At 70.5% G+C, this 114,659-nt stretch carries 106 protein-coding genes, 7 tRNA genes and 1 pseudogene (1 of these 114 running past the window's edge); 86 read left to right on the top strand and 28 right to left on the bottom strand.

Annotated features, from left to right (window positions below):
• Positions 1-321, top strand: the 3' portion of a protein-coding gene (locus PV679_RS18885) for an arginine repressor (protein WP_319681470.1). Its footprint begins 216 nt before the window's first position; only the last 321 of its 537 coding nucleotides appear in the window; its start codon lies beyond the left edge, outside the window; the stop codon is at positions 319-321.
• A 34-nt stretch (positions 322-355) separates the two neighbouring features.
• Here PV679_RS18885 and PV679_RS18880 read toward each other — a convergent pair whose 3' ends face one another.
• The 6 genes and pseudogenes from PV679_RS18880 to PV679_RS18855 all read right to left on the bottom strand — a co-directional run bounded on the left by PV679_RS18880 (position 356) and on the right by PV679_RS18855 (position 6,596).
• Positions 356-1,339 carry a PfkB family carbohydrate kinase gene (locus tag PV679_RS18880; protein ID WP_319681469.1) on the bottom strand — a complete coding sequence of 328 codons (984 nt, stop codon included), beginning with the start codon at positions 1,337-1,339 and terminating at the stop codon, positions 356-358.
• Entirely contained in the window at positions 1,336-2,802 is a 1,467-nt protein-coding gene (locus tag PV679_RS18875; RefSeq protein WP_319681468.1) for a purine-cytosine permease family protein, read from the bottom strand. The genes PV679_RS18880 and PV679_RS18875 overlap by 4 nt, the downstream gene beginning before the upstream one ends.
• Positions 2,803-2,921: 119 nt before the next feature.
• Positions 2,922-3,929, bottom strand: coding sequence for an ADP-ribosylglycohydrolase family protein (locus PV679_RS18870; RefSeq protein WP_319681467.1), 1,008 nt, complete (start codon positions 3,927-3,929; stop codon positions 2,922-2,924).
• Positions 3,926-4,645, bottom strand: a complete 720-nt coding sequence (locus tag PV679_RS18865) for a GntR family transcriptional regulator (RefSeq protein ID WP_319681466.1) — start codon at positions 4,643-4,645, stop codon at positions 3,926-3,928. The genes PV679_RS18870 and PV679_RS18865 overlap by 4 nt, the downstream gene beginning before the upstream one ends.
• A 118-nt stretch (positions 4,646-4,763) precedes the next feature.
• On the bottom strand, positions 4,764-5,489 hold the full coding sequence (locus PV679_RS18860) for a L,D-transpeptidase family protein (RefSeq protein ID WP_319681465.1): 726 nt from the start codon (positions 5,487-5,489) through the stop codon (positions 4,764-4,766).
• Positions 5,490-6,010: 521 nt separating this feature from the next.
• A pseudogene (locus tag PV679_RS18855) lies at positions 6,011-6,596 on the bottom strand (pyridoxamine 5'-phosphate oxidase family protein).
• Between the two features lie 165 nt (positions 6,597-6,761).
• Here PV679_RS18855 and PV679_RS18850 point away from each other — a divergent pair.
• Positions 6,762-7,955, top strand: coding sequence for an argininosuccinate synthase (locus PV679_RS18850; RefSeq protein WP_319681464.1), 1,194 nt, complete (start codon positions 6,762-6,764; stop codon positions 7,953-7,955).
• 82 nt (positions 7,956-8,037) lie between these two features.
• Positions 8,038-9,471, top strand: a complete 1,434-nt coding sequence (gene argH / locus PV679_RS18845) for an argininosuccinate lyase (protein WP_319681463.1) — start codon at positions 8,038-8,040, stop codon at positions 9,469-9,471.
• Between the two features lie 189 nt (positions 9,472-9,660).
• Here argH and PV679_RS18840 read toward each other — a convergent pair whose 3' ends face one another.
• Positions 9,661-10,167, bottom strand: a complete 507-nt coding sequence (locus tag PV679_RS18840; RefSeq protein WP_319681462.1) for an HAD domain-containing protein — start codon at positions 10,165-10,167, stop codon at positions 9,661-9,663.
• 132 nt (positions 10,168-10,299) lie between these two features.
• Between PV679_RS18840 and PV679_RS18835 the strand changes: the two genes are divergently transcribed.
• Complete coding sequence (locus PV679_RS18835; RefSeq protein WP_319681461.1) at positions 10,300-10,848, top strand: TetR/AcrR family transcriptional regulator; 549 nt, start codon at positions 10,300-10,302, stop codon at positions 10,846-10,848.
• The gene (locus PV679_RS18830) at positions 10,845-12,386 is read left to right on the top strand and encodes an MFS transporter (RefSeq protein ID WP_319681460.1); all 1,542 of its coding nucleotides are present in this window, start codon (positions 10,845-10,847) and stop codon (positions 12,384-12,386) included. Before PV679_RS18835 ends, PV679_RS18830 begins: the two co-directional genes overlap by 4 nt.
• 19 nt (positions 12,387-12,405) lie before the next feature.
• Here PV679_RS18830 and PV679_RS18825 read toward each other — a convergent pair whose 3' ends face one another.
• On the bottom strand, positions 12,406-13,122 hold the full coding sequence (locus PV679_RS18825; RefSeq protein ID WP_319681489.1) for a lysophospholipid acyltransferase family protein: 717 nt from the start codon (positions 13,120-13,122) through the stop codon (positions 12,406-12,408).
• A 180-nt stretch (positions 13,123-13,302) separates the two neighbouring features.
• Between PV679_RS18825 and PV679_RS18820 the strand changes: the two genes are divergently transcribed.
• The 3 genes from PV679_RS18820 to PV679_RS18810 all read left to right on the top strand — a co-directional run bounded on the left by PV679_RS18820 (position 13,303) and on the right by PV679_RS18810 (position 15,697).
• Complete coding sequence (locus tag PV679_RS18820; RefSeq protein WP_319681459.1) at positions 13,303-14,457, top strand: glycerophosphodiester phosphodiesterase; 1,155 nt, start codon at positions 13,303-13,305, stop codon at positions 14,455-14,457.
• 75 nt (positions 14,458-14,532) lie between these two features.
• Complete coding sequence (locus PV679_RS18815) at positions 14,533-15,156, top strand: sigma-70 family RNA polymerase sigma factor (RefSeq protein WP_319681458.1); 624 nt, start codon at positions 14,533-14,535, stop codon at positions 15,154-15,156.
• A 37-nt stretch (positions 15,157-15,193) separates the two neighbouring features.
• On the top strand, positions 15,194-15,697 hold the full coding sequence (locus tag PV679_RS18810; protein ID WP_319681457.1) for a GNAT family N-acetyltransferase: 504 nt from the start codon (positions 15,194-15,196) through the stop codon (positions 15,695-15,697).
• 48 nt (positions 15,698-15,745) lie between these two features.
• Here PV679_RS18810 and PV679_RS18805 read toward each other — a convergent pair whose 3' ends face one another.
• Together PV679_RS18805 and PV679_RS18800 are read right to left on the bottom strand one after the other, a co-directional pair.
• On the bottom strand, positions 15,746-16,201 hold the full coding sequence (locus tag PV679_RS18805; protein WP_319681456.1) for a hypothetical protein: 456 nt from the start codon (positions 16,199-16,201) through the stop codon (positions 15,746-15,748).
• Between the two features lie 2 nt (positions 16,202-16,203).
• Positions 16,204-16,563, bottom strand: a complete 360-nt coding sequence (locus tag PV679_RS18800; protein WP_319681455.1) for a hypothetical protein — start codon at positions 16,561-16,563, stop codon at positions 16,204-16,206.
• Between the two features lie 647 nt (positions 16,564-17,210).
• On the opposite strand from PV679_RS18800, the gene PV679_RS18795 reads away from it, so the two are divergent.
• The 8 genes from PV679_RS18795 to PV679_RS18760 all read left to right on the top strand — a co-directional run bounded on the left by PV679_RS18795 (position 17,211) and on the right by PV679_RS18760 (position 28,503).
• Positions 17,211-18,353: a methionine ABC transporter ATP-binding protein gene (locus PV679_RS18795; protein WP_319681454.1), complete on the top strand. Its 1,143-nt coding sequence runs from the start codon at positions 17,211-17,213 to the stop codon at positions 18,351-18,353.
• Positions 18,350-19,021 (top strand): methionine ABC transporter permease, encoded by a 672-nt coding sequence (locus PV679_RS18790; protein ID WP_319681453.1) that lies wholly within the window; start codon positions 18,350-18,352, stop codon positions 19,019-19,021. Before PV679_RS18795 ends, PV679_RS18790 begins: the two co-directional genes overlap by 4 nt.
• A gap of 149 nt (positions 19,022-19,170) precedes the next feature.
• Complete coding sequence (locus PV679_RS18785) at positions 19,171-20,031, top strand: MetQ/NlpA family ABC transporter substrate-binding protein (protein WP_319681452.1); 861 nt, start codon at positions 19,171-19,173, stop codon at positions 20,029-20,031.
• Between the two features lie 158 nt (positions 20,032-20,189).
• Positions 20,190-20,828, top strand: coding sequence for a GNAT family N-acetyltransferase (locus PV679_RS18780; RefSeq protein WP_319681451.1), 639 nt, complete (start codon positions 20,190-20,192; stop codon positions 20,826-20,828).
• 186 nt (positions 20,829-21,014) lie between these two features.
• The gene (cbiE, locus tag PV679_RS18775; protein WP_319681450.1) at positions 21,015-22,235 is read left to right on the top strand and encodes a precorrin-6y C5,15-methyltransferase (decarboxylating) subunit CbiE; all 1,221 of its coding nucleotides are present in this window, start codon (positions 21,015-21,017) and stop codon (positions 22,233-22,235) included.
• Between the two features lie 268 nt (positions 22,236-22,503).
• Positions 22,504-26,124, top strand: a complete 3,621-nt coding sequence (cobT, locus tag PV679_RS18770; RefSeq protein ID WP_319681449.1) for a nicotinate-nucleotide--dimethylbenzimidazole phosphoribosyltransferase — start codon at positions 22,504-22,506, stop codon at positions 26,122-26,124.
• Positions 26,125-26,407: 283 nt separating this feature from the next.
• Entirely contained in the window at positions 26,408-27,631 is a 1,224-nt protein-coding gene (gene cobA, locus PV679_RS18765; RefSeq protein WP_319681488.1) for a uroporphyrinogen-III C-methyltransferase, read from the top strand.
• Between the two features lie 53 nt (positions 27,632-27,684).
• Positions 27,685-28,503, top strand: coding sequence for an RNA methyltransferase (locus tag PV679_RS18760; protein ID WP_319681448.1), 819 nt, complete (start codon positions 27,685-27,687; stop codon positions 28,501-28,503).
• 67 nt (positions 28,504-28,570) lie between these two features.
• Here the strand turns inward: PV679_RS18760 and PV679_RS18755 are convergent, their stop codons facing one another.
• A complete protein-coding gene (locus PV679_RS18755; RefSeq protein WP_319681487.1) occupies positions 28,571-29,923 on the bottom strand; it encodes a serine/threonine-protein kinase in 1,353 nt (450 codons plus the stop codon).
• Positions 29,924-30,128: 205 nt separating this feature from the next.
• Here PV679_RS18755 and PV679_RS18750 point away from each other — a divergent pair, with 205 nt between their 5' ends.
• The 4 genes from PV679_RS18750 (at position 30,129) to PV679_RS18735 (ending at position 32,396) form a co-directional block, all read left to right on the top strand.
• Positions 30,129-30,398: a hypothetical protein gene (locus PV679_RS18750; RefSeq protein WP_319681447.1), complete on the top strand. Its 270-nt coding sequence runs from the start codon at positions 30,129-30,131 to the stop codon at positions 30,396-30,398.
• 188 nt (positions 30,399-30,586) lie between these two features.
• Positions 30,587-30,793, top strand: coding sequence for a hypothetical protein (locus PV679_RS18745; protein ID WP_319681446.1), 207 nt, complete (start codon positions 30,587-30,589; stop codon positions 30,791-30,793).
• A 290-nt stretch (positions 30,794-31,083) separates the two neighbouring features.
• Positions 31,084-32,046, top strand: a complete 963-nt coding sequence (locus PV679_RS18740) for an aminoglycoside phosphotransferase family protein (RefSeq protein WP_319681445.1) — start codon at positions 31,084-31,086, stop codon at positions 32,044-32,046.
• Positions 32,047-32,114: 68 nt separating this feature from the next.
• Complete coding sequence (locus PV679_RS18735) at positions 32,115-32,396, top strand: zf-TFIIB domain-containing protein (protein WP_319681444.1); 282 nt, start codon at positions 32,115-32,117, stop codon at positions 32,394-32,396.
• 61 nt (positions 32,397-32,457) lie between these two features.
• Here PV679_RS18735 and PV679_RS18730 read toward each other — a convergent pair.
• The 5 genes from PV679_RS18730 to PV679_RS18710 form a co-directional block, all read right to left on the bottom strand.
• Positions 32,458-32,529: transfer RNA gene (locus tag PV679_RS18730), tRNA-Val, on the bottom strand.
• 46 nt (positions 32,530-32,575) lie between these two features.
• Positions 32,576-32,647, bottom strand: a tRNA-Val gene (locus PV679_RS18725).
• A gap of 20 nt (positions 32,648-32,667) precedes the next feature.
• Positions 32,668-32,739, bottom strand: a tRNA-Val gene (locus PV679_RS18720).
• Position 32,740: 1 nt separating this feature from the next.
• Positions 32,741-32,814, bottom strand: a tRNA-Cys gene (locus PV679_RS18715).
• A 36-nt stretch (positions 32,815-32,850) separates the two neighbouring features.
• Positions 32,851-32,923 (bottom strand) — tRNA-Gly (locus tag PV679_RS18710).
• A 362-nt stretch (positions 32,924-33,285) separates the two neighbouring features.
• Here PV679_RS18710 and PV679_RS18705 point away from each other — a divergent pair.
• From PV679_RS18705 to PV679_RS18695, 3 genes are read left to right on the top strand one after another with little or no spacing between them, the layout of a single operon-like run.
• Positions 33,286-34,341 carry a chorismate-binding protein gene (locus PV679_RS18705; protein ID WP_319681443.1) on the top strand — a complete coding sequence of 352 codons (1,056 nt, stop codon included), beginning with the start codon at positions 33,286-33,288 and terminating at the stop codon, positions 34,339-34,341.
• Positions 34,342-35,163 carry an aminodeoxychorismate lyase gene (locus PV679_RS18700; protein WP_319681442.1) on the top strand — a complete coding sequence of 274 codons (822 nt, stop codon included), beginning with the start codon at positions 34,342-34,344 and terminating at the stop codon, positions 35,161-35,163.
• A 41-nt stretch (positions 35,164-35,204) separates the two neighbouring features.
• A complete protein-coding gene (locus PV679_RS18695; protein ID WP_319681441.1) occupies positions 35,205-36,044 on the top strand; it encodes a GNAT family N-acetyltransferase in 840 nt (279 codons plus the stop codon).
• Positions 36,045-36,092: 48 nt separating this feature from the next.
• On the opposite strand, the gene PV679_RS18690 is transcribed toward PV679_RS18695, so the two are convergent.
• Complete coding sequence (locus PV679_RS18690) at positions 36,093-36,623, bottom strand: DsbA family protein (protein ID WP_319681440.1); 531 nt, start codon at positions 36,621-36,623, stop codon at positions 36,093-36,095.
• 171 nt (positions 36,624-36,794) lie between these two features.
• Here PV679_RS18690 and PV679_RS18685 point away from each other — a divergent pair, with 171 nt between their 5' ends.
• Positions 36,795-37,241, top strand: a complete 447-nt coding sequence (locus PV679_RS18685) for a hypothetical protein (RefSeq protein WP_319681439.1) — start codon at positions 36,795-36,797, stop codon at positions 37,239-37,241.
• Positions 37,242-37,287: 46 nt separating this feature from the next.
• Complete coding sequence (locus PV679_RS18680) at positions 37,288-37,548, top strand: hypothetical protein (protein ID WP_319681490.1); 261 nt, start codon at positions 37,288-37,290, stop codon at positions 37,546-37,548.
• Between the two features lie 3 nt (positions 37,549-37,551).
• Here PV679_RS18680 and PV679_RS18675 read toward each other — a convergent pair whose 3' ends face one another.
• Positions 37,552-38,121 (bottom strand): CGNR zinc finger domain-containing protein, encoded by a 570-nt coding sequence (locus PV679_RS18675; RefSeq protein ID WP_319681438.1) that lies wholly within the window; start codon positions 38,119-38,121, stop codon positions 37,552-37,554.
• A 209-nt stretch (positions 38,122-38,330) separates the two neighbouring features.
• Positions 38,331-38,744, bottom strand: a complete 414-nt coding sequence (locus tag PV679_RS18670) for an SsgA family sporulation/cell division regulator (RefSeq protein ID WP_003959770.1) — start codon at positions 38,742-38,744, stop codon at positions 38,331-38,333.
• A gap of 190 nt (positions 38,745-38,934) precedes the next feature.
• Here PV679_RS18670 and PV679_RS18665 point away from each other — a divergent pair, with 190 nt between their 5' ends.
• From PV679_RS18665 to PV679_RS18650, 4 genes are all read left to right on the top strand, one after another.
• Positions 38,935-39,387 carry a TIGR02611 family protein gene (locus PV679_RS18665; protein ID WP_319681437.1) on the top strand — a complete coding sequence of 151 codons (453 nt, stop codon included), beginning with the start codon at positions 38,935-38,937 and terminating at the stop codon, positions 39,385-39,387.
• A gap of 54 nt (positions 39,388-39,441) precedes the next feature.
• Positions 39,442-39,516: transfer RNA gene (locus tag PV679_RS18660), tRNA-Val, on the top strand.
• A gap of 234 nt (positions 39,517-39,750) precedes the next feature.
• Positions 39,751-40,188, top strand: coding sequence for a VOC family protein (locus PV679_RS18655; RefSeq protein ID WP_319681436.1), 438 nt, complete (start codon positions 39,751-39,753; stop codon positions 40,186-40,188).
• Positions 40,189-40,391: 203 nt separating this feature from the next.
• Positions 40,392-40,463, top strand: a tRNA-Val gene (locus tag PV679_RS18650).
• Between the two features lie 71 nt (positions 40,464-40,534).
• Here the strand turns inward: PV679_RS18650 and PV679_RS18645 are convergent.
• Positions 40,535-41,260 (bottom strand): 3'-5' exonuclease, encoded by a 726-nt coding sequence (locus tag PV679_RS18645; RefSeq protein WP_319681435.1) that lies wholly within the window; start codon positions 41,258-41,260, stop codon positions 40,535-40,537.
• A gap of 186 nt (positions 41,261-41,446) precedes the next feature.
• Here PV679_RS18645 and PV679_RS18640 point away from each other — a divergent pair, with 186 nt between their 5' ends.
• From PV679_RS18640 to PV679_RS18625, 4 genes are all read left to right on the top strand, one after another.
• On the top strand, positions 41,447-42,013 hold the full coding sequence (locus tag PV679_RS18640; RefSeq protein ID WP_319681434.1) for a DUF4365 domain-containing protein: 567 nt from the start codon (positions 41,447-41,449) through the stop codon (positions 42,011-42,013).
• Positions 42,013-43,275 carry a hypothetical protein gene (locus PV679_RS18635; protein WP_319681433.1) on the top strand — a complete coding sequence of 421 codons (1,263 nt, stop codon included), beginning with the start codon at positions 42,013-42,015 and terminating at the stop codon, positions 43,273-43,275. The genes PV679_RS18640 and PV679_RS18635 overlap by 1 nt, the downstream gene beginning before the upstream one ends.
• Positions 43,276-43,390: 115 nt before the next feature.
• Complete coding sequence (gene thrS / locus PV679_RS18630; RefSeq protein ID WP_319681432.1) at positions 43,391-45,367, top strand: threonine--tRNA ligase; 1,977 nt, start codon at positions 43,391-43,393, stop codon at positions 45,365-45,367.
• Positions 45,368-45,522: 155 nt separating this feature from the next.
• On the top strand, positions 45,523-46,095 hold the full coding sequence (locus tag PV679_RS18625) for an HIT domain-containing protein (protein WP_319681431.1): 573 nt from the start codon (positions 45,523-45,525) through the stop codon (positions 46,093-46,095).
• Positions 46,096-46,146: 51 nt separating this feature from the next.
• Here the strand turns inward: PV679_RS18625 and PV679_RS18620 are convergent, their stop codons facing one another.
• A complete protein-coding gene (locus PV679_RS18620; RefSeq protein WP_319681430.1) occupies positions 46,147-47,802 on the bottom strand; it encodes a hypothetical protein in 1,656 nt (551 codons plus the stop codon).
• 199 nt (positions 47,803-48,001) lie between these two features.
• Positions 48,002-50,209, bottom strand: a complete 2,208-nt coding sequence (locus tag PV679_RS18615; RefSeq protein WP_319681429.1) for an elongation factor G-like protein EF-G2 — start codon at positions 50,207-50,209, stop codon at positions 48,002-48,004.
• A 245-nt stretch (positions 50,210-50,454) separates the two neighbouring features.
• On the opposite strand from PV679_RS18615, the gene pgsA reads away from it, so the two are divergent.
• From pgsA to PV679_RS18540, 15 genes are all read left to right on the top strand, one after another.
• The gene (pgsA, locus tag PV679_RS18610; protein WP_319681428.1) at positions 50,455-51,144 is read left to right on the top strand and encodes a phosphatidylinositol phosphate synthase; all 690 of its coding nucleotides are present in this window, start codon (positions 50,455-50,457) and stop codon (positions 51,142-51,144) included.
• The gene (locus PV679_RS18605) at positions 51,141-52,067 is read left to right on the top strand and encodes a phosphatidylinositol mannoside acyltransferase (RefSeq protein ID WP_319681427.1); all 927 of its coding nucleotides are present in this window, start codon (positions 51,141-51,143) and stop codon (positions 52,065-52,067) included. Before pgsA ends, PV679_RS18605 begins: the two co-directional genes overlap by 4 nt.
• Positions 52,064-53,224 (top strand): glycosyltransferase family 4 protein, encoded by a 1,161-nt coding sequence (locus PV679_RS18600; protein ID WP_319681426.1) that lies wholly within the window; start codon positions 52,064-52,066, stop codon positions 53,222-53,224. The genes PV679_RS18605 and PV679_RS18600 overlap by 4 nt, the downstream gene beginning before the upstream one ends.
• A gap of 129 nt (positions 53,225-53,353) precedes the next feature.
• A complete protein-coding gene (locus PV679_RS18595; protein ID WP_319681425.1) occupies positions 53,354-53,899 on the top strand; it encodes a hypothetical protein in 546 nt (181 codons plus the stop codon).
• Between the two features lie 111 nt (positions 53,900-54,010).
• Positions 54,011-54,925, top strand: coding sequence for a pyridoxal 5'-phosphate synthase lyase subunit PdxS (pdxS, locus tag PV679_RS18590; protein ID WP_319681424.1), 915 nt, complete (start codon positions 54,011-54,013; stop codon positions 54,923-54,925).
• Between the two features lie 6 nt (positions 54,926-54,931).
• Positions 54,932-55,522 (top strand): pyridoxal 5'-phosphate synthase glutaminase subunit PdxT, encoded by a 591-nt coding sequence (gene pdxT / locus PV679_RS18585; protein WP_319681423.1) that lies wholly within the window; start codon positions 54,932-54,934, stop codon positions 55,520-55,522.
• A gap of 62 nt (positions 55,523-55,584) precedes the next feature.
• Complete coding sequence (locus tag PV679_RS18580; protein WP_319681422.1) at positions 55,585-56,337, top strand: YebC/PmpR family DNA-binding transcriptional regulator; 753 nt, start codon at positions 55,585-55,587, stop codon at positions 56,335-56,337.
• Between the two features lie 159 nt (positions 56,338-56,496).
• Positions 56,497-57,054 carry a crossover junction endodeoxyribonuclease RuvC gene (gene ruvC / locus PV679_RS18575; protein ID WP_319681421.1) on the top strand — a complete coding sequence of 186 codons (558 nt, stop codon included), beginning with the start codon at positions 56,497-56,499 and terminating at the stop codon, positions 57,052-57,054.
• On the top strand, positions 57,051-57,677 hold the full coding sequence (ruvA, locus tag PV679_RS18570; RefSeq protein ID WP_319681420.1) for a Holliday junction branch migration protein RuvA: 627 nt from the start codon (positions 57,051-57,053) through the stop codon (positions 57,675-57,677). The genes ruvC and ruvA overlap by 4 nt, the downstream gene beginning before the upstream one ends.
• A gap of 70 nt (positions 57,678-57,747) precedes the next feature.
• Entirely contained in the window at positions 57,748-58,833 is a 1,086-nt protein-coding gene (gene ruvB, locus PV679_RS18565) for a Holliday junction branch migration DNA helicase RuvB (RefSeq protein WP_319681419.1), read from the top strand.
• 164 nt (positions 58,834-58,997) lie between these two features.
• Positions 58,998-59,453 carry a preprotein translocase subunit YajC gene (gene yajC, locus PV679_RS18560; protein WP_319681418.1) on the top strand — a complete coding sequence of 152 codons (456 nt, stop codon included), beginning with the start codon at positions 58,998-59,000 and terminating at the stop codon, positions 59,451-59,453.
• 142 nt (positions 59,454-59,595) lie between these two features.
• Positions 59,596-61,365, top strand: coding sequence for a protein translocase subunit SecD (gene secD / locus PV679_RS18555; protein ID WP_319681417.1), 1,770 nt, complete (start codon positions 59,596-59,598; stop codon positions 61,363-61,365).
• A 1-nt stretch (position 61,366) separates the two neighbouring features.
• On the top strand, positions 61,367-62,494 hold the full coding sequence (gene secF, locus PV679_RS18550) for a protein translocase subunit SecF (protein ID WP_319681416.1): 1,128 nt from the start codon (positions 61,367-61,369) through the stop codon (positions 62,492-62,494).
• The gene (locus PV679_RS18545; protein ID WP_319681415.1) at positions 62,491-63,036 is read left to right on the top strand and encodes an adenine phosphoribosyltransferase; all 546 of its coding nucleotides are present in this window, start codon (positions 62,491-62,493) and stop codon (positions 63,034-63,036) included. The genes secF and PV679_RS18545 overlap by 4 nt, the downstream gene beginning before the upstream one ends.
• A 159-nt stretch (positions 63,037-63,195) precedes the next feature.
• Complete coding sequence (locus PV679_RS18540) at positions 63,196-65,745, top strand: RelA/SpoT family protein (protein WP_319681414.1); 2,550 nt, start codon at positions 63,196-63,198, stop codon at positions 65,743-65,745.
• Between the two features lie 86 nt (positions 65,746-65,831).
• On the opposite strand, the gene PV679_RS18535 is transcribed toward PV679_RS18540, so the two are convergent.
• Positions 65,832-67,061 (bottom strand): DUF349 domain-containing protein, encoded by a 1,230-nt coding sequence (locus tag PV679_RS18535; protein ID WP_319681413.1) that lies wholly within the window; start codon positions 67,059-67,061, stop codon positions 65,832-65,834.
• A 149-nt stretch (positions 67,062-67,210) separates the two neighbouring features.
• Positions 67,211-68,005, bottom strand: a complete 795-nt coding sequence (locus tag PV679_RS18530) for a peptidylprolyl isomerase (RefSeq protein WP_319681412.1) — start codon at positions 68,003-68,005, stop codon at positions 67,211-67,213.
• Between the two features lie 150 nt (positions 68,006-68,155).
• Between PV679_RS18530 and PV679_RS18525 the strand changes: the two genes are divergently transcribed.
• The 4 genes from PV679_RS18525 (at position 68,156) to PV679_RS18510 (ending at position 72,379) form a co-directional block, all read left to right on the top strand.
• A complete protein-coding gene (locus tag PV679_RS18525) occupies positions 68,156-68,908 on the top strand; it encodes an MBL fold metallo-hydrolase (protein ID WP_319681411.1) in 753 nt (250 codons plus the stop codon).
• Between the two features lie 13 nt (positions 68,909-68,921).
• Complete coding sequence (gene hisS, locus PV679_RS18520; RefSeq protein ID WP_319681410.1) at positions 68,922-70,184, top strand: histidine--tRNA ligase; 1,263 nt, start codon at positions 68,922-68,924, stop codon at positions 70,182-70,184.
• 135 nt (positions 70,185-70,319) lie between these two features.
• Positions 70,320-70,955 (top strand): vitamin K epoxide reductase family protein, encoded by a 636-nt coding sequence (locus tag PV679_RS18515; RefSeq protein ID WP_319681409.1) that lies wholly within the window; start codon positions 70,320-70,322, stop codon positions 70,953-70,955.
• A gap of 68 nt (positions 70,956-71,023) precedes the next feature.
• On the top strand, positions 71,024-72,379 hold the full coding sequence (locus tag PV679_RS18510) for a replication-associated recombination protein A (RefSeq protein WP_319681408.1): 1,356 nt from the start codon (positions 71,024-71,026) through the stop codon (positions 72,377-72,379).
• A gap of 18 nt (positions 72,380-72,397) precedes the next feature.
• Here PV679_RS18510 and PV679_RS18505 read toward each other — a convergent pair whose 3' ends face one another.
• The gene (locus PV679_RS18505) at positions 72,398-73,090 is read right to left on the bottom strand and encodes a DUF2470 domain-containing protein (protein ID WP_319681407.1); all 693 of its coding nucleotides are present in this window, start codon (positions 73,088-73,090) and stop codon (positions 72,398-72,400) included.
• A gap of 180 nt (positions 73,091-73,270) precedes the next feature.
• On the opposite strand from PV679_RS18505, the gene rpsD reads away from it, so the two are divergent.
• The gene (gene rpsD, locus PV679_RS18500) at positions 73,271-73,885 is read left to right on the top strand and encodes a 30S ribosomal protein S4 (protein ID WP_161311511.1); all 615 of its coding nucleotides are present in this window, start codon (positions 73,271-73,273) and stop codon (positions 73,883-73,885) included.
• A gap of 25 nt (positions 73,886-73,910) precedes the next feature.
• On the opposite strand, the gene PV679_RS18495 is transcribed toward rpsD, so the two are convergent.
• Complete coding sequence (locus PV679_RS18495) at positions 73,911-76,097, bottom strand: ATP-binding protein (RefSeq protein ID WP_319681406.1); 2,187 nt, start codon at positions 76,095-76,097, stop codon at positions 73,911-73,913.
• A 168-nt stretch (positions 76,098-76,265) separates the two neighbouring features.
• Between PV679_RS18495 and PV679_RS18490 the strand changes: the two genes are divergently transcribed.
• The 14 genes from PV679_RS18490 (at position 76,266) to nusB (ending at position 89,677) form a co-directional block, all read left to right on the top strand.
• A complete protein-coding gene (locus tag PV679_RS18490; protein ID WP_319681405.1) occupies positions 76,266-76,691 on the top strand; it encodes a DUF948 domain-containing protein in 426 nt (141 codons plus the stop codon).
• A gap of 7 nt (positions 76,692-76,698) precedes the next feature.
• On the top strand, positions 76,699-77,034 hold the full coding sequence (locus tag PV679_RS18485; protein ID WP_319681404.1) for a hypothetical protein: 336 nt from the start codon (positions 76,699-76,701) through the stop codon (positions 77,032-77,034).
• Positions 77,034-79,703, top strand: coding sequence for an alanine--tRNA ligase (gene alaS / locus PV679_RS18480; RefSeq protein WP_319681403.1), 2,670 nt, complete (start codon positions 77,034-77,036; stop codon positions 79,701-79,703). Before PV679_RS18485 ends, alaS begins: the two co-directional genes overlap by 1 nt.
• Positions 79,704-79,754: 51 nt before the next feature.
• Positions 79,755-80,219, top strand: coding sequence for a Holliday junction resolvase RuvX (ruvX, locus tag PV679_RS18475; protein ID WP_319681402.1), 465 nt, complete (start codon positions 79,755-79,757; stop codon positions 80,217-80,219).
• A 122-nt stretch (positions 80,220-80,341) separates the two neighbouring features.
• The gene (gene mltG / locus PV679_RS18470; protein WP_319681401.1) at positions 80,342-82,114 is read left to right on the top strand and encodes an endolytic transglycosylase MltG; all 1,773 of its coding nucleotides are present in this window, start codon (positions 80,342-80,344) and stop codon (positions 82,112-82,114) included.
• Complete coding sequence (locus PV679_RS18465; protein ID WP_319681400.1) at positions 82,092-82,937, top strand: shikimate dehydrogenase; 846 nt, start codon at positions 82,092-82,094, stop codon at positions 82,935-82,937. Before mltG ends, PV679_RS18465 begins: the two co-directional genes overlap by 23 nt.
• A 179-nt stretch (positions 82,938-83,116) precedes the next feature.
• Positions 83,117-84,301, top strand: a complete 1,185-nt coding sequence (aroC, locus tag PV679_RS18460) for a chorismate synthase (protein ID WP_319681399.1) — start codon at positions 83,117-83,119, stop codon at positions 84,299-84,301.
• Positions 84,298-84,888 (top strand): shikimate kinase, encoded by a 591-nt coding sequence (locus tag PV679_RS18455; protein WP_319681398.1) that lies wholly within the window; start codon positions 84,298-84,300, stop codon positions 84,886-84,888. The genes aroC and PV679_RS18455 overlap by 4 nt, the downstream gene beginning before the upstream one ends.
• The gene (gene aroB, locus PV679_RS18450) at positions 84,885-85,979 is read left to right on the top strand and encodes a 3-dehydroquinate synthase (RefSeq protein ID WP_319681397.1); all 1,095 of its coding nucleotides are present in this window, start codon (positions 84,885-84,887) and stop codon (positions 85,977-85,979) included. Before PV679_RS18455 ends, aroB begins: the two co-directional genes overlap by 4 nt.
• The gene (aroQ, locus tag PV679_RS18445) at positions 85,976-86,416 is read left to right on the top strand and encodes a type II 3-dehydroquinate dehydratase (RefSeq protein WP_319681396.1); all 441 of its coding nucleotides are present in this window, start codon (positions 85,976-85,978) and stop codon (positions 86,414-86,416) included. The genes aroB and aroQ overlap by 4 nt, the downstream gene beginning before the upstream one ends.
• A gap of 122 nt (positions 86,417-86,538) precedes the next feature.
• Positions 86,539-87,444 carry a Pro-rich N-terminal domain-containing protein gene (locus PV679_RS18440; protein ID WP_319681395.1) on the top strand — a complete coding sequence of 302 codons (906 nt, stop codon included), beginning with the start codon at positions 86,539-86,541 and terminating at the stop codon, positions 87,442-87,444.
• Between the two features lie 81 nt (positions 87,445-87,525).
• On the top strand, positions 87,526-88,629 hold the full coding sequence (locus PV679_RS18435; protein ID WP_319681394.1) for a M24 family metallopeptidase: 1,104 nt from the start codon (positions 87,526-87,528) through the stop codon (positions 88,627-88,629).
• A gap of 50 nt (positions 88,630-88,679) precedes the next feature.
• Positions 88,680-89,246 (top strand): elongation factor P, encoded by a 567-nt coding sequence (gene efp / locus PV679_RS18430; RefSeq protein ID WP_319681393.1) that lies wholly within the window; start codon positions 88,680-88,682, stop codon positions 89,244-89,246.
• Positions 89,247-89,248: 2 nt separating this feature from the next.
• Complete coding sequence (gene nusB, locus PV679_RS18425; RefSeq protein WP_319681392.1) at positions 89,249-89,677, top strand: transcription antitermination factor NusB; 429 nt, start codon at positions 89,249-89,251, stop codon at positions 89,675-89,677.
• A gap of 237 nt (positions 89,678-89,914) precedes the next feature.
• Here nusB and bldD read toward each other — a convergent pair whose 3' ends face one another.
• Positions 89,915-90,415 (bottom strand): transcriptional regulator BldD, encoded by a 501-nt coding sequence (gene bldD / locus PV679_RS18420; RefSeq protein WP_005319862.1) that lies wholly within the window; start codon positions 90,413-90,415, stop codon positions 89,915-89,917.
• A 215-nt stretch (positions 90,416-90,630) separates the two neighbouring features.
• Here bldD and pyrR point away from each other — a divergent pair, with 215 nt between their 5' ends.
• The 14 genes from pyrR (at position 90,631) to PV679_RS18350 (ending at position 107,510) form a co-directional block, all read left to right on the top strand.
• Entirely contained in the window at positions 90,631-91,218 is a 588-nt protein-coding gene (gene pyrR, locus PV679_RS18415; protein ID WP_319681391.1) for a bifunctional pyr operon transcriptional regulator/uracil phosphoribosyltransferase PyrR, read from the top strand.
• An 85-nt stretch (positions 91,219-91,303) separates the two neighbouring features.
• Positions 91,304-92,362, top strand: a complete 1,059-nt coding sequence (locus PV679_RS18410) for an aspartate carbamoyltransferase catalytic subunit (RefSeq protein ID WP_319681390.1) — start codon at positions 91,304-91,306, stop codon at positions 92,360-92,362.
• 2 nt (positions 92,363-92,364) lie between these two features.
• On the top strand, positions 92,365-93,651 hold the full coding sequence (locus PV679_RS18405) for a dihydroorotase (RefSeq protein ID WP_319681389.1): 1,287 nt from the start codon (positions 92,365-92,367) through the stop codon (positions 93,649-93,651).
• Positions 93,648-94,262 (top strand): hypothetical protein, encoded by a 615-nt coding sequence (locus tag PV679_RS18400; RefSeq protein ID WP_319681388.1) that lies wholly within the window; start codon positions 93,648-93,650, stop codon positions 94,260-94,262. The genes PV679_RS18405 and PV679_RS18400 overlap by 4 nt, the downstream gene beginning before the upstream one ends.
• Positions 94,259-95,428, top strand: a complete 1,170-nt coding sequence (gene carA / locus PV679_RS18395) for a glutamine-hydrolyzing carbamoyl-phosphate synthase small subunit (protein ID WP_319681387.1) — start codon at positions 94,259-94,261, stop codon at positions 95,426-95,428. The genes PV679_RS18400 and carA overlap by 4 nt, the downstream gene beginning before the upstream one ends.
• Entirely contained in the window at positions 95,421-98,741 is a 3,321-nt protein-coding gene (gene carB, locus PV679_RS18390) for a carbamoyl-phosphate synthase large subunit (protein WP_319681386.1), read from the top strand. The genes carA and carB overlap by 8 nt, the downstream gene beginning before the upstream one ends.
• A gap of 86 nt (positions 98,742-98,827) precedes the next feature.
• On the top strand, positions 98,828-99,937 hold the full coding sequence (locus tag PV679_RS18385) for a quinone-dependent dihydroorotate dehydrogenase (protein WP_319681385.1): 1,110 nt from the start codon (positions 98,828-98,830) through the stop codon (positions 99,935-99,937).
• Positions 99,934-100,788, top strand: a complete 855-nt coding sequence (pyrF, locus tag PV679_RS18380) for an orotidine-5'-phosphate decarboxylase (protein ID WP_319681384.1) — start codon at positions 99,934-99,936, stop codon at positions 100,786-100,788. Before PV679_RS18385 ends, pyrF begins: the two co-directional genes overlap by 4 nt.
• A gap of 251 nt (positions 100,789-101,039) precedes the next feature.
• Entirely contained in the window at positions 101,040-101,363 is a 324-nt protein-coding gene (locus tag PV679_RS18375) for an integration host factor (protein WP_319681383.1), read from the top strand.
• Between the two features lie 38 nt (positions 101,364-101,401).
• Positions 101,402-101,965: a guanylate kinase gene (gene gmk, locus PV679_RS18370; RefSeq protein ID WP_319681382.1), complete on the top strand. Its 564-nt coding sequence runs from the start codon at positions 101,402-101,404 to the stop codon at positions 101,963-101,965.
• A 119-nt stretch (positions 101,966-102,084) separates the two neighbouring features.
• A complete protein-coding gene (gene rpoZ, locus PV679_RS18365; RefSeq protein ID WP_003970369.1) occupies positions 102,085-102,357 on the top strand; it encodes a DNA-directed RNA polymerase subunit omega in 273 nt (90 codons plus the stop codon).
• Positions 102,358-102,454: 97 nt separating this feature from the next.
• Positions 102,455-103,684: a bifunctional phosphopantothenoylcysteine decarboxylase/phosphopantothenate--cysteine ligase CoaBC gene (gene coaBC / locus PV679_RS18360; RefSeq protein WP_319681381.1), complete on the top strand. Its 1,230-nt coding sequence runs from the start codon at positions 102,455-102,457 to the stop codon at positions 103,682-103,684.
• A gap of 348 nt (positions 103,685-104,032) precedes the next feature.
• Complete coding sequence (metK, locus tag PV679_RS18355) at positions 104,033-105,241, top strand: methionine adenosyltransferase (protein WP_319681380.1); 1,209 nt, start codon at positions 104,033-104,035, stop codon at positions 105,239-105,241.
• A gap of 124 nt (positions 105,242-105,365) precedes the next feature.
• Positions 105,366-107,510 (top strand): primosomal protein N', encoded by a 2,145-nt coding sequence (locus PV679_RS18350; RefSeq protein ID WP_319681379.1) that lies wholly within the window; start codon positions 105,366-105,368, stop codon positions 107,508-107,510.
• A gap of 173 nt (positions 107,511-107,683) precedes the next feature.
• Here the strand turns inward: PV679_RS18350 and PV679_RS18345 are convergent, their stop codons facing one another.
• Entirely contained in the window at positions 107,684-108,226 is a 543-nt protein-coding gene (locus tag PV679_RS18345; protein ID WP_319681378.1) for a hypothetical protein, read from the bottom strand.
• Between the two features lie 248 nt (positions 108,227-108,474).
• On the opposite strand from PV679_RS18345, the gene fmt reads away from it, so the two are divergent.
• The 5 genes from fmt (at position 108,475) to PV679_RS18320 (ending at position 114,564) form a co-directional block, all read left to right on the top strand.
• On the top strand, positions 108,475-109,419 hold the full coding sequence (gene fmt / locus PV679_RS18340; RefSeq protein ID WP_319681377.1) for a methionyl-tRNA formyltransferase: 945 nt from the start codon (positions 108,475-108,477) through the stop codon (positions 109,417-109,419).
• A 32-nt stretch (positions 109,420-109,451) separates the two neighbouring features.
• Positions 109,452-110,885 (top strand): RsmB/NOP family class I SAM-dependent RNA methyltransferase, encoded by a 1,434-nt coding sequence (locus PV679_RS18335; protein ID WP_319681376.1) that lies wholly within the window; start codon positions 109,452-109,454, stop codon positions 110,883-110,885.
• 160 nt (positions 110,886-111,045) lie between these two features.
• Positions 111,046-111,729: a ribulose-phosphate 3-epimerase gene (rpe, locus tag PV679_RS18330; RefSeq protein WP_319681375.1), complete on the top strand. Its 684-nt coding sequence runs from the start codon at positions 111,046-111,048 to the stop codon at positions 111,727-111,729.
• 79 nt (positions 111,730-111,808) lie between these two features.
• A complete protein-coding gene (locus PV679_RS18325) occupies positions 111,809-112,858 on the top strand; it encodes a sugar-binding domain-containing protein (RefSeq protein WP_319681374.1) in 1,050 nt (349 codons plus the stop codon).
• Between the two features lie 239 nt (positions 112,859-113,097).
• Positions 113,098-114,564 (top strand): GuaB1 family IMP dehydrogenase-related protein, encoded by a 1,467-nt coding sequence (locus PV679_RS18320; protein WP_319681486.1) that lies wholly within the window; start codon positions 113,098-113,100, stop codon positions 114,562-114,564.
• Positions 114,565-114,659: the final 95 nt, after the last annotated feature.

Raw genomic sequence — 114,659 nt, 5'->3', positions numbered from 1 at the left:
GGCGAGCTGATCTACGCGGTCCCCAGCGAGGGCGGTTTCCGCACGCCGCACGCCCCGCTCGGCGGCTCGGCGAAGGAGGAGCGGATGCGCCGGCTCTCCGGTGAACTGCTGATCTCCGCCGAGGCCTCGGCCAATCTCGTCGTCCTGCGGACGCCGCCGGGTGCGGCCCAGTTCCTCGCCTCGGCCATCGACCAGGCCGAACTGAGCGATGTCCTCGGCACCATCGCCGGAGACGACACCCTGATGCTGATCAGCCGCGACCCGGCGGGCGGCCAGGCCCTCGCGGACCATCTGCTGAAGCTGGCTCAGAACGACCGCTGAACACCGCCGCGCGAAGGCCACCTCTGACGGTGTGTCAGGACGGACCGGCGCCGAACAGCCGCTCCGCCAGAGGGTCCTCGCCGAGGAACGAGACCAGCTCCGCGCGGCCGGGCGCGGTCGCCGGGCCACGGCGGGTCACCGCGAAGGCCGCCGCCGCGTTCGCGCCGCGCGCGGCCGTCAGCGGATCGTGTCCCTGGCCCAGCAGGGCCAGGAACGCGCCGACATGGGCGTCGCCCGCGCCGTTGCTGTCCACGGCCCGGACCGGGAAGCCCGGCACACGCACCGGCGATTCACCGGGCGCGGCCAGCCAGCAGCCGTCCTTGTCCGCCCGTACGAGCACTCCCGCGCCCGGCGTCAGCCGCTTCCGCAGCGCGGTCGCGGCGGTGCGCGGATCCTTGTGGCCGGTCATCAGCCGCGCCTCACGGGCGTTGGCGCTGAGCCAGTCCGTACGGGCCAGTACCGGCGCGATGACCTGTTCCGGAATGTCGGCCACCAGCGGAGCCGGATCGAAGCAGACGGTGATGTCCGCCGGCAGCTCCGTCGTGAAACGGGACAGCAGCGGGCCGTTGACCGGCATCACCAGGCCGTAACCCGAGAGCTGCACCAGATCACCGGGTCTCAACCGCCCGGCGACGCGGGCGACTTCGGCTTCGGTCAGCCGGGCGTCGACGCCGAAACTGGTGACAAAGGTGCGTTCGCCGCCTCCGTCGACCAGAGCGACGGTGAATCCGGTGTCGCCGTCCTTCCGGACCGGCAGCAGCGTCCCGATGTCCTCCGCCGCGAGCGACTCGCGCACCAGATCGCCGTACGGTCCGGTGCCGTGCAGCCCGGCGAAGACGGCTTCCGTGCCGAGGCGGCGGGCCGCGACCAGGGTGTTGAAACCACCGCCCGCCGTCAGTTCCGTACGCGAGCCGATCACATCACCGCCGCGTTCGGGCAGCGCCGGAATCTCGATGACCAGATCGGCGATCACATTCCCGGCGAGGACCAGCCGGCGGCCCGGCTCCCGACGGCTCATCGTCCGGCCTCCTGAAGCGCCGGAGAGGAGGAGACGGGCGCCGTTCCGCTCCGGTGGCCTGACAGCGCGTACACAGCCGCTCCGACAGCCATCGCGACGGCCCAGCCCAGGCCGTTCACACCGAGCCAGGTGTCGGAGAGCGGGCCCGCGAACCAGACGTCGGTGGCGCTCGTCGATGCCTTGGTGAAGAGCAGACCGGCCACGATGGCCGCCGCCCAGCCGAGGACGGCCGGCAGATGGAAGCCGCGCGAGTACCAGTAGCGGCTGGTGCGGCTGGTGTCCATCAGCGCCTCGGAGTCGTACGTACGGCCGCGCAGCGAGTCCACCAGGATCACGCCGGCCCATGCCGAGATGGGCACCGCGAGCAGGGTCAGGAAGGTGGAGAACGGACCGTAGAAGTCCTTGGCGATCAGCATGAAGTAGATGCCGCCGGCGAACATCAGCACCACGTCCAGAGCCACGGCCATGGGACGCGGCACCCGCAGGCCCAGCGTGATCATGGTGAGCCCGGCGGAGTAGGTGGAGAGATGGTTCGACATCAGCAGCCCGCCGAAGGCCGCGATCAGATAAGGGATCGCCATCCAGGACGGCAGCATCGCGTTGATGGCGGCGACCGGGTCGGCCGAGGTGGCGAGCGTCGGATCGTCCGCCGACAGCAGTGAACCGAGCGAGATCAGCAGCACCAGCGGGATGCCCGCGCCGAACGCGGAGGCGACGACCAGCCGGCGGCCCGGGATCTCGCGCGGCAGATAGCGGGCGTAGTCCGCGCCGGCGTTGGCCCAGCCGATACCGGTACCGGCGGCGATGAAGCCGATACCCGCGACGACTCCACTGGTCGGTCCCGCCGGAGCGTCGAGCACCTCGCTCCAGTCGACGGTCGCCACCAGGAAGCCCATCACCACGAGGTTGAGAACGCCGAAGACGACCGTGGCCCACTTGTTGATCCACATGATGGTGGCATGGCCGAGACCGCTGATCAGCAGCGTGCAGACGATGAAGACCAGCAGACAGAGCAGGGTCAGGACGGTGTTACGGCCGACGTCGAAGACGATGCCGAGCAGCGCCAGCAGCGCGTACGCGGCGGTGGTCGTCGTGATCGTCTCCCAGCCGACCCGGCTCATCCAGGTGATCAGCGTCGGACCCGCGTTGCCGCGCTGCCCGAAGACAGCGCGGGACAGGGTGAGCGCGGGCGCGCCGCCTTTCTTGCCCGCCAGGCTGAGCACACCGACCAGGGTGAAGGAGCCGAAGGCTCCGACGACGGCGACCAGTGCCGCCTGCCAGATGTTCAGCCCGCGGAAGGCGACGAGAGTGGCGCCGAGCGGCAGTCCGAGGATGCTGATGTTGGCGGCGAACCAGGTCCAGAACATCTGGCCGGCGTGGCCGTGCCGTTCGTTGTCGGGGACCGGCTCAATGCCTCGGGTCTCCATGGCGCCGACGCGATCGTTCGTCGTCGAAGCGGTCATGACGGAACCTCCTTGCATGATGCGAAGTGGCAGGCGGGGACGGGTGTGATGATCAGAAGAAACGTTTCAGCGGACAGGGAGTCGCGGAGCGGAGTACGGCTGGCGGCGGCGGGCAGGGCTCAGCGCGGCGGGTCCCGGCGGAGTTCGAGCAGGTCCGCCGTCAGCGGCTCCAGCTCAAGACCGTTGACGGTACGGAGGGTGTGGACGGCGTCGGCCGGCAGCGCGGCCAGCCCGGCCACCGACCCGGCGACCGCGCCGGCGATGGCGCCGATGGTGTCGCTGTCACCGCCGAGATTGGCGGCCAGCAGCGCGCTGCGCCATGGATCGCCGCCGGTCATCGCGAGCACGGCGAAGGCCGCGGGCACCGACTCCTGGCTGGCGACGCTGGTGCCGACGAGTGCGCAGATACGGTCCAGCGCGACCGCCTCGGGCAGCCCTCGCACCAGTTCACCGGCCCACTCGATCCGGGAGGCGATATCGGCGCCGGCGATCCAGTGCCCGCGCCGGACTCCGGCCCGCGCGGCGGCGACGGCGGCCGCGACGGCCTCGTCCAGCGTGCCGCCGCCGACGCCGGTGCTGACGGCCGCGGCGACGGCCGCCGCGCCCGCGATACCGACGGTGGTGTCATGGGTGACCTGGCAGGACTCCACCACATGGTCGAGGAAGTCCGCCGCCGGCTCGGCGGCGAAGGCGATGCCGACCGGCGTGACACGCATGGCGGCGCCGTTGGTCGTGCCGTATCTGCCCGCCTCCTCCGGCGGAACACCGCGCGCGACGGCGTCCAGTGCGGCCTTGGTCGACGGGCCGAGGAGATCGAAGGAGCCCTTGGCCTTCATCTCCTTCTCCCAGGCGAGGAGTTCCTGGGCGAGACGCAGCGGGTCGATCCGGCCGTGTCCCTCGACGATCAGCCTGCCGACGATGACGGCCTGGTCGGTGTCGTCGGTGACCGATCCGGCCGGCATACCGGCACTGACCGGGTTGTCCGGAAGTGCCGGCTCGAATCCGGTGAGGGTGCCGTAGACCCGTACGACGTCCTCCCGGGACATCACCTGAGTGGGCATGCCCAGCGCGTCGCCGAGAGCGAGTCCGTAGTACGCGCCGAGCGCGCGGTCGAGCAGGCCGGTCACAGGTGGCCTCCTCGGCCCGAGCGGAGGTGCAGTTGGAACCGGGCCGGGTCCAGCAGGCTGCTGACCTGCTCGACGACCGTACCGTCGGCGGCCCGGTAGACCTGGGCCAGATGAAGGAAGGACTCGCCGGGAGAGCGGTGCAGTACGGCGGCCTCCGCGGCGTCGATCCCACGGACGGAGACCAGGCCCTCGCCGGAGTCGGTGACACGGCCCGCTGCGATGAGCGCCTTGTTCAGCGAGCCGCCGTCGAGGCCCTGCTCGGGCAGCCCGGCGAGCTCTCCCACGGCGGGCACCTTGCTGTGTTCGAGCGAGACGCCCTGTCCGTCGGCCAGCCGTCTGACCCGGTCGAGCGCGATGAAGCCGGCCGACTCCAGACCCAGCTCCTCCGCCAGCTCCGGGTCGGTGACGGCCTCGAAACGGAGGACCTCGGTGGTCAGCTCGGTGCTCTGTCCGGCCAGCGCCTGGGTCCAGCCGAGACGGCTGTCCAGTGGCGTCCCGTCGAAGGTGACGAAGGAGCCTATGCCCGCGTGCGTGGAGATGAGGCCCTGCTCGCCCAGGACGTGCAGCGCCTGCCGCAGAGTCGTGCGGCTGACGCCGAACCGCTGGGTGAGCGCGTGCTCACCGGGCAGCCGGCTGCCGTCGGAGTGGACGCCCGAGCGGATCTCGTCGGCGAGAACGCGTGCGATGCGATGATGCTTGTGTACCTGTCCAGGCATGTATGAACAGTAAGTGGATACCGCTCCCCGGGTCCATAGTCCGCAACGGAATTCTTTCGCGCGTGATTCCTCCGCGCGGTCCTCCGTGTCCGGGCCGCGAATCCGGACGCGTCCGTGATCAGTAGCGCGTGATGGCCGTGGCTCCCGACGGTGTCCCGACCGCGATGTGCGGAGCGCGGAGCGGATCCGCCCAGGCCAGGATGTGGCGCATCGCCTCGGCCGGTACGGACACACAGCCGGCGGTGGCACCGTCACCGTTGACATGCAGGAAGATCCCGGCGCCCCGGCCGCGCACCGGCCGGTCGTAGTTGAAGCCGATGACCAGCGCGTGGGCGTACTGGTCCCGGTAGTCGGCCAGCCGCTCGGACTCGCTCGCGCGGCAGTCCGCGGGCAGCCCCTCCACCCAGCGGTTGTACGCCTGCGCCTCATTGTCCTGGCACCACCAGGACTCCTCCGTCACGCGGCGGTAGCCGTATGCCGTGCCGGCGGGCTCCGGCGCCGTCCCGAAGGCGTACGGCAGCGCGTACAGCCCGGTGGGTGTGGTCGATGTGCCCTGGACGCGCTCGCTGCCCCGGACCAGCCCGCCGGCGCCGAAGCGCGCGTCGGCCGACCCCACCGCGACCCAGTCGCCGTGGCGCAGGTCCCACCAGGTCACCCGGCCCCTGGTCGCTCCGGCGCGAGGAGCCTCCGCGGTGATGAGCTGGCTTCCGCCGCCGGTGTCCGCCATCCGGTCGGGAAGCGGCGCCGCCGCCGACGCGGCCCGGGCGGACGGCACCGCCGGAGACACGGTCGTGCCGGTGAGGACGGCGAGCAGGACGAGGCCGAGGGCGAGAGCGGTACGCATGGTCCGGACCGTATGCCGGGAACGCCGTCACGGCCTCCCGGCCGGTTGTCCCGCAGGGACCCGTCCGGCGGATCGGCGAGCGTACCGGGCCGTCAGGACCGCACCCGTCCCGCCGTGCGATCGCGCCGGCACGGCCCGTACGACGGCGATTCTCCGCTGTGCGACGCCCGCCTCCGGACGCCGCCCGGCGGTGTCCGAAATCCGCCGGGCGGTCCTGGGCCGAATGCGCGGAGCGGCCACGTCCGGCCCGGCGTCCGCGCGGAGCGTCGGCTCCGTCCTCCGCCGCCAACGCCGCGAGGCGCGGTGCCGGGGCACGCGAGCCCGGCGAGATCCAAACGAGAGGCCCAGGCCCTGTCTGACACATCCCGCCTGGCCTGCGACGCCTGGCACGCACGCTCACCGCGTTGTCGGAGTCATCCGAGTACGTCCAGTACACGGATGATCCTCCGCCTTGGGACCGCACGCACCAGACGTCGCGGGCCCCGCCCTCCGGGCGGACGGCGCTATGTGTCAGACACGGCCTAAGCGTCCGTTCGCGACGGAAGAGGCAGCGGCAGCGCGGGCAGACCGTCCAGACTCACCCCGACGTGGTCCTTCTTCTCGCAGTACGCGGCGAACTCCTCGTCCGACTTCCTGGCGAAGTGCTCGGCGTGCTGGGTGCGCTCCTCCCGGTAGTCCATGAAAGGGACGGCGAAGCCGCAGGCGTCACCGATTGCGCCGCGCGTGGATCAGGATGATGGCGCGGGCCGAGGGACCGTCGGCGTCCTTGAAGTGCGGGATGTACTCGGCCCAGCGCGGATCGTCGCGGAAAATCGGTTCGCCGCGGCCATGCACCCGCAGCACCTTCGGCGGTCCGGTGAACGCGCACCACATCAGCGTGATGCGGCCGTTCTCCCGCAGATGGGCGATGGTCTCGGCGCCGCTGCCGCCGAAGTCGAGATAGGCCAGGGTCATCTCGTCGAGTACGACAAGCGTTCCGGCGCGCCCTTTGGGCGAGAGGTTGACATGGCCGTCGTCCGCCAGTGGCGCGGTGGCGGTGAAGAAGACGGGCTGCTGCTCGATGAAGGTACGAATGCGGCCGTCGATCCGTTCGTAGCGCTTTCCCATGCCATGGATTATCCGCGCCCGCGACCAGGGACGACAGGGATCTCAGCGGATGGAGCGACCCCGCGCGCCGCCCCCGCGCGCCGCCCGTACCGGAGCGCGTTGACAAAACAATACGGTGCACTGCATAGTTATACCCGTCAGTGAATGCACCGTAAGGAGATACCCGTGACCGAGCGCGTCGTACTCGCCTACTCGGGCGGCCTGGACACCTCCGTCGCCATCGGCTGGATCGCCGAGGAGACGGGCGCAGAGGTCATCGCCGTCGCCGTGGACGTCGGCCAGGGCGGCGAGGACCTGGACGTCATCCGTAAGCGCGCGCTCGCCTGCGGTGCGGTCGAGGCCGAGGTCGCGGACGCCAAGGACGAGTTCGCCGAGGAGTACTGCCTTCCGGCGATCAAGGCCAACGCCCTCTACATGGACCGCTATCCGCTGGTCTCCGCGCTCTCCAGGCCGACGATCGTCAAGCACCTCGTCGCCGCCGCGAACAAGCACGGCGCCGGTATCGTCGCCCACGGCTGCACCGGCAAGGGCAACGACCAGGTGCGGTTCGAGGCCGGTATCTCCGCGCTCGGCCCCGACCTGAAGTGCATCGCCCCGGTCCGCGACTACGCGATGACCCGTGACAAGGCGATCGCCTTCTGCGAGGAGAAGAACCTCCCGATCGCGACCACCAAGAAGTCGCCGTACTCCATCGACCAGAACGTCTTCGGACGCGCCGTCGAGACGGGCTTCCTGGAGGACATCTGGAACGCGCCGATCGAGGACATCTACGAGTACACGCAGAACCCGGCCGTCGCGCGCGAGGCCGACGAGGTGGTCATCTCCTTCAAGGAGGGTGTCCCGGTCGCCCTCGACGGCAGGCCCGTCACCGTCCTCCAGGCGATCCAGCAGCTCAACGAGCGGGCCGGAGCCCAGGGCATCGGCCGTATCGACATGGTCGAGGACCGGCTCGTCGGCATCAAGTCCCGCGAGGTGTACGAGGCGCCCGGCGCCATCGCGCTGATCACCGCGCACCAGGAGCTGGAGAACGTCACCGTCGAGCGCGAGCTGGCCCGGTACAAGCGGCAGGTCGAGCAGCGCTGGGGCGAGATGGTCTACGACGGCCTGTGGTTCTCACCGCTCAAGCGCGCTCTGGACGGCTTCATCAACGAGGCCAACCAGCATGTCACCGGCGACATCCGGATGACCCTGCACGGCGGCCGGGCCGTCGTCACCGGCCGGAAGTCGGAGCAGTCGCTGTACGACTTCAACCTCGCCACCTATGACTCGGGTGACACCTTCGACCAGTCCAAGGCGCAGGGCTTCATCGAGATCTTCGGCCTCTCGTCGAAGATCGCCGCACGGCGTGACCTCGCCTGATCCCTTTTCGCACGGCAGCCGCCTCCCCGTTCCTCCGCGGCGGGGAGGCGGTCGTACTTCCCGATCCCTCCGAGGAGCAGCAGTGAGCAGCAACAACGGTGATGTCCGGCTCTGGGGCGGTCGTTTCGCCGACGGCCCCTCGGACGCGCTGGCAGCCCTGTCCGCGTCCGTCCACTTCGACTGGCGGCTCGCGCCGTACGACATCGCCGGCTCCCGCGCCCACGCCCGAGTGCTCCACAAGGCCGGTCTGCTCACCGAGGACGAACTGACCCGCATGCTGGCCGGTCTCGACCAGCTCGAAGCCGATGTGGCCGACGGCTCGTTCACCGGCACCATCGCCGACGAGGACGTCCACACCGCGCTGGAGCGCGGCCTGCTGGAGCGTCTCGGCGCCGATCTCGGCGGCAAGCTGCGCGCGGGCCGCTCCCGCAACGACCAGGTCGCCACGCTCTTCCGGATGTATCTCCGCGACCACGCCAGGACCATCGGCGGACTCGTCGCCGGGCTCCAGGACGCGCTGGTCGGCCTCGCCGAGGCGCACCCGGATGTCGCGATGCCGGGCCGCACGCATCTCCAGCACGCGCAGCCCGTGCTCTTCGCCCACCATGTGCTGGCGCATGTGCAGTCGCTCTCCCGGGACGCGGAGCGGCTGCGGCAGTGGGACAAGCGCACGGCGGTCTCTCCGTACGGCTCCGGCGCGCTGGCCGGATCCTCGCTCGGGCTCGACCCGGAGGCGGTCGCCGCGGACCTCGGCTTCGAGCGTGGCTCCGTGGGCAACTCCATCGACGGCACGGCCTCGCGTGACTTCGTGGCGGAATTCGCCTTCATCACCGCGATGATCGGCGTCAATCTGTCGCGGATCGCGGAGGAGGTCATCCTCTGGAACACGAAGGAGTTCTCCTTCGTCACGCTGCACGACGCCTTCTCCACCGGTTCGTCGATCATGCCGCAGAAGAAGAACCCGGACATCGCGGAGCTGGCGCGCGGCAAGTCGGGCCGGCTCATCGGCAATCTGACCGGGCTGCTGGCCACGCTGAAGGCGCTGCCGCTCGCGTACAACCGTGATCTCCAGGAGGACAAGGAGCCGGTCTTCGACTCCTGCGACCAGCTTGAGGTCCTGCTGCCGGCGTTCACCGGCATGATGGCCACGCTGACCGTCAACCGGGCGCGGATGGAGGAGCTGGCTCCGGCCGGTTTCTCGCTCGCCACCGACATCGCGGAATGGCTGGTCAGGCAGGGTGTGCCCTTCCGGGTGGCGCACGAGGTCGCCGGGGAGTGCGTCAAGGAGTGCGAGAGCCTCGGCATCGAGCTGGACGAGCTGACCGACGAGCAGTTCGCGAAGATCTCCGAGCACCTCACGCCCGAGGTGCGGTCGGTGCTCAATGTGCCGGGCGCGCTGGCCTCCCGTGACGGCCGCGGCGGTACGGCTCCCGCCGCGGTGGCCGTGCAGCTCGCCGAGGTCAAGGCCGACCTGGTGATCCAGCACGCCTGGGCGAACGCCAGGAAGCAGCGGTAGGCCCTGTCTGACACATCCCGCCTGGCCTGCGACGGCTGGCACGCACGCTCACCGCGTTGTCGGAGTCATCCGAGTACGTCCAGTACACGGATGATCCTCCGCCTTGGGATCGCACGCACCAGACGCCGCGAGCCCCGCCCTCCGGGCGGACGGCGCTATGTGTCAGACACGGCCTAGCGCGAGCGGCGGCTACAGCGCCGCCGCCCAGTCCGCGAGCGCGTCGAAATCCGGCCGGGTCAGTCCGGTGCGCGGATCGATGTGCAGCAACAGGGCGGCGGCCAGGTGCCGTTGATCGACCCACGCGTGGTCGTAGGACGTGATGTCGTCGTCGATCCAGGCGAAGGGCCGTCCGGCCGCGTACTCCAGGATGTACTGAGTCTTCCAGAAGGTCCCGCGAGGGGCCTTTCCGTGCATCTGGGGCCAATTTATGTAAGGCAGTTCCGGCAGCCCGAGATGCGGTCCGATCCACTCGTTGGCCTCGCCCTTCCAGGTGGTGGCCCAGACCAGCTCGTACCACTCGGCGAGCGCGAGCAGCTCCGTGCCGTGCCCGGGGTTGAGCCAGACCCGCAGGGGCTGGGTCTCCGTCCATCCGGAGGGGTGCATCCGGTGCGTCGCGTAGCCCTCCGGCCGACGCGTCGCCGGAGCCGCGTACGGATTGAGCGGTCCGTCGACATCGATCAGCAGCAGTGGCTTCATTCCGCCATGATCGCCACCGAGGCCGGTGCTGGGAAGTCCTTTCCGGGCCGCTCCGCGACACCTTGCTCACCGACCGCCGTGGCGCGAGCATGGAATGAGACGTTAATGTCTCGATCGGGTTATGTTCGTCTCATGACAGTCAACCGTGACCAGGTGCTGCGCACCGCCGCCGCCGTCCTCACCCGCAAGGCGACCGCCACCATGGACGAGGTCGCCCGCGCCGCGGGCATCGGGCGTGCGACGCTCCACCGCCACTTCGCCGGGCGCGACGCGCTGGTCAAGGCGCTGGAGGAGCTGGGCATCCGGGAGTTCGAGACCGCGCTCGACGCGGCCCGTCTCGACGAGGGCCCGGCGGGCGAGGCGCTGCGCCGGTTCGTCGGCGAGGTCGAGCCCGCCGCCGGACTCCTCGGCTTCCTCGTCACCGAGAACCAGCTCTTCGAGGGCGATGTCGACGAAGGCTGGAACCGGCTCGACGCCCGTGTCTCGGCGCTCTTCCGGCGCGGACAGGAACAGGGCGAGTTCCGGATAGATCTCAGCCCCGCCTGGCTGACGGAGGCCTTCTACGGACTGATCAGCTCCTGTGCCTGGGCGGTCCAGGACGGGCGCGTCGCCACCAAGGATTTCCAGTACATGATCGTCGAGCTGCTGCTCGGCGGAGTACGACGGAGCGTGAAGCCATGACCAGCACCTATCTGCCGGCGGCGGACGGCCGGCTCCTCCCGCGCCCCGGGCGGTGGATCGCGCTGGGTGTGCTCGTCCTCGCCGTGCTGCTGGTGGCCGTCGACGCGACCGTACTCGGCCTCGCCACGCCATTCCTCAGCGAGGACCTCAAGCCGTCCGGGACCCAGCTCCTCTGGATCGGCGACATCTACTCATTCGTCATCGCCGGACTGCTGGTCTCGATGGGCAGCCTCGGTGACCGCGTCGGCCGCAAGCGACTTCTGCTGACGGGCGCGGTCGCCTTCGGCGGGATCTCGGTGCTCAACGCCTACGCGGCCACGCCCGAGACGATGATCGTCGCCCGTGCGCTGCTGGGTGTCGCGGGCGCGACCCTGATGCCGTCCACTCTCGCGCTGATCCGCAACATCTTCCACGATCCCAGGGAGCGCAGTCTGGCCATCGGGATCTGGGGCGCGATGGCCTCCGCCGGCGCCGCGGTCGGCCCGGTCGTCGGCGGCTTCCTGCTGGAGCACTTCTGGTGGGGCTCGGTCTTCCTGATCAATCTGCCGGTGATGGCGGTCCTGGTGATCGTGGGCATCAGGACGCTGCCCGAGTCGAGAAATCCCGCGCCGGGTCCCTGGGACATGACCAGCGTGGTGCTGTCGCTCGTCGGTGTCGTCGGCGTCGTGTACGCCGTCAAGGAGACGGCGGCGCACGGGCCGGGCTGGGAAGCCACCGCGGCGGGCGTGGCCGGCGCGGTCGCGCTCCACTGGTTCGTCCGACGGCAGCTCACACTGACCGCGCCGCTGCTCGATATGCGGCTGTTCCACCACCGGGGTTTCTCCGGTGGGGTGCTGGCCGATCTGCTGACCATCCTCGGCCTGTCCGGGCTGGTCTTCTTCCTGTCGCAGTTCCTGCAACTGGTGCAGGGACGCTCACCGCTGGAGGCGGGCCTGGCGGAACTGCCGGCGGCCGTCGGCGCGGTGGCGGCGGGGCTGGTCGCCGGCGCGACCGCTCGCCGTTTCTCCGTACGCTCCGTGGTCGCCGGCGGCCTCGCCGCGATCGGTCTGGCCCTCGCGGCGCTGACCGGACTCAGCCAGTCCACCGGCTTTCCGCTGCTGGGCGCGGTGCTGCTGGTCGTCGGCGTCGGCGCGGGTTTCTCCTTCACCGTCACCTCCGACGTGATCCTCTCCAGCGTCCCCAGGGAACAGGCCGGCGCGGCGTCCGCCGTCTCCGAGACCGCGTACGAACTGGGCGCGGCGCTCGGCATCGCGTTGCTGGGCTCGGTCGTCACCGGCGTGTACCGGGACTTCCCGGCCCCGCCCGGTGTCCCGGCGGACGCGGTCTCGGCCGCCCATGAATCCCTGGGCGGCGCGGTCGAGGCCGCGGCCGGCCTCCCGGGCTCCTCCGCCGCGGCGCTGCTCGCCGCGGCTCAGGACGCCTTCGCCGCCGGTCTGCGCCTCGCGTCAGGCGTGGGCGCGGCGGTGCTCCTGGTCACGGCGGTGGTCGCGTGGTTCCTGCTGCGCGACCAGAAACTGGAGGACGGCGCCGAGCACTGAGACGGCGCCGCAGCGGGCGTCAGGCCGCCTTCGCCTTGGTGGCGTACATGTCCACGTACTCCTGGCCGGACAGCAGCATGACCTCGGTCATCACCGAGTCCGTCACCGCCCGCAGCACATACCGGTCCCGGTCCATGCCCTCGTACCGGGAGAACTCCATCGGCTTGCCGAAGCGCACCGTCACCTTGCCGGTGCGCGGCATGCCGGTGCCGTTCGGCTGGAGCTTGTCCGTACCGATCATCGCGAAGGGCACCACCGGCGCGCCGGTCATCAGGGTCAGCCGCGCGATGCCCGTACGCCCTCGGTACAGCCGGCCGTCGGGAGAGCGGGTGCCCTCCGGATAGATGCCGAAGATATTGCCCTCGTCCAGCACCCGACGGCCCGTCATCAGCGCCGCGACACCGCCGCGCCCGCCGTCGCGGTCCACCGGGATCATCCCGACGCCGGTGAAGAACCAGGCCATCAGACGGCCCTTGAAGCCCTTGCCCGTGACGTACTCGTCCTTGCCGATGAAGAAGACCTGACGGTCACAGACAAGCGGAAGGATCATCGAGTCGATGAAGGTGAGATGGTTGCCGGCGAGGATGACAGGACCGCTTCCCGGGATGTTTCCCGCGCCCTCCACCCGTGTGCGGAACATCAGGCGCACGATCGGTCCGAGCACTGCCTTGATGAGCGCGAAGCGGGACAACGGGTCCTCCGGTGTCGTGTGACGGTCGTGGATGGCCGGCGAAATCCATGCAGGTGAGGACGATACTCGTGGGTCGCGGCACGCGCACATCGAGTTCACCGACCGGATACACGGCGTTGACATGTGTTTCCGGCGCGTTCTCCCAGGGTCTCCCGTACGGAGGGCGCGGCCGCCTACGCTCGGGCCTCGCTTGGCAGGTGCGTGACATCACATCAAGGAGCGTTCATGACACAGGGTGCGCGGAACACGCCCGGACGGCGGACCGTACTGGGTGCGGCGGTGCTCGGCTCGGCGGCCATGGCGCTGCCCGCCGCGGCGCAGGCGGCCGAGCGGGGACGGGGAGACGGGCACGGATCGTCGTATCCGGGCCTGCCCACGCTCACGATCGTCGGCCACCGCGGGGCCAGCGGCTACCGTCCGGAGCACACCCTCGGCTCGTACCAGCTCGCCCTCGACCTCGGCGCGCATGTGATCGAGCAGGACCTGGTGCCCACCAAGGACGGCCATCTGGTGTGCCGTCACGAGAACGACATCACCGCCACGACGGATGTCGCCGACCATCCGGAGTTCGCCGGCCGCAAGACCACCAAGAGCGTCGACGGGGTCAGCCTCACCGGCTGGTTCACCGAGGACTTCACGCTCGCCGAGCTGAAGACGCTGCGGGCCAAGGAGCGCATCCCCGCCAACCGTCAGCGGAACACCCTCTACGACGGCCGCTGGGAGATTCCCACGTTCGAGGAGGTGCTGCGCTGGGCGGAGGACGAGGGCCGCCGCCGGGGACGCAAGATCTGGCTGTACACCGAGACCAAGCACCCCACCTACTTCCGCGGGATCGGCCTCGGCCTGGAGGAGCGCCTCGCCAAGCTGCTGCGCCGGTACGGGCGTGACCGCAAGGACTCCGCGATCTTCCTGCAGTCCTTCGAGCCGAGCAGTATGCAGAGGATGGCGAAGCTGGTCTCCTCGCCGCGCGTCGTGCTGCTCGACGCCGCCGGCACCCGGCCGTGGGACTTCAAGACCGCGAACGACCCGCGCACGGTCTCCGATCTGGTCAAGCCGGAGGGCCTGAAGTGGATCGCGTCCTTCGCGCAGGGCATCGGTCCCACGCTCGATCTGATCATCCCGAAGGACGCCACGGGCAAGCTGGGCACGCCCACCACGCTGGTGCGGGACGCGCACGCGAAGGGCCTGATCCTCCACCCGTACACACTGCGCGACGAGAACACCTTCCTGCCGGCCGACTTCCGGCGCGGCACGGACCCGAACGCGTACGGCGACGCGTTCGGCGCGTTCAAGCGGTACTTCGAGCAGGGCATCGACGGCATCTTCACCGACAACCCGGACACGGGTCTGCTGGCGCGGGCGGACTTCGTCAGCCGCTGACTCCGCTGTGCCCCGGTCGGGTGACTGCCCGGCCGGGGAGCAACCGGCGGTCGCCGCCGGAACGTCCCGCCCGTCATGACGCTTGTCGAAGCCAACCCGTCCCTACGGACCCCGACCCTGCTCCGTCCCGCCGCGCCGCGACCGCCGGCGGTGTCCGTCCCGGCGCCGCGTCGCCCGCGCCCGGCCCGGGAGGCGCTCGTCGAGGGACTGCTGCCGCTGGTGCGCGCGGAGGCGGCGGCCGAGGCGCCGGGGACCGGCGCCGAGCCCGGCGACCTCGAACAGGCCTTCTGGGTACGGCTGTTGGAGCGGACCGAGGACGAGGGACCGCCGGGCGACCTCGCGCGGTGGGTACGGGACGTGGTCCGGGCCGAGGCGCGCCGTGCCCGCCGCGCCTCGGCCTGGGAGCGCCCGTACCGCGTCGAGCCCGCCACCGGCCCGGAATCCGACCCGGAGCGTGCCGCGCTCCGCTCCGAGCGGCGCCGCGCGCTCCGCGCGGCGGTCCGGCGCACTCCCGGCCGCTGTCCGCGTCTCCTGGTCGCGATGCTGTCGCCGAAGGATCCCACCTACCGTGAAATCGCTGGGGAGTTGGGTATGTCACAGGGCACTTTGGGTCCATTGCGCTCAAGATGCCTGGGATGCCTGCGCAGAATGCTCGCCGCGGAGGTTGCGGCTCCTGAACCGAGGGGAATGGAGCGGTAGACAATCGGCGGACCAAGTGAGCGGGAGGCATGCACACATGGGCATGAGCGTGACCATCTCAGCGGCGAGCGCGCAGGACGCGGAGCACATCCTGAAGCTGCAGTATCTGTGCTATCAGAACGAGGCGGAGCTCTACGGCGACTACACCATCGAGCCGCTCACCCAGACCCTCGACGACCTGAGGGCCGAACTCGGCCGCGGTCACGGACTGGTGGCCCGCCTCGGTGACGAAGTGGTCGCCTCGGTACGGGGAAGCGTCGACGCGACGGGCACCGCGCGGATCGAGAAACTCGTCGTCCACCCACGGATGCGGCGCCACGGCCTCGGCGGCAGACTCCTCGACGCCATCGAGGCGCACTTCGCGGGAGAGCCGGCCGCCAAGCGCTTCCAGCTCTTCACCGGCCATCGCAGCGAGGGCAATCTGCGTCTGTACCGCAGCCGGGGCTACGCGCCGGTGTCGACGGAACAGGTCGGTCCGCGGCTGAGGCTCGTCACCCTGGAGAAGGGATCCGCCGCCGGGACATACGCGGCCAGCGCCTGAACCGGCGCGCGGCCGTGCGAGCGGCGGAACGCGCTGTGCCGGTCTCCGTCACCGCCGCGAGGCGCGCAGCCACAGGATGCCGGTGACCGGCAGCAGCACGGGGATGAAGAGATAGCCCATCCCGTAGTCCGACCAGACCGTGGCATCCGGGAAGGCCGAGGATTCGGCCAGCGTCCAGGTGCCGACGGTCAGGACACCCGCGAGTTCGGCGGCGCAGCACACCAGCGCCGCCTTTCGCGCCGTCTCACCGCCGCGTACCAGGGTGTAGGTGATGAACGCGTACACCACGGCCGCGACGGCGGAGAGCGCGTAGGCCAGCGGCGCCCGGTCGAAGCCGGTGGCGATCTGGTAGACCGACCGGGACACGGCGCCGACGGACATCACGCCGTACAGCCAGACCAGCAGCAGACCCGGCCCGCGGACCAGTCTGGTCCTCGGCTGTCCCTCCGCCGCCTCCGTGCCGGTCTCCGGCTTCTTCTTCGCGCCGGTGGCGGACCCGTCCATACTCAGCCTCCCCAGATGTCATGGAGCCGTACTTCCAGCACGGCCAGGACGACCGCTCCCGCGGAGACCGTCACCGAGCCCCAGCGGGTCCGCTCGGTCAGCGACAGAAAACCGGCCGCCGGTACCGCCAGCAGCGCGCCGATCAGATACGAGAAGAAGATCACAGAGCCGTCGGCGGCCCTCTCACCGCGTGCCACCTGCGCGACTCCCACCACGAGCTGCGCCAGAGCCAGCACGGACACCACGGCCATGCCGATGAAGTGCCAGTCCTTGGTGGGCTGGTCGCGATAGGCGGCGAAACCGCACCAGGCGGCGAGGGCGAGCGCGGTCACGGAGACCGCGACCGTCAGGGCGACAAGCATGGCCCCGAGGGTATTACGGCCGAAATGGTCCGGCGCGCGCGCCCCCGAGCGGCCCGCGCCGGGCCTCTGGACCGATGGCGGTCCGATCGCTGAGAGCCGTGGGCTTGACCACAGCGCACACCGGTCGCCGGTCGGGTCGCGGACCTGGCCCGCGGCGCTCTCCTTAAGGTGTCGTCGCAGGTCACAGGAGGCACAGTGGAGGCCGACGCCACCAGCGGTCTCCTCGCGCGCCATGCGGAGGAAGCAGGGGACCGTCCGAATGATGTGAAAGGAATGTCCGCTATACGGACAGTGCCCTTGGCCAAGTACTGACGTCTGCTTTACTTACCGCATGACCACGACGAGCTACCGCGTACCCGCGACCGAGGCGATCACGACGCCCGGTGCTCGTTGTCTGTGTCGAATGTGCGCCATCTGAGGGCCCCTGCCTGAGTCTCGCGCCCCGAAGCGAGACCCGACGGTCCGCGCGGCCACACCGAGTCCGTATGCCATGAGGGCTCCCGAGGCCATGCGCCGGACCGTGCCTGCCCGTCCCGCGCACATGCTGCCTCCCGGTCCTCCGCCGGTCGGCCATGCCGCGACGGAATGACCAATGCCCCGTGCCCGGCCGACACTTCGCCGCGCACTCGACAGCGATGGAAGCCTCTGTGATCACTACTACGGACCTGACGAAGGTTTACCGGTCCGCCCAGTCGCGCGGCCGTGAAGTCACCGCTCTCGACGGCGTCGACCTGCATGTCCGCGAGGGTGAGGTCTTCGGAGTCGTCGGACAGAGCGGCGCCGGCAAGTCCTCGCTCATCCGGTGCGTCAACCTCCTTGAACGCCCCACCTCCGGCACGGTGATCGTCAACGGCCAGGACCTCACCGCGCTCGCCGGGCGTGGCCGGCGGGCCGGCCGGGAACTGCGCCGGGCGCGCAGCTCGATCGGCATGGTCTTCCAGCACTTCAACCTGCTGTCCTCGCGCACGGTCCAGGACAATGTCGAGCTGCCGCTGGAGATCCTCGGAGTCTCCGGCCAGGAGCGCGCGCGCCGCGCACTGGAACTGCTCGACCTGGTCGGTCTCGCCGACAAGGCCAAGGCGTATCCGGCCCAGCTCTCCGGTGGCCAGAAGCAGCGGGTCGGTATCGCCCGCGCGCTGGCGGGTAACCCCAAGGTGCTGCTCTCCGACGAGGCGACCAGCGCCCTCGACCCCGAGACCACCCGCTCGATCCTTCAGCTTCTGCGCGACCTCAACCAGCAGCTCGGGCTGACCGTCCTGCTGATCACGCACGAGATGGAGGTCGTGAAGACGATCTGCGACTCGGCGGCGCTGATGCGGCGCGGCAGGATCACCGAGTCCGGCACGGTCGCCGAACTGCTGGCCACTCCCGGCTCCGAGCTGGCACAGGAGCTCTTCCCGGTGGCCGGTGCGGCGTCGGGCCCGGACCGTACGGTCATCGACGTCACCTTCCACGGCGAGGCCGCCGCCCGGCCGGTGATCTCGCAGCTCTCCCGCACGTACAACATCGACATCTCGATCCTGGGCGCCGCGATGGACACCGTCGGCGGACGGCAGATCGGCCGGATGCGGATGGAACTTCCCGGCCGTTACGAGGAGAACGTCGTGCCGGTCGGCTTCCTGCGCGAACAGGGCCTCCAGGTGGAGATCGTCGATCCCGCCAACGCCAACGCCAACGCCAACGCCAACGCTGCCGCTGCCGCCAACGCCGCAGCCGCCGACGGCGCCACCGCCACGGCGGCCGTGATCCCCGCCCAGAACCCCGCACCGGTGAAGGAAGATGCCAAGTGACCTGGTCGGAGATGCAGCCACTGCTGACCCAGGGAACCGTCGACACCCTTTACATGGTGTTGTGGTCCGCGCTGGTGACCGTCGCCGGCGGGCTGCCGCTCGGCATCCTGCTCGTCCTCAGCGACAAGGGCGGACTGCTCCAGAACGCGCCCGTGAACAAGGCAGTCGGCGTGATCGTGAACATCGGCCGCTCGCTGCCGTTCATCATCCTGCTGATCGCGCTGATCCCGTTCACCACGCTGGTCGTCGGCACCTTCATCGGCCCCACCGCGATGATCGTGCCGCTGGCCATCGGCGCCATCCCGTTCTTCGCGCGTCTCGTCGAGACCGCGATCCGGGAGGTCGACCACGGACTGGTCGAAGCCGTCCAGGCGATGGGCGGCTCCATCCCCACCATCGTCCGCAAGGTGCTGCTGCCGCAGGCACTGCCCTCGCTGGTCTCCGGCGTCACCACCACGGTCATCGCGCTCATCGGCTACTCGGCCATGGCGGGAGCGGTCGGCGGCGAAGGACTCGGGTCCAAGGCCGTCACCTACGGATTCCAGCGCTTCGAGAACGGCTTCATGCTCGCCACGGTCGTCGTCCTGATCGTGATCGTCACCGTCGTCCAGCTCATCGGCGACGGCGCCGTACGGCTGCTGGCGCGCAGGGGGCGCACCGCTTCCTGACCACCTGACCACCTGACCACCTGACCGCACTCCGACCGGCCGCACCGCCGCCGGTGGCTTCCGGCCGCCCGTGTCCGGCTTCCCCGCTCCCATCCGGCCCGCACTCCTTGTCCGGGCTCACCACCGTATTGCGAAAAGAGGCACTCTTCGTGCGTACCACCATCAAGTTCACCGCGGTCGCCGCCGCGACCGCCGCCCTCGCTCTCGGCCTCAGCGCCTGCGGCACCTCGTCCGACCCCGGCGCCAAGTCCGCGTCGGACGGCACGACCGACGCGTCCAAGCCGCTGCTCGTCGCCGCGTCTCCGGTGCCGCACGCCGACATCCTGGAATTCGTGAAGAAGAACCTGGCGGCGAAGGAGGGCCTCAAGCTGGAGGTCAAGGAGTTCACGGACTACGTCCTGCCGAACACCGCCACCGAGAACGGCGAGGTCGACGCCAACTTCTTCCAGCACAAGCCGTATCTCGACGACTTCAACAAGAAGAACGGCACGCACATCGTGCCCGTCGTCAATGTCCATCTGGAGCCGCTCGGCCTCTACTCCAAGAAGGTCAAGGATCTCAAGGCCCTCAAGCCGGGCCAGACCCTCGCCATACCCAACGACACCACCAACGAGGGCCGCGCGCTCAAACTGCTCGCGGAAAACGGCGTGATCACACTGAAGGACGGCGCCGCCAGCGACGCCAACCTCTCGGACATCCAGGACGCGAAGGGCCTCAAGTTCAAGGAGCTGGAGGCCGCCACACTGCCTCGCGCCCTGAACGACGTCGACGCCGCCGTCATCAACGGCAACTACGCGCTTGAGGCAGACCTGAAGCCCGCTCAGGACTCGCTGGCCCTGGAGAAGGCCGAAGGCAACCCGTACGCCAACTTCCTCGCCGTCAAGGAGGGCAACGAGAAGGACCCGCGCGTGCTGAAGCTCGCGAAGCTCCTCAACTCGCCCGAGGTGAAGAAGTACATCGACGACACCTACGACGGCTCGGTCGTGCCCGCCTTCGGCGAGGCCGAGTAACCCGTCAAATAGTCACAGCAGTACCGTTCTTGCCGACGGGAGCCCCGCGCGCGGATGCCGTGCGCGGGGCCCTCGCATCCGTACGGACCCGGCCATGCGCATCCCTGTCCGATGCTGCATGCTGTGCATTTACGACGGACTGAGGCATGGAGCCCCGCATGACTACCACCTTTCCGGACGTCTCCATCAGCACGGAGCGGTTGGTGCTGCGCCCCTTCGAGCCGGCGGACATCCCGGCGCACATCGAAATGATGAATGACGAACTGGTCACGGCCTGGACGTCCGCACCGCACCCCTATACCTCCGGAGACGCCGAGGAGTGGGTGAGCCGGATCGCGCCGGCCGAACGCGCCGAAGGGCGCGGCATCGTCTTCGCCGTCACCGAGTTCCTCACCCAGCGGCTCGTCGGCAGTGTGCGCCTGAGGCACACCAACTGGCACACACTCGCCACCGAGGCGGCGTATGTCACCGCTCCCTGGGCCCGTGGCGAGGGCTACGCCACCGAATCGGCCCTCGCCGTCGCCCAGTGGCTCTTCCGCGACCAGAAGTTCGAACGCATCGAAGTGCGCACGGCCGCCGACAACACCGCCGCCCAGCAGGTCGCGCAGAAGATCGGCTGCATCAGCGAAGGCGTCCTGCGCAACGCCTGGATAGCGCGTTCCCAGACCGAGGACGGCGGCTGGACCGACATCCGTACCGACCTGATCGTCTGGAGCCTGCTGCCCGAGGATCTCGAAGGCGTCGCCGAACAGATGGCGGACGCGAGCGGCTACGCGTCCTTCACCGACTGGAACTGACGGGACACACCCACCGCCCGGCCGTTTCTCGTCCCGGCCAGGTACTCTCACCCTGCCCGCGAACCGTACGGCAGTGCGACAAGCGCGATCGTACGATCACCCGGGCGGCAGCGGGCCGCGCCGGCCGTGGCCGACGACTGGCGGCGATACGCCCTCATCAGCGACAACCTCGGGAGACTGACGACGATGGCCGACCGCGTCACGGTGATCGGCTGGGACGGTTCGCCCCTCACCTCTGCGGCCAGGTCCGCACTCTCGGCCGCCACGATGGTGGCCGGAGCCGGTCATCATCTGGCCCTCTCCGAGGTGCCGGCCGGCGCCGAGCGCATCCGGCTCGGCAGTATCGATCTGGCGGCCCGCCGGATCGCCGGGCACCGGGGCAGCGCGGTGGTCCTCGCCGACGGCGACCCCGGCTTCTTCGGCGTCGTACGCACGCTGCGCGCACCCGAACACGGCCTGGAGGTCGAAGTCGTCCCCGCGGTCTCGTCCGTGGCCACCGCCTTCGCGCGCGCCGGCATGGCCTGGGACGACGCCCAGGTCGTCGTCGCGCACAGCCGTACGCTGCGCCGCGCCGTCAACGTGTGCCGGGCGCACACCAAGGTCGCCGTCCTCACCTCTCCGGGCGCAGGGCCCGCCGAACTCGCACTCCTGCTGGAAGGCGTCCACCGCACCTTCGTCATCTGCGAGGAACTCGGCACAGAACGCGAACAAGTCACCGTCCTCACCTCCGACAAGGCCGCCGACCACGTCTGGCGCGACCCCAATGTGGTGATCGTCATCGGCGGGATCGGCACGGCGGCGTCTCCGTCCGCCGGCTGGATCGCCGGCCGCGACCCCGGATATCCGCCGTCGGAGCGGGGCTGGGCGCTGCCCACCGAGGAGTACGGCATCGACCTCGACGAGGGCGAGTCGACCTGGCTGCGCGCCGCTCAACTGGCCCGGCTCGGGGCCCGTACCGGCGATCTGATCTGGGACATCGGCTCCGGCAGCGGAGCGCTCGCCGCCGAGGCGGCCCGCTTCGGCGCGGCCGTGATCGCCGTCGACGACGAGCCGGGAGCCTGCGCCAGTACGGCCGCCGCCGCGCGGCGCGCGGGCGTGCAGCTCCAGGTCGTCCAGGGCCGCGCGCCGCATGTGCTGGAGCGGCTGCCCGAGCCCGATGTCGTACGGATCGGCGGCGGCGGTATCGATGTGGTCATCGCCTGCGCCGACCGCAGGCCCGAGCGCATCGTCACACACGCGGCGACGCGGGACGAGGCCGAGGCGGTCGGAACGGCCTTGGCCGAAGGGGGATATGAGGTGGAGTGCGTCCTCCTCCAGTCCGTCGATCTGGACACCGGAGCCTGGTCGGAACGCGAGCGGTCCGTCGTCTTCCTGCTCTCAGGACAGCGGCCGGACAGCGCCCCCTGACCCTGCCGCCGGGCCGCGCGAGGTAGGCTGGCAGATCGTTGTACCGCTGCCGGGCGTTCGTCGCTTCGTTCGTCAATGTCCGGAAAATGGGACCGTTTTGGGCCCTCATGTGGTACGGCGGAGACTGGGGGGACGCGCGATGTGTGACCGCAGGCCATTCGTGCCGCGCGGTGCCCACGCTCGTTGTTACTGACGGGCGCCGGAAGCGCCGCGCACCGGGCCTCCGGTGATGGGCTGAAGGAGCACAACCAATGGGCGAGGGGTACGCATGACTGACACCGGCCAGGTCCCGGGCGAGGGACTGCCGGAGAACGCAGGCATGGTGGAGCAGCCGGGCATCCCCGCTCCGGGCGCGTACACCTACCTCGACCCCTCCGGTCCTCCCGCCGAGGAAGAAGACCTGCTGCTGATGCCGAGCGCGCAGGGCGGGTGGAGCGATCCGCAGGTGGTGCCGCCCGAGACGCCCGCCGTCTACGCCACCCATGAGGGATACGCCGTTTCCGAGGGATACGCGATCACGGATTCCGGGACCTTCCCGGTGCCCGAGGCGTACGCCGCCGCTGAGGCGTATGCCGCCCCGGAGCAGACTCCGGTCCAGCAGCAGGCGCCTCCCATAGAACAGCCGGCGCCGACGGCGGAGCCGGTTTCACACGTCCAGGTCCAGGCACCGGAGGAGTTCCAGGCGCCGGACCAGTACCAGGCGCCGCAGGGACCGGCCCCGGAGCAGGGGTTCCAGGCGGGCACCGGGTTCCAGGGTGAGCAGATGCTGCCGAACCTGGCGGAGATTCCCGGGCAGAGCGAGTTCGCGGCGCAGCCACCGCAGCCCATGGTCGCGGTGGCCGGGCCCGAGTCCGATGTGCCGGTCCAGCCGGCCGCTGCCGCGGAGCGGGGAGAAGAGGCCGTCGCGGGGCCGGCGCCGGATTCCACGGGGTTGGATTCCACCGGTCAGGAAGCCGTCGGTCAGGAAGCCGTCGGCCAGGAATTTGTCGGTCAGCAATCCGCGGGCCAGGCAGCCACTGGTCAGGAATCCACTGGTCAGGAATCCATGGGCCAGGAATCCATGGGCCAGGGCTCCATCGGGCGGGGACAGAATCTGCACCGTCCGGGTGCTCATGAAGCCGGCGGCCGGCATTCCGGCTCGGTGGACCTCAATGGCGTACGCATCCCGCCGCCTGCCACGGCCGCGACTCCACCGCGCCGGCCGCTGCACCTGGGCCCTCCGGTGCCCGACCCGACGGGCGGAGTGGTGCGCTCGCTCGCCGACCGAGGACCGGCGGGCGCACCGACACAGGCCGTCCGGGTACGGGCGCGCGCCCAGGCCCAGACCCATGTGCAGGACCGGAGCCAGACGACGACCGTCGCGGGCCCGGAGTATCTGGACGTCCCGGGTGACGAGCCGTCCGTGCCATCGGCGTCGTCGGCCTCGGCGTTCACCGAGACTCCGCCGGGGGCCGGAGCTCCCTGGGCGTCCGAGCCCGCCGTGCCGGGAGGGCCGGCGGAATCGGTGACGGCCGCGGAATCGGTCGTCCCGGAACAGGCACCGGCCCTGGAGATGCCGGAACAGGCACCGGCCCCGGAGATCCCGGAAGCGGCCGAGGCCGCGCCCGTGTTCGCCCAGGACCCGGCCGCCGTCGGCGAGTTCGTACCGGCGGCGCCGCAGCCGGCGCCGCTGGACGACCTGGCGCCGCAGGCCGGTGCGGTTCCGGCCGCCGAAACCACCGAGGCTGTTCCGGCCGCCGAGGCCGTTGTCGTCGAGGAGTCCCCGGCGCAGGCATCCGAGCCCGAGCCGGTCGTTCCCGACCCGGCCGCCACCGGATTCCCGCAACCGGAGCCGATGCCGGTGGCCGACGTCCCGGTCCTGGCGGAACCGGCTGTCGTGGAGGAGGCGCCCGCTCCCGCCGTGGATGCGCCCGTGGCCGAGGAGCCGTCCGGCCCTCACGCGTTGTATCCGGCCCCGCTTCCCGTGGAGCCGGAGCAGACCGCGCCCGAGGCGGAGTTCGTCCCTGTGCCGGAGATCTCTGTGCCGGAGCCGGTGCTCGTGTCCGCGCAGGAGTCCGTGCCCGTACAGGAGTCCGTGCCCGCGCCGGAAGCCGGCACCGCCCCGGAGGCCGTGGTCGAGCCCGGGGCCGGGACCGCTTCCGGGCCTCAGGAGGGCTCCGCCGCGGCGTCCGGCTATGACGACGCCGAGCGCGAGGCCGTACTCCGGGTGATGCGCGAGCGCCGCGACATCCGCAATGGCTTCCGCTCCGATCCCATCCCGCACGAGGTGCTGCTGCGCGTGCTGGAAGCCGCGCACACCGCGCCCAGCGTCGGTCACTCGCAGCCCTGGGACTTCGTCGTCATCCGCTCCGCCGAGACCCGGCGGTCCATGCACGAGCTGGCGCAGCGTCAGCGTGACGCGTATGCCAAGTCGCTGCCCAAGGGCCGGGCGAAGCAGTTCAAGGAACTCAAGATCGAGGCCATCCTCGACACGCCGGTGAATATCGTCGTCACCGCTGATCCGACGCGCGGCGGCCGGCACACCCTCGGCCGGCACACGCAGCCGCAGATGGCCCCGTACTCCTCGGCGCTCGCCGTCGAGAACCTCTGGCTCGCCGCTCGCGCCGAGGGGCTCGGAGTCGGCTGGGTCAGCTTCTTCGACGAGCGCGAGATGGTCCGCGCGCTGGGCCTGCCGGAACACCTCGAAGTCGTGGCCTATCTGTGTGTCGGATACGTCGACGAGTTCCCGCAGGAGCCCGAGCTGATGCAGGCGGGCTGGTCCAAGCGCCGGCCGCTGTCCTGGGTGGTCCACGAGGAGACGTACGGCCGCCGGGCCCTGCCGGGCGAGGAGCCGCACGATCTGCTTCAGGAGACCGTCGCAGGCATCCGCCCGCTCGACGCCAAGGCGCTGGGAGAGGCATGGGAGCGGCAGAAGCGGATGACGAAGCCGGCCGGTGCGCTCGGCATGCTGGAGATCATCTCGGCGCAGCTCAGCGGGTTGTCGCGGCTGTGTCCGCCGCCGATCCCGGAGCCGGCGGCGGTGGCGATCTTCGCGGGTGACCATGGAGTGCACGCCCAGGGTGTGACGCCGTGGCCCCAGGAGGTCACCGGCCAGATGGTCGCCAACTTCCTGAGCGGCGGCGCGGTCTGCAACGCGTTCGCGACCCAGGTGGGAGCGGAGGTCTGCGTCGTCGATGTGGGCGTCGCGAGCGAACTCCCGGCGTCGCCGGGTCTGCTGCCGCGCAAGGTCCGCGCCGGTACGGCCGACTTCACGACCGGCCCCGCGCTGAGCCGTGAGGAGGTCCTCTCGGCGATCGAGGTGGGCATCGAGACGGCGCGTGATCTGGTGGCGGCGGGCAACAAGGCGCTGCTCACCGGTGAGATGGGCATCGCCAATACGACGGTCTCGGCAGCCCTGATCTGTGTCTACACCGGGCGGGACCCGTCGGAGGTCACCGGACGCGGCACGGGCATCAATGACGAGACGCACGCCCGCAAGGTCGATGTGGTCCGCCGGGGCCTGGAGCTCCACCAGCCGGATCCCGCCGACCCGGTCGGTGTCCTGGCGGCGGTCGGTGGCCTGGAGCACGCCGCGCTGGTGGGATTCCTGCTGGGCGGTGCGTCATTGCGTACGCCGGTCATCCTGGACGGCGTGAGCGCGGGCGCGGCGGCACTGGTCGCACGGGCGATCGCGCCGGAGGCGCTGGCGGCCTGTATCGCGGGCCACCGCAGCGCGGAGCCCGGCCATGTCGCGGCCCTGAACAAACTGGGCCTGCGTCCTCTGGTCGACCTGGATCTGCGACTGGGCGAGGGCACGGGCGCGCTGCTGGCCCTGCCGGTGGTCCAGAGCGCGGCCCGCGCGATGCACGAGGTGGCGACGTTCGACTCGGCGGGAGTGACGGAGAAGTAGGACACGGGCGCGGCGGAGGCAGGTCCCACCGGGCACCTGCCCGGTGAGTCTCCTCCGCGCCGTCCTCGTATGTCCGCGCCCGGTCCGGGATGCGTTCGATCCGTCCCGTGCGGCGGGAGGCCAGGGCCGCGTCCGGCGTGGCCCGCTCCCGGGCCTCCCGCCGACCGTGACCCCCGTGTCTCCTCCCCGTAAGCTGGTCGCCGAGACCGCACCCCGCGCCACCAGCCGCTTCACCGTCGCAGCGGCCCCGCACCACCTGCCATCCCGAGGAGCCGCTACCGACATGGCCGAGCACGCCGAGCATCCCGCCTATCCCGTCGGACTCCGCCTGTCGGGGCGGCGCGTTGTTGTCGTCGGCGGCGGCCAGGTCGCGCAGCGCAGGCTTCCGGCGCTCATCGCGGCCGGCGCCGACATCGTGCTCGTGTCGCCGTCCGCGAAGCCCTCCGTCGAGGCGATGGCGGAAGCCGGCGAGATCCGCTGGGAGCGCAGGCGGTACGCCGAAGGCGATCTCACCGGCGCCTGGTACGCGCTCATCGCGTCCAGCGATCCCGCCGCCAACCACACCGCGTCCGCCGAGGCCGAGCGCGCCCGGATCTGGTGCGTACGCAGCGACGACGCCGAGGCCGCCACCGCCTGGACCCCGGCCACCGGCCGCAGCGAGGGTGTCACCGTGGCCGTGCTCACCGGGCACGATCCGAGGCGGTCCGCCGCCGTGCGGGACGCCATCGTCGAGGGCCTGCGGGACGGCACTCTCGCCGCGCCGCACCATCGCAGCCGTACTCCGGGTGTCGCTCTCGTCGGCGGCGGCCCCGGCGATCCGGATCTGATCACGGTGCGCGGCCGGCGGCTTCTCGCCGAGGCCGACGTCGTGATCGCGGACCGTCTCGGCCCGCGTGATCTGCTCGACGAGCTGGGACCGCATGTCGAGGTGATCGACGCCGCGAAGATCCCGTACGGCCGTGCCATGGCCCAGGAGGCGATCAACGACGCGCTGATCGAGCACGCCAAGGCGGGCAAGGCCGTGGTCCGGCTCAAGGGCGGCGACCCTTTCGTCTTCGGACGGGGCATGGAGGAGGCCCACGCGCTCGCCGAGGCGGGCATCCCGTACACCGTCGTGCCCGGCATCTCCAGCTCCATCAGCGTGCCGGGCGCCGTCGGAATCCCCGTCACCCACCGGGGAGTCGCGCATGAGTTCACCGTCGTCAGCGGTCATGTCGCGCCCGACGACGACCGCTCGCTCGTCGACTGGGCCGCGCTCGCCAGCCTGCGCGGCACACTCGTCCTGCTGATGGCCGTCGACAAGATCGGCGCCATCGCCGAGGCGCTCGTCGCGCACGGCAAGGCCCCGGACACGCCCGTCGCCCTGGTCCAGGAAGGCACCACCGCGGCCCAGCGGCGGGTCGACGCGACGCTCGCCACTGTCGCGGAGACCGTACGGACCGAGGGCATACGGCCTCCGGCCGTCATCGTCATCGGTGAGGTCGTGGCTCTCGGTGACGGGCAGTAACCACTCGCCGGCTCCCGCGTGGGTGCCCGATCCCGGACAAGGCTGTATCACCCGTGGCTGAACTCATCACCGTCGACGACCCGGACGACCCGCGCCTGCGCGACTACACGGGCCTGACCGATGTCGAACTCCGGCGCAGGCGCGAGCCCGCCGAGGGGCTGTTCATCGCCGAGGGCGAGAAAGTCATCCGCCGGGCCGGGCAGGCCGGCTACGCGATGCGGTCGATGCTGCTCTCCGCCAAATGGGTCGACACCATGCGGGACGTCATCGACGAGGCCGAGGCCCCGGTCTACGCGGTCAGCCCCGCACTCGCCGAGCGCGTCACCGGTTACCACGTGCATCGCGGCGCCCTCGCCTCGATGGGGCGCAAGCCGCTGCCGACGGCTGCCGAGGTGCTCCGTACGGCGCGCCGGGTCGTCGTCATGGAGGCGGTCAACGACCACACCAACATCGGTGCGATCTTCCGCAGCGCGGCCGCTCTCGGCATGGACGCCGTGCTGCTCTCGCCGGACTGCGCGGACCCGCTGTACCGCCGCTCCGTGAAGGTCTCGATGGGCGCGGTGTTCTCCGTGCCGTACGCCAGGCTGGACGGCTGGCCCAGGGCGCTGGACACCGTACGGGAGGCGGGCTTCAGGCTGCTGGCTCTCACTCCGGACGAGAAGGCCTCCGCCATGGACGAGGCCGCTCCGCACCGGCTGGAACGGGTCGCGCTGATGCTCGGCGCCGAGGGCGACGGCCTGTCAGGACGGGCACTGGCCGCGGCCGACGAGTGGGTACGCATCCCCATGGCCCACGGTGTGGACTCGCTGAATGTCGGCGCCGCCGCGGCGGTCGCGTTCTACGCGGTCACGACGGGACGGCCCGAGAGCTGACGCCGTCCCTCCAAGGCCGTACGGGGCCCGGGGAGCTGACACCGCGAGCGGCCGTGGCGCCGCCTTCTCAGAGCTGCTGGGCCGCCGCGATTCCCAGCGCGACGATAAGTGTCACGACGACGAAGACGGTCAGTCGTTGCCGCAGCAGCCGTGGATTGGCGGGGCGCAGCCGGGACGAGGTCGTTCGCGGTCCGGACTTCGGACGGCTTCCAGGACGCGACGCGCCTTGCGAGCGCGAGGGCCGCGAGCCACCCGAGCGCGAGGAAGAGCCCGTGCCCCGCGGCGTGCCGGACCGTGACGACGAACCGGATGTGCCGGACCGTGACGACGAACCGGCCGTGCCGGACCGCGATGACGAACCGGATGTGCCCGACCGCGATGACGAACCGGATGTGCCCGACCGCGACGAGGAACCGGATGTGCCGGACCGCGACGACGAACCGCCTGAGCTGCCGGGCCGCGACGAGGAACCGCCGGACATACGGCCCTGAGGACCGCGCTCGGTGTTGCGCTCCGTGTACCGCTCGGTCAGCCGGCCCGTCGGCAGCTCCAGCTCGCGACGCTCCCGCTGGGTCGGCGGCCGGCCCTCCGTGAGCCCCTGGGCCTCCCGGGCCGCGATCTCCTTGAGCCGCATCGACAGTTGCAGCGTGCTGGGCCGCTCGTCCGGATCTTTGGCGAGACAGGCCCGGACAAGTGGCGCGAGGGCGTCGGGCACCCCGTACAGATGCGCCTCCTCATGGACCACGCGGTAGAGCATGACCTCCGAACTGCCGTGCCCGAAGGGAGAATCGGCGGTCGCCGCGTACGCCAGCGTGGCGCCCAGCGAGAACACGTCGGTGGCCGGTGTCACCGCCGCGCCGCGCACCTGCTCGGGCGCGAGGAAACCGGGCGAACCGACCGCCGTACCGACATGCGTCAGCGTGCTCGCCCCGGTCGCCCAGGCGATCCCGAAGTCGATGATGCGCGGGCCCTTGGGCGACAGAAGAATGTTCGAGGGCTTGAGATCGCGATGGACGACCCCGGCCTCGTGCACGGCCACCAGGCCCTCGGACAGCGCCGCACCCACCGAGGCCACCTCGGCCGCGGAGAGCGGGCCCTCCTCGTTGACCTTGTCGTGCAGCGACGGGCCCGGCACATACTGAGTGGCGAACCACGGACGGTCCGCGTCCAGGTCCGCAGCCACCAGCCGCGCCGTACACCCACCCCGGATCCGCCGGGCCGCGGAGACCTCACGGGCGAACCGGGACCGGAACTCCTGATCCTCGGCCAGATCAGGCCGGATCACCTTCAGCGCGACACGCTGACCGCGCCGGTCGGAACCCAGATAGACGACACCCATGCCGCCCGCGCCGAGCCGTCGGTGAAGCCTGAACGAACCGACGACACGCGGGTCCTCGCGCCGGAGCCGCATCATCGCCATGTCCATCCCCGCTGCCCGGTCGTCCGTATGACGTGGCACAGCTTACGTACCCGCGCCCCGGCGTGCTCATAGGCCGCGCCCTCACGGCCCGACCGATTGTCAGTGCCGGGTGGGAAACTCGAAGAGTGGTCAGGAGACGGCGGATCCCAGGTCTCCCGGCCGCGTGCGAGATCTCAATGGTCGGTCGCAGAAGGGGGATTGGATCGTGAAGGGTGACCGTGTGGAGATAGTCGTGGACGCGGGAGACACGACACGGACCTACGAGGTGGTGGCGAGCCGGGCGGGCCGCCGCGTGGAGACGGCGGTGCGCCGGGGCGTGGTGGAAGTGAGCGAAGTCACCCGCAATGGATCGGTGGTCCGGACGGCCAGATTCATGGCCACCCGGGTGCTCGCGCTGGTCGAGCAGCCGGTGCCCAGAGAGGACTCCTCGGAGCGCCCGCGCCGGGAAGATCTCCGGGAAGACCCCAACTCCTAGGAGCGGCTCTCCACCCAGGGGAGTAGGCGAGTGGTGCGCGGCTCATCCTCCGGGAGGCCCGGCAATCGGTACGCGGGCATGACGCCCGGGTCTGGCCGCGTCCCTAATCTTGAAGTCAAGCGGCGGGTGCGACTCTCGTCCCCCGAGGTACGACACTCGCCGCTGTCGGACATGACAGGAGAGGGACCATGGCGGACACGGCATCGCGGGCAATGATCCGCACGCAGGGACGCAAGGCGTTCGCCGCGTTCGGTGGACGCCGGTCCGGGACACGTCACCCGCTGGTGGCGACGGCCATGGTCCTTCCTCTGGCGACTCTGCTCGTGGTCGTCTTCGGCGGCTGGGACGCGGTGGTCACACAGGCGTCGTCCGTGGGCGTGATGCTGGGGCGCTGAGCGGCGCTCCAGACCCGGGTGAGCGGCCCGGGTCGGGCATCCGGCCAACAACCCCGTGGGGACGGGGGTGCGGCGGACGGCAGCGTTTGGCCGGTTAGCTGGGGAGCTGACCGGCCATCGCGCTGTCCGCGCCCTGTCCGCGGGCATGGTGCCCGGCCACCGGCGTACGGTCGGCGGCGCTCGCCGGGGCCGCCTACCGGGCCGGCGGCGTCGCGCCGTAGCCTCACCGCACAGTCCGCAGGCCGCGGCCGTACGGACTCCGCACGGAACACATCGCACCGGGGGCCATCGTGACCACATCCGTCGTCAGCGCGCTCCGGCGCGTCGCTCGCGACGCCGCTCACTCCGCCGTGGGCCCGGGCCGCTGCCGGGCCTGTGAGCGGGACGAGGCCGTGCTGGCGGACCGGACCGACGGCGTCGTCGTACGCCACGGCGACGCCGTCGCCAAGGCCCACGCCGACGGTACGGACCCGGCCGGCCACCGCGCCCGGCTGACCGTCGCCGCGCATCCGCGGCTCGCCGGGATTCTGCTGCCGCCGCTCCCGGCGGCCATAGACGGTGTACACGGGCGGCCCGTCACCGCCTGGCCCTACGGCACACCGGTCGACCCCGCCGACCCCGACGCCGCTCCCTGGGCGGAGGCGGGGACGCTACTGGCCCGGCTGCACACGGTGCCGCTCGCGGCCCTTCCCGGCGCTCTGCCGCCGATGCGCGGGCCCGCCAAAGCCGCTCTCGCGCTCAGGCGGATGCGTGCGGCCGGGCACCATCCCGCCGCCCTTCCCGTACAGCGCGCCTGGGAGCGGCTGCCGGCCTGGGCCCGCGGCGAGGCCCGTCCGCCGGGACCGGAGGTCCTCTGCCACGGCGATCTCCACCTCGGCCAGCTCGTACGCCATCCGTCGCCCGACGGTCCCTGGCTGCTCATCGACGTGGACGACCTCGGGACGGGCGACCCGGCCTGGGACCTGGCCCGTCCCGCCGCCTGGTACGCCGCCGGGCTCCTGGATCCCGAGCTCTGGCAGCGCTTTCTCGGCGCGTACCGCTCCGCACACGGTCCGGCCGTGCCCGCCGACGGCGATCCCTGGCCCCGGCTGGACGTGGCCGCCCGCGCTCTCACCGTCCAGACCGCCGCGCTGGCCGTCGCCAAGTCCGCCGGTGCGGAACGGGAACTCGACGAGGTCGAAAAGCTCATGGTCGACGCCTGCGCGCGGATCGGAGCGCTGGCAACCGAGTTGGAGCCCGGGGCGTCGTCGTAGGGTGAACAGACTGTCGCCGGATGCCCGTTCCGGCGACGCCGGCCCAACGGCGAGGAGCTGAGCCGAACATGCAGTGTCCCAAGTGTCATGCAGCGATGCATACGTACAACCGCAATGGCGTCCAGATCGAACAGTGCAGCGGCTGCCGGGGGATCTTCCTCGACTACGGCGAGCTGGAGTCCCTGACCCGTCTGGAGTCGCAGTGGGGGCAGCAGGCTCCGCCCGTGCCGCCCGCCCCGGGCGGCTATCCGCCCGCGCCCGCCTGGGGCGCTCCGCAGCACCACGGCGGACACCACGGCGGCCACGGCAACCGCCGCCAGAGCTTCGGACGGATGCTCTTCTCTTCCTGAGGTCCCGGGAGCCGCAACGGCGAAGCCCCCGGTCGGTGAGACGACCGGGGGCTTCGGACGGTGCGCGATACTGGGATTGAACCAGTGACCTCTTCCGTGTCAGGGAAGCGCTCTCCCGCTGAGCTAATCGCGCAGGTGACCCTGCGTGTACTGCTGATACCACGAGTGCCGCAACCGCGTGCGCGATACTGGGATTGAACCAGTGACCTCTTCCGTGTCAGGGAAGCGCTCTCCCGCTGAGCTAATCGCGCGGGAATCCTTATGGATCCAGTGGACGATACTGGGATTGAACCAGTGACCTCTTCCGTGTCAGGGAAGCGCTCTCCCGCTGAGCTAATCGTCCTTGGAGGTGGAGACGGGATTTGAACCCGTGTAGACGGCTTTGCAGGCCGTTGCCTCGCCTCTCGGCCACTCCACCAGGAGCACGGGGGCCGGGAAAGATCCCCCACTTTCGAGCGGACGACGAGATTCGAACTCGCGACCCTCACCTTGGCAAGGTGATGCTCTACCAACTGAGCCACGTCCGCCTGTCGTTTCCCGGGCCCGTGTGCACGGCCCGGCGACGTGTTGAACTCTAGCGGATTCCAGAGCCAGTACAAAAACGCGTTTCCGCAGCGTGCTGCGGTGCGTTTGCCGTGCGTTCAGGCCGCGGCGACCCAACAGGCCCTGCTCCGGTGCCTCTCCGGGCCGGCTCCGCCCCGCCGCGACCACCGGCCGGTGCGCTCGGCTCACCGGCCAAAAGCCCTGGTGGCCCGTCGCGATGTCGCACGGCCACGGCCCGGCGAGCCGCACCGTCCGCCGCGGGCCCGGCCTCCGGGCGGACGGCGCTGTGTGTCAGCCGGGGATGGTGTCAGCCAGGGATCACGGGACAGCCCGTAGACTCGCAACCGTGCACGACCTCGCTCCTCTGGCCCGCTTCGGCGGCCTCGTCGCCTCCGATCTGCGGGACGTCACCCATGATCCCGAGGCTCTCGACTCCACCGGCTTCTGGGTCGTCGCCGCGGATTTCGAAGGCGGGCTCACCTGCGCGCGTTTCGGTGACATACGGACCGAACCGGTACCAGTGCCGGCGGCCGGACGGTGGCATGGCCCCGGGCCCGATGACTGGACGTCCTCGCTCGGCCGTGCCGCGTACACCGCGGGCGTACGCCGCATCCGCGAGCACATCGCGGCGGGCGACGTCTACCAGGTCAACCTCTGCCGTGTGCTCTCGGCGCCGCTGCCCGACCCCGCGGCGGCCGATGTCGACGCGCTGACGGCCCTGCTCGCGCGTGACAATCCGGCGCCGTACGCCGGGACGATCCGGCTGCCCGCGCACGGCGTGGAGATAGCCACCGCCTCGCCCGAGCTGTATCTGCGGCGCACCGGCCGCACCGTCGAGTCCGGCCCCATCAAGGGCACCGGCCGCACCGCCGGTGACCTGCTGGAGAAGGACCACGCCGAGAACGTGATGATCGTGGACCTCGTACGCAACGATCTGGGCCGGGTCTGCGCCACCGGATCCGTGACGGTCCCGGCGCTCTGCGCGGTGGAGCCACATCCCGGACTGGTCCATCTCGTGTCGACCGTACGCGGCGAGCTCGCCGATCACACGGGCTGGCCCGAGCTGCTGTCCGCCACGTTTCCGCCCGGCTCGGTCAGCGGCGCTCCCAAGTCCAGCGCTCTCACGATCATCGAGGAGCTGGAGACGGCCCCGCGCGGCCCCTACTGTGGCGGTATCGGCTGGGTCGACGCCGACCGGGGCACGGCAGCGCTGGCCGTCGGGATAAGGACCTTCTGGATCGACCGGGCGGCGGCTCCGGGCCCGGTGCTCCGCTTCGGCGCGGGCGCCGGCATCACCTGGGGCTCCGATCCCGACCGCGAGTGGGAGGAGACCGAGCTGAAGGCGTCCCGGCTGCTCGCGATAGCGTCGGGCGCGTACGAGGCGAGCGAAAGGAGCGCGTAGATGCGGATCTGGGTCAACGGCGGGCTGGAGACAGCCGAATCCGCCCGGGTGTCCGTGCTCGACCACGGAATGACCGTCGGCGACGGAATCTTCGAGACGGTCAAGACCGTCCAGGGACGGCCCTTCGCCCTCACCCGCCATCTCGACCGGCTGGCCCGCTCGGCCCGCGGCCTCGGGCTGCCCGAGCCCGATCTGGACGAGGTGCGCCGCGCCTGTACGGCGGTCCTCGACGCCAATCCGATGGAACTGGGCCGGCTGCGCGTCACCTACACCGGAGGGCTCTCTCCGCTCAGCTCCGACCGGGGTGACCAGGGCCCGACCCTTGTCGTGGCGGTCGGTGAGAGGAACCGCCGTCCCGACACCACCGCCGTCATCACCGTCCCCTGGACCCGGAACGAACGCGGCGCGCTGGCCGGGCTCAAGACCACGTCGTACGCGGAGAATGTCGTCGCGCTCGCCCGCGCGCACGAGCGAGGCGCCTCCGAGGCGCTCTTCGCCAATACCGTCGGACAGCTCTGCGAGGGCACGGGCTCCAATGTCTTCGTCGTCCTCGACGGCGAGCTGCACACTCCGCCTCTCGCCTCCGGCTGCCTGGCGGGAATCACCCGGGCCCTGGCCGTCGAATGGACCGGCGCCCGCGAGACCGAGCTGCCGCTGGACGTGCTGGAGCGCGCGGACGAGATCTTCCTGACCTCGTCGCTGCGCGACGTGCAGGCGGTCCACCGCGTGGACGGCCGTGAGCTGCCCGGCGCTCCGGGCCCGCTGACCGGCAAGGCGATGCGCGTCTTCGAGGAGCGGTCGGGCGCCGACCTCGATCCGTAAACCGGATGACGAGGCGTCCCGCGCCGGGTAGAACTCCCCTGATGACCACCACCCTGCGGCCGACCGGGCCGCTTCAGCACACCGACGACGGCGGCAGGTCCCGCGCCTACGAGGTCTGTGTGAACAGCCGTCCCGTCGGGACGATCGAGATCCGTACGGACCCGGGCTTCGGCCACCGGGCCGGAGTCGTGGGCTCGCTGCGGATCGACGGACCGGACCGGCGGCGCGGCCGCGGCACGGTCGCCGCGCTCGCCGCCGAAGAGGTCCTGCGCGGCTGGGGATGCGACCAGGTGCTGGCCTCCGTGCCGGCCGATGCCGCTCCGGCGCTGGGTCTGCTGGAATCCCTCGGCTACACCGAGCGCAGCCGCAACATGCTCAAGGACCTGCCGAGAGAGCCGCCGGCGCTCCCGGCGGGCCTGGTGGGCCGTCCGATGAACGACGCCGAATACCAGAGCTGGCTCGCTCAGGCCGTCGACGGCTATGCCCAGAACTGGATCGACCGGGGCGTACCTCCGGAGCAGGCCCGCGCGAAGTCCGAGGCGAGCCACCGCGAATTCCTGCGGGAGGGACTCAGCACATCAGGCGTCTCGATGAGCGTGCTCCTCCACGAGGGAAGCGTCGTCGGTCATGTCTGGGTCGCGCGCCGCGAGGTCCGCCCGGGCGAGTGGGGATCGTATGTGTTCGACGTGGCCGTGACCGAGGGCCTGCGCGGCAAGGGCTTCGGCCGTGCGCTGATGCAGCTCGCCGAGGGCGTGGCCCTGGGATCCGGGTCGACGCTGCTGGGGCTCCATGTCTTCGCGAGCAACACACCGGCGGTCCGGCTGTACGAGTCCCTGGGATATGTGACCACCAACCGCAACTTCTACAAGCAGCTCGTCTGAGCGGCGGCCCGTGGGGCGGCGGCCGCGGCCCGCCCCGGGGCGCCGTGCTCAGCCCCGCTCCCGGGCGCTTTCCTCCGCGAGCAGCCGGTCGGCGATCGCCTCGACGCGCTCGCGCAGACCGTCCTGGCTCGTGCCGCCGTCGAGACGCTCACCGCCGATGACATAGGTGGGCGTACCGGTCACTCCGATCGCCTTTCCCTCAGCCTGGTCGGCGTCGACGATCAGCAGATGCCGGCCGTCGATCAGGGCCGTGTCGAACTCCTCGGCGTCCAGACCCAGCTCCCGCGCGATCTCCAGCAGGACGGGCTCGCCCGAGGCCGCCAGCTCGTCGGTGCGGGCCAGCACCGCTTCCACATAGGACCAGTCCTGTCCCTGTCCGGCGGCCTCCTCGGCGGCCTGGGCTGCGGCGTACGCGTGCTTGTGCTTCTCCAGAGGGAAATGCCGCAGCCGTAGTTCCAGCCTGCTCCCGTAGTGGGCGCGCAGCGCGCGCAGATCCTCCAGTGCGCTGTGGCAGTCGGGGCACTGGAGGTCGCACCAGACGTCGAGGACGGCCGGGCGGGCGGTGGTGGAGTCGCTCATGGAGGCCAGTCTCCCAGCACGGCGCACGCCGTCCCAACCGGGACCTCGGGAGGACGGCATCCCCGAGATCTCCCTGAGGGCCGCCCAGGACCGTGGCCTCGGGCGGCCGCCAGGTGCAGGATGGAAGCAGGACGACACCCGAACGATGACGTGCTCTGCCTGGAGGACCGGATGATTGCCGAGACCATTTGTTCCGCTGTGTCAGCGGCGGGCCTGGGCATCGCCGCGATCACGGCGTACCGCAGGCGTTTCCTCGCGGCGGCCCGGATCGCGGCCTACGCGCTGGTCCCGGTGGCGCTGGTGATGACCGGCCTCGTCCAGTGGGCCGCCGACACGGCCTTCAGCCCGGTCGCCTGGGCCGGCTTCGGGGTGCTCGCGGTCTCCTGGCTGCTCTTCATGACGACTCGCGCGGTGGAGCGCCGCGGCGGCGGGACCCGCAAGGAACGCCGGGCGGCCGCCAAGGCGGCGAAGCGCGACGCGGTCGAACCCGCGGCGTCCGCGCCTTCACTCGGCCCGGGCGGCGGACAGGTCGCGCAGCCCGGCGCGAAGCCGCGCGCGGCGGGATCCGGTGACGACTTCAGCGATATCGAGGCCATCCTCAAGAAGCACGGGATCTGAGCAGTCCCCGTCCCGGGCGTTCGACGCCCTATCGCAGGTGAGGCGGGTGCTGGAGGGAATTCCGGGACTTCTTCCACGGGATATGATGAACTCCCGCTCGGTCGACGCGTGTTGGTCATCGGCGGGCTTCCGGGTACGTCATGATCGCCCCGAGATGCTCGATACCTCCCAGGGTGAACCCTCCGCCCCCACCGATGAGCAGCGCGGTTGTCTTTTCGCGCTCTCCCAGCCGCCGTTGATGATCTTCCTGACGGTGATCGGTGCGCTCCTGCTGATGGCAGCGGTGCACGATCTGTTTCTGCTGTGACGGTCAGCCGGCCGCTTCCCTGCGGCGTGCCCGGTACGCGGCCACATGCAGTCGGTTGCCGCACGTGCGGCTGTCGCAGTAACGCCGCGAGCGATTGCGCGACAGGTCGACGAACGCGCGCCCGCAGTCCGGGGCCTCGCAGCGCCGCAGCCGCTCCTGCTCGCCCGCCACGACCATGAAAGCCAGTGCCATGCCGCAGTCGGCGGCGAGATGATCGGCGATCGAGGCGCCCGGTGCGAAGTAGTGGACATGCCAGTCGTAGCCGTCATGATCGGTGAGCTGCGGCGTCGTCCCCGCGGCGGCCACGAGCCGGTTGATCAGATCGGCGGCGGCGCGGGCGTCCGTCGCCGCGAACACCTCCGCGAAGCGCGTCCGTACGTCATGTACCGCCCGGAGATCCCGGGCGCCGAGGTCACCCACCCCGCTGATGCTGTGGCTCCGTACGAAGTCGTACAGCGCTCCGACATCCGCGAGCCCGTCGGCCGTGCCGTTTCCCGGATCGTCCTCCGGCGTGGTGTTCAGCAGATCGACGACTGTGTCGAGGGCGATCCGGGTGTCGTGGGGAATCAGCACGATCCGCTCCCTGGCCTGCTGCGGGCCGGTGCCCGCCGAATCCCGCAGACTCTAGCGGCTGTGTCCGGCGGCCGAGGCGCGGAACGCATCGGCGCCGTCGCCGCGGTGGATCCGCGGCGGCGGCGTCGGTGTCCTCCGTATGCGGTTGTGGTTGTCCGCGCGGCGCCGTCTCCCCGAGTCGGACGGCGCCGAGCAGCTCTCGGCCTGGCTCAGCTCTCGGCCAGGATGTGAGAGAGCTCCGTATCGAGATCGAAGTGACGATGCTCGGTGCCGGGTGGCACCGCGGCGTCGGTCCGCTTGAGGAACGACTCCAGGGCCCGCGCCGGGGCCTCTAGCAGGGCTTCGCCCTCCGGGGAGCTCAAAGCAATGCAGACGACGCCCTGACCGTGACTGCGGGACGGCCAGACTCTGACGTCGCCGGTGCCGGTGGGCCGATGCAGCCCCTCGGCGAGAAGATCGCGGGCGAAAACCCACTCGACCGTCTCTTCGGCTCCGGTGTGGAAGGTGGCGTGCACGGCATAAGGATCGGCCGTGTCATACCGCAGGCCCGCGGGTACAGGCAGTGAGGACTCGCTCGATACAACGAGGCGCAGGTGCAGCTCGCAGCTGACCGTGGTGTTCATAAGCGCCAGGGCCTTTCGCTCAGTGTGCGCTCGGGGATTCGCACGTCGGCGAAATCGACATGCCACCTACGGTGCCGTTGTAAACCCCTCTGTCTGTTTTGTGCTCCTTCAGGTACCTCGTACGGCGGTGTGTGACTTCGGGTCATACGGCCATTCCGGTGATGTGGCCCATTCCGGTAGGTTGGGCCTTATGCATGCGGAGAGTGACGACCGCGGCCGCACCGTGGTGCCGACGGTCGTGGAGCCTGTGCCGGAGCGCGGGACGGCGGAGCGGGAGCTGGGCTCGCGCGCGCCGAATTTCATCAAGGCGTCGAGAATGCTCCATCTGAGTTGGCAGGTCGGCGTCTTTGTCGTCGGTCTCGCGGTGGTCGGAGCGGGCATTGTCATGCTCCCGCTGCCGGGTCCGGGCTGGCTGGTGATCTTCGGCGGGATGGCGATCTGGGCGACCGAGTTCGTCTGGGCCCAGCTCGTGCTCCGCTGGACCAGGCACAAGGTCACACAAGCGGCCCACAAGGCCCTCGATCCCAGGGTGCGGCGGCGGAACATCATCCTCACCACCGTCGGCCTCGTGATGATCGCCGTGCTGGTCTGGATCTACCTCTGGAAGTTCGGGCTCGTCGTGCCCTGGAAGATCGACCAGTGACCCGGCACTCGACAGGAAGCGCCGGTGACATGGGGTAATGTATGCGGTGCGTCCGGGCGATTAGCTCAGTGGGAGAGCGCTTCGTTCACACCGAAGAGGTCACTGGTTCGAACCCAGTATCGCCCACCATCCTGGTACGCACTACCGGCCTCCGGGTCCCACGTAGCGCCCTTCCTCTCTGAGGGAGGGCGCTGTTTTTCGAGCGGGCGGAGGTTTCGGGCTCCGCCAGCCGGACGCGACCTCGCTCATGAGCTGCTCCGATGCCGGCTCGTCGGCCGCACGCGCCAGGGCCTGGCCGGAGGCGGGCCCTTGAGGGGGCGGGCCCTTGGCGGCGGCGAAAGACCCTGCTTCTACGATGGGCCGATGGCATCGATCAAGCAGTTCCAAGTCACCTTCGACTGTGTGGAACCTGAGCGTGTCGCTCGTTTCTGGGCCGAGGTGCTGGGATACGACATACCGCCGCCACCGGAGGGTTTTGCCACGTGGGACGATTTCGATCGCGCACGGCCTCCTGAGTATCAGGGTCCAGCGTTCGCATCATGCGCTGATCCCTCAGGCGTGGGTCCGCGACTGTTCTTCCAGCGCGTTCCCGAAGGCAAGGTCGTCAAGAATCGAGTGCATCTTGACGTACGGGTCGGCACCGGACTCGTGGGTGAAGAGCGCCTGGCCGCACTTGAGGCCGAATGCGCACGACTCCTCCCGCTCGGCGCGGTACGCGGGCGACTGCTGACCGCCGACGGAGTCAACGAGTCATGCCTCGGGATGCAGGACATCGAGGGCAACGAGTTCTGTCTCGACTGAGTGGCCGCGAACGCGGCCTTCGCGAGCCGACAGGTGCGGTTCGCCATCACGAGGGTCGCCGTCCCGTGGCGCGCCAACGGTCCTGATCCAGAACCACCCTTCGGAAGAGACTCCGGGGCGGCAAGCCGGACCGCGCTGTTCCAGGTGGGCCGGATCCGGTTTGAAGGAAACCTGCCGGGGCCTGTATGGTTCAGTCCGTTCCCGGGCGATTAGCTCAGTGGGAGAGCGCTTCGTTCACACCGAAGAGGTCACTGGTTCGAACCCAGTATCGCCCACCGGGAGAGGCCGGTCCGTCGTCGACGGACCGGCCTTCGCGCGTTCCGGCCGATGTCGCGCGCGACGGGCGTCAGGCGGCGGCCGGCAGCTCGGGCCGCAGTGGCCAGGCCGTGTCCACCGACTCCTCCGCACCGTTGCGCGCGAACCACGCCTGCAGGCCCCGTGCCTGCGCCGCGTGCCAGACGGCCTGGAGCGTGTGCAGCTCCGCGGCGGTGAGCCGTTCCATCCGGGCCGAGAAACGCCGCCCGACCGCGCGGACCACCTCCAGCGCCGCCACCGCGTCGACGGCCGCGTCATGCGCCCCGTCCAGCTCGATCCCGTAGTGGGCACAGAGATCGGTGAGCGTCCGGCGGCCCTTGCGGTAGCGGTCGAGATGCTTGTCGAGGACCCGGGGATCCAGCACGCACAGCGGGACGCTCTCCAGCGAGAGAGCGAGTGACGAGGCCCGGTGGCGGCGCAGTTCACGGTCGAGGATCGTCAGATCGAACGGCGCGTTCATCACGACGAGCGGCCGGCCCGCCGCGCACTGATCGGCAAGCGCTCTGGCCATCTCCTCCACCGCCGGTGCCGGCCAGCGGCCGTTGCGGTGCAGAAAGTCATCGGTGAGACCGTGTATCCCGGTGGCCGCGGCCGGCACGGGCACGCCGGGATCTATCAACCAGCGCGTCACTCGCGGCCGTACACCCGCCATGTCCTGGACGACCAGAGCGGCCGACACGATCCGGTCCTCCTCGACGTCCACCCCCGTCGTCTCGGTGTCGAATGCGGCCAACGGCCCCTCGTACCAACACGTCATTGCCGAACTCCTCGCGCATACCCGGCAGATGGCGTTCATCCACTGCCCGAATCGGTGATACCCGGACAGGTCATGTGGTACGCGTCGTTTAGGGCGAGTGCGGCGGGGCGACAACACAGATGACGGGCAGGGAACTTGACGGCCCGTCGCCGTAACTGATCGGTACGGCCCGGAAGGCCCTGAGCCATGGCGCTCGCTCAGCCCGAACCGGGCGGGCTGTTGCCGGAGCGGACAGCACCGCTGCGCGGAGCACTCGCCACCACCGCCTGCATGGAGACACTCCAGGTGGGCTATCTGCACGCAGTCGCGGCCGCCGCCGGCTGCTCCCTCAGCCAGCCGTTCCCGGACAACGGCATCGACTGGCACGTCAGTCACAGCGCACCCGGACACACCGTCGACGACGAAGTCACCATCAAGGTGCAGCTCAAGTGCACCTACCAGATCCCACCGCGGCCGCCGGGACCGGCCTTCTCCTTCACTCTCGACAACGCGCACCTGGTGAAGCTCGCCCGTACTCCGGTCTCGGTGCACAAGATCCTGGTGGTGATGCTGGTGCCGAGAAGCCAGGACGACTGGCTGCGGGCCGGCCACGACCGGCTCGATCTCAGACACTGCTGCTACTGGATCAATCTGGCCGGCCATCCGGTCACCGGCCGGTACCGGACGACCGTGCGCGTGCCCACCGCGCGGATCTTCGACGACCGGGCGCTCTGCGAAATCATGACCCGCGTCGGGTCGGGAGGGAGACCGTGATGCACCGGCCGTCCGACGAGCCCGTCAATGAAGTGACGCCCTCCGACACCCGCCCCCGGCCGGCCCACCCGGCGACGGACCCGGCCGGCCCCTGGGCCGGAGGAGCGGCGCCCGGCCCGGATCCCGCCAGGACCGATCCCGCCGTCCTCGGCGCGCTGCTCGCCCGGCACGGCTGGCGGCGGCGCGGCGGAGCCCCGGGCCGCTACGCCCGCTGGACACCACCGGGACCGGGCGGCGGCGGGACCAGCCTGATAGTCCCGGAGAACCGCGCCTTCCCCGACTGCGAGGACCTGCTCGCCGAGGCCCTGACCGCGCTCGCGCGCAGCGCCGCCCCGTCCGCGCGTGAGGTGCTGGTCGGGCTCGCCGTGCCCAGTGACGAGATCCGCTGGTGGCGCGACATACCGCCGGGGCCCTCGGGCGCGGCGGCCTGGACCGTCGAGGAACAGCTCAGGTCGGCCGCCCGGCAGCTCCTGCTGGCCGGTGCGCTGGCGGTGCGCGGCCGGGCCGGATATTACGGCGCGCGCCACCGCAGGCAGGCCCAGGCGTCCCTCGAAGGAGTGCTGACCGGCCCCGGCGCCGGTGGACGCGAGCTGACGGCCTTCCTGCCGGTGACGACCGGGCGGGCCGTCGCCGTACAGCTTCATCACGCGCTGTCCGCCGCCCGCGAGGCGACCGACTACCAGCGGGCCACCGGCGGTATGGAGGCATTCGACGCGGCGGTGACGGCGGGCGTGAGCCGGGAGCTCACGGACGCCGTCGTGGCGCTCGTACGCGGCGCGGAGGGCGCCCGGATCGCTCTGGCGTGGGCGCCGGGCGCGGGCGTGCCCGAGGGGTGCGCGGCCCGGCCGGAACCGGTGGAGTTCTCGCCCGGCGACCTGCCCGCCCTGCGCGAGGCGGGCCGACGCTATCTGCGGGACGAACCGTCCATGCCGGTGCGCATCACCGGCGCGGTGATACGGATGCGGCGGGCGGGGCCGCGCGGCGAGGGGACCGTACGGCTGCGCGTCCTCGCCGGGGCGGAGATCCCGCATGTACGGGTCGCGCTCGACGAGGAGGCGTACCGCATCGCCGGACACGCGCATCTCGTCGGTCTGCCGATCCGGGTGGCGGGCCGGCTGGAGAGCCGCGGCGGATTCCGCAGGCTCACCGACGCGAGCGGTGTCGTGCCCGTCCAGGTCGACGAGGCGGAGCGGGACCGGCTGATGAAGTCGCTCCAGGAGAATCTGGACTTCTTCGAGGAGGCGTGCGGCGGAGGCGACTGACGGCGAGCACCCGCCAAACCGGTAAACCGTTTCGCGAGCGGTCCTCCCGGCTCGGTACGATTCATACTGCGCACGCGCTACGAATCGTGCGCACCCCTTCAGTCAGGAGAGACCGGTGTCAGACGTCCGTGTGGTCATCCAACGCGATTCCGAGCGGGAAGAGCGCGTGGTGACGACGGGCACTACGGCAGCCGAGCTCTTCACCGGCGAGCGCGCCGTGATCGCCGCGCGCGTGGGCGGCGAGCTGAAGGATCTCGCGTACGAGATCGGTGACGGCGAGGTCGTCGAGCCCGTGGAGATCTCCTCCGAGGACGGTCTCAACATCCTGCGCCACTCCACCGCGCATGTCATGGCGCAGGCCGTGCAGGAGCTGTTCCCGGAGGCCAAGCTGGGCATCGGCCCGCCGGTCAAGGACGGCTTCTACTACGACTTCGATGTGGCGACCCCCTTCCACCCCGATGACCTCAAGGCCATCGAGAAGAAGATGCAGGAGATCCAGAAGCGGGGCCAGCGGTTCTCCAGGCGCGTCGTCACCGACGAGGCGGCCCGCGAGGAGCTGGCCGACGAGCCCTACAAGCTGGAGCTCATCGGTATCAAGGGAGCCGCCTCGGCGGACGACGGTGCCGATGTCGAGGTGGGCGGCGGCGAGCTGACCATCTACGACAACCTGGACGCCAAGACCGGCGAGCTGTGCTGGAAGGACCTCTGCCGTGGTCCCCACCTGCCCAGCACCCGTAACATCCCGGCGTTCAAGCTGATGCGCAACGCCGCCGCGTACTGGCGGGGCAGCGAGAAGAACCCCATGCTCCAGCGCATCTACGGCACCGCTTGGCCGACGAAGGAAGAGCTCAAGGCGCATCTGGACTTCCTCGCCGAGGCCGAGAAGCGCGACCACCGCAAGCTCGGCAGCGAGCTGGACCTCTTCTCCTTCCCGGAGGAGGTCGGCTCCGGTCTCGCGGTCTTCCACCCCAAGGGCGGCGTCATCCGCCGGGCCATGGAGGACTACTCGCGCCGGCGGCACGAGGAGGAAGGGTACGAGTTCGTCTACACACCGCATGCCACCAAGGGCGCCCTCTTCGAGAAGAGCGGGCACCTGGACTGGTACGCCGACGGTATGTACCCGCCCATGCAGCTCGACGAGGGCGTGGACTACTACCTCAAGCCCATGAACTGCCCGATGCACAACCTGGTCTTCGACGCGCGAGGCCGGTCCTACCGCGAACTGCCGCTGCGGCTCTTCGAGTTCGGGACCGTCTACCGGTACGAGAAGTCCGGCGTCGTGCACGGTCTGACCAGGGCCCGTGGCTTCACGCAGGACGACGCGCACATCTACTGCAGCCGCGAACAGATGGCGGACGAGCTGGACTCGACGCTGACCTTCGTGCTGAACCTGCTGCGCGACTACGGCCTGACCGACTTCTATCTGGAGCTGTCCACCAAGGACCCGGAGAAGTTCGTCGGATCGGACGAGGCGTGGGAGGAGGCCACCGAGACGCTGCGCAAGGTGGCCGAGAAGCAGGGGCTGCCGCTGACCCCGGACCCGGGCGGCGCCGCGTTCTACGGTCCGAAGATCTCGGTGCAGGCGCGGGACGCCATTGGCCGTACCTGGCAGATGTCGACCGTGCAGCTCGACTTCAACCTGCCGGAGCGCTTCAACCTGGAGTACACCGCCCCCGACGGCTCGAAGCAGCGGCCGGTGATGATCCACCGCGCGCTGTTCGGTTCGATCGAGCGGTTCTTCGCGGTGCTGCTGGAGCACTACGCGGGCGCGTTCCCGGCGTGGCTGGCCCCGGTGCAGGCGGTGGGCATCCCGATTGGGGACGCGCACATCCCGTACCTCCAGGAGTTCGCGGCGGAGGCGAGGAAGCGGGGCCTGCGGGTCGATGTGGACGCCTCCTCGGACCGGATGCAGAAGAAGATCCGCAACCAGCAGCGGCAGAAGGTGCCGTTCATGGTCATCGTCGGTGACGAGGACATGAACGCGGGCACGGTGTCCTTCCGCTACCGCGACGGTTCACAGAAGAACGGGATTCCCCGCGACGAGGCGATCGCCGAGATCGCCGATGTGGTGGAGCGCCGGATCCAGAACTGATCCGGCCGGCGCGGGCACGGACCGGACGGTCCCGGGCCGGTATGAGCGTGTTGTGGCCCCCGGCGAGTGTTCAGCTCACCGGGGGCTTCGCCCTGTCTCTCCGCCGGGAACAGCCGGGTCAGGCCCGGCGGCATCCTTCCCCGGGACGAAGTCATATGCTGCACAACATGACGAGTGAGCCGGAGCAGCAGATCGGAGTGGGGACCAAGGACGCTTTCCAGCGCCTGTGGACGCCCCATCGGATGGCCTACATCCAGGGCGAGAACAAGCCCACCGGGCCGGGCGCCGACGACGGCTGCCCCTTCTGCTCCATTCCGTCGAAGTCGGACGAGGACGGGCTTGTCATCGCCCGCGGTGAGCGGGTGTACGCGGTGCTGAACCTGTATCCGTACAACGGCGGGCATCTCATGGTGGTGCCCTTCCGGCATGTCGCCGACTACACCGAGCTGGACGACGCCGAGACCGCCGAGCTGGGCCTGTTCACCAAGCGGGCGATGACCGCGCTCCGGACGGCGTCCGGAGCGCATGGCTTCAATATCGGGATGAACCAGGGCGTGGCCGCCGGGGCCGGTATCGCCGCGCATCTGCACCAGCATGTGGTGCCGCGCTGGGGTGGCGACACCAACTTCATGCCGGTCGTCGGCCATACGAAGGTGCTTCCGCAGCTTCTCGCCGACACCCGCGTGATGCTCGCGGACGCCTGGCCCGAGGCCCCGTCCGACAAATGACGCCGGCCGGACGGCGGGCCTACGCGTCGTAAGCCCGCCGGGACTGCGGACCTACGCGTCGTACGCGTCGACCTTCTTCGGCGACGGGTCCTGCACCGCGCCGATGAGAGAGGACGAGCGGCTGCCGAAGCCCCCGGTGTCCACGCCGTGTTCGTCCAGCACCCGCATCGCGGCGGTATGGGCCACGCGCAGGACGGGAGTGGCGGCACGCATCGCGTCATCGGCCATGAAGCGGTGGTGCCAGGGCTGATCGGACCAGGCGTGCCGCAGGCCGAACGGCTCGGGAAGGGACAGCTTGCCGCCGAGGTAGTCGAGGATCGGCGGATACCAGGTGAACGGCGCGCGCACCGCGAGGCGCACCGCCTCGCGCGGCTCGACCAGCGGGAGTTGCCGCGAGGTGGTCTCCCAGAACCGGACGGTCTTGGCGACCGTGACGGTCTTGGGCGAGGGCTTGGAGCCGAACAGGGAGTGCACCGGGCCCAGGGCGTAACCGGAGACCTCGATGCGCAGCGTCTCGTGCAGGACGGTGACCGTGATCATCATGGTGATCACCAACTGGCCGTCCCAGAGAGTGAACTGGACCCCGAGATAGTGGCGGTTGCCGCTGCCGAACTGCTGGTGATTGCAGATCCGCTGTATCTCGTGGCTCTTGACCTGGTAGGCGTCCACCTCCTGGCCCTCGGGCCTGGACACCGATCCGGCTCCCTCGCCGACCGGGGACACGATCCAGTGCTTGACCGAAGGAGTCGGGAAACCGCCGGAGTTGAGCGGGCCGCGCTCCAGCAGCTTCATCTGGTCGTGAATCGCGCGTATCACGTCATAACTGCGGAACTGGTGGATCTCCTTGCCCGGGTCCTTCGGAATCAACTGCTCGGCGAGCTGCCAACTGCCCCAGCGGGTGCCCATGCCCAGGATTCCCTTGGGACCGGCGTAGAAGACCACATTGGACCGCTGCTCGGCGCTGAGCTTTTCCAGGTTCTGGCGGAGCGCCTCCCGGGAGGCGTCGCCCGGGTTCCCGGGCACGGCCTCCGGGATCTTGGCGGCGGCATTGCCGCCCGACAGCAGCGCGTCCCAGCGGGCGCGCAGATCCTTCGCCGTCGCCTCGCAGATCCGCTTGGCCAGCCACCAGCCGATGACCGGAGCGACGATCATGCCGCGCAGATACCAGCCCAGAACACCGCTGAACGGCAGCCGGATCAGGAAGATCACGGCCAGCACGGCCACGGCCAGCAGAAGCCCGGTGCCCAGCGCGCCGGAACGCCGGTCCTTCGCACCGGCCAGCGTGCGGCGGAGCTGGAACACTCCCAGCCAGATCAGCAGGCCGGGCAGGAAGACCACTCCGGCCACGGCGGTCACCGCCGTCAGCTTCTTGTCCCGCTCCTTGCGGATACGTGTCGCGGCCAGGCAGTGCTCGACCACGGAGCGCGGCTCCATGCCGAAGGACTGGATGAGCGCGCCACGGCCGCCTCCCAGCGTCCGGAGCTGTACGGCCCGGGAGAACGCCTCGCCGAGATTCGGTTCGAAGAGCGAGAATCTGCCCTTCGACACCTTGGACTTGTGCCAGTCGTTGTCGGCCTTGAGGATCTCCTCGACCGGACTGTCCCGGTACGCCGCCGAGGCAAGGGCCTGTGTGGCCGCGGTCTGCCCGTCCGAACCCTGGAGCGGGATCTGCGCTCCCAGGCTGAAGTCGAATCCGTCGTCCGCCACTGCCGTCCCCTCGCCGCAAGGACCCGCCGCCGCGATCCATTCCCGGTCCGCGGGCCCCGCACACTCGCTGGGCTGGGCACCACAGCGTAACCGGGGTGCGCCGTCCGCGTCAGGGGAGATGGCGCTCTTTCGCCACCCATGAGCGACGGAACCTCAAGAACCGCGCACGCCACGGCGGCCGGGCCAACGGCGCCGTCAACTACGCCAGCACCTCGTCCTGTTCGCGGATCCGCTCCGCCAGCGCCGCTGGCATGGGCTCGTGGCGGGCGTAGGAGCGGCTGAAACGGCCGGTGCCGTGCGAGACGGACCGCAGATCCACGGCGTACCGTCCGATCTCCAGCTCCGGCGCCTCGGCCCGGACCAAGGTCCGTCCCGGGCCCGCCTGTTCGGTGCCGACGACCCGGCCGCGCCGTCCCGACAGATCGCTCATCACCGGCCCCACGTACTCGTCCGGGACCAGCACCAGCACCTCGGCGACCGGCTCCAGCAGATGGATGGGCGCCTCGCCGGCCGCTTCGCGCAGCGCCAGCGCGCCCGCCGTCTGGAACGCGGCGTCGGAGGAGTCCACCGAGTGGGCCTTCCCGTCGAGCAGGGTGACCCGGATGTCCACGAGCGGATGACCCGCCGCGACACCGCGCGCCGCCTGGGCCCGGACGCCCTTCTCTACGGAGGCGATGAACTGCCTCGGCACCGCGCCGCCCACCACCTTGTCGACGAACTCGACACCGGAGCCGGGCGGCAGCGGATCCACCTCGATCTCGCAGATCGCGAACTGGCCGTGGCCGCCGGACTGTTTCACGTGCCGGCCGCGCCCCGCGCGGCTCCCGCCGAAGGTCTCCCGCAGCGCCACCCGGTACGGTACGGCGTCGAGCTGGACGCCGTACCGGCTGCGCAGCCGGTCCAGCGCCACATCGACATGGGCCTCGCCCAGACACCAGAGCACGATCTGACGAGTGTCCGGATTCTGCTCCAGACGCATGGTCGGATCCTCGGCCACCAGCCGCGCCAGCCCCTGGGACAGTCTGTCCTCGTCGGCCTTGCTGTGGGCCTCGACCGCGAGCGGCAGCAGCGGATCGGGCATGGGCCAGGCTTCCATCAGCAGCGGATCGTCCCTGGCGGACAGGGTGTCACCGGTCTCGGCGCGGGACAGCTTCCCGACGCAGGCGAGATCCCCGGCGACGCAGTGCGGAAGGACCCGCTGCTGTTTGCCGAACGGCGAGGAGAGAGTGCCGATCCGTTCGTCGACGTCATGGTCCTCGTGGCCCCGGTCGGTGAGGCCGTGGCCGGACACATGGACCGTGTCGTCCGGTCGCAGGGTGCCCGAGAAGACCCGTACGAGGGACATCCTTCCGACGTAGGGATCGGAAGCGGTCTTGACGACCTCGGCCACCAGCGGGCCGGCCGGATCGCAGTGGATTCCCGGGCGCGGGACGCCCTCCGGAGTGGTGACCACGGGAGCCGGCCGCTCCAGCGGGGTCGGGAAGCCGCTGGTGATCAGGTCCAGCAGCTCGACGGTGCCCAGGCCGTGCCGGGCGCCGGGCGGCGCGGGCGCCGCCGCGAGCACCGGATGGAAGATCCCGCGCGCCACCGCCTTCTCCAGGTCCTCGATCAGCGCCTTGGGCTCGATCTCGCCGCCACCGAGGTAGTGGTCCATGAGGGTCTCGTCCTCGCTCTCCGAGATGATCCCCTCGATCAGCCGGTCGCGGGCCTCCTCCAGCAGCGGCGTCTGGCGCTGGTCCGGAGCGTTCTCCCGGCGCTCTCCGGTGGAGTAGTCGGAGATCTTCCGGGACAGCAGACCGACCAGCCCGGTGGCCGGAGCGTGCCCGTCCGGGCCCTCCGCGCCGCGCACCGGGAGATAGAGCGGCAGTACGGCGTCGGGATCCTCGCCGCCGAAGATCCGCGCGCAGATCCGCGTCATCTCGTCGAAGCCGGTCCGCGCCGTGTCGAGGTGCGTGACGACGATCGCGCGCGGCAGGCCGGCCGCCGCGCACTCCTCCCACACCGTGCGGGTCGCGCCCGCCACCGCCTCCGCCTCCTGGGCGGCCGACACAACGAAAAGAGCCGCGTCCGCCGCTCGCAGACCGGCTCTCAGCTCTCCGACGAAATCGGCGTAGCCGGGGGTGTCCAGCAGATTGATCTTGCATCCGGCCCATTCCACCGGGACGAGGGAGAGCTGTACGGAACGCTGCCGCCGGTGCTCGATCTCGTCGTAGTCGGAGACCGTCGCGCCGTCCTCGACCCGGCCCGCCCGGTTGACCGCTCCGGCGGTGAGCGCGAGGGCCTCGACGAGAGTGGTCTTTCCCGAGCCGCTGTGGCCGACCAGCACCACGTTCCGCAGGGACGCGGGCCGGTCGGCCGTCGGAGCCCTGCCGGCGGCCCCGGGATGGGTGTGTGCCTTGTCGCTCATGATTCTTGCCTCCCGATCGATCACACGGTGAGGAGATGAGCCAGGCGCGGGCCGCGAGAGCCACGGGGCAGCTTCGGCGATGCCCGCGGTGGTCCTTCGAGCTTCGCACTCCCGTCACGGTGCGTCCATCCGTCGTACCCGGGTGCCTGCCCAGGGTGCGCGGCGGTGCGCCGTGGCCGGCCTGGCTACGATGGGCCCGCCGGCGGCCGCAGGGGCCACTCGGCCCACCGAACCTCGGGAAGGCCATGCTGAACAAGTACGCGCGTGCATTCTTCACGCGTGTCCTCACGCCGTTCGCCGCATTTCTGCTCCGTCGCGGAGTCAGCCCTGATGCGGTCACGCTCATCGGTACGGCCGGAGTGATGGCGGGGGCGCTGGTCTTCTTCCCTCGCGGGGAGTTTTTCTGGGGCACCATCGTGATCACCGTCTTCGTCTTCTCCGATCTCGTCGACGGCAATATGGCGCGCCAGGCGGGTATCTCCAGCCGCTGGGGCGCGTTCCTGGACTCGACGCTGGACCGGGTCGCGGACGGCGCGATCTTCGCCGGCTTCGCGCTCTGGTACGCGGGCAGCGGCGACAACAACGTGCTGTGCGCCGTCGCGATCTTCTGTCTGGCCAGCGGCCAGGTCGTCTCGTACACGAAGGCGCGAGGCGAGTCCATCGGACTGCCGGTGGCCGTCAACGGACTGGTCGAGCGCGCCGAGCGGCTGGTTATCTCGCTCGTCGCGGCCGGTCTCGCCGGACTGGGTGCCTTCGGTGTCCCCGGGATCGGGATCCTGCTGCCGATCGCGCTGTGGATCGTGGCCGTCGGCAGTGCGGTGACGCTCGGCCAGCGGGTCGTCACGGTGCGGCGGGAATCGGCCGAGGCCGATGCGGCGGCCGGCCGCGCGCCGACGCCGGGCGGCCCGACACGGGGGAGCGGGACCACGTCATGAGCGGGGCGAAGGACCGGATGACGGACGCTCTGTACGGGCTCGGCTGGAGCACGGTCAAGACGCTTCCCGAGCCCGTGGCGGCAGCCCTCGGCCGTACCGTCGCGGACACCGCGTGGCGACGGCGCGGCAAGAGCGTGCTGCGCCTGGAGGCCAATCTGGCACGGGTCGTGCCCGGTGCCGGGCCCGAGCGGCTGGCCGCCCTGTCCAGGGCGGGGATGCGCTCGTACATGCGCTACTGGATGGAGTCGTTCCGGCTGCCCACCTGGAGCGCGGAGCGTGTGAGCGACGGCGTCGAGGTCAAGGCCGTCCACCATCTGACGGACGGCCTCGCGTCCGGGCGGGGCGTCGTGCTGGCGCTGCCGCACCTGGCCAACTGGGATCTGGCCGGTGTCTGGGTCACCCGGGCGCTGGGAGTGCCGTTCACGACGGTCGCCGAGCGGCTGAAACCCGAGACGCTGTACGACCGTTTCGTCGCGTACCGCGAGAGCCTGGGTATGGAGGTGCTGCCGCACACCGGCGGCTCCGCCTTCGGCACACTCGCGCGACGGCTGCGGGAGGGCGGCCTGGTCTGTCTGGTCGCCGACCGCGATCTCTCGTCCTCCGGTGTCGAGGTCGGCTTCTTCGGGGAGACGGCCCGGATGCCGGCCGGGCCCGCGCTGCTGGCCCAGCAGACCGGGGCGCTGCTGCTGCCGGTGACGCTGTGGTACGACGATTCGCCGGTGATGCGCGGCAGAGTGCATCCGCCGGTCGATGTCCCCGGGACAGGCAGCCGCGCCGAAAAGACGTCTGTCATGGCACAGGCGGTGGCCGACGTCTTCGCCACCGGAATCGCCGAACATCCGGAGGACTGGCACATGCTGCAGCGGTTGTGGCTCGCGGATCTCGAACCCGGGCGGACGCGCCCCGGCGGGAGTCCGCGGTGAAGATCGGCATCGTCTGCCCCTACTCGTGGGATGTGCCGGGCGGCGTCCAGTTCCACATCAGGGATCTGGCGGAGCATCTGATCCGGCAGGGGCACTCGGTGTCCGTACTGGCGCCGGCGGACGACGAGACGCCGCTGCCGCCCTATGTCGTGTCGGCCGGCCGCGCCGTGCCCGTCCCGTACAACGGCTCCGTCGCGAGGCTGAACTTCGGCTTTCTGTCGGCGGCGCGAGTGCGGCGGTGGCTGCACGACGGCACGTTCGATGTGATCCACATCCATGAGCCGACCTCGCCGTCGCTGGGACTGCTCGCCTGCTGGGCCGCGCAGGGGCCGATCGTCGCGACGTTCCACACCTCCAATCCCCGGTCGCGGGCGATGATCGCGGCGTATCCGATCCTGCAGCCCGCGCTGGAGAAGATCAGCGCGCGGATCGCCGTGAGCGAGTACGCGCGGCGGACGCTGGTCGAGCATCTCGGTGGCGACGCGGTCGTGATTCCCAACGGTGTCGATGTCGAGTTCTTCGCCAAGGCCGAGATCAATCCGGCCTGGCAGGGCGGCACGATCGGTTTCATAGGACGGATCGACGAGCCTCGCAAGGGGCTGCCGGTGCTGATGAAGGCCCTGCCGAAGATCCTCGCCGCGCGGCCGGAGACCCGGCTGCTGGTGGCGGGCCGGGGAGACGAGGTGGAAGCGGTCGAGTCGCTGCCCAGGCAGATGCGGTCGCGGGTCGAATTCCTCGGGATGGTGAGCGACGAGGAGAAGGCGCGGCTGCTGCGCAGCGTGGATCTGTATGTCGCGCCGAACACCGGCGGCGAGAGCTTCGGCATCATCCTCGTCGAGGCGATGTCGGCGGGCGCGGCCGTACTGGCCAGTGATCTGGACGCGTTCGCGCAGGTCCTGGACCGGGGAGCGGCGGGCGAACTGTTCACGAACGAGGACGCGGACGCGCTGGCGGGCGCGGCGGTACGGCTGCTGGGCGACTCCGCGCGGCGGGCCGAACTGCGCGAGCGGGGGAGCGCGCATGTGCGGCGCTTCGACTGGTCGACGGTGGGCGCGGACATCCTGGCGGTGTACGAGACGGTGACGGACGGAGCGGCGTCGGTGGCCACGGACGAACGGTCCGGGCTGCGGGCGAGGTTCGGGCTGGCGCGGGACTGAGCTCCGTCGCCGCGCCGCTCGGACACGGGACACGCGGCGGCGGGCCCGGTGCGGTGATTCTCCGGTGCGGCGAACCGGTGGGAGACATTCACCCGGTGCGTCCGCGTCACCCCGGTAGCCTTGCCGTCCGTGATCGAAACCATCATCTGGATCGTCCTCGGCGTCATCGCGATCGGGCTCTATCTGAGCTGGACCGCGGGCCGTCTCGACCGGCTGCACGCGCGCATCGACGCCGCTCGGGCCGCTCTTGACGCGCAGTTGCTGCGACGCGCGTCGGTCACCCAGGAGCTGGCCACGTCCGGTGTGCTCGACCCGGCCGCGTCCATCGTGCTGTATCAGGCCGCGCACGCGGCCCGGCAGGCGGAGGAGGAGCAGCGGGAGGTCGCGGAGAGCGAGCTGAGCCAGGCGCTGCGGGCCGTGTTCGGTGAGACCGCCCAGGTCGAAGCCGTACAGGCCGCTCCGGGAGGCGAGGACGCGGCGGGTGAACTCGCCGCCGCGGTACGGCGCGTACCGATGGCCCGGCGCTTCCACAACGACGCCGTACGCGCGGCACGCGCCCTGCGGCGGCACCGCAAGGTGCGCTGGTTCCGGCTCGCCGGGCACGCGCCGTTCCCGCTCGCCTTCGAGATGGACGACGGGCCTCCGGTCGCGCTGGCCGACCGGCCCGGCACCTGACCGGCTGAGCGCGGAGAACGATCCACCGGCTGGTCATTGGCCCTTGCTGTGGACCGGTGCGTGGAGTTTGCTGGGTGGATATCCATCGTTTTCCCCCTGTGAGGTCGATCAGTGTCCACCACGCTTCCCACCACTCCGCAGACCCCTGAGACCGGCACGGCGCGCGTCAAGCGCGGAATGGCCGAGCAGCTCAAGGGCGGCGTGATCATGGACGTCGTCACTCCGGAGCAGGCGAAGATCGCCGAGGACGCCGGCGCGGTCGCCGTGATGGCCCTGGAGCGCGTCCCGGCCGACATCCGCAAGGACGGCGGCGTCGCCCGGATGTCCGACCCGGACATGATCGAGGGCATCATCGAGGCCGTCTCGATCCCGGTCATGGCCAAGTCCCGGATCGGCCACTTCGTCGAGGCCCAGGTCCTCCAGTCGCTCGGTGTGGACTACATCGACGAGTCCGAGGTGCTGACTCCGGCCGACGAGGTCAACCACTCCGACAAGTGGGCCTTCACCACGCCCTTCGTCTGTGGCGCCACCAATCTCGGCGAGGCCCTGCGGCGCATCGCCGAGGGCGCCGCCATGATCCGCTCCAAGGGCGAGGCCGGCACCGGCAATGTCGTCGAGGCGGTCCGTCATCTGCGCCAGATCAAGAACGAGATCGCCAGGCTGCGCGGCTTCGACAACAACGAGCTGTACGCGGCGGCCAAGGAGCTGCGGGCTCCGTACGAGATCGTCAAGGAGGTGGCCGCGCTCGGGAAGCTGCCGGTGGTGCTCTTCTCCGCCGGCGGTGTCGCCACTCCCGCCGACGCGGCGCTGATGCGCCAGCTCGGCGCCGAGGGAGTCTTCGTGGGCTCCGGCATCTTCAAGTCGGGCGACCCGGCCAAGCGTGCCGCGGCGATCGTGAAGGCCACCACCTTCTACGACGACCCGAAGATCATCGCGGACGCGTCCCGCGACCTCGGCGAGGCCATGGTCGGCATCAACATCGACACCCTTCCCGAGGCCGAGCACTACGCGAAGCGTGGCTGGTAAGCACCGATGAGCGAGCCTGTGATCGGAGTCCTGGCCCTTCAGGGCGACGTCCGGGAGCATCTGGCGGCCCTGGCCGCGGCGGGCGCCGTGGCCAGGACCGTACGCCGCCCCGAGGAACTCGCCGAGGCCGACGGGCTGGTGATCCCCGGCGGCGAGTCCACCACGATGTCCAAGCTGGCCGCGCTCTTCGGCATGCTGGAACCGCTGCGTTCGCGGGTACGGGCCGGTATGCCGGTGTACGGCACCTGCGCCGGGCTGATCATGCTGGCCGAGAAGATCCTCGATCCGCGGTCCGGCCAGGAGACGGTCGGCGGGATCGACATGATCGTCCGCCGGAACGCCTTCGGCCGGCAGAACGAGTCCTTCGAGGCGGCCGTGGAGGTCGCCGGCGTCGGCGGCGGCCCCGTCGAAGGAGTCTTCATCCGGGCGCCGTGGGTCGAGTCGGTCGGTGCCGAGGTCCAGGTGCTCGCCGAGTACGAGGGCCATGTCGTCGCCGTACGGCAGGGCAACGCCCTCGCGACCTCGTTCCATCCGGAACTCACCGGCGACCACCGCCTGCACCGGTTCTTCACCGACATGGTGCGCGCCGCCCGGTGACCGTGTCCCGGTAGGATCTCTGCCGAACGGAGCAGAACCGGTTACGCGAAGGAGACAGGCAGATGTCCGGCCACTCTAAATGGGCTACGACGAAGCACAAGAAGGCCGTGATCGATGCCAAGCGCGGCAAGCTCTTCGCGAAGCTGATCAAGAATATCGAGGTCGCGGCCCGCACCGGTGGCGCCGACATCGACGGCAACCCGACCCTCTTCGACGCCATCCAGAAGGCGAAGAAGAGCTCGGTGCCGAACAAGAACATCGACTCCGCGGTCAAGCGCGGCGCCGGCCTGGAGGCCGGTGGCGCCGACTACGAGACGATCATGTACGAGGGTTACGGTCCGAATGGCGTCGCGGTGCTCATCGAGTGCCTCACCGACAACCGTAACCGCGCGGCTTCCGACGTCCGCGTCGCGATGACCCGCAACGGCGGCTCGATGGCCGACCCGGGCTCCGTCTCGTACCTGTTCAACCGCAAGGGCGTCGTGATCGTCCCGAAGGGTGAACTGGGCGAGGACGATGTCCTGGGCGCCGTCCTGGACGCGGGCGCCGAGGAGGTCAACGACCTCGGTGAGTCCTACGAGGTACTCAGCGAGGCCACCGACCTGGTCGCGGTGCGCACCGCGCTCCAGGAGGCGGGCATCGACTACGACTCCGCGGACGCCAACTTCGTGCCGACCATGCAGGTCGAGCTGGACGAGGAGGGCGCACGCAAGATCTTCAAGCTGATCGACGCCCTGGAGGACAGCGACGACGTCCAGAACGTCTTCGCCAACTTCGACGTCTCGGACGAAGTGATGGAGAAGGTCGACGCCTGACCGCCCGCGTCTGAGGCGCCTTCACCTGACGGGCCGACGGGGACACCTACCCGTCGGCCCGTCGCGTTGTCAGTGGCTACCGATACTGTGCTGATCAGGCGTTCTGCCCGGCGGCAGGACCGATGACCGAAAGTGCGTGGCCGGAGAGTGGGGGGCGCGATGCGAGTGCTGGGTGTTGACCCCGGGCTGACCCGGTGCGGCGTGGGCGTCGTCGAGGGCACGGCGGGCCGCCCGTTGCGGATGCTCGGTGTCGGTGTGGTCCGTACACCGGCGGAAGCGGAAGTCGGCATGCGCCTGGTCGAGATCGAGCGGGGCATCGATGCCTGGCTGGACGAACACCGGCCCGAACTCGTCGCCGTGGAGCGGGTGTTCAGCCAGCACAATGTGCGTACGGTGATGGGCACCGCCCAGGCCAGCGCCGTCGCCATGCTCTGCGCCTCGCGCCGTGGCATCCCCGTCGCGCTGCACACTCCCAGCGAGGTCAAGGCCGCCGTCACCGGCAGCGGCCGGGCCGACAAGGCCCAGGTCGGCGCGATGGTGACCCGGCTGCTGCGGCTGGACGCCCCGCCGAAGCCGGCCGACGCCGCGGACGCCCTCGCGCTCGCCATCTGCCACATCTGGCGTGCTCCCGCCATGAACCGCCTCCAGCAGGCGCAGGCGGCGGCCCGCTCGTCCCGTATCCCCACCACCGCACCTGCCCGGAAGGTTCCTCGATGATCGCCTTCGTCAGCGGCCCGGTCGCCGCCCTCGCCCCGACCACGGCCGTGATCGAGGTCGGCGGCGTCGGTATGGCCGTCCAGTGCACACCGGGCACACTCGCCGGGCTGCGCGTCGGCCAGGACGCCAAGCTCGCCACCTCCCTCGTCGTACGGGAGGACTCGCTCACCCTGTACGGCTTCGCGGACGACGACGAACGCCAGGTGTTCGAGCTGTTGCAGACCGCGAGCGGGGTCGGCCCGCGGCTGGCCCAGGCGATGCTCGCCGTCCATGCTCCGGACACGCTGCGGGTGGCCGTCTCCACCGGCGACGAGAAGGCGCTGACAGCCGTCCCCGGCATCGGCAAGAAGGGCGCCCAGAAGCTCCTGCTGGAGCTCAAGGACCGGCTCGGCGATCCGGTCGGCGCCGGGGTGGGCCGGCAGGCCGGCGGACCCGCCGGACCCGCCTCGTGGAGCGACCAGCTCCACGCGGCCCTGATCGGCCTCGGCTACGCCCCTCGCGAGGCCGAGGAGGCGGTCGCTCTGGTCACGCCCCAGGCCGAGGCCGCGCTGGCCGGCGGGACGCGGCCGCCCGTGCCGCAGCTACTGCGCGCGGCGCTCCAGAGCCTGAACAGAACACGTTGAGCGGCCGCCGGCCGAGCCGTACTTCCATGGGGCCGTCCTGGGACGCGCCGACTCCCCGAGGTGAGACTGAGTGAACTGGGACGACACCAGCAGCGAGACGCAAGCGGCCGCCGACGCCGCCGAGCGGCTCGTGGGCGCGTCCGCGGACGGCGAGGACCAGGCCGTCGAGGCCGCGCTGCGCCCCAAGTCGCTGCATGAGTTCGTGGGCCAGGAGCGGGTCCGCGAGCAGCTCGACCTGGTGCTCAAGGCGGCCCTGGCGCGCGGCGCCAGCGCCGACCATGTGCTGCTCTCCGGGGCGCCGGGCCTCGGCAAGACCACCCTCTCCATGATCATCGCGGCCGAGATGAACGCTCCGATCCGCATCACCTCGGGCCCCGCCATCCAGCACGCGGGTGATCTCGCGGCCATCCTCTCCTCCCTCCAGGAGGGCGAGGTCCTCTTTCTCGACGAGATCCACCGGATGTCCCGGCCCGCCGAGGAAATGCTCTACATGGCCATGGAGGACTTCCGGGTCGACGTGATCGTGGGCAAAGGCCCGGGCGCCACCGCCATCCCACTGGAACTGCCGTCGTTCACGCTGGTCGGTGCCACCACCCGGGCCGGACTGCTGCCGCCTCCGCTGCGCGACCGCTTCGGTTTCACCGGTCATATGGAGTTCTACGAGAGCGCCGAGCTGGAGCGCGTCATCCACCGTTCGGCCCAGCTCCTCGACCTGGAAATCGACGCCGAGGGCGCCGCCGAGATCGCCGGCCGGTCCCGCGGCACACCCCGGATCGCCAACCGGCTGCTGCGCCGTGTGCGTGACTACGCCCAGGTCAAGGCGGACGGGCGGATCAACCGCGAGGTGGCGGCGGTGGCCCTCGCGGTGTACGAGGTCGACGCCCGCGGTCTCGACCGCCTCGACCGGGCCGTGCTCCGGGCGCTGCTCAAGCTCTTCGGCGGCGGCCCGGTGGGCCTGTCGACACTGGCCGTGGCCGTGGGCGAGGAGCGTGAGACGGTGGAGGAGGTCGCGGAGCCGTTCCTGGTCCGTGAAGGACTTCTCGCCCGTACTCCGCGCGGCCGGGTGGCGACACCGGCGGCCTGGACACACCTCGGACTCGTGCCTCCTCAGCAGGCACCGGGGACAGGCGGACAACAGGGCATGTTCGGGATGTGACGGCGAGCACGTCGCCCTGTCAGGAACCCCGGTGCGATGCTGGGCGTTGTTCCAACGATGCGGACTCGCTTAGACTCCGCCGACGCCACCCTTCCGGGTCGGCGTACCCACCCCCGTATATCAGGCCGTTCCACATCGCGGTCGTGCGAAGGAAGTTCCCTCCCGTGAGTCTCGTGACCCTCCTCCCCTTCATCGTGCTCATCGGGGCCATGTTCCTGATGACCCGGTCCGCCAAGAAGAAGCAGCAGGCGGCGGCGCAGATGCGCAGCGACATGCAGCCCGGCACCGGCGTCCGGACGATCGGGGGCATGTACGCCACCGTCAAGGAGGTGCACGACGACATGGTCCTCCTGGAGGTCGCGCCCGGCGTTCACGCCGTCTACGCGAAGAACTCCATCGGCGCCGTGCTGGACGACGACGAGTACAACCGCATCGTGCACGGTGACGACGCCCTCAAGGCCGACGACCCGATCGTGCCGGACGACGCCTCCTCGCTGACCGGTGCGGCCGACGACGCGGACTCTCCGGCCGACGCCAAGATCGACCTGGGCAAGAAGCCCGACGCCGCCGACGCCGAGCCCAAGGACGGCAAGGCCGACGGCGACACCGGCGCGAAGTAGTCAGTCTGTGTCGGCGGTCCGTCCAGCGGCCCTCCGCGGCTGATGGCCCGTTCCGATTTCTTCGGGGGCAGGTCCCCACAACACTTCGTGGCCGCTCCGGGCAGACCCGGCGTGGGGCGGTTGGACAGGGAGAAACGAGAAGGTGGCAGCACCTAATAAGGGCCGCAGGCAAGCGGGGTCCCCAGGCAGGCCGGGGCGCACCCTGGCACTGTTCCTGATTGCCATGGTCGCCCTCACCGGCGGGATGTTCTGGTCCGGTCATGTCACGCCACGTCTGGGGATCGACCTCGCGGGCGGCACGAGCATCACGCTCCAGGCGAAGAACACGCCGGGCAAGCCGAACGCGATCAACAAGACCAATATGGACACCGCCGTCAGCATCATGGAACGGCGTGTCAACGGTCTGGGTGTCTCCGAGGCCGAGGTCCAGACCCAGGGCCCCGAGAACATCATCGTCAACATCCCCCGGGGCAGCAACGAGAAGCAGGCCAGGGACCAGGTCGGCACGACCGCCCAGCTCTACTTCCGGCCGGTGCTGACCGTCGCGCCCGGCACCCCGACCGCTCCGCAGCCCGCGCCCAGCGGCTCTCCCAGCCCCGCGGCGAGCGCCGACAAGGCCGAGAGCCCGGACAAGGCCGGGGATCCGGCCGGCTCCGCGTCGCCCTCCGTGAGCGCGACCACTCAGGGCCGGGCCGTCACGGACGGCCTGAAGGCGGACGAGACACCCGCTCCGAACGCCTCGGGCTCGGACAAGCCCGCGGACCCGCCGAACCCGCAGCCGTCCGGCCAGCCGACTCCCGACCCGGCCTCCGCCGCTCTGGAGAAGAAGTTCATGGACCTGGACTGCACCAAGCAGTCCTCGCGCACCGCGGTCAACCAGGACGCCGCGCCCAAGGACACCATCGCGGCCTGCGGTCAGGACGGCTCGGGCCAGTGGCAGAAGTACGTTCTCGGCCCGGCCGAGCTGGAGGGCACGGACGTCGACGACGCCAAGGGTGTCCTCGATCCGCAGCGCAACATGTGGATCGTCACGATGGACTTCACCGGTGGCGGCACGAAGAAGTTCCAGTCGATCACCGGCAAGCTCTCGCAGCAGCAGGCGCCGATGAACCAGTTCGCCATCGTGCTGGACGGCAATGTCGTCTCGGCGCCCTCGGTGAGCCAGACCCTCGGCGGCAGCGCCGAGATCTCCGGCAGCTTCAATCAGCAGTCCGCCCAGGACCTGGGCAACATCCTGTCCTACGGCGCGCTGCCCCTGAGCTTCGACGTGGCGAGCGCCACCACCGTCACCGCCGCGCTCGGCGGTGAGCAGCTCCAGGCCGGTCTGATCGCCGGTGCGATCGGTCTCGCCCTGGTCATCATCTACCTGGTGACGTACTACCGCGGCCTCTCGCTGATCGCGATCCTCAGCCTCGGCGCCTCCGCGGTCATGACGTACACGATCATGGCTCTGCTCGGCCCGGGTATCGGGTTCGCGCTGAACCTGCCCGCGGTCTGTGGCGCGATCGTCGCCATCGGTATCACCGCGGACTCCTTCATCGTGTACTTCGAACGGATCCGGGACGAGATCCGTGAGGGCCGTACGCTCCGTCCGGCCGTCGAGCGCGCCTGGCCGCGCGCCCGGCGCACGATCCTGGTCTCCGACTTCGTGTCGTTCCTCGCCGCCGCGGTGCTCTTCGTCGTCACGGTCGGCAAGGTCCAGGGCTTCGCCTTCACCCTCGGTCTGACCACCGTCCTCGACGTGGTCGTGGTGTTCTTCTTCACCAAGCCGGTGATGACGATCCTCGCCCGCAAGAAGTTCTTCGCCAGCGGTCATCCCTGGTCCGGACTGGACCCGAAGCGGCTCGGCGCCAAGCCGCCGCTGCGCCGCTCCCGCCGTGTCAGCGCCCCCACCGACCCGAAGGAGGCGTGAGATGTCGCGACTCGGCGCACTCGGCGCCCGGCTCTACCGCGGCGAAGTCGGCTACGACTTCGTCGGCAAGCGGAAGATCTGGTACGGAATCTCGATCCTGATCACCATCACCGCCATCGTCGGACTGGCGGTGCGTGGCCTCAACATGGGCATCGAGTTCAAGGGCGGTGCGGTCTTCACCACCCCGAGCACGAGCGTCTCCGTGTCCCAGGCCCAGACGGACGCCCAGGAGGCGTCCGGACACGACGCGATCGTCCAGAAGCTCGGTGACGGCAAACTGCGGATCCAGGTCACCGAGCTGGACACCAAGCAGGCCGACGCCGTGAAGACCAAGCTCGCCCAGGAGCTGAAGGTCAACGAGGCGGACATCAACGCCGACCTGGTCGGGCCGAGCTGGGGCGAGACGATCGCCAACAAGGCGTGGACCGGTCTCGCGATCTTCATGATCCTGGTGGTGATCTATCTGGCGATCGCCTTCGAATGGCGGATGGCGGTCGCCGCGCTGGTCGCCCTGATCCACGACCTCACCATCACCGTCGGGGTGTACGCCCTGGTCGGCTTCGAGGTCACGCCGGGCACGGTGATCGGTCTGCTCACCATCCTCGGTTACTCCCTCTACGACACCGTCGTCGTCTTCGACAGTCTCAAGGAGGGGTCGAAGGGCATCACCAAGCAGACCCGGTGGACCTACAGCGAGATCGCCAACCGCTCCATCAACGGGACCCTGGTGCGCTCCATCAACACCACCGTGGTCGCGCTGCTGCCGGTCGCCGGTCTGCTCTTCATCGGCGGTGGTTTCCTCGGCGCCGGCATGCTGAACGACATCTCGCTCTCGCTCTTCGTCGGCCTCGCGGCCGGTGCGTACTCCTCGATCTTCATCGCCACTCCGCTCGTCGCCGACCTGAAGGAACGCGACCCGCAGATGAAGGCACTGAAGAAGCGGGTGCTCGCCAAGCGGAACGCCGCCCTGGCCAGGGGTGAGTCGGTCGACGACGCAGCGGACACCGACGACGGCTTCGAGGACGACCCGGCGGACGGGCTTCCCGGCGACGCGGCGCCCGCCGGTGCCGTCGCCGGCCCGCGCGACCGCGGTGGCCGCGGCGGCCGACCGTCGGGGAGGCGCCGGTGACGGACGCCAGCACACGGGAGCTGTTGCTCAGCCGCATCCGTGACGTCACCGACTATCCGAAGCCGGGAGTGCTGTTCAAGGACATCACTCCGCTGCTGGCCGATCCGAAGGCGTTCACGGCGCTGACCGACGTGCTCGCCGGGCTGTGCGGCGAGCACGGCGCGACAAAGGTCGTCGGCCTGGAGGCGCGCGGCTTCATCCTGGCCGCTCCGGTGGCGGTACGGGCCGGCCTCGGGTTCATTCCCGTACGCAAGGCGGGAAAGCTGCCCGGCGCGACGCTGTCGCAGGAGTATGAGCTGGAGTACGGCTCCGCCGCGCTGGAGATCCACGCCGAGGACCTCCAGCACGGTGACCGTGTCATCGTCATCGACGATGTCCTCGCCACGGGTGGTACGGCCGGAGCCGCGCTGGAGCTCGTCCGGCGGGCCGGTGCCGAGGTGGCGGGCGTCGCGGTCCTGATGGAGCTGGGCTTCCTGGGCGGCCGCGCCCGGCTGGAGCCCACGCTGCGCGGGGCCCCGCTGGAGGCCCTGATCACGCTCTGACGGGTTTCTCGATACGCGCGGACGGGCATCCGGGAACAACCGGGTGCCCGTCTCGCGTTGTCCAGCTCCTTCGGTCCCGGAGCGAGAGGTTGGCCCGAGGTCGATACCATGGAACCTCCGGGCCTGACCGGGGGACCTGGATCCGCACGAGGAGCGCTCTTGCCAGACGAGGTCCAGCCACTGGCCGCCGCATCGCCCGATCAGCAGGCCGACCAGGCCGCGGCGGCGTCGCCCATGCCGCACAACAAGGCCGCGGTCGCCGCTGACGAGAAGCCCGCGCGGACGGCCGCGGAGACCTCAGGCGCCCGGCCCGTGGACGCACCGGCCGCGCGCCCGGTGGTGCCCGAGCGTCCTGCCACGCCCGTGACCGCTCCCAAGCCCGGTCCCACCGCCGCGCCTCGCTCCGGCGGTTCCTCCAATCGGGTGAGGGCCAGGCTGGCCCGGCTCGGCGTGCAGCGGTCGTCGCCGTACAACCCGGTCCTGGAACCGCTGCTGCGGACCGTGCGCGGCAACGACCCCAAGATCGAGACCGCGACGCTCCGCCAGATCGAGAGCGCCTACCAGGTCGCCGAGCGCTGGCACCGGGGTCAGAAGCGCAAGAGCGGCGATCCGTACATCACGCATCCGCTCGCGGTGACGACGATCCTCGCCGAGCTGGGCATGGACCCGGCCACGCTGATGGCGGGACTGCTGCACGACACGGTCGAGGACACCGAGTACGGCCTGGACACCCTGCGCCGCGACTTCGGCGACCAGGTCGCGCTCCTGGTCGACGGCGTCACCAAGCTGGACAAGGTCAAGTTCGGCGAGGCCGCGCAGGCCGAGACCGTACGCAAGATGGTCGTCGCCATGGCCAGGGACCCGCGCGTCCTGGTCATCAAGCTCGCCGACCGGCTGCACAACATGCGCACCATGCGCTATCTCAAGCGGGACAAGCAGGAGAAGAAGGCCCGCGAGACGCTGGAGATCTACGCGCCTCTGGCCCACCGGCTGGGCATGAACACCATCAAGTGGGAGCTGGAGGATCTCGCCTTCGCGATCCTCTATCCGAAGATGTACGACGAGATCGTCCGGCTCGTCGCCGAGCGGGCGCCCAAGCGCGACGAGTACCTGGCCATAGTGACCGACGAGGTCCAGTCGGATCTGCGCGCGGCCCGGATCAAGGCCACCGTCACCGGCCGGCCGAAGCACTACTACAGCGTCTACCAGAAGATGATCGTCCGCGGCCGGGACTTCGCGGAGATCTACGACCTGGTGGGCATCCGTGTCCTCGTCGACACCGTCCGCGACTGCTACGCGGCGCTCGGCACCGTCCACGCCCGGTGGAATCCGGTCCCCGGACGGTTCAAGGACTACATCGCGATGCCCAAGTTCAACATGTACCAGTCGCTGCACACGACGGTCATCGGACCCAACGGCAAGCCGGTCGAGCTGCAGATCCGCACCTTCGACATGCACCGCCGCGCCGAGTACGGCATCGCCGCGCACTGGAAGTACAAGCAGGAGGCCGTCGCCGGTGCCTCCAAGGTGCGCACGGACGTACCGAGGAACGCCGGCAAGGGCGCCGGCCAGGACACCGTCAATGACATGGCGTGGCTGCGCCAGCTACTGGACTGGCAGAAGGAGACCGAGGACCCCAGCGAATTCCTGGAGTCGCTCCGCTTCGACCTGTCCCGCAACGAGGTCTTCGTCTTCACTCCCAAGGGCGATGTCATAGCGCTGCCCGCGGGCGCCACTCCGGTGGACTTCGCGTACGCCGTCCACACGGAGGTCGGCCATCGCACCATAGGTGCCCGGGTCAACGGACGGCTGGTGCCGCTCGAATCGACCCTCGACAACGGTGATCTGGTGGAGGTCTTCACCTCCAAGGCGTCCGGCGCCGGCCCGTCCCGCGACTGGCTGGGCTTCGTCAAGTCGCCCAGAGCCAGAAACAAGATCCGCGCGTGGTTCTCCAAGGAGCGCCGCGACGAGGCGATCGAGCAGGGCAAGGACTCCATCGCGCGGGCCATGCGCAAGCAGAACCTGCCGATCCAGCGCATCCTCACCGGAGACTCGCTGGTCACGCTGGCACACGAGATGCGCTATCCCGACATCTCGTCCCTGTACGCGGCGATCGGCGAGGGTCATGTGGCCGCGCAGGGCGTCGTACAGAAGCTGGTGCAGGCCCTCGGCGGCGAGGATGCCGCCAACGAGGACATCGCGGAGAGCGCTCCGCCGTCGCACGGCCGCGGCAAGCGCCGCTCCAGCGCCGACCCCGGTGTGGTCGTCAAGGGTGTCGACGATGTGTGGGTGAAGCTCGCCCGCTGCTGTACGCCGGTCCCGGGAGATCCGATCATCGGCTTTGTCACCCGGGGCAGCGGCGTGTCGGTGCACCGCGCCGACTGCGTCAACGTGGACTCGCTGTCGCAACAACCCGAACGCATCCTCGACGTCGAGTGGGCTCCGACCCAGTCCTCGGTCTTCCTGGTCGCCATCCAGGTCGAGGCGCTGGACCGGTCCCGGCTGCTGTCGGACGTCACGCGTGTGCTGTCCGACCAGCACGTCAACATCCTGTCCGCGGCGGTCCAGACCTCCCGCGACCGGGTGGCCACCTCGCGCTTCACCTTCGAGATGGGCGACCCGAAGCACCTGGGCCACGTACTGAAGGCCGTACGGGGCGTGGAGGGCGTCTACGACGTCTACCGGGTCACCTCGGCGCGCAGGCCGTAGCGGCGCCGCCCAGGGATCACCAGGGCCGTACGAAGGGGCTCCCCGTACCTCACCGGTACGGGGAGCCCCTTCGTACGACGATGTGCTCAGCCGCCGAACTCCTGGAGGCCCTTCAGCGCCTGGTCCAGCAGCGCCTGGCGGCCCTCCAGCTCCTTGGCGAGCTTGTCGGCCCTGGCGTTGTTGCCCGCCGCGCGCGCCGTGTCGATCTGCGTGCGCAGCTTGTCCACGGCCGCCTGGAGCTGACCCGTCAGACCCTCGGCGCGCGCACGCGCCTCCGGGTTCGTACGGCGCCACTCGTTCTCCTCGGAGTCCTGCAGAGCCCGCTCCACCGCGTGCATCCGGCCCTCGACCTTGGGCCTGGCGTCCCGGGGCACATGACCGATGGCCTCCCAGCGCTCGTTGAGGGACCGGAAGGCCGCCCTGGCCGCCTTGAGATCCGTCACCGGCACCAGCCGCTCGGCCTCGGCCGCGAGGTCCTCCTTGAGCTTGAGATTCTCGGTCTGCTCGGCGTCCCGCTCGGCGAAGACCTCACCGCGCGCGGCGAAGAAGACGTCCTGGGCGCCGCGGAAGCGGTTCCACAGCTCGTCCTCGGACTCGCGCTGAGCGCGGCCCGCCGCCTTCCAGTCCGTCATCAGCTCGCGATAGCGGGCCGCGGTCGCTCCCCAGTCCGTGGAGCCGGACAGCGACTCGGCCTCCGCGACCAGCCGCTCCTTGGCCTTACGGGCGTCCTCGCGCTGCGCGTCCAGCGCCGCGAAGTGAGCCTTGCGGCGCTTGGAGAACGCCGAGCGCGCGTGCGAGAAGCGATGCCACAGCTCGTCGTCCGACTTCCGGTCCAGCCTCGGCAGGGCCTTCCAGGTGTCCACCAGCGCCCGCAGCCGCTCGCCGGCCGACCGCCACTGGTCGCTCGCGGCCAGCTCCTCCGCCTCGACGACCAGCGCCTCCTTGGCGTGCCGCGCCTCGTCGGTCTGCTTCGCCCGCTGGACCTTGCGCTCCTCACGGCGCGAGTCGACCGTCGAGACCAGCTCGTCGAGCCGTTTGCGCAGGGCCTCGAAATCGCCCACGGCATGGTGCTCGTCGACCTGTCCGCGAAGATGCTCGATGGCCGCGGCCGCGTCCTTCGCGGACAGGTCGGTGGTCTTCACCCGCCGTTCGAGGAGGCCGATCTCGACGACCAAGCCCTCGTACTTGCGCTCGAAATAGGCCAGAGCCTCCTCCGGAGAGCCTGCCTGCCACGATCCGACGACCTGCTCGCCCTCGGCCGTCCGCACGTACACGGTGCCCGTCTCATCGACGCGGCCCCACGGGTCGCTGCTCACAGCGCCTCCTCCACCTGATACCCGCGAGGGGATTGGCCCCCGGGCATCATCCACAGTTCCTGGGGCGGGCAGCGCCCGCCCTGCACAACGCCAATCTAGGCGACCGGCCGCCCGGCTGTCCGCACTCAGCACGGCCGAAATTCAGAGGGTCACGCCTTGTCGACCGTGCCCTTCTCCACGGTGACCGCCTTCTTGGGCGCGCCGTCGCCCGCGCCGCCGGCCACTCCGCCCGCGGCCACGGCCTTCACGGCCTTCAGACCGTCGGCGTCCATCGTCCCGAAGGGGGTGTATGTGGGAGGCAGTCTGGTGTCCTTGTAGACGAGGAAGAACTGGCTGCCACCGGTATGCGGCTGGCCGGTATTCGCCATCGCCACCGTCCCGGCCTTGAACGTGACGGTGCCGTCGCCGGCGGCCTTGCCGAGCGCGGTCAGATTCTCGTCGGGGATCGTGTAGCCGGGACCACCGCTGCCGTCACCCTTCGGGTCGCCGCACTGAAGCACGAAGATGCCCTCGGTGGTCAGCCGGTGGCACTTCGTGCCGTCGAAGTAGCCCTTGTCCGCGAGTGCCTTGAAGGAGTTCACGGTGTGCGGCGTCTTCGCGGCGTCCATCGCGATCGAGATGTCGCCCTCGTTCGTCTTGAGCGCCATCGTGTACTTCGCGCCCTTGTCGACCGTCAGCTTCGGCTCGGGAGCGCTGCTCTCGGTCGGCGACGGCGACGGCGGTGCCGAGGGAGTCGCCGCGGCCGCGGCCTCACTCTTGCTGTCGCCGTCCGTCAGACCGACCGAGGCGTACGCCGCGGCGCCCGCGGCCACCACCACGGCCAGCGCGGACGCGATGATGACATTGCGGCGCTTCGCCTTCTTCCGGGCCACCGCCCGGCGCTGCTGCTGCCGCTCGAACTTCTCCCGGGCGAGCTGCCGCCGCCGCTGATCGCTGTTGACCACCGGGTCCACTCCTTATTCTCGTTCATCGTTCGTCGTGATCCTGTCCGGCCTGGCTAGCCCCGTACGGTATCTGGGTTGGCTGTGGAATGAGCAGCGCCGGTAGGCTCTGATCTGCTGCATTCTCCCGACGGACGACAAATAAGGACGATCGTGCTCATTGCCGGGTTCCGCGCCGGGGCCTGGGAGACCAATTGCTATCTGGTCGCCCCGGCCGCGGGTGAGGAGTGCGTGATCATCGACCCGGGCCACCAGGCCGCCCAGGGAGTCGAGGAAGCCGTCAGAAAGCATCGGCTCAAGCCCGTCGCCGTCATTCTCAGCCATGGTCATATCGACCATGTCGCCTCGGTGGTCCCGGTGTGCGGAGCACATGACGTACCCGCGTGGATCCATCCCGCCGACCGGTACATGATGAGCGACCCGGAGAAGGCCATCGGCCGCTCGATCGGGATGCCGCTGATGGGCGAGATCACCGTGGGAGAGCCGGACGACGTCCGGGAACTGACCGACGGCGCCGGACTGACCCTGGCGGGCCTGGAGTTCACCGTCGCGCACGCGCCCGGCCATACCAAGGGGTCGGTGACCTTCAGGCTGCCCGAGGGCGCCGGCGGGGACGACATCCCGCCGGTCCTCTTCTCGGGCGATCTGCTGTTCGCCGGCTCCGTCGGACGCACCGATCTGCCCGGCGGCGATCCGGCCGAGATGCTTGAGTCGCTGGCCCGTGTGTGCCTGCCGCTCGACGACTCGACCGTGGTGCTGTCCGGCCACGGCTCCCAGACGACCATCGGCCGGGAGCGCGCCACCAACCCGTATCTGCGGGCTGTGCTTCCCGGAGGAAACTCCGGGACGACTGGCGCCACCGGCTTCGGAAGCGGCCCGGACGCCGCTCCGCGACGAGGAATGTGACGCAGCGATTTCCATGAGCACCTTCCAGGCCCCCAAGGGCACCTACGACCTGCTTCCGCCCGACTCCGCGATCTATCTCGCGGTGCGGGAGGCCCTCTCCGCACCACTGCGGAACTCCGGCTACGGATACGCCGAGACGCCCGGCTTCGAGAACGTCGAGCTGTTCGCCCGAGGCGTCGGCGAGTCCACCGACATCGTCTCCAAGGAGATGTACGCCTTCGAGACCAAGGGCGGCGACAAGCTGGCACTGCGTCCCGAGGGCACCGCATCCGTGCTGCGCGCGGCCCTTGAGGCCAATCTGCACAAGGCCGGCAATCTGCCGGTCAAGCTCTGGTACTCCGGCTCGTACTACCGCTACGAGCGCCCTCAGAAGGGCCGCTACCGGCACTTCTCGCAGGTCGGCGCCGAGGCGATCGGCGCCGAGGATCCCGCACTGGACGCCGAGCTGATCATCCTGGCCGACCAGGCGTACCGGTCGCTGGGTCTGCGGGACTTCCGCATTCTGCTCAACTCCCTGGGCGACCAGGAGTGCCGGCCCGTCTACCGCGAGGCGCTCCAGGGCTTTCTGCGCGGTCTCGACCTGGACGAGGAGACCCGCCGCCGTATCGAGATCAACCCGCTGCGGGTCCTGGACGACAAGCGCGCCGATGTACAGCGCCAACTGGCCGGGGCGCCGATGCTGCGCGACTACCTCTGCGACGCGTGCAAGGCGTACCACGAGGAGGTGCGCGAGCTGCTGGCGGCGGCGGGCGTCGCCTACGAGGACGACGAGAAGCTCGTACGCGGCCTCGACTACTACACCAGGACCACCTTCGAGTTCGTCCACGACGGGCTCGGCGCGCAGTCCGCGGTGGGCGGTGGCGGCCGTTACGACGGGCTCTCCGAGATGATCGGCGGCCCGGCGCTGCCGTCGGTCGGCTGGGCGCTCGGTGTGGACCGTACGGTGCTGGCACTGGAGGCGGAGGGCATCACGCTCGACCTTCCGAGGGCCACCAGCGTCTTCGCGGTGCCGCTCGGCGAGGAGGCGCGGCGGACGCTGTTCGGCGTCGTCACCGAGCTGCGCAGAGGCGGCGTCGCCGCCGACTTCTCGTACGGCGGCAAGGGCCTCAAGGGCGCGATGAAGAACGCCAACAGGTCCGGCGCCCGGTACACGATCGTGGCGGGCGAGCGCGATCTCGCGGAGGGCGTGGCACAGCTCAAGGACATGGAGAGCGGGGAGCAGACGCCGGTGGCGCTCGACGCGCTGGTGACGGAGCTCACGCGGCGGCTCGGCTGAGCCTGTGCGCGGTGCGGGCCCGGACGGTCACCGTCCGGGCCCTTCCCGTCCTTATCTCCAGCGAACGGTGGACCGCGCCGGGCGTACGGCACAATGAGGCTGCCCGTTCAGCTCACCGGATGATGGAACAGCGATATGACGAGTGCGGCACTTGACGAGGTCTCCTCGGACCAGGAGGAGCGGAGCGCCGCGCGCGCGGTCGGCGCCGGCCGGGGCTTCGCGCTGCTGCTGGTGATCACCGGCGCGGCCGGACTGCTGGCCTCCTGGGTCATCACCATCGACAAGTTCAAGCTGCTGGAGGACCCGGGCTTCACGCCGGGATGCAGCCTGAATCCGGTGGTCTCCTGCGGGAACATCATGAAGAGCGCGCAGGCGTCGGCGTTCGGATTCCCGAACCCGATGCTCGGACTGGCCACCTACACCGTCGTCATCGGAATCGGTCTCGGTCTGCTGGCCGGAGCGCGCTACCGGCGCTGGTACTGGCTCGGACTGAACGCGGGCACGCTCTTCGGCGTGGGTTTCTGCACCTGGCTGCAGTACCAGTCGCTGTACAACATCAGCTCGCTCTGCCTGTGGTGCTGCCTGGCCTGGGTCGCCACGATCGTGATGTTCTGGTACGTGACGTCCCACAACATCCGCAACGGAATCCTGCCGGCGCCCGCCTGGCTGCGCGGTTTCCTGGGCGAGTTCACCTGGGTGCTGCCGGTGCTGCACATCGGTGTCATCGGGATGCTCATCCTGACCCGCTGGTGGGACTTCTGGACCGGCTGACCGGCCCGGAGGCGCTCGGTCCCGGCCGCCAGGACGGCGTTGTCAGTGCACTGGCATAGGCTTCACGCGTGGAGCCCGACCTCTTTACCGCAGCGGCCGAAGAACGCCAGGAGAAGGACCCGTCCAGCAGCCCTCTGGCCGTCCGGATGCGCCCGCGTGTCCTCGACGAAGTCGTCGGCCAGCAGCATCTGCTGAAGCCGGGCTCTCCGCTGCGCCGGCTCGTCGGTGAGGGCAGCGGCGGCCCCGCAGGACCGTCGTCCGTGATCCTCTGGGGCCCGCCGGGCACCGGCAAGACGACCCTCGCGTACGTGGTGTCCAAGGCCACCAACAAACGCTTCGTGGAGCTGTCCGCGATCACCGCGGGCGTCAAGGAGGTACGGGCCGTCATCGACGGCGCCCGCCGTGCCTCCGGCGGTTTCGGCAAGGACACCGTCCTCTTCCTCGACGAGATCCACCGCTTCAGCAAGGCCCAGCAGGACTCGCTGCTGCCGGCCGTGGAGAACCGCTGGGTCACGCTCATCGCGGCCACCACCGAGAATCCGTACTTCTCGGTGATCTCTCCGCTGCTCTCCCGCTCCCTGCTGCTCACGCTGGAGCCGCTCACCGACGAGGACCTGCGAAGTCTGCTGCGGCGGGCACTCACCGAGGAGCGTGGTCTCGGTGGCGCCGTCACCCTTCCCGAGGACTCCGAGGCGCATCTGCTGCGGATCGCGGGCGGCGACGCCCGCCGCGCGCTGACCGCGCTGGAGGCGGCGGCCGGCGCCGCGCTGGCCAAACACGAGAAGGAGATCAGCCTCCAGACGGTCGAGGAGACCGTCGACCGCGCGGCGGTGACATATGACCGGGACGGCGATCAGCACTACGACGTGGCGAGCGCGCTCATCAAGTCGATCCGCGGGTCCGACGTCGACGCGGCGCTGCACTATCTGGCCCGGATGATCGACGCGGGAGAGGATCCGCGGTTCATCGCCCGGCGGCTGATGATCTCGGCGAGCGAGGACATCGGTCTCGCCGATCCGACGGCCCTGCCGATCGCGGTCGCCGCCGCTCAGGCCGTGGCCATGATCGGCTTTCCGGAGGCCGCGCTCACGCTGAGCCATGCCACCATCGCGCTGGCGCTCGCCCCCAAGTCCAACGCGGCCACGACGGCGATCTCGGCCGCGCTGGAGGATGTGAAGAGAGGACTGGCGGGACCGGTCCCGGCCCATCTGCGGGACGGCCACTACAAGGGCGCGGCCAAGCTCGGCCATGCCCAGGGCTATGTCTATCCGCACGATGTGCCGGGCGCGATCGCCGCTCAGGAGTACGCTCCTGACGCGGTGAGCGGGAAACACTACTACGAGCCGACGCGGTACGGAGCGGAAGCGCGCTACGCGGACGTGGTCGACCGAGTGCGCGAGCGGCTGCGCGGCGACGGCTCCTGAGGCGTCCGGGCGAGGCCGTTACCGCGCGGCCGCGTCGAAGAGCGTGTGCATGGCCCGGCGCAGCTCGTGCACGTTCCGCACCGGCTCGGGAAAGTCGAAGCGTGCGTCGAAGCACTGGACGCCGGTGAAGCGGACCCGCAGCCCGAAGCGGTCGAGGGCGACCGGTACGGCGGCGGTGCCGCCGTCGGCCGACGTCCCGCTCCGTTCGCCGAGCAGTGCGCGCAATCGCTGGACTTCTCCGCTGTGCGCGGCGTGCAGATGCTGGAGCAGCTCCGCCTCGTGCTCCAGCAGAGGGTCGGCCACGGCGGCGGCGAAGTCCTCGGGCCGTACCGGGCCGGAGCCCCAGAGGTCGTCCACGGACGCCTCGCCCACCTCCAGACGGAGCATCACGCGCCCGGGCTCCGACAGCGCCGGTTCGCGGGTGAGCCAGCCGGAGAGCGAGGCGCGGCCCCGGATACGGTGGGGTACGGAGACGGGCGCGACATCCGTGATCTCCAGTACGGCGCTCAGCTCGTCGTCCTGCGCGTGGGCCGCGGCGCGTACGGCGGGAGAGCCGGCGGGGAACACCAGGAAGACCTCGCCCTCGGGTCCCACGGTGCGGGCGTCCGGCATCAACTGGTGGCCGCGGGCCCCGTTCAGACCTGGAATGAGCAGCACCGCCGAGCATGTACTCTGTACGAGAGTTCGTGTGCGTTCGGCTGCTGACGGCATCCGATCGATTTCAAGCCCGCTGGGACGCGGCTGACCATGAGCTGATCGGACCTCCGTCGATTCGGTGCCCTGCGCGGTGCCGTGACTGTCTGTGATGCGCGTGGTGTTCCCAGGGCGAGACATGCGATCTCCTTTGAGTAAGGTGAGCCTAACCTAACCTACAACGGAGGTCTGGAGAACGTGCCTAACCAGTCGCGTCCCAAGGTCAAGAAGTCGCGTGCGCTCGGTATCGCGCTGACGCCGAAGGCTGTCAAGTACTTCGAGGCCCGTCCCTACCCGCCGGGTGAGCACGGTCGTGGACGCAAGCAGAACAGTGACTACAAGGTCCGTCTGCTGGAGAAGCAGCGCCTGCGCGCCCAGTACGACATCAGCGAGCGCCAGATGGCCCGCGCCTACGACCGTGCCAAGAAGGCCGAGGGCAAGACGGGCGAGGCCCTGGTCGTCGAGCTTGAGCGCCGTCTTGACGCGCTGGTCCTGCGGTCGGGCATCGCCCGCACCATCTACCAGGCCCGCCAGATGGTCGTTCACGGTCATATCGAGGTCAACGGCGGCAAGGTCGACAAGCCGTCCTTCCGTGTCCGTCCCGACGATGTCGTGATGGTCCGCGAGCGCAGCCGTGAGAAGGTCCCCTTCCAGGTCGCGCGTGAGGGTGGCTACGACACCGACGGCGAGACCCCGCGCTACCTGCAGGTCAACCTGAAGGCCCTGGCGTTCCGCCTGGACCGTGACCCGCAGCGCAAGGAGATCCCGGTCATCTGCGACGAGCAGCTCGTCGTCGAGTACTACGCCCGCTGACGCGGCGCGAGGACTCAACAGCGCTTCAGCCCGCCGCTTCTCCGCCCTTCCGGGTGGGGAAGCCGGCGGGCTTCCGCTTTTTCCTGGCGGGCCGGCGCGGGCCGGAGGGCGGTGGCGGTACCGGGACGGCCGGGTGTCCGGCGAGTGCCCTGCGGACGGCCGCCGGCGCGGAGAGCCCGCGGCCCTCGCTCTCGTACGCCTCGTACCGCTCCGCGCCGAGCAGCTCACCGGCCCGCCGCTCGCACAGCGCACGCGGCGCACCGAAGAAGCCGGAGCCGAACAGCGGCACGCCGACCGGCTCCCACAGCCGGGTCGCGGCTCCCTGGAGGACGGCGGCCTCCGCCGGATCGCCCTCGCTCGCCGTCACCAGTGCCATCAGCTCGACCGCCAGCACCAGCCCGACCAGGTCGTTGAAGGTGTGGTGGATGGTGATGGACTCCGCGACCAGCGCGCGCGCCCCGGTGTACTCCGCGCGGGTCCAGGCCGCGTAGCCCAGCACATACAAGGCGTACGCCCTGGCCCAGCGTTCACCGCTGTCCTCGCAGAGCTCGCGGACCTCCGTGCACAGCGCGACCGCCGCGTCCAGATCGCCCTGGAAGACCAGTGACATGGCCAGCTCGGCCCGGCCCATCAGCACATTGCTGTTGAGCTCTCCCAGCTCCTGGTACGCGGCGAGCGCCGAACGCAGCAGCCGTTCCGCGCGCGGCATGTCGTCGGAGAGCAGCGCCAGACAGCCCAGCCGGTGCACGGCGTACGCGTGCGCGGGCGCGTTGCCCGTACGAGCCGCCTCCTCCCGGCACTCGTAGAGCGCGCCCACCGCCGCCGTGCTGTCGCCCTGGAGGATCGCCACATAGCCCAGGACCCACAGCGCCTTCAGCCGTGCCTCGTCATAAGGGGTGTCCAGCGCGAGGGCCCGCTCCAGCCAGTGCCGTCCCTCGGTGAGCCGGCCGCAGCCGGCCCAGTAGAACCAGAGCGTGCCCGCCAGATGCTGGCCCAGCCGGGCCTCACCGGGCGTCTCCAGACACAGTTCGAGCGCGGCGCGGAGATTGGGCAGCGCGCTGTCCGTGCCGACCGCGACCTGCGCCTGGCGCGGGCCGAACCACTCCAGCTCGTACCAGGTCGCCAGCCCCATGTACCAGTCGCGGTGGCGCCGGCGCATCCGTCCGGTGTCGTCCAGGGCGTCCAGCCACTCGGCTCCGTAGGCCCTGACCGTCTCCAGCATCCGGTAGCGCACTCCCGCCGGTGTCTCCTCGCGGACCACCAGGGACTGGCTGATCAGCTCGGCGATCTCGTCGACGACGCTCTCGGCCGGCAGCTCGGGGCCGCCACAGACATACTCGGCGGCCTCCAGTTCGAACGGCCCGGCGAAGACCGACAGCCGTGCCCAGAGCAGCCGTTGCGGTGGTGTGCAGAGTTCATGGCTCCAGCCGATCGCCGTCCTGAGCGTCCGGTGGCGCGCGGGCGCGTCCCGCCGGCCCTCGGTGAGCACCCGGAACCGGTCGCCGACGCGGTCGAGCACCTGCTCGACCGAGAGCGCGGGCAGCCGTCCGGCCGCCAGTTCCAGCGCGAGCGGGATGGAGTCGAGCCGGCGGCAGAGCTCCCGTACGGCCGGGAGGTCCGCGTCGGTGGGCCCGGAGCCGGACAGCGCGGAAGCCGCTCGCTCGGTGAAGAGCAGGACCGCGTCCTCCTCCGTCATCGGCGGGAGCAGGAAGGGCAGTTCGCCCTCCACGCGCAGCGTCCGGCGGCCCACGGCGAGCACCCGCAGCCCCGGTGCGCGGCGCAGCAGCTCCGCCACCAGCGCGGCGCACTCGTCGATGAGCTGCTCGAACCCGTCCAGGACGAGCAGCAGCCGGCGCGCGGCGAGATGGTCGGCCAGCACCGAGCGCGGAGGTCTGCTGCTGTGGTCGGTCAGTCCGAGCGCCTCGGCGAGGGCGTGTTCCAGCAGCCCGGGATCGCGGAGCGCGGAGAGCTCGGCGAGCCAGACTCCGTCGCAGTAGCGTTTCTTCACCAGATGCGCGGCCCGGACGGCCAAGCGGGTCTTGCCGACCCCGCCGACTCCCACCACCGTCACCAGCCTGGACCGCACGAGGCGCTCCGTCAGCGCGGACAGCTCCTCCGCACGCCCCACGAAAGGGCTCAGCTCGACGGGAAGATTGCCCGGAACCGGGGGAGGCCCGTCGGAGGAAGGGCCGGAGCGGAAGGAACGGCGCATGGCACACGCAGAGTACTCATCCGGAAGCACTCCGTACAATCTCGCCGCCGCCGCCGGTTCCGGCCGAAGTCAATGCGGTTCGGGACGCGACCGTCGGCGCGATAGGGTCGGAGGACGACTTTCCAGTCGCTTTCCAGAGGACCGTCAACGATCAGGGAGCGGTGCGGCGTGACCGGTGGAGAGGTTGCCGGGATCCTGGTGGCCGTGTTCTGGGCGATCCTGGTCTCCTTCCTGGCCGTGGTGCTGGTGAGGCTGGCCCAGACGCTCAAGGCGGCCACCAGACTCGTGGCGGATGTGACGGAACAGGCCGTGCCGCTGCTCGCGGACGCGTCGGCGACCGTCCGCTCCGCGCAGACGCAGCTCGACCGGGTCGACGCCATCGCGACGGACGTCCAGGAAGTCACCTCCAACGCCTCGGCGCTGTCCACGACGGTCGCCTCGACCTTCGGCGGATCCCTGGTGAAGGTCGCGGCCTTCGGCTACGGCGTACGGCAGGCCCTGGGGCGCAGGGGAGCACCGGCCGCCGGTCCCGCGCCCCGTCGCACGGTGGCCGGCCGCACGGTGCCGGCGGCCCGGCGCAGGAAGAAGGGCTGACGCAGCGATGTTCCGCCGTACGTTCTGGTTCACCACGGGCGTGGCCGCCGGCGTCTGGGCCACCACCAAGGTCAACCGCAAGCTCAGGCAGCTCACCCCGGAGAGCCTCGCCGCCCAGGCGGCGGACAAGGCGCTCGAAGCCGGGCACAAGCTGAGGGAATTCGCTGTTGACGTCAGAGCGGGGGTGGCGCGGCGCGAGGCCGAGCTGGGCGACGCGCTGGGCCTGGACGCACCCGCCGATCCCGCGCTTCCGGCGCCGCGGCGCATCGCCGCCATCGAGCAGACCGCTCACCCCCGGACCAAGAACGCCTACAACCCGCACAACCGGAATGAGGACCACTGATGGAGTCGGCTGAAATCCGCCGCCGCTGGCTGAGCTTCTTCGAGGAGCGCGGGCACACCGTCGTCCCTTCGGCGTCGCTCATCGCGGACGACCCGACTCTGCTGCTGGTCCCGGCGGGCATGGTGCCCTTCAAGCCGTACTTCCTCGGCGAGGTCAAGCCGCCGTACCGGCGCGCCACCAGCGTGCAGAAGTGCGTGCGTACGCCGGACATCGAAGAGGTCGGCAAGACCACCCGGCACGGCACCTTCTTCCAGATGTGCGGCAACTTCTCCTTCGGGGACTACTTCAAGGAAGGCGCCATCAAGCTCGCCTGGGAGCTGCTCACCAGCTCAGTGGCGGACGGCGGCTTCGGCCTGGAGCCCGAGAAGCTCTGGATCACCGTCTACCAGGAGGACGGCGAGGCCGAACGCATCTGGCGCGACGTCGTGGGCGTACCGGCCGAGCGCATCCAGCGCCTCGGCATGGGCCCCAACTTCTGGTCCATGGGTGTGCCGGGACCCTGCGGCCCGTGCTCCGAGATCAACTACGACCGGGGCCCGGAGTTCGGCGTCGAGGGCGGCCCGGCCGTCAACGACGAGCGCTATGTGGAGATCTGGAACCTGGTCTTCATGCAGTACGAGCGCGGCGAGGGCACCGGCAAGGACGACTTCGAGATCCTCGGTGACCTGCCGTCCCAGAACATCGACACCGGCCTCGGTCTCGAACGCCTCGCCATGATCCTGCAGGGCGTGCAGAACATGTACGAGATCGACACCTCGATGGCGGTCATCGACAAGGCCACCGAGCTGACCGGCGTGCGCTACGGCGCCGACCACGCCTCCGACGTCTCGCTGCGGGTCGTCACGGACCATATGCGTACGTCCGTGATGCTCATCGGTGACGGTGTCACTCCCGGCAACGAGGGCCGTGGCTATGTGCTGCGCCGCATCATGCGCCGCGCCATCCGCAATATGCGGCTGCTCGGCGCCACCGAGCCGGTCGTCGCCGAACTGGCCGATGTGGTCATCAAGACCATGAGCGAGCAGTACCCGGAGCTGGAGAGCGACCGCAAGCGCATCGAGACCGTGGCCCTCGCCGAGGAGGCCGCCTTCCTCAAGACGCTCAAGGCGGGCACCAACATCCTCGACACCGCCGTCACCGAGACCAAGGCCTCCGGCGGCCGGGTCCTCACCGGCGACAAGGCCTTCCTGCTCCACGACACCTGGGGCTTCCCGATCGACCTCACCCTGGAGATGGCCGCCGAACAGGGCGTGTCCGTGGACGAGGACGGCTTCCGCCGTCTGATGAAGGAGCAGCGGGAGCGGGCCAAGGCCGACGCCAGGGCCAAGAAGTCCGGCCACGCCGACCTCTCCGCCTACCGCGCGGTCGCCGACGACAGCGGCGCCACCGAGTTCACCGGCTACACCTCCACCGAGGGCGAATCGACCATCGTCGGCCTGCTGGTCGACGGCGTGTCGTCGCCCGCCGCCTCCGAGGGCGACGAGATCGAGGTCGTGCTCGACCGCACGCCGTTCTACGCCGAGGGCGGCGGCCAGCTCGCCGACCAGGGCCGGATCAGGCTGGACACCGGCGCCGTCATCCAGGTTCGCGACGTCCAGCAGCCTGTTCCCGGCGTGACCGTGCACAAGGGGTCGGTACAGGTCGGCGAGGTGACGGTCGGCGCTCCGGTGCACGCCGCCATCGACATCACGCGCCGCCGTGCCATCGCCCGCGCCCACAGCGCCACCCACCTCACGCACCAGGCGCTGCGCGACGCTCTCGGCCCGACGGCCGCCCAGGCAGGTTCGGAGAACTCGCCGGGACGCTTCCGCTTCGACTTCGGTTCACCGGCCGCCGTGCCCGGCACGGTCCTCACCGACGTCGAGCAGAAGATCAACGAAGTGCTCGCCCGTGAACTGGACGTCCGGGCCGAGGTCATGAGCATCGACGAGGCCAAGAAGCAGGGCGCCATCGCCGAGTTCGGCGAGAAGTACGGCGAGCGCGTCCGTGTCGTCACCATCGGTGACTTCTCGAAGGAGCTGTGCGGCGGTACGCATGTCGGCAACACGGCCCAGCTCGGCCTGGTGAAGCTGCTCGGCGAATCGTCGATCGGCTCCGGAGTGCGGCGTATCGAGGCCCTGGTCGGCGTGGACGCGTACCACTTCCTCGCCAAGGAGCACACCGTCGTCGCCCAGCTCCAGGAGCTGGTCAAGGGACGCTCCGAGGAGCTGCCCGAGAAGATCTCCGGCATGCTCGCCAAGCTGAAGGACGCCGAGAAGGAGATCGAGAAGTTCCGCGCGGAGAAGGTCCTCGCCGCCGCCGCCGGGCTGGCCGCGAGCGCCGTCGACGTACGGGGCACCGCCCTGGTGACCGGACAGGTCCCGGACGGCACCTCGGCCGACGATCTGCGCAAGCTGGTCCTCGATGTCCGTGGCCGTATTCCGGGCGACCGGCCGGCCGTCGTGGCGCTGTTCACCACGGCGAACGGGCGTCCGCTGACGGTCATCGCCACCAATGAGGCCGCTCGCGAGCGCGGTCTCAAGGCCGGTGACCTGGTCCGTACCGCCGCCAAGACCCTCGGCGGCGGCGGTGGCGGCAAGCCGGACGTCGCCCAGGGCGGCGGTCAGGACCCGGCCGCCGTCGGCGACGCCATGGCCGCCGTCGAACGCCTTGTCGCCGAGGTCGCGTGAGCCGGGCTCGCGCGGCCGGAGAAACACACCGCCGGAAAGAGGTCTGACGCCGTGCGCCGAGGACGCCGTCTCGCGATCGATGTCGGGGACGCCCGGATCGGGGTCGCCTCGTGCGACCCCGACGGGATCCTCGCCACGCCGGTGGAGACCGTGCCGGGACGCGATGTCCCGGCCGCCCACCGGCGGCTGCGGCAGCTCGTCGAGGAGTACGAACCGGTCGAGGTGCTGATCGGTCTGCCCCGGTCCCTCAACGGTGGCGAGGGACCGGCCGCCGCGAAGGTACGTGTGTTCGCGCAGGAGGTGGCCCGGGGTATCGCGCCACTGCCGGTACGGCTGGTCGACGAACGCATGAGCACGGTGACAGCCGGTCAGGGACTGCGCGCTTCGGGCGTCAAGTCGAAGAAGGGCCGGGCCGTCATCGACCAAGTGGCGGCGGTCGTCATCCTCCAGAGCGCATTGGAGGCCGAACGGGTCTCTGGAAGTGCTCCCGGCGAGGGCGTCGAAGTGGTCATCTGATCGCGATACGGTAACGTTCCGCGCGATGCGGTGGTGTTCGAACAGCCGCCGCACAATGAAGAGGCGAACGAACGCCGTGTCACTGCGCTCGGCGAACGCCGCCTCGCGGCTCTAGGGGATCGATGACTGACTATGGCCGGGGCCCCGGCTCCGCACCGTGGCACCCCGAGGACCCCTTGTACGGGGACCAGGGGTGGGGAGCACAGCAGCCCGCAGACGGCCACGCTCCCTACGGCGGGCAGCCGCAGCAGCAGTATCCGCAGCAGCAGCAACCCCAGACCCAGGGGCAGTACGGGGCCGGTCAGGACCCGTATCAGCAGCCCTACCAGCAGCCGCGGTACGACGTGAACGGCGTACCGCAGCACGGCGGGCAGCCGGGATACAACCCTCAGCAGTACAGCGATCCCCAGCAGCCGCAGCAGGCCCAGGCGCACACACAGCAGCAACACCAGCAACATCAGCAACAACAACATCAGCAGTACGTCGACCCGCAGTACAACGGCGGCTGGGACACCGGTCAGCAGGCGACGATGCCGTACGCCGGGAACCCAGCGCCGCCTTATGAGGCGCAGCAGGGTGGCGGCTATGCGGAGAATCAGGACTATTACGGCACTCCCGACGCGTTCCCGCCGCCGCAGCCGCCGGGCCGGCGGCAGCCCGAGCCGGAGACCGAGTGGGACGCGGACCCGCAGAAGGAGGAGGAGCATCCCTTCTTCACCGGTGACGAGGGCCGTGACGACGACGGTGAGCACGACAGCGATCCGGGTGAGAACCGGCGCGGCAACGGCCGGGAGCGCCGGGGCAAGACGAAGAAGAAGAGCCGCAACGGCTGCGCCTGTCTGTTTCTGACCGTGGTGCTCGCCGGTGGTGTCGGCGGCGTCGGCTACTTCGGCTACCAGTTCTGGCAGGCCAAGTTCGGCGCACCGCCGGACTACTCGGGCAAGGGCTCCGGCTCGGTCCAGGTCGAGATTCCTCAGGGGGCCGGCGGCTACGAGATCGCCGCCATCCTGGTCAAGAACGGCGTGGTGAAGAGCCAGGGCGCCTTCGTCGCCGCCCAGCGGGGCAATCCCAAGGGCAACATGATCCAGGCGGGCGTCTACTCGCTCAGCAAGGGCATGTCGGCGGCGAGCGCCGTGACGCAGATGCTCAAGCCCAGCAGCCGCGAGTCCCTGATCATCCCGGAGGGCACGCGCAACGTCCTCGTCTACAAGCAGATCGACAAGCGGCTCGGTCTTCCGGAAGGCACCACTCAAGGGGTCGCCAAGGACCAGGCCGCGGAGCTCGGTCTGCCGGCGTGGGCCAAGAACCACCCGTCGGTCAAGGATCCGCTGGAGGGCTTCCTCTATCCCGCGAGCTATCCGGTCGCGAAGGGAACGAAGCCGGAGGCCGTCCTCAAGAAGATGGTCGCCCGGGCGAACGCGGAGTACGGCCGGCTCGATCTGGCGGCCAACGCCAAGCGGCTCGGCCTCGAAAACCCGTGGGAACTGGTCACCGTCGCCAGCCTTGTCCAGGCCGAGGGCAAGACGCACGAGGACTTCCGCAAGATGGCCGAGGTCGTCTACAACCGTCTCAAGCCCACCAACACCGAGACGAACCAGCTCCTTCAGTTCGACTCCGCCTTCAACTACCTCAAGGGCCAGAGCAAGATCGCGATCAGCGAGTCCGAGATCAACAGCAACAAGGACAAGTACAACACCTACACCCAGAAGGGCCTCACCCCGGGGCCCATCGGCAACCCGGGCAACGAGGCGCTGGCCGCGGCCCTGGATCCGACGGAGGACGGCTGGCTCTACTTCGTGGCGACCGACGGGAAGCACAAGACCGAGTTCGCCAAGACCTATGCCGAATTCCAGACGCTCAAGGAAAAGTTCAATGACCGTCAGGGCACAGGCTGAGGTGCGTCGGGCGGCCGTCCTCGGGTCGCCCATCGCGCACTCCCTCTCTCCGGTGCTGCACCGCGCCGCGTACGCGGGACTCGGCCTCATCCACTGGTCGTACGACCGCTTCGAGGTGGACGAGGCCGGGCTTCCGGGCTTCCTCGCGGAGCTGGACGGCGACCACTGGGCCGGACTGTCGCTGACCATGCCGCTCAAGCGGGCGGTCATACCGCTGCTCGACGAGGTCACCGCGACCGCCGCCGCCGTCGAGGCCGTCAACACCGTCGTCTTCGGTGACGACGGCCGGCGGGTGGGAGACAACACCGATATCCCCGGCATGATCGCCGCGCTGGGCGAGCACGGTGTGGACACGGTGGAGTCTGCGGCGATCCTGGGCGCGGGCGCGACCGCGTCCTCGGCGCTCGCCGCGCTCGCCCGCGTCTGTACCGGGCCCGTCACGGCGTATGTGCGCAGTGAGACCCGGGCGGCCGAGATGCGCGGCTGGGGCGAACGGCTCGGTGTCGACGTCCGTATCGCCGGCTGGGCCGACGCGGCCCTGGCCTTCGACGCGCCGCTGGTGATCGCCACCACGCCGGCCGGAGCCACCGACGAGCTGGCCCTGCGGGTCCCCGGCCGTCCCGGCACACTCTTCGACGTGCTGTACGACCCCTGGCCCACGGCCCTCGCCGCCGCCTGGTCGGCCCGCGGCTGCCCGGTCGTCGGCGGTCTCGACCTGCTGGTGCACCAGGCGGTCCTCCAGGTCGAGCGGATGACGGGCCGCTCGCCGGCACCGCTCGCGCTGATGCGGAAAGCGGGCGAAAAGGCGCTCGAAGCGCGATAGGTCCCGTATCGGTGGGTTTGCCTTACCGTGCGACGGGTGTCCCGGGCCCCGGCACGACGTCCGCCGATTGGACCGGAGGCCGGGCCGCGCCATGAGCGTGGGAGGATCGGAGATGGCGGGCCAGGGCCGCGCACCCGGTCGCGCCACTGCAGTTCCAGGCGCGAGGATGAGGAGCACCGTTGAGCAGGTTGCGCTGGCTGACCGCAGGGGAGTCGCACGGCCCCGCACTCGTCGCGACGCTGGAGGGTCTTCCCGCCGGTGTGCCCATCACCACGGAGATCGTGGCGGACCACCTGGCCCGGCGGCGCCTCGGCTATGGGCGCGGCGCGCGGATGAAGTTCGAGCGTGACGAGGTCACCTTCCTCGGCGGTGTACGGCATGGCCTGACCATGGGATCGCCCGTCGCGATCATGGTGGGAAACACCGAGTGGCCCAAGTGGGAACAGGTCATGGCGGCCGATCCGGTCGATCCCGCCGTACTGGCCGAGCTGGCCCGCAACGCGCCGCTGACCCGGCCGAGGCCCGGCCACGCCGATCTCGCGGGGATGCAGAAATACGGCTTCGACGAGGCCCGGCCGATCCTGGAGCGCGCCAGCGCCCGGGAGACCGCGGCCCGGGTCGCGCTCGGTGCCGTGGCGCGTTCGTATCTGAAGGAGACGGCCGGGATCGAGATCGTGTCCCATGTCGTCGAGCTGGCCGCCGTCAAGGCTCCGTACGGCGTGTATCCCACACCGTCCGACGTGGCGAAGCTGGACGCCGACCCGGTGCGCTGCCTGGACGCGGACACGAGCGAGGCGATGGTCGCCGAGATCGACCAGGCCCACAAGGACGGCGACACCCTCGGCGGCGTCGTGGAGGTGCTGGCGTACGGAGTGCCGGTCGGACTCGGCTCGCACGTCCACTGGGACCGCCGGCTCGACGCGCGGCTGGCCGCCGCGCTGATGGGCATTCAGGCCATCAAGGGCGTAGAGGTCGGCGACGGCTTCGGTCTGGCGCGGGTGCCGGGATCCCAGGCACACGACGAGATCCTGTCGACCGACGAAGGCGTCAGGCGCGCCTCCGGCCGCTCCGGCGGTACCGAGGGCGGTCTGACGACCGGTGAGCTGCTGCGGGTACGGGCCGCGATGAAGCCCATCGCCACCGTGCCCCGCGCGCTCGCCACCATCGATGTGGCCACCGGCGAGGCCGCGAAGGCGCACCACCAGCGTTCGGACGTCTGCGCCGTGCCGGCCGCCGGTATCGTCGCCGAGGCCATGGTCGCGCTGACCCTCGCGGACGCGGTCGCCGAGAAGTTCGGCGGCGACAGCGTCCCGGAGACGCGCCGCAATGTCCGCTCGTACCTCGACAACCTCCAGATCCGATGAGCGCGGACAACGGACCGGTCATCGTGCTGGTCGGCCCGATGGGCGTCGGCAAGTCCACCGTCGGTGAGCTGCTCGCCGAGCGTCTCGGCACGGGCTTCCGCGACAGCGACGCCGATATCGTCGCCGCGCGGTCGAAGTCGATCTCCGACATCTTCGTCGACGAGGGCGAGCCGCGCTTCCGTGAGCTGGAGCGGGAAGCGGTACGGCTCGCGGTCACCGAGCACGCGGGCGTCCTGGCCCTCGGCGGCGGCGCGATCCTCGATGCCGCCACCCGCGAGCTGCTCGCCGGACTGCCCGTCGTCTATCTGTCGATGGAGGTCGGCGAGGCGATCAAGCGCGTCGGGCTGAACACCGCGCGCCCGCTGCTCGCCGTCAACCCCCGTCAGCAGTGGAAGCTGCTGATGGAGGCACGCCGCCATCACTACACCGATGTGGCCCGGGTGGTGGTCGCGACCGACGACCGCTCACCGGAAGAGGTCGCGGAGGCCGTCCTCGACGCCCTGGAGCTGAAGCACCTTCCGGGGACCGCCGCACCGGCGGCCGGCACCGAGGATCCCCGGACCGCCGACAAGGAGAACCACGCATGACGGACCAGGCAGTCACCCGTATCCAGGTCGGCGGCTCGGCCGGGCACGACCCGTACGAGGTGCTGGTCGGCCGGCAGCTTCTCGGCGAGCTGCCCGCTCTTATCGGCCCGAAGGCCAGACGGGTCGCCGTGCTGCACCCGGAGGCGCTCGCCGGGACCGGCGAGGCGCTGCGGCAGGACCTCGCGGAGCAGGGGTACGAAGCCGTCGCGATCCAGGTGCCCAACGCGGAGGAGGCCAAGACCGTCGAGGTCGCGGCGTACTGCTGGAAGGCACTCGGCCAGACCGGCTTCACCCGTACCGATGTGATCATCGGCGTCGGCGGCGGGGCCACCACCGACCTGGCCGGGTTCGTCGCCGCGACCTGGCTGCGCGGAGTGCGCTGGATCGCCGTTCCGACGACCGTGCTCGCCATGGTCGACGCGGCGGTGGGCGGCAAGACCGGCATCAACACCGCCGAGGGCAAGAACCTCGTCGGCGCCTTCCACCCGCCGGCCGGTGTCCTCTGCGACCTCGCCGCGCTGGAGTCGCTGGGCGTCCACGACTACGTCAGCGGCATGGCCGAGATCATCAAGGCCGGGTTCATCGCCGACCCGGCGATCCTCGATCTGGTCGAGGCCGATCCGGCGGGCGCCCGTACACCCGCCGGCACGCACACCGCCGAGCTGATCGAGCGTTCGATCCGGGTCAAGGCCGAGGTCGTCTCCAACGATCTGAAGGAATCCGGTCTGCGCGAGATCCTCAACTACGGCCATACGCTGGCGCACGCCATCGAGAAGAACGAGCGTTACAAGTGGCGGCACGGCGCCGCGGTCTCCGTCGGCATGGTCTTCGCCGCTGAGCTGGGCCGTCTCGCCGGCCGTCTCGACGACGCCACCGCCGACCGGCACCGCTCCGTCCTGGAGTCCGTCGGCCTGCCGCTGACCTACCGGGGCGACCAGTGGCCGCGGCTGCTGGAGACGATGAAGGTCGACAAGAAGTCCCGCGGCGATCTGCTGCGCTTCATCGTGCTGGACGGTCTCGCCAAGCCGACCGTGCTGGAGGGCCCCGACCCGGCCGTGCTGCTCGCGGCGTACGGGGAGGTGTCCGCGTGACCCGTCGGGTCCTCGTCCTCAACGGGCCCAACCTCGGCCGTCTCGGGTCGCGCGAGCCGGATGTCTACGGCGCGACCTCGTACGCCGGGCTGGTGGACGCCTGCCGCACGCTGGGCAAGGAGCTCGGCTTCGACGTCGACGTGCGCGAGACGAACGACGAGGGAGAGCTGATCCGCTGGCTCCACGAGGCCGCGGACAGTGCGATTCCGGTCGTTCTCAATCCCGGCGCGTTCACCCACTACTCGTACGGAATGCGGGACGCGGCGGCCCAGCGCACCGCGCCGCTCATCGAGGTGCACATCTCGAATCCGTACGCCCGTGAGGAGTTCCGGCACACCTCGGTGGTCGCGGCCGTCGCCAGCGGGACGGTCGCGGGCTTCGGAATCGGCTCGTACCGGCTCGCGCTGCGTGCCCTCGCCGAGGAACTGACCGGCTGACCGGGCACCTGAGCCAGACCCCGGCCGTTGCCGTCGTGGCGGCCGGGGGCGGTACCGTTCGGTAGCACGCGGCCCGGTGGGCCGCCGACCAGCGTCAGTCGTACGAGACGGAGTGGCACCGGATGCAGCACGCAGTGGGGGCTCCGCTGCCGCCTCCTCAGGGGCCGGGGCAGGGACCGGACGGATGGCCGCACCAGGCACCGCCGCCGGGCCCGCCGACGGTTCCCGGCGCGCACCAGGGACAGCGGCCCGCGCCGGGCTGGACCGGTGCGGGCCCCGCGCAGGGCCCGCCGCACCCGCCGCACCACGCTCCCGGAGCTCATCCGGGTCCGGTGCCCCGGCAGGCGCCCATACCGCCGCCGGGACCGCCGGCCGGACCGCCGCCTCCGGACTCCACCGGGCACATCCGCCTCCCGCCCGGCGGCCCGGTGCCCGTACCGCCCGCGCCGCCCGCGGACAGCGGCACCGGCGCGGCGACGCTCGCCGTGCTGCTCATCGGCCCGGCCGGCGCCGGCAAGACGACCGTCGCCCGTCACTGGGCGCAGCGCCGCCGCGTGTCCACCGCGCACATCAGCCTGGACGACGTCCGCGAATGGGTCTGCTCCGGATTCGCGGACCCTCAGGCCGGCTGGAACGACCACTCCGAGGCGCAGTACCGGCTGGCCCGCCGCACCTGCGGCTTCGCCGCCCGCAATTTCCTGGCCAACGGCATCTCCTGCATCCTGGACGACGCGGTCTTCCCGGACCGGCCGGTCGTCGGACTCGGCGGCTGGAAGCGCCATGTCGGCCCCGGCCTGCTGCCTGTCGTGCTGCTGCCCGGCCTGGAGATCGTGCTGGAGCGCAACGCCGCCCGCAGCGGAAACCGCAGGCTCGCCGACGAGGAGGTGGCCGGCATCCACGGCCGGATGGCCGGCTGGTACGGCTCGGGACTGCCCATCATCGACAATTCCACCTACGACGTGGAGACCACGGCCCGGGTCCTCGACGAGGTCCTGGCCCGTGCGCTCACCAGCCCGCCGAACTGGTGACAGCGGCGCCGCCCGCCCGGACGGCCCCCAGTCGGACGCGCTGAACCGGCCGAGTGGCGCCTTCGCTCATACGCTCGGATCATGTCAGACGTGTATGCGGCCCGCCGCGCGCGGCTGCGCGACCGGTGTGCCGCGGCAGGCAATGCCGCGGCCCTGGTCTCCCGCCCCGCCAATGTCCGCTATCTCGCGGGCGGGGCACTGCCGGGCGCCGTACTGCTGCTCGGCCCCGACGAGGACACGCTGCTCTGTCCCCGCACACCGGTGGGCGCCGCCGACGGACGGCTCGACGAGCGGCTGCGGCTGATCGTCCTGCCCACCGCGACCGGAGATCCGGCGGTGGCGGCGGCCGGGATCCTCGTACGGTCGGGCGTGGAGTCGCTCGCCGTCGAGGAGCATCATCTGACCGTCGCCAGACACCGGGCGATCGGCTCCGTCGCGCCCCGGCTGCGCCTCGCGGACCTGGGCTGCGCCGTCGAGCAGCAGCGGATCGTCAAGGACGAGGAGGAGATCGGCTGTCTGCGGATCGCGGCCGAGATCGCCGACCAGGCGCTCGGCGAACTGCTGGAGTCGATCCTGGTCGGCCGCACCGAGCGCCATCTCGCGCTGGAGCTGGAGCGGCGGCTCGTCGATCACGGCGCCGCGGGCCCCGCCTTCCCGACCAATGTCGCCACCGGTCCCAACTCCGGCCGCTACGGCCACCATCCGTCGGACCGCCGGGTCGAGGAGGGTGATTTCCTCACGGTCAGCCTCGGTGCGGACTACCGGGGATACCGCTGTCTCATCGGCCGTACGTTTGTCATCGGCAGCTCACCGGCCGACTGGCAGATCGAGCTGTACGAGCTGGTCTTCTCGGCACAACGGGCAGGTCGGGAGGCTCTCGTGCCGAGCGCCGGCTATCGCGATGTGGACCGCGCGGCCCGTCAGCCGCTGGAGGCTGCCGGGTACGCCGAGGGGCTCCCTCCCCGTACGGGGCACGGGGTCGGGCTCGAAATCGACGAGGACCCGCAGCTCGCGCCTGCGGCCATGGGTAAACTGGACGCTTGCGTGCCGGTCACCGTCGGACCGGGGGTCCACCTCCCGGGCCGGGGCGGTGTCCGGATCGATGACACGCTCGTCGTCCGCCCCGAGGCGGACGGCGGGCCGGAGCTACTCACCATCACGACCAAGGAGCTGCTCGCGCTCTAGCGCGCACTCCTGGTCGTCCGCCAGCTTTCAGTCCAGGAGATTCCGCAACCGTGGCTTCCACGAACGACCTCAAGAACGGCCTGGTGCTCAAGCTCGACGGGGGCCAGCTCTGGTCCGTCGTCGAGTTCCAGCACGTCAAGCCCGGCAAGGGCCCGGCCTTTGTGCGCACCAAGCTCAAGAACGTGCTCTCCGGCAAGGTCGTCGACAAGACCTTCAACGCCGGTGTGAAGGTCGACACGGCCACCGTTGACCGCCGTGACATGCAGTTCTCGTACATGGACGGCGAGTACTACGTCTTCATGGACATGCAGACCTACGACCAGCTCATGGTCGACCGCAAGTCCGTCGGTGACGCGGCCAACTACCTCATCGAGGGCTTCACGGCCAGCGTCGCCACCCACGAGGGCGAGGTGCTCTACGTCGAGCTGCCCGCCGCCGTCGAGCTGGTCGTGCAGCACACCGACCCGGGCGTGCAGGGCGACCGTTCCACCGGTGGCACCAAGCCCGCCACCCTGGAGACCGGCTACGAGATCGGTGTCCCGCTCTTCATCACCACCGGCGAGAAGATCAAGGTCGACACGCGCTCCGGCGAGTACCTCGGCCGGGTGAACAGCTAACCGTGGCTGCCCGGAACAAGGCCCGTAAGCGCGCCTTCCAGATCCTTTTCGAGGCCGACCAGCGCGGGGCGCCCGTGCAGACGGTCCTCGCGGACTGGATCCGGCATGCCCGGACCGACGAGCGCCAGCCGCCGGTGGGCGAGTACACCATGGAGCTGGTCGAGGGGTACGCCGAGTACGCGGACCGTATCGACGAGCTCATCTCCACCTACTCGGTGGGCTGGACGATCGACCGGATGCCGGTCGTCGACCGGAACATCGTGCGGCTCGGCGCGTACGAGCTGGTGTGGGTGGACGACACCCCGGACGCGGTGGTGATCGACGAGGCGGTACAGCTCGCCAAGGAGTTCTCCACCGATGACTCCCCGTCCTTCGTGAACGGCCTGCTGGGCCGCTTCAAGGACCTCAAGCCGAGCCTGCGCCGCGTCTGAGGCCCGCCGGGCCTCCAAGGCCCCGGGATCCGGCTGCCGCGCCCGCTCGGCTCTCCAGGCCCGAAGCAGAGGACCGCTCGTCTTCTGCCTCGGGCCTGGCGCGTACCGGGCCGGTCCGGTACGAAACCACGCGGCCGTGTACCGGTGGCGCCCGCGTCCGCGAACGCGGCGGAGGGCGGACCCGTAGCACGGGACCGCCCTCCGGAGGTGACGTTTCTGCTGTTTGCTCCCGGTTGGTCAGCTCTCCTCGTGGGCGACCGCGCGGCGGGCGTCCGCGTCCAGGACGCCCCAGCTGATGAGCTGCTCGGTCAGGACCGACGGCGACTGGTCGTAGATCACGGCCAGCGTCCGCAGATCGTCCTGGCGGATCGACAGGACCTTGCCGTTGTAGTCGCCGCGCTGGCTCTGGATCGTCGCCGCGTAACGCTGCAACGGGCCCGCCTTCTCCTGCGGCACATGAGCCAGCCGCTCCAGGTCCAGAACGAGCTTCGGCGGCGGCTCGGCCGCTCCGCCGGGCGTGGTGCCCGGAAGGAGTTCCTGCACCGGGACCCCGTAGAAATCAGCCAGCTCGGCGAGGCGCTGCACCGTGACCGCACGGTCGCCGCGCTCGTACGAACCGACCACCACGGCCTTCCAGCGGCCCTGGGACTTCTCCTCCACGCCATGGAGCGAGAGGCCCTGCTGGGTGCGGATGGCGCGGAGTTTGGCCCCGAGCTGCTTTGCGTATTCGCTGGACATATAGCTCCCCGGACGAAGTCTGGTAACTCACTGTGAGGTTACGCAGCGTTACTTGGATGCGTCAAGCCGAGGAGGCCGGGGGGCCCTTCGCAGGGCCTCGGAAGAGGGGCGGTACGAGGCGTTCCGGCGGCTCCTGGTAACTTGGGTGGCGTAATTCAGACATCCGACGTCCTTTAAGGTCCGTCCCGTGAGGCGGAGAAGGAGGTCCGTTTCGCATGGACACGGAAAACCCGCCGGAGAGCTCCGGCATCGCGCGCCCCGTTCTGGAGGCGCCCGACATCGCACGGGTGCTGACCCGTATCGCGCACGAGATCGTCGAACGCGCCAAGGGCGCGGACGATGTGGTGCTGCTGGGCATTCCCACCCGTGGCGTCTTCCTGGCCCGCCGGCTGGCCGAGAAGCTCGCGGAGATCACCGGCCGCTCGATCCCCGTCGGCTCCCTCGACATCACCATGTACCGCGACGACCTGCGCCTGCGGCCCGCCCGCGCGCTGGCCCGCACCGACATCCCCGGTGACGGGGTCGACGGACGTCTGGTGGTCCTCGTCGACGATGTGCTCTTCTCCGGCCGTACGATCCGCGCCGCTCTCGACGCGCTCGGCGACATCGGCCGGCCGCGGGCCGTACAGCTCGCCGTGCTCGTCGACCGCGGCCACCGCGAGCTGCCGATCCGCGCCGACTACGTCGGCAAGAACCTCCCCACCTCGCTGCGGGAGACGGTCAAGGTCCAGCTCGCCGAGGAGGACGGCCGGGACACCGTGCTGCTCGGCCTGAGGCAGCCCGCCGCGTCCGGCGAGCGGTAGCGGCGCCTCCGTACGCCATCAGTCCCGTACGGCTGCGCCAGCGCGCCCGCACGCCCGCACACCTCCACACACCGGAGCACTCCCGATGCTGCGCCTCCCAGGGGCAAACCCCCGCACACCCGGCCATCTCATCTCGGCCGGCGATCTCAGCCGCGACGACGCCGTCCTGATCCTCGACACCGCGGAAGAGATGGCCCGGGTCGCCGACCGGCCCATCAAGAAGCTGCCGACCCTCCGCGGCCGTACCGTCGTCAACCTCTTCTTCGAGGACTCGACCCGTACGCGGATCTCCTTCGAGGCCGCCGCCAAGCGCCTGTCGGCCGATGTCATCAACTTCTCCGCCAAGGGCTCCTCCGTGTCCAAGGGCGAGTCGCTCAAGGACACCGCGCTGACGCTGGAGGCGATGGGCGCGGACGCCGTCGTCATCCGGCACGGCGCCTCCGGCGCTCCCTACCGGCTCGCCACCTCCGGCTGGATCGACGGCGCGGTCGTCAACGCCGGCGACGGCACCCACGAGCACCCCACCCAGGCGCTGCTGGACGCCTTCACCCTGCGCCGCCGCCTGGTCGGCCCGGACACCGGCATCGGGCGCGATCTCGACGGCCGGCGGGTGACCATCGTCGGCGATGTACTGCACAGCCGGGTCGCCCGCTCCAATGTCCTGCTGCTGCACACACTCGGCGCCCGGGTCACCCTGGTCGCCCCGCCCACCCTGGTGCCGATCGGCGTCGAGCGGTGGCCCTGCGAGGTGTCGTACGACCTCGACCGGGTGCTGCCCGAGTCCGACGCGGTGATGATGCTGCGCGTACAGCGCGAGCGGATGAACGCCGCCTTCTTCCCGACCGAGCGCGAGTACTCCCGCCGCTACGGCCTGGGCGGCGACCGGATGGCCCGGATGCCCGAGCACTCCGTCGTGATGCACCCGGGCCCGATGAACCGCGGCATGGAGATCACCGCCGAGGTCGCCGACTCCGACCGCTGCACGGCCGTCGAACAGGTGGCCAACGGTGTCTCGATCCGGATGGCCGTGCTCTATCTGCTGCTCGGCGGCAACGAGCCCGCCGTCACCCATTCCCGCCCGTCGGCCACCATCTCTGATCCGGCGCGTCTCGCGCCCGCCACCGACTCCGAGGAGAGCAAGTAACCATGGGCAAGACCCTTGTACGGGGCGCGAAGGTACTCGGCGGCGAGGTGCGGGACGTCCTGATCGACGGCGAGACCATCGCCCGCGTCGACACCGGGATCGAGCCCGGTGACGCGACCGTCGTCGAGGCCGCGGGACAGATCCTGCTGCCCGGCCTGGTCGATCTGCACACGCATCTGCGCGAGCCGGGACGCGAGGACTCCGAGACCGTCCTCACCGGCACCAGGGCCGCCGCCGTCGGCGGCTTCACCGCCGTCCACGCCATGGCCAACACCTTCCCGGTCGCCGACACCGCCGGCGTGGTCGAGCAGGTCTGGCGGCTCGGCCGGGAGTCCGGCTACTGCGATGTGCAGCCCGTCGGCGCCGTCACCGTCGGCCTGGAGGGCAAGCAGCTCGCCGAGCTGGGCGCGATGAACGACTCCGCCGCGGGCGTCCGGGTCTTCTCCGACGACGGCAAGTGCGTCGACGACGCCGTGATCATGCGCCGGGCACTGGAGTATGTGAAGGCCTTCGACGGCGTGATCGCCCAGCACGCCCAGGAGCCCCGGCTCACCGAGGGCGCCCAGATGAACGAGGGCGTCGTCTCCGCCGAGCTCGGCCTCGGCGGCTGGCCGGCCGTCGCCGAGGAGTCGGTCATCGCCCGCGATGTCCTCCTCGCCGCCCATGTCGGCTCCCGGGTCCACATCTGCCATCTCTCCACGGCCGGCTCCGTCGACCTGGTCCGCTGGGCGAAATCCCAGGGCTGGAACGTCACCGCCGAGGTCACGCCGCACCATCTCCTGCTCACCGACGAGCTCGTACGGTCGTACAACCCCGTCTACAAGGTGAACCCGCCGCTGCGCACGGAAGCCGATGTGACGGCCCTGCGCGAGGCCCTCGCCGACGGCACCATCGACTGTGTCGCCACCGACCACGCGCCGCACCCGCACGAGGACAAGGACTGCGAGTGGGCGGCGGCCGCCATGGGCATGGTGGGCCTGGAGACGGCGCTCTCCGTCGTCCAGCAGACCATGGTCGACACCGGCCTGCTCGACTGGGCGGGTGTCGCCGACCGGATGTCCTTCCGCCCGGCGCGCATCGGCCGTCTGGCGGGTCACGGCAGGCCGGTGGCGGCCGGTGAACCCGCCAACCTGACGCTGGTGGATCCGGCTTACCGTGGTGTCGTGGACCCCAAGGGCTTCGCATCCCGCAGCCGCAACACCCCGTACGAGGGACGTGAGCTGCCGGGACGCGTGACCCACACCTTCCTGCGGGGCCGCGCCACGGTCGTCGACGGGAATCTGGCGTGACAACTGCGAAGCTCCTCCTGACTCTGGCCGCCGAGCGGAAATCGGCGGATGTGACCGACTGGGCCGCCCGGCTCGGCTGGGTGATCGGTCTGCTGCTCTTCATCGCGTTCGTGTACTGGCTGATGCGCCAGGGATGGAAGTGGCGCGGCAGCCTCCAGTCCGGGCTGCCGGAGCTGCCCACGGCGCCGGAGACAGCCGGCGCGGCCGTCCTCGGCGAAGGCGGCACGCCGCTGCCCGTACTGACCGGCCGCTACCACGGCTCCACCACCGCCGGGCAGTGGCTCGACCGCATCGTGGCCCACGGCCTGGGCGCCCGCAGCAAGGCCGAGCTGACCCTGACCGACGCCGGTCTGGAGGTCGTACGCCCCGGCGCGAACGACTTCTTCATCCCGGCCGGACAGCTCCGCGAGGCCCGGCTCGACAAGGGCATCGCGGGCAAGGTCCTCGCGGAGGGCGGTCTGCTGATCGTCACCTGGCAGCACGGCGACACGCTGATCGACTCCGGCTTCCGCTCCGACCGCTCCGCCGAGCACACCGCCTGGGCCGGCGCCATCAACTCCATGACCCGATCCCTCACGACATCCATCACGACGGAAGGCCCCGCACGATGACCACCTCCACCCGGGGAACCGCCCAGCGAGAGGCGCTTCCCGCCGTACTCGTCCTGGAGGACGGCCGCAGCTTCCGCGGCCGTGCCTACGGGGCCGTGGGGGAGACCTTCGGCGAGGCGGTGTTCTCCACCGGCATGACCGGCTACCAGGAGACGCTCACCGACCCGTCGTACCACCGCCAGGTCGTCGTCATGACCGCCCCGCACATCGGCAACACCGGCGTCAACGACGAGGACCCCGAATCGCGGCGGATCTGGGTCTCCGGCTATGTCGTCCGCGACCCGGCGCGGACACCGTCCAACTGGCGCTCGCGGCGCTCGCTCGACGACGAGCTGGTCGCGCAGGGCGTCGTCGGCATAAGCGGTGTCGACACCCGCGCGCTCACCCGCCATCTGCGCGAGCGCGGCGCGATGCGCGTCGGCATCTTCTCCGGCGAGGCGCTCACCGGCGCCTCCGGCACGGCACCGGCCGACGAGGCGGCGCTGCTGGCGCGGGTGCGGCAGGCTCCGGAGATGACCGGAGCCGACCTCTCCGCCGAGGTCGCCACGGAGCGGACGTACATCGTCCCCGCCATCGGCACCAAGCGCTTCACCGTCGCCGCGCTCGACCTGGGCATCAAGGGAATGACCCCGCACCGGCTGGCCGAACGCGGCATCGAGGTGCACGTACTGCCCGCCACCGCCACTCTCGACGAGGTGTACGCGGCCGGTCCCGACGGCGTCTTCCTCTCCAACGGTCCCGGTGACCCGGCCACCGCCGACCTCGGCATCGTCAAGGGCGTACTGGAACGCGGCACGCCGCTCTTCGGCATCTGCTTCGGCAATCAGCTCCTCGGCCGCGCGCTCGGCTTCGGCACGTACAAGCTGAAGTACGGCCACCGAGGCATCAACCAGCCCGTGCAGGACCGCACGACCGGCAAGGTCGAGGTCACCGCCCACAACCACGGATTCGCCGTCGACGCGCCTCTCGACCGGGTCTCCGACACTCCGTACGGCCGCGCCGAGGTCTCCCATGTCTGCCTCAACGACAACGTCGTCGAGGGCCTCCGGATGCTCGACCGGCCGGTCTTCAGCGTCCAGTACCACCCCGAGGCGGCCGCGGGCCCGCACGACGCCGCGTACCTCTTCGACCGTTTCGTATCCCTGATGGAGGGCCAGCGTGCCTAAGCGCACCGATATCCAGTCCGTCCTGGTCATCGGTTCAGGACCGATCGTCATCGGCCAGGCCGCTGAGTTCGACTACTCCGGCACCCAGGCGTGCCGCGTCCTCAAGTCCGAGGGCCTGCGCGTCATCCTGGTCAACTCCAACCCGGCCACGATCATGACGGATCCGGAGATCGCCGACGCGACCTACGTCGAGCCGATCACGCCCGAGTTCGTCGAGAAGATCATCGCCAAGGAGCGTCCCGACACGCTGCTGCCCACCCTCGGCGGCCAGACCGCGCTCAACACCGCGATCTCGCTGCACGAGGCCGGCACCCTCGACAAGTACGGCGTCGAGCTGATCGGCGCCAATGTGGAGGCGATCAACAAGGGCGAGGACCGCGATCTGTTCAAGGCGGTCGTCGAGGCCGTACGCGCCAAGATCGGCCACGGCGAGTCGGCCCGCTCGGTCATCTGCCACTCCATGGACGACGTCCTGTCCGGCGTCGGGACACTCGGCGGCTACCCCGTCGTCGTCCGTCCCTCCTTCACCATGGGCGGCGCCGGCTCCGGCTTCGCCCACAACGAGGAGGACCTCCGCCGGATCGCCGGTCAGGGGCTGATGCTCTCCCCGACCACCGAGGTGCTCCTGGAGGAGTCCATCCTCGGCTGGAAGGAGTACGAGCTGGAGCTGATGCGCGACAAGAACGACAACGTCGTGGTCGTCTGCTCCATCGAGAACTTCGACCCGATGGGCGTGCACACCGGCGACTCGATCACCGTCGCGCCCGCGATGACGCTCACCGACCGCGAGTACCAGATCCTGCGGGACATCGGTATCGCCGTGATCCGCGAGGTCGGTGTCGACACCGGCGGCTGCAACATCCAGTTCGCGGTCAATCCCGAGGACGGCCGGGTCATCGTCATCGAGATGAACCCGCGCGTCTCCCGCTCCTCCGCGCTCGCCTCCAAGGCCACCGGCTTCCCGATCGCGAAGATCGCGGCCCGGCTCGCCGTCGGCTACACGCTGGACGAGATCCCGAACGACATCACGGAGAAGACCCCCGCGTCCTTCGAGCCCACGCTCGACTATGTCGTCGTCAAGGTGCCGCGCTTCGCCTTCGAGAAGTTCCCGGCCGCCGACGCCAGCCTCACCACCACCATGAAGTCGGTCGGCGAGGCCATGGCCATCGGCCGTAACTTCACCGAGGCACTCCAGAAGGCGCTGCGCTCGCTGGAGAAGCAGGGCAGCCAGTTCTCCTTCACCGGCGACCCGGGCACTCCGGCGGACAAGGACGCGCTGCTGGAGACCGCCAAGGTCCCCACCGACGGCCGGATCAACACCGTCATGCGGGCCATCAGGGCCGGCGCCACGCCCGAGGAGGTCTTCGACGCGACGAAGATCGACCCCTGGTTCGTCGACCAGCTTTTCCTGATCAAGGAGTACGCGGACGAGCTGGCCGGTGCCTCGAAGCTCTCGCCCGAGCTGCTCGCCGAGGTGAAGCGGCACGGCTTCTCCGACGCGCAGATCGCCGGGATCCGAGGTCTGCGCGAAGACGTGGTCCGTGAGGTCAGGCACGCGCTCGGAGTGCGTCCGGTCTACAAGACGGTCGACACCTGCGCCGCCGAGTTCGCCGCGAAGACCCCGTACTTCTACTCCTCGTACGACGAGGAGAGCGAGGTCGCGCCGCGCGAGAAGCCCGCCGTGATCATCCTCGGCTCGGGTCCCAACCGCATCGGCCAGGGCATCGAGTTCGACTACTCCTGTGTGCACGCCTCCTTCGCGCTGAGCGCGGCCGGCTACGAGACCGTGATGGTCAACTGCAACCCCGAGACCGTCTCCACCGACTACGACACCTCCGACCGGCTCTACTTCGAGCCGCTCACCCTGGAGGACGTCCTGGAGATCGTGCACGCCGAGACGCTCGCGGGACCGGTGGCCGGCGTCATCGTGCAGCTCGGCGGCCAGACGCCGCTCGGTCTCGCCCAGGCACTCAAGGACAACGGCGTACCGGTCGTCGGCACGCCGCCGGAGGCGATCCACGCCGCCGAGGACCGCGGCGCCTTCGGCCGGGTCCTCGAAGAGGCCGGGCTGCCCGCGCCCAAGCACGGCACCGCGACCACCTTCGCCGGGGCCAAGGCCATCGCCGACGAGATCGGCTATCCCGTCCTCGTACGGCCGTCGTACGTCCTCGGCGGCCGCGGCATGGAGATCGTGTACGACGAGGAGCGGCTCGCCACATACATCGCCGAGTCCACCGAGATCAGCCCCAGCCGTCCGGTGCTGGTCGACCGCTTCCTCGACGACGCCATCGAGATCGACGTCGACGCGCTGTACGACGGCACGGAGCTGTACCTCGGCGGCGTGATGGAGCACATCGAGGAGGCCGGCATCCACTCCGGCGACTCGGCGTGCGCGCTGCCTCCCATCACCCTCGGCGGCTTCGACATCAAGCGGCTGCGCACCTCCACCGAGGCGATCGCCAAGGGCGTCGGCGTCCGCGGTCTGATCAACATCCAGTTCGCGATGGCCGGAGACATCCTGTACGTCCTGGAGGCCAATCCGCGCGCCTCCCGGACGGTGCCCTTCACCTCCAAGGCGACCGCCGTACCGCTCGCCAAGGCCGCGGCCCGCATCTCGCTCGGCACCACCATCGCCGAGCTGCGCGAGGAGGGCCTGCTGCCCGCGCACGGCGACGGCGGCACGCTGCCGCTCGACGCGCCGATCTCCGTCAAGGAGGCCGTGATGCCGTGGTCCCGCTTCCGCGACATCCACGGCCGCGGAGTGGACACCGTCCTCGGCCCGGAGATGCGCTCCACCGGTGAGGTCATGGGCATCGACTCCGCCTTCGGCACGGCGTACGCCAAGTCGCAGGCCGGGGCCTACGGCCCGCTGCCCACCAAGGGCCGCGCCTTCATCTCCGTGGCCAACCGCGACAAGCGCTCGATGATCTTCCCGGCGCGCGAACTGGTCGCGCACGGCTTCGAGCTGCTCGCCACCTCCGGCACCGCCGAGGTCCTCAAGCGCAACGGCCTCAGCGCCACCGTCGTACGCAAGCAGAGCGAGGGCCCGGGGCCGGACGGTGAGAAGACCGTCGTCCAGCTCATCCACGACGGCGAGGTCGACCTCATCGTGAACACGCCCTACGGCACCGGCGGCCGTCTCGACGGCTACGAGATCCGTACCGCGGCCGTGGCGCGCGGCGTCCCGTGCCTGACGACCGTCCAGGCGCTGGCCGCCGCGGTCCAGGGCATCGACGCCCTCAACCACGGCGACGTCGGCGTCCGGTCCCTCCAGGAGCACGCGCGGCATCTGATCGCGGCCCGCGAGGACTGAGCCCTCCGGAGGACTGAGCCTTCCAGCAGCAGGCCCGAAGGGGGACACCGGAGCGGTGTCCCCCTTCTCATGAGGAAAGACACTCCATGTACCGATTCTTCTTCAGGCTGGTCTTCCGGCGGATGGACCCCGAGCGGGCCCATCGGCTGGCCTTCCGGTGGATCCGGCTCGCCGCCCGCGTCCCCGTCCTGCGCACCGTCCTCGCCGCCGTCCTCGCGCCGCGCTTCCAGGAGCTGCGCACCGAGGCGTTCGGCCTGCGGATGCACGGCCCCTTCGGGCTCGCCGCCGGTTTCGACAAGAACGCCGTCGCCGTCGACGGCATGTCGATGCTCGGCTTCGACCACATCGAGATCGGCACGGTCACCGCCGAGCCGCAGCCCGGCAATCCGCCGACCCGGCTCTTCCGCCTGGTGGCCGACCGCGCGCTGATCAACCGCATGGGCTTCAACAACGAGGGCTCCGCGGCGGTGGCGGCACGTCTCGCCGCCCGCCACGCGGTCTTCCGCACCACCGTCGGCGTCAACATCGGCAAGACCAAGGTCGTCCCCGAGAGTGAGGCGATCGGCGACTACGTCACCTCGACGGAGCGGCTGGCCGGCCACGCCGACTATCTCGTGGTCAATGTCAGCTCGCCGAACACTCCCGGACTGCGCAGCCTCCAGGCCGTCGAACTGCTGCGGCCACTGCTGACCGCCGTACGCGAGGCGGCCGACCGCACCGTCACGCACCGCCGCGTCCCGCTGCTCGTCAAGATCGCGCCCGATCTCGCCGACGAGGACATCGACGCCGTCGCCGATCTGGCCGTCGAGCTGGGCCTGGACGGCATCATCGCCACCAACACCACGATCGCGCGCGACGAGCTCGGGCTGGTGTCCGGCCCGGCGCTGACCGCCGAGACCGGCGGACTGTCCGGCGCGCCTCTCAAGGCGCGCTCGCTGGAGGTCCTGCGCCGGCTGTACGCGCGGGTGGGCGACCGGATCACGCTGGTCGGAGTCGGAGGCATCGAGAACGCCGAGGACGCCTGGCAGCGCATCCTCGCCGGTGCCACGCTGATCCAGGGTTACAGCGCCTTCATCTACGAGGGCCCGTTCTGGAGCCGTGCGATCCACAAGGGCCTCGCCGCGCGCCTGGCCGCCGGCCCCTACGCCACGCTCGCCGAGGCCGTCGGCGCCGACACCAGGAAGGCCACCGCATGAGCCCCACCAGCCCTCTGGAGCCCTTCGGCGCCCGCCTGCGCCGCGCCATGGACACCCGTGGTCCGCTCTGCGTCGGCATCGACCCGCACGGTTCGCTGCTCCGGGCGTGGGACCTGGACGACGACATCGCGGGCCTGGAGCGCTTCACCCGTACGACGGTCGAGGCCCTGGCGGACCGGGTCGCCGTACTCAAACCGCAGTCGGCGTTCTTCGAACGGTTCGGCTCGCGCGGCATCGCCGTGCTGGAGAAGGCCGTCGAGGAGGCGCGGGCGGCCGGTGCCCTGGTCCTGATGGACGCCAAGCGCGGCGACATCGGCTCGACGATGGCCGCGTACGCCGCGACCTATCTGGACCAGGACTCGCCGCTCTTCTCGGACGCGGTCACGGTCTCGCCGTACCTCGGCTTCGGTTCGCTGCGCCCGGCACTGGACGCGGCGGCCGGCTCCGGCGCCGGCGTCTTCGTGCTGGCCCTCACCTCCAATCCGGAGGGTGCCGAGGTGCAGCGCGCCACCGCGGCCGACGGCCGCTCGCTCGCCCAGCTCATGCTCGACCACATGGCCGCCGAGAACGCGGGCGCGTCACCGCTCGGGTCGGTCGGCGCGGTCGTCGGCGCGACCCTCGGCGACGCGGGCGTGGATCTCGCGATCAACGGACCGCTGCTCGCTCCCGGGATCGGCGCGCAGGGTGCGACTCCTCAGGATCTCCCCGGTGTGTTCGGCGCCGCGGTCGGCAATGTGGTCCCGAGCGTCAGCAGAGGCGTCCTGCGGCACGGTCCTGACACCGGCGCGCTGCGGGCCGCCGCGGAGCGCTTCGCCGACGAGGTGAGGACGGCCGTCGGCGCCGCGCGGTGAGGATTCGGCACCGCGTGGGACGCCCGATGACAGAGTTCTGAGAAGAAAAGCGGGCCAATATGCACGAAATGTCGCGGTCGATCGATGCTGACCAGGACTTTTCGTCTGTTCTCGCTGACTCAGGCGGCCTTGGCCGCTAGTCTCCGTCGAGAGCCAACGTGCAGTGCGTTGCCCGTTGCTCGCCTGGTGTGGGGCGATCAGGTCCCTCACCGGTCCGTATCCGACAGTTCGACATCCGAGGTGACGTAGGCGTGGCTCTTCCGCCCCTTACCCCTGAACAGCGCGCAGCCGCGCTCGAAAAGGCCGCCGCGGCTCGCCGGGAGCGGGCCGAGGTCAAGAATCGACTCAAGCACTCCGGCGCCTCCCTCCATGACGTCATCAAGCAGGGTCAGGAGAACGACGTCATCGGGAAGATGAAGGTCTCCGCCCTGCTTGAGTCCCTGCCCGGCGTGGGCAAGGTCCGCGCCAAGCAGCTCATGGAGCGGCTCGGTATTTCCGAGAGCCGCCGTGTGCGTGGTCTCGGCTCCAACCAGATCGCCTCCTTGGAGCGCGAGTTCGGCGGCGGTGGCGCCTGACGTTTCCGGGCACCCCCGGAAACCTGGATAATCGCTGCATGGCAGCAGAGGCACGACCGCGGCTGACCGTGCTCTCCGGCCCCTCCGGGGTCGGTAAGAGCACGGTCGTCGCCCATATGCGCAAGGTCCACCCCGAGGTATGGCTCTCGGTGTCGGCCACCACCAGAAAACCGCGCCCCGGCGAGCGCCACGGCGTCCAGTACTTCTTCGTCTCCGACGAGGAATTCGACAAGCTGGTCGCAAATGGTGAGCTGCTGGAATGGGCGGAGTTCGCGGGCAATCGCTACGGCACTCCGCGCCGGGCGGTCCTCGACCGCCTGGAGGCCGGCGAGCCGGTACTGCTGGAGATCGATCTCCAGGGCGCCCGGCAGGTCAGGGAATCGATGTCCGATTCCCGGCTGGTCTTCCTGGCTCCGCCGAGCTGGGACGAACTGGTGCGCCGCCTCACTGGCCGGGGCACCGAATCAGCCGAGGTGATCGAGCGCCGGCTGGAGGCCGCTCAGGTGGAGCTGGCCGCCGAATCGGAGTTCGATACGACGCTGGTCAACACCTCGGTCGAGGACGTCTCACGCGAGCTGCTAGCCTTGATGGCAGTTGCTTGATCTTCTGTGATTTCCTCGCACCTCGTGTGCTCCGGCGTCACCGGTGCCGAGTGTTCTCGGCGCCACCAGTCTTCTGACTGTTTTCCGTTTTCCTGAATTATCTTCGGAAGGTCCAGAGAGTGTCCTCTTCCATCACCACGCCCGAGGGCATCATCAACCCGCCGATTGACGAGTTGCTTGAAGCCACTGACTCGAAGTACAGCCTCGTGATCTACGCGGCCAAGCGCGCGCGTCAGATCAACGCGTACTACTCGCAGCTCGGTGAGGGCCTGCTGGAGTATGTCGGTCCGCTGGTGGACACCCATGTCCACGAGAAGCCGCTCTCGATCGCCCTGCGTGAGATCAACGCGGGACTGCTGACCTCCGAGGCCATCGAGGGCCCGGCCCAGTAGGCGCACACGCTCTTCATCCAGGCCCGGCAGCGCGACTGCCGGGCCTGTGGTGTGTCATGTGGTGGTGTCATGTCTGGGACGCAGGAGGGGAGACACGGTGGACAAGCCGAAGGTCGTTCTGGGGGTCGCGGGCGGGATCGCCGCGTACAAGGCGTGCGAGCTGCTGCGGCGGCTCACCGAATCCGGCCATGACGTACGGGTCGTACCGACCGATTCGGCCCTGCGTTTCGTCGGGGCCGCGACCTGGTCGGCCCTCTCCGGTCATCCGGTCTCCACCGAGGTCTGGTCCGACGTCCACGAGGTGCCGCACGTACGGATCGGGCAGTCCGCCGATCTGGTCGTCGTCGCTCCGGCCACCGCCGATCTGCTCGCCAGGGCCGCGCACGGTCTCGCCGGTGATCTGCTCACCAACACACTCCTGACCGCGCGCTGTCCCGTCGTGTTCGCACCGGCCATGCACACCGAGATGTGGGAGCACCCGGCCACCCAGGAGAACGTCGCGACGCTGCGCCGGCGCGGAGCCGTCGTCATCGAGCCCGCCGTCGGCCGTCTCACCGGCGTCGACACGGGCAAGGGCCGGCTTCCCGATCCCGGAGAGATCTTCGAGGTCTGCCGCCGGGTCCTGGCACGCGGCGTGTCCGGGCCCGACCTGGCCGGCCGCCATGTCGTGGTCAGCGCGGGCGGTACGCGCGAACCGCTCGATCCCGTGCGCTATCTGGGCAACCGCTCCTCGGGAAAGCAGGGATACGCGCTGGCCCGTACGGCGGCGGCCCGCGGAGCGCGGGTCACCCTGATCGAGGCCAACACCGGGATGACGGACCCCGCCGGAGTGGACGTGGTCCATGTCGGGACGGCCGTACAACTGCGTGAGGCCGTCCTGAAGGCCGCCGGTGAGGCCGATGCCGTGGTCATGGCGGCCGCCGTCGCGGACTTCCGGCCGGCGGTCTACGCCGAAGGCAAGATCAAGAAGAAGGACGGTGCGGAGCCCGCGCCCGTCGCGCTGGTCCGCAACCCGGACATCCTCGCCGAGATCTCCGCCGAACGGGCACGGCCGGAGCAGGTGGTCGTCGGCTTCGCCGCGGAGACGGACGATGTCCTCGCCAACGGCCGCCGGAAGCTTCTGCGCAAGGGATGCGACCTGCTGGTCGTGAACGAGGTGGGAGAGCGCAGGACATTCGGCGCCGAGGAGAACGAAGCGGTCGTGCTGGCGGCGGACGGCGGCGAGACACCTGTGCCGTACGGGCCCAAGGAGGCCTTGGCGGATGTCGTGTGGGATCTGGTGGTACCGAGGCTGGGCCGGGCGCGTACGGGAGAGGCCGGCGGCTGACCGCGACCGGGCGGGAACCGGCGTCCGGGCGCCGGACCGCGACGCGGCTTCCCGCTGCCGGGACGCGGGACGTATGAATTCTTTGTTGCGTCCCTTTCGCGGCGTTCCTTCGGATGTGTCGCTCCGATGGTCGAAACCCGATGAAACCCGGCGTAGTCATCTCTGGCCAGGGCCGATCGCCGTACCGCATAATGCAGTGCCGCGGGCGACGGGACTCCCACAGACCGAGACACCTGGCCCCGTGGTCCCATACGACCGATAAAGTGGTCGTGGACCGTCGCGGGGCCTGCAGCCTCCCGCCGGTCCGCCAATGATCAGCCAGCAGCCGCTGCAACCTCAGGGAGCGATGTGTCCCGCCGTCTGTTCACCTCGGAGTCCGTGACCGAAGGTCACCCCGACAAGATCGCTGACCAGATCAGCGACACCATTCTTGACGCGCTCCTCCAGGAGGACCCGTCCTCCCGGGTCGCCGTGGAGACCTTGATCACCACCGGTCTGGTCCATGTGGCCGGCGAAGTGACCACCAAGGCGTACGCGCCGATCGCCCAGCTTGTGCGGAACAAGATCCTGGAGATCGGCTACGACTCCTCGAAGAAGGGCTTCGACGGCGCCTCCTGCGGCGTTTCGGTGTCCATCGGCGCGCAGTCGCCCGACATCGCCCAGGGCGTCGACACGGCGTACGAGAAGCGGGTCGAGGGCGACGAGGACGAGCTGGACAAGCAGGGCGCCGGCGACCAGGGTCTGATGTTCGGCTACGCGTGCGACGAGACGCCCGAGCTGATGCCGCTTCCGATCCACCTGGCGCACCGGCTCTCGCGCCGCCTCTCCGAGGTCCGCAAGAACGGGACCATCCCGTATCTGCGTCCTGACGGCAAGACGCAGGTCACCATCGAGTACGACGGCGACAAGGCCGTCCGTCTCGACACGGTCGTTGTCTCCTCGCAGCACGCGTCCGACATCGATCTGGACTCGCTGCTCGCTCCCGACATCCGCGAGTTCGTCGTCGAGCATGTCCTCAAGGAGCTCATCGACGACGGCATCAAGCTGGAGACCGAGGGCTACCGCCTGCTGGTCAACCCGACCGGGCGCTTCGAGATCGGCGGCCCGATGGGCGACGCCGGCCTGACCGGCCGCAAGATCATCATCGACACGTACGGCGGCATGGCCCGCCACGGCGGCGGCGCCTTCTCCGGCAAGGACCCGTCCAAGGTCGACCGCTCGGCCGCGTACGCGATGCGCTGGGTCGCCAAGAACGTGGTGGCCGCCGGCCTCGCCTCGCGCTGCGAGGTCCAGGTCGCCTACGCGATCGGCAAGGCCGAGCCGGTCGGTCTCTTCGTCGAGACCTTCGGCACCGCCAAGGTCGACACCGAGAAGATCGAGCAGGCCATCGGCACGGTCTTCGACCTCCGTCCGGCCGCGATCATCCGCGACCTGGACCTGCTCCGCCCGATCTACGCGCAGACCGCGGCGTACGGCCACTTCGGCCGGGAGCTTCCCGACTTCACCTGGGAGCGCACGGACCGCGTGGACGCCCTGCGCGAGGCCGCCGGAGTCTGAGCCCCGGCCGCACCCGCTCACCACGACGGCCCCGGACCGCACGACGGTCCGGGGCCGTCCGGTGCCTGCCCGCCGCCGGGTTCCGTGGCCCGCGTTGTCAGTGCGGTCTGGTAGTTATGAAGCTGTGAGCAGCGACGACAAGCAGCCCGAGGATCCCGCCGGTGGCGGGCCCGAGCAGCTTGCGCTCATCCGCGAGAGCGTGCGGAAGGCCAAGGTGCCGCGGGCGAAGCCGCGGACCTGGCGCGGGGCCGCGCTGGCCGAGGAGCTGCCGGTCGCGCGGGTCGTGGTCAACAAGGGCGTGCTGCACCTCGACCAGTTCTTCGACTACGCCGTGCCGGCGGAGCTGGACGAAGCCGCGCGACCCGGAGTGCGGGTGCGGGTGCGATTCGGCGCCGGGGCGCACCAGGTGCGCGGCGGGCGGCGCGAGGGCGGCCGGCTGATCGACGGATTCGTCGTCGAGCGGCGAGCCGAGTCCGACTACGCGGGACCGCTCGCCGCGCTCGCCGGAGTGGTGTCGCCGGAGCCCGTGCTCGGCGCGGAGCTGCTCGCGCTGGCGCGGGCCGTCGCCGACCGCTACGCCGGCAGCCTGGCGGACGTGCTGCAGCTCGCGGTCCCGCCGAGGAACGCACGCGCCGAGTCGAAGCCCTCTCCGGAGCCGCTGCCGCCTCCGGCCGCGCCGGAGGCCGGGACCTGGGAGCGGTACGAGAAGGGAGCGGCGTTCCTCGACGCGCTCGCCGGAGGCGGCGCGCCGCGGGCCGTATGGACCGCGCTGCCCGGCCCGCACTGGGCGGACGAGCTGGCCCGGGCCGTGGCGGCGACGCTGGCCTCGGGGCGCGGCGCGCTTGTCGTCGTACCGGACGGGCGGGTCGCGGCGCGGCTCGACGCCGCGCTCAGGGCGCTGCTCGGCGAAGGCCGGCACGCACTGCTGACGGCCGAGGCCGGGCCGGAGAAGCGCTACCGGGAATGGCTCGCGGTACGGCGCGGCTCGGTGCGGGCCGTCGTCGGAACCCGTGCGGCGATGTTCGCGCCGGTCCAGGACCTCGGGCTGGTGGCCATCTGGGACGACGGCGACGGCAGCCACAGCGAGCAGCACGCACCGCAGCCGCACGCCCGGGAGGTGCTGCTGCTGCGCGCCGCTCACGACAAGTGCGGCTTTCTGCTGGGCAGTACGGGCTGCACGGTCGAGGCGGCCCAGCTTGTCGACACGGGCTGGGCGCTGCCGCTGGCGGCGGGACGGGAACAGGTGCGGGTGGCCGCGCCGCTGGTGCGGACCGTCGGCGACGGCGAACTGGCGAGGGACGAGGCGGCGCGCGCCGCCCGGCTGCCCAGCCTCGCCTGGCAGGCGGTCCGGGACGGGCTGAAGAGCGGACCGGTGCTGGTGCAGGTGCCCCGGCGCGGCTATGTGCCCCGGCTGGCGTGCGAGCGCTGCCGTACCCCGGCGCGGTGCCTGCGCTGCGCGGGACCACTGGAGGCCGCGGGGGAACGGGAGTTGCACTGCTCGTGGTGCGGCCGCGAGGAGCGGGACTGGCGCTGCCCGGAGTGCGGCGGTGCTCGGCTGCGCGCGCGGATCGTGGGTGCGCGCCGGACGGCGGAGGAGCTGGGCCGGGCCTTCCCGGCCGTTCCGGTCCGCACCTCGGGACGTGACCATGTGCTCGATTCCGTGCCGGGACGCCCCGCGCTCGTCGTCTCCACTCCCGGCGCGGAGCCGGTGGCCGAGGGCGGTTACGCGGCGGCGCTGCTGCTGGACGGCTGGGCGATGCTCGGGCGGCCGGATCTGCGCGCGGGAGAGGAGGCCCTGCGCCGCTGGATCCAGGCGAGCTCGCTGGTGCGCGGCCAGAGCGAGGGCGGCACGGTCGTCGTGATCGCCGAGCCGACGCTGCGGCCGGTGCAGGCGCTGGTGCGCTGGGATCCGACCGGGCACGCCCGGCGGGAGCTGGCGGAGCGGGCGGAGCTGGGATTTCCGCCGGTGTCACGGATGGCCACGGTGACCGGCCGGGCGGAGGTGGTCAGCGCGTTCCTGGCGACCGCCGGACTGCCGGGCGACGCGGAGGTGCTCGGGCCCGTGCCACTGCCGCTCGCGGAGCCGGGCAGGCCGCGCAGACCGGGCGATCCTCCACCGGGCGAGCACTGGGAGCGGGCCCTGCTGCGCGTCCCGCAGGGCAGCGGCGCCGCTCTGGCCGGTGCGCTGAAGGCGGCGCAGGCGGCGCGGCTGGCCAAGGGCGGCGGCGATCCGGTACGCGTGAGAATCGATCCACCGGACATCGGCTGAGGCCGGAGCGCCGCGCCGCCGCTGATACGGCGGCGGTCGCCGGCCGGAGGCGGTGCGGTCGTGCGGCTGCCGGCCGCACCGCCCCGTTCGTGTCGCCGCTCCCGGGCCTGTCCCTCGGTCTTCGCGGGCCGATCCGCGAAGGCCGGTCAGGAAGGACATGAGCGGCGGGCGGGTCAGCCGCCTCGTGGCCCGGGAAAGGCACCCGGGCGGGCTTCCTCACGGAGGGAGTGGCTGCTCGCCGTCGGCTGCGGCGGCATCGATCGCGCCGCGGGAACCGCGGGCACGGTGCCCGGTACCGCCGACAGCGGCGGCCGGGGCGCGGTGGTGTCCTGCGGGCGGTCCGCCTCGACCGTGTGGGGCTGCTGCGCGGCCCGCCGCGTGCCGTAACGCCGGTGCACCGCCTGCTTGGTGACACCGAGCGCCGAGCCCACCGCGTCCCACGAGAAGCCCAGCGAGCGGTCGAAATCCACTGCCGCGGTCACCAGGGTCTCGACGCTGTCCCTCAGCTCCTGCGCGAGGCGGACGGTCGGTGCCGGGGCTCTGCCGTACACGACGAATCCCGTGGACGGGCCCGAGCGGCGCGGGCGGTAGACATTGCCCAACTGGGCGGTGAGGGTACGCAGCGCGTCCACCTGGCGCCGGACCCGCTCGATGTCCCGCACCAACAGGTGCAGACTTGCCCGGGCTTGTGCGTCGTGGGTTGCGTGGTCGGCCATGAACAAGCCTCTCGAACCGGCGTTGAAAAGGATCCGGGCCGCACCGGTGCGGCCCGTACTGGTCAATCTCTCTTGACAACGCGCCACCCGGCGTTGTGGTCACGCTGCGGGGGCGTATCCGCATATGTGCGGGGCGCGCGGTCCGTCGTACGCCCCCCGAGCCAGGGGCCCATAGACTGGTGCGCTGCTCGATCACCGCACGTACCCGTCCGCGAGTACACACCAGTCCGAGAGGCAGTGAGCCACCGATGAAGCTCGTCTTCGCCGGCACCCCCGAGGTCGCCGTACCCGCCCTGGACGCACTCATCGCCTCCGACCGGCACGATGTCGTAGCCGTCGTGACCCGGCCCGACGCGCCCGCCGGGCGCGGACGCAGGCTGGTCGCCAGCCCGGTCGCGCAGCGCGCGGAGGAGGCCGGTATCGAGGTGCTCAAGCCGGCGAAGCCGCGCGACGAGGACTTTCTGGCGCGGCTGCGCGAGATCGGCCCCGACTGCTGTCCCGTCGTCGCGTACGGCGCGCTGCTGCCCAGAGTCGCCCTCGACGTGCCCGTCCACGGCTGGGTGAATCTGCACTTCTCGCTGCTGCCCGCCTGGCGCGGCGCCGCACCCGTGCAGCACGCCGTCCTGGCGGGCGACGAGATGACCGGCGCCGCCACCTTCCAGATCGAGGAAGGGCTGGACTCGGGCCCCGTGTACGGCGTGATCACCGAGCGGGTACGGCCCTCCGACACCAGCGGCGATCTGCTGACCCGGCTGGCCTTCGCCGGCTCCGGGCTGCTCGCCGCGACGATGGACGGAATCGAGGACGGCTCCCTCAAGCCCGTACCGCAGCCCACCGAAGGCATCTCGCTCGCGCCGAAGATCACCGTCGAGGACGCGCGGGTGGAGTGGTCGGCGCCGGCGCTCCGGGTGGACCGGGTCGTCCGCGCCTGCACACCCGCGCCCGGCGCCTGGACCGTGTTCCGCGCGGAGCGGCTCAAGCTGGTCCATCTGGCACTGCTTCCCGGACGTACGGAACTGGCGCCCGGCGAGCTGGCCGTCGGCAAGAACAACGTGTACGCGGGCACCGGCTCCCACGACGTCGAGCTGCTCTGGGTCCAGCCGCAGGGAAAGAAGCCGATGCGCGCCGCCGACTGGGCGCGAGGCGTACGGATCGCCCCGGGCGAACGGCTCGGCGCGGCGGACGTACGCTGAGAGGGATCGACTCTTCTCACCGCGGAGCACCTTTGAACGAGCAGGCCCCTCGCCGTCCCGCCAAGCCGTATCGCCGCCCCAAGAAGGATCCCGTGCGGATTCTCGCCTTCGAGGCGCTCAGGGCCGTCGACGAGCGGGACGCGTACGCGAATCTCGTGCTGCCGCCGCTGCTCAGGAAGGCCCGGGAGAAAGGCGATTTCGAGACCCGGGACGCGGCCCTCGCCACCGAGCTGGTGTACGGGACGCTGCGCCGGCAGGGCACCTATGACGCGATCATCTCGGCCTGCGTCGACCGGCCGCTGCGCGAGGTCGATCCGCCGGTGCTCGACGTACTCGCGCTCGGCGCGCACCAGCTCCTGGGCACCCGGATCCCGACCCATGCCGCGGTCTCCGCGAGCGTGGAGCTGGCCCGGGTGGTGCTCGGCGACGGACGCGCCAGATTCGTCAACGCGGTGCTGCGGAAGATCTCGCAGGACGACCTGGACACCTGGCTGGAGCGGGTCGCGCCGCCGTACGACGAGGACGCCGAGGACCATCTCGCGGTCGTCCACTCGCATCCGCGCTGGGTGGTCTCCGCGCTCTGGGACGCGCTGGGCGGCGGCCGTGCAGGTATCGAGGATCTGCTGGAGGCCGACAACGAACGGCCGGAGGTGACCCTGGTCGCCAGGCCCGGCCGCGCCACCACCGATGAGCTGATGGACGCGCTGGGCGAGGAGTCCGGGCTGCCGGGACGCTGGTCGCCGTACGCGGTACGGCTCGCGGAGGGCGGCGAACCGGGAGCCCTCGACGCCGTCCGCGACGGGCGGGCCGGAGTCCAGGACGAGGGCAGTCAGCTTGTCGCGGTCGCCGTCGCCAACGCGCCGCTGGACGGCCCCGACAGGCGCTGGCTCGACGGCTGCGCGGGACCCGGCGGCAAGGCGGCGCTGATGGCCGCGCTGGCCGCCGGACGCGGCGCCTCGCTGCTGGCCGCCGAGAAGCAGCCACACCGGGCGCGGCTCGTCGAACGCGCGCTCGCCGGGAATCCCGGCCCCTATCAGGTGATCACCGCGGACGGCACCCGCCCGCCATGGGTCCCGGGATCCTTCGACCGGGTGCTGGTCGATGTGCCCTGCTCGGGCCTCGGCGCGCTGCGGCGCAGGCCGGAGGCGCGCTGGCGGCGGCGGCCCGAGGACCTGGAGGGCTTCGCGCCGCTCCAGCGCTCGCTGCTGCGGGAGGCGCTCAGCGCGGTACGGGTGGGCGGTGTCGTCGGATACGCGACCTGTTCACCGCATCTCGCCGAGACCCGGGTCGTCGTCGAGGACGTGCTCAAAGGACGCGGCGGCCCGGCCGCCGAGGCCGAGTGGATGGACGCCCGGCCGCTGATGCCCGGTGTACCGGCGCTGGGAGACGGCCCGGACGTCCAGTTGTGGCCGCATCTCCACGGTACGGACGCGATGTATCTGGCGCTGCTGCGTCGCACGGCCTGACCTCTCGGTCGGCGCCGGGGCCGCGGCGGGACGGGACGGCCCCGGCGCGGGCGCGGAAACGCGCGGATTGCGCGGACTGTGCCCCTGCCGCCCGGCATTGGTCCGTACCGAGGTCCGCATCGGTGTCGGGAAGTGGTCCGGAGCATGGCAGGCTTGGCACATGGCCCAGATCAACCCCAGCATCCTGTCCGCCGACTTCGCGCGTCTCGCCGAGGAGGCCAAAGCCGTCGACGGCGCCGACTGGCTCCATGTCGATGTCATGGACAACCACTTCGTGCCCAATCTGACCCTGGGCGTGCCGGTGGTCGAGGCGCTCGCGCGGGCGACGGACATCCCGCTGGACTGCCATCTGATGATCGAGGCTCCGGACCGGTGGGCTCCGCAGTTCGTCGAGGCGGGCGCGGGTTCGGTGACCTTCCACGCGGAGGCCGCCGCCGCCCCCGTACGGCTCGCGCGCGAGATCCGCGCCAAGGGCGCCAGAGCGTCCATGGCGCTGAAGCCGGCGACGCCCGTCGAGCCGTACGAGGATCTGCTTCCCGAGCTGGACATGCTGCTGATCATGACCGTCGAGCCGGGCTTCGGCGGGCAGGCGTTCCTGGACATCATGCTGCCCAAGATCCGCCGTACCCGGGAGCTGATCTCCAAGCACGGTCTTGAGCTGTGGCTCCAGGTCGACGGCGGGGTCTCGGCCGGCACGATCGAGCGATGCGCGGAGGCGGGCGCCGATGTCTTCGTCGCCGGCTCCGCGGTGTACGGGACGGACGATCCGGCGGCCGCGGTACGCATGCTGCGCAACCAGGCGGACGAGGCCACGGCAGCCTCTTCCTGGGCGTGCGGCCACTGAGCCACAGGAACGTGAACGGGACCCATCGGGGCTGATCAGGGGCCGCTGGATCTGACAGGATGGACAGCGAATCCCGAGTATGCGCAGCAGTGAGGAGACAGCGGTGTCTGGTATGGCGGCGGGTCGACCAGCCCTGCGGATGGGACCCGCGGAGCTGGTGCAGGCGGCGGCCATGGCCCGTCGCTTCTACCTGGAAGGCAAGTCCAAGATCCAGATCGCGGAGGAGTTCGGCGTCAGCCGCTTCAAGGTGGCGCGGGTCCTGGAGACGGCGCTGGAGCGCGATCTCGTGAGGATCGAGATCCGCGTGCCCGCCGAACTGGACGCGGAACGCTCCGACGCGCTGCGCGCCCGCTACGGCCTGCGGCACGCGGTGGTCGTCGAGTCGCCGGCGGAGGGCACGGAAGAGTCGCCCGACCCGGAGAACCTGGGCGAGGTCGCCGCCGATCTGCTGGGCGAACTGGTGACCGAAGGCGATGTGCTCGGTCTGGCCTGGGGCCGGTCCACGATCCATATGGCGGCCGCGCTCGACCGGCTGCCGCCTTGTACGGTCGTCCAGCTCACCGGTGTGTACGACGCCGGCACGGCCGAGCGCGGCTCGGTCGAGGCGGTCCGGCGGGCCGCGCAGGTGTCCGGGGGAGAGGCGCACCCCATCTACGCTCCGATGCTGCTGCCCGACACGGCGACCGCCGCCGCGCTGCGCGCCCAGCCCGGTATCGCGCGCGCCTTCGAGTACTTCGACAAGGTCACGGTCGCGGCCGTCTCCATCGGGTCGTGGGAGGCGGGCATCTCCACCGTGCACGACATGCTCACCGACGAGGAGCGCGGCCACTACGCCTCGCTCGGTGTCGCCGCCGAGATGTCCGCGCATCTCTTCGACGCGGAGGGCCGGCGGGTCGGCCGCGATCTCGGCGAGCGCTGCATCACGGTCGAGGCCGACCGGCTGCGCCGTATCCCGGAGGTCGTGGCGATCGCGGGCGGGCTGCGCAAGGCCGAGGCGATCGGGGCCGTGCTCCGCTCGGGACTCGTCACCAGCCTGGTCACCGACACCGTCGCCGCGGATTTCCTGCTGACGCGGTTCACGCCGGCGCCCCGGCCCGCGCTGGAGCGCCGCGACCCGGACGGCGACTGACCGACCGGGCGCGCTCGGACTTCCGAGCGGCTCACCGAGCGGGTCACCGGTCTCCAGTGCACCCGTGAGCCGCTCACCGCCATGACGGGCGGTGCTTCGGGTAGGCTCCACGAGTAAGGCAGGTTCTCCTGTCTGACGCGGAGCCCCCACCTCTCTTCGGAGAACAGAAGATCGTGGGGGCGTTTTTCTGTGTCCTTCGTGAGAGCGACCTGCGCCGTTTCATCTGGAAAATGGTCATTATGCGTTTCCTTGAGCCCGGCACCGGTCAGCTTCTGCCGAATCCTTCCGTGCCTTACGACCTCACCTACGACGATGTGTTCATGGTGCCGAGCCGTTCGGCCGTGGGCTCGCGGCAGGGTGTGGACCTCTCCTCGCCCGACGGCACCGGTACGACCATCCCGCTCGTCGTCGCGAACATGACCGCGATCGCGGGCCGCCGGATGGCCGAGACCGTCGCCCGGCGCGGCGGGCTCGTCGTCATCCCGCAGGACATCCCGATCGAGGTCGTCGCCGATGTCGTCTCCTGGGTCAAGTCCCGCCATCTGGTCCTTGACACGCCGATCGTCCTCGCGCCCGCCCAGACCGTTGGTGACGCGCTGTCCCTGCTGCCCAAGCGGGCGCACGGCGCGGGTGTTGTGGTGGACGAGGAGAGGCGGCCCGTCGGGATCGTCACCGACCACGATCTGACCGGCGTCGACCGCTTCACCCAGCTCTCCGAGGTCATGTCGAAGGATCTGCTGCTGATCGCGGCGGACATGCACCCGCGTGAGGCGTTCAACACCCTCGACAACGCCAACCGCAAGCTCGCGCCGGCCATCGACGCCGACGGCGGGCTGGTGGGCATCCTCACCCGTAAGGGCGCCCTGCGCGCGACGCTCTACACGCCGGCCACCGATGCCCGGGGCACGCTGCGGATCGCCGCCGCCGTGGGCATCAACGGCGATGTCGCGGGCAAGGCCAAGCAGCTTCTCGACGCGGGCGTCGACACGCTCGTCGTCGACACGGCGCACGGCCACCAGGAGTCGATGATCGCCGCCGTCAAGGCCGTGCGCGCGCTCGACCCGCAGGTGCCGGTCGTCGCGGGCAACATCGTCGGCGCCGAGGGTGTACGCGATCTCGTCGAGGCCGGCGCGGACATCATCAAGGTCGGTGTCGGACCCGGCGCCATGTGCACCACGCGCATGATGACCGGCGTGGGCCGGCCGCAGTTCTCCGCCGTGCTGGAGTGCGCCGCCGAGGCGAAGAAGTACGGCAAGCACGTATGGGCCGACGGCGGGGTCCGGCATCCGCGCGATGTCGCCATGGCACTCGCCGCCGGCGCGTCCAATGTCATGATCGGATCCTGGTTCGCCGGTACGTACGAGTCCCCGGGTGATCTTCAGCAGGCCGCCGACGGACGCCTCTACAAGGAATCGTTCGGCATGGCCTCCGCCCGCGCGGTGCGTAACCGTACGAGCGAGGAGTCGGCGTACGACCGCGCCCGCAAGGCGCTGTTCGAGGAGGGCATCTCGACCTCGCGGATGTTCCTCGACCCGTCCCGCCCCGGTGTCGAGGACCTGATCGACTCGATCATCGCCGGAGTGCGGTCCTCCTGCACCTACGCCGGAGCGAACTCTCTGGAGGAGTTCGCGGAGAAGGCGATCGTCGGGGTCCAGAGCGCCGCCGGATACGCCGAGGGAAAGCCGCTGCACGCGAGCTGGAGCTAGCTTGATCTTTAACCTGTGCGGCGTGGACGCGGGGTCGTTGACTTCTTCGTGCGTTGCTTCGCGGAGCCTGGTTTGCCAACTGTGTGCACGTCATA

Source organism: Streptomyces sp. AK02-01A, from assembly GCF_033795305.1.
Taxonomy (GTDB): domain Bacteria; phylum Actinomycetota; class Actinomycetes; order Streptomycetales; family Streptomycetaceae; genus Streptomyces.
The sequence above is the reverse complement of the archived record's forward strand: the minus strand, read 5'-3'. Positions and strand labels throughout refer to the sequence as shown.

Bases quoted from the DNA above. Each gene is read 5' to 3' on its own strand.
- PV679_RS18515 (WP_319681409.1), top strand. From the start codon at position 70,320: ATGACGAGTGCGGCACTTGACGAGGTCTCCTCGGACCAGGAGGAGCGG.
- pyrR (WP_319681391.1), top strand. From the start codon at position 90,631: ATGGACACGGAAAACCCGCCGGAGAGCTCCGGCATCGCGCGCCCCGTT.
- PV679_RS18875 (WP_319681468.1), bottom strand. From the start codon at position 2,802: ATGACCGCTTCGACGACGAACGATCGCGTCGGCGCCATGGAGACCCGA.
- PV679_RS18840 (WP_319681462.1), bottom strand. From the start codon at position 10,167: ATGAAGCCACTGCTGCTGATCGATGTCGACGGACCGCTCAATCCGTAC.
- PV679_RS18835 (WP_319681461.1), top strand. From the start codon at position 10,300: ATGACAGTCAACCGTGACCAGGTGCTGCGCACCGCCGCCGCCGTCCTC.
- pdxT (WP_319681423.1), top strand. From the start codon at position 54,932: ATGAGCGAGCCTGTGATCGGAGTCCTGGCCCTTCAGGGCGACGTCCGG.
- PV679_RS18345 (WP_319681378.1), bottom strand. From the start codon at position 108,226: ATGGCCGACCACGCAACCCACGACGCACAAGCCCGGGCAAGTCTGCAC.
- PV679_RS18455 (WP_319681398.1), top strand. From the start codon at position 84,298: ATGAGCGCGGACAACGGACCGGTCATCGTGCTGGTCGGCCCGATGGGC.
- PV679_RS18410 (WP_319681390.1), top strand. From the start codon at position 91,304: ATGCTGCGCCTCCCAGGGGCAAACCCCCGCACACCCGGCCATCTCATC.
- cobA (WP_319681488.1), top strand. From the start codon at position 26,408: ATGGCCGAGCACGCCGAGCATCCCGCCTATCCCGTCGGACTCCGCCTG.
- cobT (WP_319681449.1), top strand. From the start codon at position 22,504: ATGACTGACACCGGCCAGGTCCCGGGCGAGGGACTGCCGGAGAACGCA.
- PV679_RS18815 (WP_319681458.1), top strand. From the start codon at position 14,533: ATGACGCTTGTCGAAGCCAACCCGTCCCTACGGACCCCGACCCTGCTC.
- pgsA (WP_319681428.1), top strand. From the start codon at position 50,455: ATGCTGAACAAGTACGCGCGTGCATTCTTCACGCGTGTCCTCACGCCG.
- PV679_RS18635 (WP_319681433.1), top strand. From the start codon at position 42,013: ATGCACCGGCCGTCCGACGAGCCCGTCAATGAAGTGACGCCCTCCGAC.
- secF (WP_319681416.1), top strand. From the start codon at position 61,367: ATGTCGCGACTCGGCGCACTCGGCGCCCGGCTCTACCGCGGCGAAGTC.
- PV679_RS18745 (WP_319681446.1), top strand. From the start codon at position 30,587: ATGGCGGACACGGCATCGCGGGCAATGATCCGCACGCAGGGACGCAAG.
- PV679_RS18580 (WP_319681422.1), top strand. From the start codon at position 55,585: ATGTCCGGCCACTCTAAATGGGCTACGACGAAGCACAAGAAGGCCGTG.
- PV679_RS18665 (WP_319681437.1), top strand. From the start codon at position 38,935: ATGCATGCGGAGAGTGACGACCGCGGCCGCACCGTGGTGCCGACGGTC.
- PV679_RS18755 (WP_319681487.1), bottom strand. From the start codon at position 29,923: ATGGCGATGATGCGGCTCCGGCGCGAGGACCCGCGTGTCGTCGGTTCG.
- alaS (WP_319681403.1), top strand. From the start codon at position 77,034: ATGGAGTCGGCTGAAATCCGCCGCCGCTGGCTGAGCTTCTTCGAGGAG.
- gmk (WP_319681382.1), top strand. From the start codon at position 101,402: ATGGCAGCAGAGGCACGACCGCGGCTGACCGTGCTCTCCGGCCCCTCC.
- PV679_RS18655 (WP_319681436.1), top strand. From the start codon at position 39,751: ATGGCATCGATCAAGCAGTTCCAAGTCACCTTCGACTGTGTGGAACCT.
- PV679_RS18385 (WP_319681385.1), top strand. From the start codon at position 98,828: ATGTACCGATTCTTCTTCAGGCTGGTCTTCCGGCGGATGGACCCCGAG.
- PV679_RS18700 (WP_319681442.1), top strand. From the start codon at position 34,342: ATGCGGATCTGGGTCAACGGCGGGCTGGAGACAGCCGAATCCGCCCGG.
- PV679_RS18440 (WP_319681395.1), top strand. From the start codon at position 86,539: ATGCAGCACGCAGTGGGGGCTCCGCTGCCGCCTCCTCAGGGGCCGGGG.
- bldD (WP_005319862.1), bottom strand. From the start codon at position 90,415: ATGTCCAGCGAATACGCAAAGCAGCTCGGGGCCAAACTCCGCGCCATC.
- PV679_RS18615 (WP_319681429.1), bottom strand. From the start codon at position 50,209: ATGAGCGACAAGGCACACACCCATCCCGGGGCCGCCGGCAGGGCTCCG.
- PV679_RS18605 (WP_319681427.1), top strand. From the start codon at position 51,141: ATGAGCGGGGCGAAGGACCGGATGACGGACGCTCTGTACGGGCTCGGC.
- PV679_RS18325 (WP_319681374.1), top strand. From the start codon at position 111,809: ATGCGCAGCAGTGAGGAGACAGCGGTGTCTGGTATGGCGGCGGGTCGA.
- PV679_RS18320 (WP_319681486.1), top strand. From the start codon at position 113,098: ATGCGTTTCCTTGAGCCCGGCACCGGTCAGCTTCTGCCGAATCCTTCC.
- PV679_RS18670 (WP_003959770.1), bottom strand. From the start codon at position 38,744: ATGAACACCACGGTCAGCTGCGAGCTGCACCTGCGCCTCGTTGTATCG.
- PV679_RS18485 (WP_319681404.1), top strand. From the start codon at position 76,699: ATGTTCCGCCGTACGTTCTGGTTCACCACGGGCGTGGCCGCCGGCGTC.
- PV679_RS18695 (WP_319681441.1), top strand. From the start codon at position 35,205: ATGACCACCACCCTGCGGCCGACCGGGCCGCTTCAGCACACCGACGAC.
- PV679_RS18780 (WP_319681451.1), top strand. From the start codon at position 20,190: ATGACTACCACCTTTCCGGACGTCTCCATCAGCACGGAGCGGTTGGTG.
- carA (WP_319681387.1), top strand. From the start codon at position 94,259: ATGACCACCTCCACCCGGGGAACCGCCCAGCGAGAGGCGCTTCCCGCC.
- PV679_RS18685 (WP_319681439.1), top strand. From the start codon at position 36,795: ATGATTGCCGAGACCATTTGTTCCGCTGTGTCAGCGGCGGGCCTGGGC.
- PV679_RS18820 (WP_319681459.1), top strand. From the start codon at position 13,303: ATGACACAGGGTGCGCGGAACACGCCCGGACGGCGGACCGTACTGGGT.
- PV679_RS18860 (WP_319681465.1), bottom strand. From the start codon at position 5,489: ATGCGTACCGCTCTCGCCCTCGGCCTCGTCCTGCTCGCCGTCCTCACC.
- PV679_RS18495 (WP_319681406.1), bottom strand. From the start codon at position 76,097: ATGCGCCGTTCCTTCCGCTCCGGCCCTTCCTCCGACGGGCCTCCCCCG.
- PV679_RS18800 (WP_319681455.1), bottom strand. From the start codon at position 16,563: ATGCTTGTCGCCCTGACGGTCGCGGTCTCCGTGACCGCGCTCGCCCTC.
- PV679_RS18505 (WP_319681407.1), bottom strand. From the start codon at position 73,090: ATGCCGTCAGCAGCCGAACGCACACGAACTCTCGTACAGAGTACATGC.
- PV679_RS18865 (WP_319681466.1), bottom strand. From the start codon at position 4,645: ATGCCTGGACAGGTACACAAGCATCATCGCATCGCACGCGTTCTCGCC.
- PV679_RS18640 (WP_319681434.1), top strand. From the start codon at position 41,447: ATGGCGCTCGCTCAGCCCGAACCGGGCGGGCTGTTGCCGGAGCGGACA.
- rpe (WP_319681375.1), top strand. From the start codon at position 111,046: ATGGCCCAGATCAACCCCAGCATCCTGTCCGCCGACTTCGCGCGTCTC.
- cbiE (WP_319681450.1), top strand. From the start codon at position 21,015: ATGGCCGACCGCGTCACGGTGATCGGCTGGGACGGTTCGCCCCTCACC.
- pyrF (WP_319681384.1), top strand. From the start codon at position 99,934: ATGAGCCCCACCAGCCCTCTGGAGCCCTTCGGCGCCCGCCTGCGCCGC.
- PV679_RS18435 (WP_319681394.1), top strand. From the start codon at position 87,526: ATGTCAGACGTGTATGCGGCCCGCCGCGCGCGGCTGCGCGACCGGTGT.
- PV679_RS18645 (WP_319681435.1), bottom strand. From the start codon at position 41,260: ATGACGTGTTGGTACGAGGGGCCGTTGGCCGCATTCGACACCGAGACG.
- PV679_RS18405 (WP_319681389.1), top strand. From the start codon at position 92,365: ATGGGCAAGACCCTTGTACGGGGCGCGAAGGTACTCGGCGGCGAGGTG.
- PV679_RS18625 (WP_319681431.1), top strand. From the start codon at position 45,523: ATGCTGCACAACATGACGAGTGAGCCGGAGCAGCAGATCGGAGTGGGG.
- PV679_RS18810 (WP_319681457.1), top strand. From the start codon at position 15,194: ATGGGCATGAGCGTGACCATCTCAGCGGCGAGCGCGCAGGACGCGGAG.
- ruvC (WP_319681421.1), top strand. From the start codon at position 56,497: ATGCGAGTGCTGGGTGTTGACCCCGGGCTGACCCGGTGCGGCGTGGGC.
- PV679_RS18465 (WP_319681400.1), top strand. From the start codon at position 82,092: ATGACCGTCAGGGCACAGGCTGAGGTGCGTCGGGCGGCCGTCCTCGGG.
- PV679_RS18880 (WP_319681469.1), bottom strand. From the start codon at position 1,339: ATGAGCCGTCGGGAGCCGGGCCGCCGGCTGGTCCTCGCCGGGAATGTG.
- PV679_RS18830 (WP_319681460.1), top strand. From the start codon at position 10,845: ATGACCAGCACCTATCTGCCGGCGGCGGACGGCCGGCTCCTCCCGCGC.
- PV679_RS18735 (WP_319681444.1), top strand. From the start codon at position 32,115: ATGCAGTGTCCCAAGTGTCATGCAGCGATGCATACGTACAACCGCAAT.
- hisS (WP_319681410.1), top strand. From the start codon at position 68,922: ATGAGCACCTTCCAGGCCCCCAAGGGCACCTACGACCTGCTTCCGCCC.
- PV679_RS18690 (WP_319681440.1), bottom strand. From the start codon at position 36,623: ATGAGCGACTCCACCACCGCCCGCCCGGCCGTCCTCGACGTCTGGTGC.
- PV679_RS18805 (WP_319681456.1), bottom strand. From the start codon at position 16,201: ATGGACGGGTCCGCCACCGGCGCGAAGAAGAAGCCGGAGACCGGCACG.
- aroB (WP_319681397.1), top strand. From the start codon at position 84,885: ATGACGGACCAGGCAGTCACCCGTATCCAGGTCGGCGGCTCGGCCGGG.
- ruvA (WP_319681420.1), top strand. From the start codon at position 57,051: ATGATCGCCTTCGTCAGCGGCCCGGTCGCCGCCCTCGCCCCGACCACG.
- mltG (WP_319681401.1), top strand. From the start codon at position 80,342: ATGACTGACTATGGCCGGGGCCCCGGCTCCGCACCGTGGCACCCCGAG.
- fmt (WP_319681377.1), top strand. From the start codon at position 108,475: ATGAAGCTCGTCTTCGCCGGCACCCCCGAGGTCGCCGTACCCGCCCTG.